Consider the following 115343-nt stretch of genomic DNA (forward strand, 5'->3'; position numbering starts at 1 on the left):
GAGCTCCCGGGCGACGACGCGGGCGGTGGTCTCCGCCGAGTCGACCAGGGTCAGACGCGGGCCGACGGCGGCGGAGATCGCCGCCCGCAGCACGGGGAAGTGGGTGCAGCCGAGGACCAGGCAATCTGCGTCGGGGTGCTCGCGCAGGACCCCGTCGAGGTAGCGGTGGGCGATCGCCTCGACGATCGGCCCGCTCACCCAGCCCTCCTCGGCCAGGGCCACGAACAAGGGGCAGGCCGTCTGGACCACGCGGGCGTCGCCGCGGCGGGCCCGGATGGCCCGCTCGTAGGCGCCGCCGCGGACGGTGCCCTCGGTCGCCAGGACGACGATCTCCCCCGAGCGCGACGCGAGGCAGGCGGCCTCGGCACCTGGCTCGACCACGCCGATCACGGGTAGGGGGTGAAACACCTCGCTCAGGTGCTCGAGCGCGACGGCCGAGGCGGTGTTGCAGGCGATCACCAGCAGCTTGACGCCGCGGTCCACCAGGACCCGCGCGGCCTGCTCGGCGTAGCGGACCACGGTGCCGGCGCTCTTGCTGCCGTAGGGCAGACGGGCGGTGTCGCCGAGGTAGAGCAGCGGCTCGTCGGGCAGCCGCTCCCGCAGGGCCCGCAACACGGTCAGGCCGCCGACGCCGGAGTCGAACACGCCGATCGGGGCCGCAGCGCCCACCGCGGGCCGGGCCGCGTGCGGGGCCGCATGGGAGGAGCTCGCCGCCATCAGCCGCGCAGGAGGATGTTCTTGGCGATCACCATGCGCTGGATCTGCGAGGTGCCCTCGTAGATCTGCATGAGCTTGGCGTCGCGGTAGATCTTCTCGACCGGGTACTCGCGGGTGTAGCCGTAGCCGCCGAAGACCTGCACGGCGTCGGTGGCGCTGCGCACGGCCAGGTCGGCGCCGCTGCACTTGGCGACCGCGCTGGTGATCGTGCGCTTGATGCCGCGGTCGACCTCCCACGCGGCCTTGCTGTAGAGCAGTCGGGTGCTCTCGTAGGCCATCGCCATGTCGGCGATCATGAACTGGATCGCCTGGTGCTCGGCGATCGGCTTGCCGAAGGTCTTGCGCTCCTTGGCGTAGCGCGAGGACTCGTCCATGCAGCGGCGGATCATACCGGCGCACTGGGCCGCGATCATCGGCCGCGACTTGTCGAAGGTCTCCATGGCGATATAGAAGCCCTTGCCCGGCTCGCCGAGCAGGTCGGCGTCGGTCAGCTTCACGTCCTCGAAGATCACGTCGCAGGTCTCCGAGGCGCGCTGGCCGAGCTTCTTCTCCTTCTTGCCGATGCTGATGCCGGCCCGCTCGCGCTCGACGACGAAGCCGGTGATGCCCTTGTGCCCGAGCTTGGGGTCGAGGGTGGCGAAGCCGGTGAAGAAGGCGGCGTGGCCGGCGTTGGTGATCCAGCGCTTCTGACCGCTGAGGCGCCAGCCGTCGCCGTCGCGGTGCAGGCGGGTCTTCATGGCCGCGACGTCGCTGCCGGCCTCGGGCTCGCTGCAGGCGTAGCTGGCGAAGATCGGCTCGTTGGTCAGCCAATTGAGGTAGCGCTGCTTCTGCGCCTCGCTGCCGGCGATCATCAGCGGCAGCGCGCCGAGGTGGTTGCACATGATGCTGGTCGCGATCGCGGCGCAGCCGTAGGCGAGCTCCTCGGCCATCAGGCAGCCGTCGAGGGTGCCGAGGCCGAGGCCGCCGTAGGCCTCGGGCAGCTCGACGTTCATCAGGCCCAGATCGAAGGCGGCCTTGAAGATCTCGAGCGGGAACTGCTCGCTCTCGTCGAACTCGTGGGCCCGCGGGATGATGACCTCGCGGGTGAACTTCCGCGTGGTGTCGATGAGGGCCTGTTGCTCTTCGCTGTAGCTCGGGTCGAACACGTCCCGCGGGATATCACGGGGCTGGCGGCTTGTCAGCGGGGTCCCCCGCGGTTGGGGCGGCAGCGCCGGCGCCCTCGGCCTCGCGGGCCCCGCGACGGGCGGCACGGCGGCGGGCGTCGGCCTCGCGATCGGCGCTGGCGACCTCCGCCGCGCGACCTCCGAGGATGTAGCCGATCAGCAGGCCGAGGCAGAGGACGCCCGGGATGTAGAGGAAGTGGCCGAGGGTCACGGGGCTGCCTGTCGGGGACCCTCAGCGGGCGCGCTGGTCGAGGCGGCGCTGGAGGTCGTTCATGTCGGCGCGGAGCCGCGCGGAGCGGCGCCACAGGAAGATGCCATAGCCGGCGAACAGGGCCCACAGCACGCCGTAGGCGAGGACGATGTGCTGGTAGTCGCGGGCCGTCTTGTCGGCGGCGACGCCCTCGAGCTCGCGCAGCTTCTCCTTGTCGGCGAGGCTGCGCCCGACGGCGGGGCCATACGCTGGATCTGGCGGCGGGGTCGCGGTGGATGCTGGGGGGGTGACTTCGTCCATGGCTTCCTTGTCGAGCTCTGGGGTCCTAAAGGTTGTCGTCGAGGCGGACCCAGGCGGCGTCGAGCTCATCGGCGAGGACCAGCTGGCGGGTGCGCAAGCCGAACAGGGCGAGGGTGCAGAGCGCCAGGGCGATCAGGCCGGGCCAGAAGGTGGCCCACATCTCGGGCGGCAGCGAGGCGACCACGCCGGTGCTCGGGTGCATGGTCTTCCACAGCTTCACCGCGTAGTAAATGATCGGCACGTTGACGGCGCCGAAGATCGCCAGGGCCGCGGCCAGGCGATCGGAGCTGCGCGGGCCGTAGTGGCGCAGCAGCAGGTAGGCGGCGATCACCAGCCACAGCAGCGCGGTGGTCACCTGGCGGGCGTCGCCGGTCCAGGGGGTGCCCCAGGTGGCGCTGCCCCAGATCGGCCCGGTGAGCAGCACGCCCAGGCCGGTGACGAAGCCGAGCTCGGCCGCGGCGAGGGCGACCGCGCCGGCGACCGCCGAGCGGCGACGCAGCTGCACCCCGGCCGCGACGCCGCAGATCACGGCCATGAGCATGCACAGCCAGCCCATCGGCACGTGGAAGAAGAAGATCTTGAAGGCGGTGCCCATCTGCCGCTCGATCGGGGTCTCGAGGAACACGCGATGCACGCTGTAGACCAGCAGCGGCATGGCGGCGAGGAGGCACAGGTCGGGCAAGATCTTGCGCATGGCGGGCGTCTCAGGGAGCTGGCTTTCGGGACAGGTTGCGATCACGGGGCCGATCACGGGGCCGATGGGCCACGCCGGCGCCGACCAGCACGGTCTCGAACAGGAGGGCGGCGAGGGCGAAGAGGATGAGGTCGAGGGCGGCCATCTGCCCGAGGAAGCCGGGCAGGTCGGGGTGGCGGTCGAGCAGCGCGCGGGTGGTGGCCAGCGCGTAGAGCAGGATCGGGGTGGTCAGCGGGTAGAGGATGATGAACAGCAGGGTGTTCTTGCCGCCGCCGGTGGCCAGGCCCGCGGCGAACAGGGTGCCGACCGCGACGTAGCCGCCGCAGCCGAGCAGGACCAGCAGCGCGGTCTGACCGGGCTGCTCGGCGAACGCGGCCCCGCCGGGGAACATCAGCCACAGGCCGGGCACCAGCACCAGGCAGCAGAGCATGAGCACTAGCAGGCACAGCGCCGCCTTGGCGAGATAGATCGCCAGGCGCTCGACCGGCGCGGCGAGCAGAGCCCGCAGGGTGTCGGCCTCGCGCTCGCGGTCGAAGGCGCGGGTCAGGGTGAGCACGCCGACGAAGGCGATCGTGAGCCACAGCATCGCCGGCACCGCGGGCAGGCTGTGCTTGACCGGAAGCGAGGCGAAGGACAGGTAGAACATCGCCAGCAGCACGAGCGTGAAGAAGCCGGCGCTGAGCAGCAGCTCGAAGTCGCGGAGCTCCTGACGCAGCTCGCTGCGCAGCAGGAGGACGGCCTGACGGACGACGCGCATGCGGGTGGCCTGGTTTAGCAAAGGTCGGGCGCGGGCGACACCGGGTCGTCCGGGCCCGCCTGCCAGATCGCGGCGGCGCTGCGACGGAACTCCGCGCGGTCACCCTCATGGGCAGCGCTGCGGACCAGGGCACCGCGCTCGAGCAGGACCACGCGGTCGCAGATCGCCAGCAGAGTGTCGAAGTCGTGCGAGCTCAGCAAGATCGCGGCGCCGCGGGCCCGCTCGGCCAGCAACACCTGCGCCAGCTGCTCGCGGCCGCGGGCGTCGAGCGCCGTGAACGGCTCGTCGAGCAGCAGGAGCTCGGGCCGGCCGGCCAGGGCCCGGGCCAGCGCGACCCGCTGGGCCATGCCGCGTGAGTGGGTCGCGAGCGGACGGTCGAGGACGGCGAGCGGCAGACCCAGCGCGAGCAGCACCTCGTCGGCGGGGCGCGTCGTCAGGCCGCAGGCGCGGCGCAGGTCGGCGAACAGGGCCAGGTTCTCGCGCGCGCTGAGGCCGGCGTACAGCTGCGGTGCGTGGGCCACGTAGGCGAGGCGGGCCCGGGCGGCGGCGTCGACCTCGTCGGCGGGGCTGCCGAACAGGTGGCGCTCGCCGGCGTCGGGCTGCAGCAGGCCGGCGAGGATCGAGAAGAGGGTCGTCTTGCCGGCCCCGTTGGCGCCGACCAGGCCGACGATCGTGCCGGCGGGGAGCTCGAGGTCGACGCTGCGCAGCACGACCTGACGGCCGAAGCGCTGGGCCACGCCCGTCAGCGCTGCGACCGGCGCGGGCTGCTCTGCGTCGGGCCGCAGGGCCGCGGCGCTCATGGCTTGCGATCCCAGGCGGCGCCGACGTCGACGTGGGCCTTGCCGGTCGGCGCGGGTGCCAATGCGTCGAGCTGGCGAAACACCTGGTCGAGCGCCGCGATCACGCGCTCGCGATCGCGGTCTGACCTGTCACTGGCTGCGCTGGCCGACTCGAGGCGGTCGAGCTGACGCAGCAGCGCGTCGCGACGGCTACGCAGCCGCTGCAGCAGGCTGGCGCGCGGGCTCATCACCGCGGCGAGGACGGTGCCGAGGGCGATCAGCAGGCCGAGCGCGAGGCCGAGGTGACGGAAGGTCCGCGGGGTGGTGACGAGGCCGTCGATCTCGAGGTCGTAGCGGGCGCCGGCCGCCAGCGGGCCGAGCTCGTAGAGGTCGAACTCCATCGGCGCCTGGCCCTCCTGATGCGGCGGGCGCACCGGGCCGCTCTGCGCCCCCTTCCTCACCTTGAGCTCCGGCGTGACCACGACGCGGCCGCTGGCGATCGGGAAGGGCGAGCTCCAGCGCAGGGCCAGCGCGCCGTGGTGCGGCATGAGGTAGGCGATCGAGAGGTCGACCACCTCACCGGGCGGGAGCGGCTCGCCGAGGGTCGCGAAGGGCGCCCCTTCCTTGTGCTCGAGCTCGACGGTGGCGCGGTCGAGCACGACCATGCCGGTGGCCTCGGCCGGAGCGCTGATGCGAAGCGGCCCCGCGGAGGCGGCGGGCCAGAAGGCCTTGTCGCCCTCGACCATCGCCTGGTGGAGCTGGACCACGCGGGCCTCGTCGTTCTCCAGCGCCTCGACGCCGAACTGCACGGCGCTGCGGACCTTGCTGACGTCGCTGGTGGTCGGGAACACCCGCAGCTCGAGCGTCACGCCCATGCGATCGTTCATCTGGAACAGGCGCGAGCGGAACGGGGCGCCGCTGTAGGGCACCTCGACCTGGTAGAGGCTGTCGTCGACGACGGCGATGTCGTCGACGCGGGCGACCCCATCGGGACCCGAAGTCCCGGCGAAGCGCTGACGCGTGCCAGTGACGTCGAGGCGGACCACCACGACCTCGGCGTCGGCGATCGGGCGATCGTCGGGTCCGAAGATCGTCGCGCGCACCGTGCCGGGGGCGATGGTCGGCACCGCGCGCGGGGTCTGGAGCGGACGCCGCTCGGCCTCGACGGGGCCAGATGCTGCTCCGGCGCCGATCACCGCCAGCACCACCGCGAGGCCGTGCGTCTGGCCCTCGAGGCTGAAAGGCTCGGAGCGCTTCTTCTCACCGGCGAGCGTGGCCTCGGCGATGAGCTTGGTGCCGGGCGGGAGATCGCCGAGGTCGGCGAAGCGGGCCGCGCCGCGGGCGTCGCTCTCGGCCGTGCGCCGCTCGAGCGGCGCGTCTGGGCCACCAGCGACGGGACCCGGCTTGGCCAGCTCGAGCGTGACCTCGACGCCGACGAAGGGCCGACCACCCGCGAGATCGAGGGTGCCGACCACCACCGAGCCCGGCGCCTGGCCCGGGTTGGGGAAGGCGGTGCCCGGCATCGGCACGTCCGCGGGCGCTGGCGCCGGCTCGCTCGTCGGCCCCACGCCAGCTGGCGGTGCAGATGCCGATGATGAAGCGGCGCCCTGGACCAGCAACATGCGCACGCCGACGTTGGGGTCGAGCTTGACGGCCTGCGAGCGGACAACCTCGCCGCCGAAGTCGACGCTGGCCACCGCAGTGCCGCCGGCGTAGGCCTCGAGCTCGGCGAAGCTCGCCCGCCCCTGCTCGACGCTGACCGCCGTGCGCTTCTCCAGCTTGCCGCCGTCCAGGCTGCGCAGGTCGAGGGTGACGGTGAGGCCGACGCCCGGGTCGGCGAAGCCGCCGCGCAGCACCCGAACGACGATCGTGCCGGGCTCCGTCTGCGGGTCGACGCGCGGGATGCCGGACATCGCCCGCGGGTCCATCGCCGGCTGGCCCAAGCCCTGCGCCGCGCCCAAGCCCTGCGCCGCGCCCGGCCCCTGCGCCGCGCCCGGAGTGGCGAGCAGCAGGGCCGTCACCACGCCAGTGAGCGCCGCGACGCCACGACCTGACCTTTGAGACAGCATCAAGAGTCACCGCCGATCTCACCCGAACGCGCCGCCTGGGCCGGTCGCGCCGCCACCTGATCCTTGGCCATCGACGCGCCGCAGTGCTTGCAGAAGCGGGCGTCGAGATCGTTGGTGCGGCCGCAGACGCCGCAGATCCGGGTCGTCTCATCGAGCGGGCCGAGCACCACCGGCGCGAGCGTCGGGCCCTCCACGACGGGCTCCGGCGACGCGGGCCCGACGCTCGCGCCGGCGGTGCTCGCCTTGCGGCGCTCGATCAGCAGCTTGGCCAGGTCGGGGTGCAAGCTGGCCCCGCCCTCGAGCGCGCGCATCACCTCGATGGCGCGCAGGCGGTAGGTCGCGATCACGGTCTCGAAGTCGCCGGAGGACAGCTTGCCCATCCCATGATCAAACTCGAGCTCCTTGATCGCCCGCAGCAGGCGGCGCTTCTCGTCGCGCAGCTCGGCCTGGGTGAAGCTGCCCGGCGCCTGACCGACTTGGGCCATCCGCTCCGGCCGCGACAGCGCCCACACCATCGTATAGAGCTGGCCGAGCGCGTAGACCAGCGTGGCCGCCGCGACCGCGAGGGCGATCGTCGGCGCGTCGAGGCGGGCGCCGAACCCGAACACCAGCAGCCCGAGCACCAGCGCCGCCGTGACCAGCGTGCCGCCGGCCAGGACGATCACGCGTCGCCGCGGATCATGCATCATCGCCGGCCTCCGACTTGCGCGTGCCCACGCAGACCATCGCGCCTGCCAGCATCACGCCCATGCCGATCCAGATCCAGTTGACCAGCGGGTTGATAAACAGGCTGAGCTGCGTCCAGCCGCTCGTCATGTCGACCTCCTGCATCGACACGTACACGTCCTCGCCCGGGGTCATGTAGCGCGACACCTCGGTCGTCGGCTGATCCGGCAGCTGGTAGTACCACCAGCGCGCCGGCTGCAGCACGTCCTTCACCTCACCGCCCCGCAGCACCGCGAGGTCGGCCGTGATCATCTCCTTCTGCCAGTCTTCCGTGGCGCGCAGGCCGTCGTGGCGGATGGTGTACGCGCCGAGCGTGTACTCCTCGCCGGGCCGCAGCTGGACCTTCTTCTCCAGCTTGTAGGCGTTGCCGGCCCAGCCGAGGAACATCAGCACCACGCCGAGGTGGACGATGTAGCCGCCGTAGCGCCGACGCGCGCGGAGCACCAGCGAGATGAGCGCCTCGAGCACGCCCTGCGGCCGCTGCTTCCGGCGCAGCGCGACGCCGCGGTAGAACTCCTGCACGATCGTCCAGCAGGTGAAGCCGCACAGGCCGAAGCAGGCCAGGCCCCACGGCGAGTCGATGCCGAGCTGCCACGGCACGATCGTGGCGAGCAGCCCGGCCACCAGCGGCGCGCCGAACTGCCGCGCCAGGCTCGCGGTCGAGGTCTTGCGCCACGCCAGCAGCGGGCCGATGCCGGTCAGCAGCAGCAGCGAGAGCCCGAGCGGCCGCATGTACTGGTTGAAGAAGGGCGGGCCGATGACGACGCGCTCACCCGGGTCCTGCCAGCCCAGGGCCCACGGGAAGCGCTCGGCGAGGATCATCCGCCACTCGGTGAAGGTCGGCCACATGGTCGCCGCCAGCACGAAGATCGCGCACAGCAGGAACAGCCAGTTGTTGATCAGGAACGCGAACTCGCGGCTCATCACGCTCTCGAGCTCGCCGCGCGAGCGCAGCAGCGGCAGGCGCCACAGCAGCAGCCCGAAGCTGACCACGACGATCACCAGCATGAAGCCGCCGAAGGTCCAGGCCAGCACCGGGTCCGAGCCGAAGGCGTGCACGCTCTGGACCACGCCGCTGCGGGTCATGAAGGTGCCGACGATCGTCAGCAGGAAGCTGACGATGATCAGGATGAGGTTCCACGCCTTCATCATGCCCCGGCGCTCCTGGATCATCACCGAGTGCAGGAACGCCGTGGCCGTGAACCAGGGCAGCAGGCCCGCGTTCTCGACCGGGTCCCAGGCCCAGTAACCGCCCCAGCCGAGCTCCTCGTAGGCCCAGAGCCCGCCGAGGATGAGCCCGAAGGTCAGGAACATCCACGAGAACAACACCCAGCGCCGCACGCTGCGCTGCCAGGCCGCGTCGACCTGACCGGTGAACAGCGCCGCCATGCCGAAGGCGTACGGCACCGCGAGCGAGACGTAGCCGAGGTAGAGGCTCGGCGGGTGGATGATCATGTACGCGTTCTGCAGCAGCGGGTTCAGGCCGCGCCCCTGCGAGGGCACGTCGAGCAAGAACTGCGAGAACGGGTCCTTGATGAACAGCAGCAGGCCGACGAAGAAGCAGGTGATCGTGGCGAGCACGGCGACCACGTGCGGGATCAGCTCGCGGTGACGCATGCGATTGGCCCGCACCGCGAGCGAGCCGAACAGCGTGTGCAGCAGCACCCAGAACAGCAGGCTGCCGTCGAGCCCGCCCCAGAACGCGGTGATCTTGTAGAACAGCGGCATGGCCGCGTCGCTGGTGTGCTGGACGTACTGGATCGAGTAGTCGCCGGCCAGGAAGGCGTAGATGATCAGCGACGAGGCGAAGGCCGCGAGCCCGAAGCTCGCGTAGGTCGCCTGCACCGCGCCCTCGATCAACCGCTCCGAACGGCGCAGCGCGCCGAGCACGGCCAGGCCGACGGTGCCGAGGCTGACGATGAAGAGCAGGAGGATCGTGCCGGTGCCGAGCGTGGCGATCGACAGCCCGACGCCCGCAGACGGCTCCGCCAGCGGGGCCAGCAGCGCACTTAGATTCAGCGACAGCGCGAGTGACATCCGCTCCTCCGATCGAGATTAACGCTTGCCCGGCGGCTTGCTCGGGTCGGCCGAGGCCTGCTCCTCGTACTTGGAGGGGCACTTCGCGGCCATCTCCTCCGACTCGAACACACCCGCCTTGAGCTCGCCCGTCAGCACCACCTCGCCGCCCTCGGCGAAGGTGTCGGGCACCATGTTGGTGAAGTGCACCGGCAGGCGCCGGCCCTCCTTCTCGACCTCAAAGGTGTAGTCGCCCGCGGCGCCGATGCGCTGCTTCACGGTGCCCGGCACGACCACGCCGTGGACCTTGACGACCCGCCCGCCGTAGCTGGCCTGGTTGTCGACGAATTTGTCGACGTACACGTACTCGAGTACGCCCTCGCTACCGCCGGCGCTGATCATGTAGAGCGCCGCCCCCGCGATAGCGAGGCCGAGGACCACCTGGGTTGTCACGGGGAGCGCCATCTTCATCCTCCGATGCTGATCATCGCCTTGTTGGGGCCACCGCGGCCGTCGCGGTGGAACTCGTGGCCGGCCTGCTTATGCCCGAGCACCGCCCGCACGCGCGCGGCGAGGAGGCCGGGGTCGTGAGGCCGCAGCGCGGAGCGTAGATCGCCCGTGTCGTCGCGCGCGAGACAATTGTGGAGCTGACCGGTCGCCGAGACGCGCAGGCGATTGCAGCTGGCGCAGAAATTCTCGGTCATCGCGGCGATGACGCCCACCAGGCGCCCGGCGTGCGGCCCGGCAGACACCCGCCAGTAGCTCGCAGGTCCGAGGCCCCGCACCCCCTCGCCAGCGTCGGCCAGCAGCGGCGCACCCGCGGCCTCGGCGACGCGAGCACGGATCTCCGACGCCGGCAGCAGCTCGCCCGGCACGAACAATCGCCCGCCCGACATCGGCATGACCTCGATGAAGCGCGGCACGTGACCCCGCTCCCACGCCCACAGCGCCAGCGCGCCGAGCTCGTCGTCGTTGAAGCCGCGGACCGCGACCGTGTTGATCTTCACGCCGACGAAGCCTGCGACCGCGGCCGCGTCGAGGCCCGCGAGCACCTCGGAGAGCTCGCCGCGGCGGGTGATCGCGGCGAAGCGATCGGCGCGCAGGCTGTCGATGCTGACCGTCAGGCCCGCCAACCCCGCCGCGCGCAGCGGCCCCGCGAGCTCACGCAGGCGCGAACCGTTGGTCGTCATCACCACCCGCAGCCGACCGCGCGCGCCGCGGATGTCCGAAAGGTCTGCCACCAGATCGACGAGCCCCTGACGCATGGTCGGCTCGCCGCCGGTCAGGCGCACCCGCTCCACGCCCCACGCCGCGAAGGCGCGGACCAGCAGGCCGAGCTCCTCGAGCGTCAGCAGCTCGGCGCGCGGCCGGTGCTCCACGCCCGCCTCCGGCATGCAGTAGGTGCAGCGATAGTTGCAACGGTCGGTCAGCGACAGCCGGAGGTACTGGACCCGGCGCGCCTGCGGGTCGACCAGCTCGCCCGCCGCCGCGACATGTACGGCCCCGGACCCGGCCGCGACCGGCCGCGTGCGACTGAGCTGAACGAGGGTCATGGCGGCGAAAACGGCTCCGGGAGCGCGAAGGTTACCAAAGGTCAGCTTTGCTGTCGCGGGCGCAGGCTCTCTAGCACAGGGTGCGCCCGCCCCGGTGCGGCAAAACACCACGTCGTGTTCCAACACGGCGCGACCGTGCCGCATGACAACCCGGGGACAAAAGCGTGGAATGATCCTTGCGATGGAGGCCTCGTGACCGACCTGTCCACCATGCGTCCGCTGCTCGCCGGCGTGCTGCTCCTGCACGCCTGCGCCGGCGACCCCGCGAGCGCGACCGCCGACGCCGCGACCAGCGTGAGCACCGCGAGCAGCGGCGAACCCGGCAACAGCGAGGCGACTCCGACCACGGGCGACGAGCCCGAGCCCGAACCCGAGCTGTTGCCGCCGCGCGCCCGCCTGCTGCGGATCTCGATGGCGCTGCGCGGCGTGCGACCGTCGGAGGCCGAGCTGGCGGCGGTGGCCAAGGACCCGGACGCGCTGCCTGGCATCGTCGACGACTACCTCGGCACGCCGGAGTTCGGCGCGACCGTCCGCGACCTGCACAACGACGCGCTGCTGGTGCTCGCCGACTTCGGCGTGCCGCCGGCCGGCTTCCTGGCCAAGGACACGCTCGCCGGCATGGACCCCTACGCCGCCAACCGCTCGATCATGGAGGCGCCGCTGCGGCTCATCGAGCACGTCGTCACCAGCGATCGGCCCTACGGCGAGATCGTCACGGCCGACTACACCCTCGCCGACGAGGCCGTCGCCGGCGCCTGGGGCCTCACCCACGCGGGCGAGGGCTGGCAGGTCGTCGACCCGCCCCCCGACATCGCCGCGGCCGGCATCCTCGCCGATTCGTGGCTGTTCAGCCGCCACGGCTCGACCATCAGCAACGCCGGCCGCGGCCGCGCCAACGCCATCTCACGCGCCCTGCTCTGCTTCGACTTCGCTAGCCGCGACATCGAGATCGACGCCAGCGTCAACCTCGCGGACCCCAACGAGGTCGCCGAGGCCGTGCTGAAGTCAACCCGACCTGCGTCGCCTGCCATCAACAGCTCGACCCGCTCGCCAGCTTCTTCGCCGGCTACAAACTCGACTTCGCGCCGCTGCTCGTCAGCTACCCGCACGACCACTACACCCAGGGCTTCTTCCCGGACTTCCTGAAGGTCGACATGCGCGAGCCGCATTACTTCGGCTCACCCGGCCAGAGCCTCGCCGACCTCGGCGACATGATCTCCCGCGACCCCCGCTTCTCCCGCTGCGCCGCCCAGCGAGCCCACGCCTACTTCCATCAGCAGGACCTCGCCGAGGTCCCCTTCACCGCCGCGGCCCAGCTGCAAGCCGAGCTGCTCGCGGCCAAGATGGACTACAAGGCGATGATCAAGGCACTGGTCCTGGGCCCCGGCTTCGCCCTCGCCACCGGCCCGGAGGGCCGCCGCCGGGCCCGGCCGGGCCAGCTCGCCAGCCTGGTCGCCGACCTCACCGGCTTCCGCTGGCGCAGCGACCTCAGCAGCTTCAAGGTCGGCAAGATCGACCTCATGGACGACAGTATGATCGGCTACCACGTGCTCGCCGGGGGCGTCGACGCGATCTTCGTGCAAAAGCCCTCGTATACCTACAACGCGACCACCAGCCTGACCCTGCGCGCGTTGGCCCGCCAGGCCGCCAGCGCCGTCGTCGAGGCCGACTTCGCGATCGCCGACAAGACCAAGCGCCGCCTCTTCACCCTCGTGTCGGCCGCCGACAGCGGCAGCGCCAAGCTGCGCCCGCAGCTGGTCCGGCTCCACCGCCGCTTCTTCGCCGACGAGCTCGCCGACGACAGCCCCGAGATCGACGAGAGCCTCGCGCTGTTCCTCGCCGCCCTCAAGGCCAAGCCCGGCGACATCAAGCGCGCCTGGAAGACCACCCTCACCGCGCTCCTGCAGGACGTGCGCATCGCCTTCTACTAACCGAGGACACGGAGGACCACGAACATGCCACGCCTCACCCGCCGCTCCTGGCTGCGCAGCAGCTTCCTCGCCCTCGGCGCCGCCGGCCTGCTCACCACCCAAGGCCGCCTGCGCGCCGCCCCCAAGACCCCGCCCCGCCGGCTCGTGCTGGTGTTCAACAGCGGCGGCTGGGACTGCAGCTACGCGCTCGACCCCAAGCCCGGGGTCGCCGGCGTCGACGCGCCCGCCGGCAAGGTCGCCACGATCGGCGGCCTCGACGTGCTCACCGACCCGTCGCGCCCGGCGATCGCCGAGTTCTTCAACATGTCCGCCGGGACATGTTCGATCGTGCGTGGCCTGCAGGTCAGCTCGGTCGCCCACCCCGACGCCTCGCGCCGGATCCTCACCGGTGTGGCCAGCGACAGCGCGCCGGACGTCGCCGCGATCGCCTCGGCGGTGCACGGCGCCGACCTGGCCGCGCCCTACCTGATCCTCGGCCGCACCGCCTATTCGGGCCCCTACGGCTCGCTCGGCGCCCGCACCGGCTCGGTCAACCAGATCGTCACCCTCCTGAACCCGAGCCTCAGCCTGCCGCCGATCGGCGGGCCGCTGCTGCCGCACGTCCCCACCGACGTCGAGGAGGCGCTGATCCGCGAGCACGTGCTCGCCCGCGCCGAGCGTGAGCTGACCGCGTCCGGCGGCAACCATCGCGTCGACGACTTCATCAGCTCGCTCCACCGCGGCGACCTCCTGCGTGAGATCGGCGTGGTCGGCGAGATCGAGCTGGCCCGCTCCTTCTCGGCCCAGATCGACCTCGCCGTCGAGGCCCTCGCCCGCGGCCTGTGCCACTCGGTCCAGATCGAGACCGGCGAGTGGGACACGCACACCGACAACGCCAGGCAGGGCCCGCTCCACGACGACTTCTTCGCCGGCCTCACGCAATTGGTCACGGCCCTCGCCGCGCGCCCTGGCAGCGCCCAGGGCTCCAAGCTACTCGACGAGACCACCATCGTGGTCGTCTCCGAGCTCGGCCGCACGCCGCGCTTCAACGGCGACAAGGGCAAGGACCACTGGCCCGTCACCAGCGCCCTGCTGATCGGCAGCGGCGTCGCCGGCGGGCGGGTCGTCGGCGCCACCACCGACGCGCTGGCTGGCGTCGACATCGACTTCAACACCGGCGCGCCCGACCCCAAGGGCAAGCCCCTGCTCTACTCGAGCTTCGCCGCCGGCGTGCTCGCGCTCGTCGGCGTCGAGCCTGGCGACCACATCACCGACGCGGAGCCCCTGCATGCGATCTCGGCCTGAGCTGGTGCTCGCCCTGCTGCTCGCCTGCAGCCCGCAGGACGGGGACGAGGGCGCCGCCAGCAGCACCGGCGCCTCGACCGGCAGCAGCGGCGCCGCCAGCGAGGCCGCGGCGACCACCGGTGACGCGAGCTGGGCCAGCCTCGACGATCGGCCGTGCCCCGAGGACAACCTGCTCACCACCGAGAACTTCGGCGGCCCCTTCATCCTCACCTACTGCACCGGCTGCCACCACTCGAGCCTCGACGTGGGCGAGCGGGCCGGGGCCCCGCCCGACATGAACTTCGACACGCTGGGTGACGTGCGTGCGCACGCCCCTCGCATCTGGGCCCGCGCCGCCGACGACAACGCCAGCATGCCGCCGATCGGCGCACCCGCGGCGGACGAGCGCACCCGCCTCGGCGAGTGGCTGGCCTGCGGCGCACCCTCGGCCAGCGGGCTGTGATCGCGTCCGTACGGGACCTGTCCCATCGGACATGTCCCGCCACGCCGCACCTCAAGATCGATAACCTCGGCCACGAACCAACGCAGAGAGCGACCCCGGAGCCCTCAGAGGCTCGGTCGGTCGCTCTCGTCGTCGCGCGTCGCGCTCAGTGCTTGGCCGGAACGTGGTCGGCCGCGGCCTTGTGGTCGCCGCCGTGCTCACCGCCGCCGTGCTCGGGACCCCCGTGAGCCTCGACCTCTTTGCGGATCTTGTCGGCGCGCTCGGGGACGTTGTCGACGCCGACCTTGAGCGGGTTCCCGGTGGCCTCGAGGTCACGCACCCGGAGGAAGGTCTCCTGCTCGTCGTTGAGCCGGTCGCGCGCCTTCATGTCGTACAGCGTGAAGCCGAAGAAGATGCCGACGAAGATGATCGTGCCGGCGAACACGAACAGGTGATAGCGGTCGTCATACTTCAGGTGCATGAAGTAGGCGACGACCAGGGCCGCCTTCACGAAGGCGACGAACATCGCCACCATGAGGCTGGCCGAGCCGAGGTCCATGAAGGACACCGCGTAGGTCAGCCCGGTCAGCACGAACAAGACGGCGATGATCTTGTTGTAGAGGCTGACCGGCGAGAGGTGCTCGTGAACCTCGTGGGGGTGGGCGACAACTTGGCCGTTGAGATAGACTTTGCTCATGGCATCACCTCCAAAAGCTCACTTCACGAGGTAGAGCAGCGGGAACAGGAAGATCCAGACCAGGTCGACGAGGTGCCAGTAGAGGCCCGTGTTCTCGACGGCCGCGTAGTTGCTGGCGCTGAAGTCCCCGCGGTTGGCGCGAATGTAGATCCAGGTCATGACGGCGAGACCGATGAGCACGTGGAAGCCGTGCAGGCCGGTCATCATGAAGTACACACCGAAGAAGATGTGCGGCAGGCCATCGATCTCGTACCCGTGGAGGTGCGCCGAGTAGTACTTGCCCGGCAGCATGCCGTGCTCGAACTTGGCGCTGTACTCGAGGTACTTGACGAACATGAAGATGCCGCCGCAACCCATGGTCAGCAGCAGCCAGCGCTTGATGCCGGCGGTGTTGCTGGTCTGAGCCGAGCGCACGCACATCGCCATCGTGTACGAGGAGGTCAGGAGCACGATGGTGTTGACGCCGCCGTGGATCTTGCTCAGGTGCTCGTGGGCCTCGAGCACCATCTCCGGATAGAACATCCGGGTGATGAAGTAGGCGAGGAAGAGACCGCTGAACATCAGGATCTCGGTGGCGAGGAACAGCCACATCCCCAGCTTGGCCGCGCCCGCTTGCTGACCCATCGTATCGAAGTGATGGGCGAGGAACGGGTTGTGGTCGTCATCCCCGTGCGCGTGATCGTGTGCTTGACTCATGATTGGCTACCCGGATTCTGGTGGGTGAGGTCGTGGGACGGACCTACGGGTCAGTGCGGGGCATGGAAGCCGGCCGACTTGTCGATCTCCGGGAAGTCGTACGGGCTGCCGTGCACGTGCGGCGTCTCGTGGAAGTTGTGCTCGATCGGCGGGCTCTGGGTGTGCCACTCGAGCGAGACGCCGCCCCACGGGTTGGCCGGCGCGCGGCTCTTGTTGAACAGCGAGGCGATCAGATAGATCATGATCCAGAACAGGCCGGCGGCGAGGATCCACGAGCCGACCGTCGAGACCTGATGCATCGTCTGGTACTCGGGGAGATAGGCGTAGTAGCGGCGGGGCATGCCCTGGTGGCCCAGGAAGAACTGGGTCATGAAGGTCACGTTGAAGCCGATGAACACCAGCAGGCAGCCGATCTTGCCGGCGGTCTCGTTGAACATCTTGCCGGTGATCTTCCCCCACCAGTGGTGGATGCCGCCGATGAAGGCGACCACGGTGCCGCCGACCATGACGTAGTGGAAGTGCGCCACCACGAAGTAGGTGTCGTGGAGGTGGACGTCGATGGCGAGGGTGGACAGCGGGAGGCCGGTGAGGCCGCCGACGGAGAAGGTCCACAGGAACGCCATCGCGTACCACATGGACGTGTTGTAGACGATGCTGCCGCGGTACAGCGTGGCGATCCACGAGAACACCTTGATGGCCGTGGGCACGCCGACCGCGAAGGTCAGAAAGCTGAAAAGGATGCCCACCAACTCGGACTGACCCGAGACAAACAGGTGGTGGCCCCAGACCAGGAACGAGATGACCGCGATCGCGACCGAGGACAGGGCGATGGCCTTGTAGCCGAAGATGTGCTTGCGCGAGTGGACCGTGATGAGCTCGGAGATGATGCCGAAGCCCGGCAAGATCATGATGTAGACGGCCGGGTGGCTGTAGAACCAGAAGAAGTGCTGGAACAGCACCGGGTCGCCGCCCATCGCCGGATCGAAGATACCGATGCCGAGCACCCGCTCGATGATGATGAGCAGCAGGGTGATGGCGAGCACCGGGGTGGCGAGCACCTGGATGACGGCGGTCGCGTAGATGGCCCACACGAACAGCGGCATGCGGTTCCAGGTCATGCCCGGCGCGCGCATCTTGTGCACGGTGACGATGAAGTTGAGGCCCGTGAGGATCGACGAGAAGCCGGCGATGAAGGCGCCCGCCGTCGCGGTGACGACGGCCGTGCCGCTCTGGGTCGAGTACGGGGTGTAGAAGGTCCAGCCGGTGTCGAGGCCGCCGTTGAGCAGGGCAGCGATGAAGAACACCGAGGCGACGGAGTAGATATAGAAGCTGAGCAGGTTCAGCCGTGGGAACGCCACGTCCTTGGCCCCGAGCATCAGCGGCAGCAGGAAGTTCCCCATCGCCGCCGGGACCGACGGGATGATGAAGAGGAACACCATGATCGCGCCGTGCAGCGTGAAGACCTGGTTGTAGGTCTGCGCGCTCATGAAGTCCTGGTCGGGCGTGAACAGCTCGGTGCGCAGGAGAATGGCGAGGAGGCCGGCGATCAAAAAGAAGAACAGGACCGCGAGCCCGTACATCACGCCGAGCCGCTTGTGGTCGACGGTGACGAGCCAGGACATCAGGCCCTTTTTGGCCCGGAGGTAATCCGTCTCGCGATTCTCGTCGAACGGATTGATGGAGGTGCTAGCAGGCTGCGTGGACATGGGAGGCTCCGGGTGCCTACTTCTGGGCCTTGATGAACTCGATGAGGGCGGTGATCTGCTTGTCGTCCAGCTGGCCGGCGAAGCTCGGCATCTGCGGGCTGAAGCCCTGGACGACCTTCGCGTTCGGCTCGAGGACGGACTCGCGGATGTAGTTGTCCTCGACGGTGATCGTGCTGCCGCCGATGATGGACTCGGTCTTGCCGTACACGCCCTTGAAGGACGGGCCGGTCTTGGCGCTGCCGTCGAGGCTGTGGCAGGTGGCGCAGCCGCGGGCGTCGTAGACGCGCTTGCCGAAGTCGGCCATGGTCTTGTCGCCCTTGGCCGGGTCGAACTCGAGGCGGGCGGCCTCCTTGAGGATCTCGAGGTACTTGTCGGCGCTGACGACCAGGACCTTGCCGATCATGCCGGAGTGCTGGTCACCGCAGTACTCGGTGCAGAACAGCGGGTACTCGCCCTCCTTGATCGCCTCGAACCACATGACCGTGTAGCGGCCGGGCACCACGTCCTTCTTGAGCCGGAACACCGGGATGAAGAAGGAGTGGATGACGTCCGTGGAGGTCATCGTAAGGCGCATCGGCCGACCGACGGGGACGATCAGCTGGTTGTTGAGCTGGGCGCCTGGCACGTCGGGGTACTCGGCGGTCCAGAACCACTTCTGGCCGGTGATGCGCACGTCGATCGCGTCGGCGGGCGGGGTCACCTGCTTCATGTAGTCGATCTCGCCCCAGGCGAAGAGGATCACGAAGCCGACCGTGGGGATGGCGCTCCACCAGAACTCGAGCTTGCCGCTGTGCGTGAGCGGTGAGGTCTTGTTGTGCCCGTGCGCCGGCTTCTTGTACTTCAGCATGAAGTAGATCTGGGCGCCGATGGCGGCGACCAGGCCGACCGCGATGAGTGACCAGCAGAAGATGTACAGGTTGTCCAACGATTGCGCGTTGGCCGACGCCGCGGGGAGGAGGCTCCACGGGCTGTCCGACATCGGGGGCGTGCCAGGGTTGCTTTCAGGAAGGAAGATCACGTGCTTACCTCCGCGGGGACGTGCTTGGGTCGCTCTCGACGTCTGAGCACGAGCAAGGCGGTTCCGATCAATAACACAGTGAACGCGCCTGCGACGCGCATGAGACCGAACGCAAACGGGCCGTAGCGACCGAGGGTCGCGTCGTAGTGAAAACAGCTGAGGATGATGCGATCGAGGGTACTACCGACGCGGCCCTCGCTCGCCTCGATGAGGCCGAACTTGAGGTCGTTCTGGTGGTAGCTGAGGCCGTAGACGTAGCGCACGATCTTCGCCTCGGGCGAGGCGAAGACGACCACCGCCGGGTGGGCGTACTGGTCCTGCTCCGGGTCGTAGGCGTATTGAATGCCGAGCTGCGCTGCCAGCAGGCGGATGCTGAGCGCGTCGCCGGTGAGGAAGGCCCAGTCGACGTCGTCGCCGCGGCCGAGCGCCTCGAGGTGGCCGCGCCGCTTGCTGCCGGCCAGCACCGGCTGCTCGCGCGGGTCGATGCTGACGGTGACGATGCGGAAGTGCTCGTCGCCGGGGGTCCAATCGAAGGTTCGCAGCGCCTCGGTGAGCTCGTTGAGCTGCACGTTGCAGAGCACCGGGCAGCGAAAGTAGTTCATCGTCAGCAGCACCGGGCGCTCGCCGTCGAAGTAGTCGGCGAGCTTGACGGCCTTGCCGGTGTGGTCCGTGAAGGCGAGGCTGGTGTCGATGATGTTGCCGAGGTGCTCGTCGACGTCGATGCTGTGCATCGCCGGGGCGAGCGGCTGGCTGATGGCGGACCGGGCCGGGAGGGCCACGTCGACATCGTCGGCGCGCGCGAGCCCGACTGTCCCGAAGGCCAGGAGGCTGAGGGCGACGCCCGCGAGGATGTGACAAGGACGGGGCACGAAACGGCGTTTCTCAGTGAGAAGGAGCGGGGGCCGGAGAAGGAGCGGGGGCCGGAGCCGGAGCCGGGGCCGGAGCGGCAGCCGACTTTCCTGGATCTGCGGCGGGCTGACCAGGGGCTGGCGCAAGGGGTGTCGCAGGCGCTGGCGCCGGGGGCGCTGGTGCTGGCGCGATGCCCGGTGGTGTGCCAGCAGGCGCGGCACCCGTCGCCGTGCCGTCGGGGCCCGGGGCGATGTCGGTCGGCGCGGGGACCACGGGGGCCGGCGCTGCAGGTGCGGGCATTGCGGGCGCCGCGCCAGCCTGGCCGCCTGCGGCGATGTCGTCGGGGTGCATCCAGCCAGCGGGCGGCGGACCAGCGAGCAGGCGCTCGGGCTTCGACAGCACCAGCTCACGGGCGACTGCCAGCGGGACGTAGCGCTGCTTGACCTCGGCGCCGGTGGAGTCCTTGAAGCTGACCTCACCGGCGCTGCGCGTGACGGCATCCATCCCCTGGCGGTACTGCGCCAGCACGGCAGCGGCCTCTTTGCCGCGCTCGTGCACGATGTCCCGCTGCTGGTTGTTGAACAGCTGCACGCAGGTGGCGAGCGAGAGCAGGGTCAGGGCGCCGAGGCCCCAGATGATGTTGAAGAGCTCCTTGGTCGGCGGGACGTCCATCTCATGGCCGGCCCCGCGGGCGCCGCCGTCAGGGTCGTGACCGTGACCGTGACCGGAGCCATGACCGGACCCATGACCGGAGTGGTTGTGATCGCTCATGACGTCGTCCTCCTCAGAAGTTCTCGAACTTGATGGACTCGGCGATGCGCGGGTCCTTGACGGGGATGAGGGCCTTGCGACCGAGGGCCCAGCCGAACGCGGCCAGGAACACGCCGAGCACGCCGACCAGGGTCAGGGCGTCGAGCGGTCCGAGGTGCATCGTCATGTGGTGGTCGCCGGACGCCATCGCGTGGTGGTGGGCGAGCACCGGCTGGATGACCCAGTACATGTCGACGAACTCCATGAACAGGATCCAGCTGGCGATGATGCCGAGGGTCCAGGCGTTGCGCTTGACCGCCCGGGGCAGCATGAAGAAGAACGGGATCGGGAAGCGGCCGAGGCAGAGCAGGTAGGTCAGCGGCAGGAAGTCGTCGGCGATGCGGTAGCCGAACCAGATGGTCTCTTCCGGGATGTTGGCGTACCAGATCAGGAAGTACTGGCTGAAGGCGATGTAGCTGTAGAAGACCGTGAACCCGAACATGTACTTGCCGAGGTCGTGGTAGTGCTCGTCGGTGACGACGCCCTTCAGGTAGCCTGACTTGCGCAGGAAGATCGAGACCAGCGTCAGGAACGCGTGGATCGACAGGCAGCAGCCGGCGAAGTAGTAGACGCCGAACATGGTCGAGAACCAGTGCGGGTCGAGCGACATCAGGAAGTCGAAGGCCGCGAAGGTCAGCGACAGGGCGAACAGGAACAGGGCCGGCGCCGCGAAGCCGCGGGCGGTGTCGGCGTTGCGCGCGGCTCGCTCGGCGTCGTCGTCGCCGGTGGTCGACCAGCGGTAGAACAGCAGCGAGAGCAGCGACCAGATGACGAAGTAAACGCCGACGCGGATCTGGAAGAAGCCCTCGTTGAGGTAGCCCTTCTTGTTCGACAGCATGAAGTCGGCGTCGACCGCCGCGGTGTCGGTCCAGTGGTAGAGGTCGTGCATGCCGAACAGCACGACCGGGAGGCCGACGAGGCACAGCACCGGGAGGGTGATGGCGACGTTCTCGGCCAGGCGGCGCACGGCGATCGACCAGCCGGCGCGCACGAGGTGCTGGATGATGACGAAGAAAAGGCCGCCGAGGCCGATGGCGAGGAAGGTGTACCAGGCGACGAGGTAGGCGAACCAGAACTCGTGGTGGTGCTCGCCGCGGAGGGCGAAGGCGCCGCCCAAGCCGGCGGCCGCGAGCACCACGCCGAGGATCGGGAGGAGGCGCCAGACCGAGCCCTTGGCCAGATGCACGGCCTCGGGGGCGATCGTCACGGTGTCGTTGTGGGAGCTCATGGCTACTTGCCCTCCGAGGGGGTGCGGGCGGCCTGCAGGGTGCGCACCCACGCGGCGATCGCCCAGCGGTCCTTGACCGGGATCTGGGCGGCGTAGGAGAGCATGGTGCCCTTGCCGTTCACGATCACGTCGTAGAAGTAGGCCAGCGGCATGGCCCGCAGGCGCGGATCTTGGAGGTTGGCGGGCTGGACCTTGAAGCCGCCGCCGCGCAGGGTGGCGATGCCCTTGCCGCCGCCGCTCTCGTCGTGACAGGGCTGGCAGTAGATGTTGTAGCGCTGCTGGCCGCGGTCGAGCAGCGCCGGGGTCAGCGGGATGCTGCTCGGCAGGCGGTCGAACAGGCGGCCGTCGGCGCCGCGGCCGCGGTGGAGCTCGTCGTCGTCCTTGAGGAAGCCGACGGCGACGGTGCCCGGCACCGGGGCCCGGGCCGCGCGGCCCTTGCAATCGTGGTTGAGGGCGTTGGCGCAGTCGACGGGCTGGAAGAAGGGGTTCTCCTCCTGGGCGTCGTAGCGGCTCTGGAAGTCCATGTTCTGGATGAGGTGGACCGGCGGCTCCTCGGAGCGGTTGCCCTGACAGCCGGCCACGCCAGCGACACAGCCAGCGAGCGAGAGGACGAGGAAGGTGGTTGCGGTGGAGCGCGACATCTTAGTCCTCGACCTCCTCGACGTGAGCGGCGCCCGAGGCCTCGAGCAGCTTGCGGGTGCGCTCGGGGTCGTACTTGGGGTCGCGGGCCTCGATGGCGATGAAGAACTTGTCATCGCTGAAGCGGTGGAAGCGTTCGGAGTTGAACAGCGAGTGGTACCACATGGGCAGGCGGTTCAGCCCCAGCATGCCGAACACGGCGCCGAAGGCCGAGAGCAGCACGCCGAGCTCGAAGGTGACGGGCACGAAGGCCTGCCAGCTGAAGTAGGGCTTACCGGCGATGATGATCGGGTAGTCGACCGCCGAGGTCCACCACTGCAGCGTGATGGCGGAGATGGCCCCGGTCATGCCCATGGCGAACACGATCCAGGGGAGGACCGAGGGCTTGAGGCCCATCGCCTTGTCGAGGTTGTGGACCGCGAAGGGGGTGTGCGAGTCCCAGGCGGAGTACCCGGCGTCGCGCACCTGCTCGCAGGCGTGGAAGACCCCCGCGGCCGAGTCGTACTCGGCGAGCAGGCCGTAGACCTTCTTCTTGGACGGCTTACTCATGGCTTAGTGGTGCTCCTTCCCGGAGGTGGGGGCGTGATGGGGGGCGTGGTAGTGCGGGTCGGCCTGCGGCAGGACGCTCTTGACCTCGGCGATGGCGAGCATCGGGAGGAAGCGGACGAAGATGCAGAACAGGGTGAAGAACAGGCCGAAGCTGCCGAGCAGGGTCGCCACGTCCCACACCGTCGGGGAGTAGTAGTCCCAGCTCGAGGGCAGGAAGTCGTGGTGGAGCGAGGTCACCGTGATGACGAAGCGCTCGAACCACATGCCGATGTTGACGAAGATGGAGAGGACGAACAGGGCGAGGGGGCTGCGGCGGATGGCCTTGAACCAGATGAACTGCGGGGTGATGACGTTGCAGCTGACCATGGTCCAGTAGGCCCACCAGTAGTCGCCGAAGAGGCGGTTGGTGAAGGCGTAGCTCTCGTAGGGGTTGCCCGAGTACCAGGCGATGAAGAACTCCATCGCGTAGGCGTAGCCGACCATCGTGCCGGTCAGCAGGATGATCTTCGCCATGTTCTCGAGGTGCTTGATGGTGATCAGGTGCCCGAGCTTGAACCAGGCCCGCAGCGGCACCAGCAGGGTGAGCACCATGGCGAAGCCGGAGAAGATGGCGCCGGCGACGAAGTAGGGCGGGAAGATGGTGGTGTGCCAGCCGGGCAGCTGCGACACGGCGAAGTCGAAGGACACGACCGTGTGCACGGAGAGCACCAGCGGCGTCGCCAGGCCCGCGAAGATCAGGTAGGCCTTCTCGTAGTGCAGCCAGTGGCGGGTCGAGCCGCGCCAGCCGAGGGCGAACAGGCCGTAGGCGAAGCGGCGCATCGGGGTCTTGGCCCGGTCGCGCATGGTCGCCAGGTCGGGGATGAGGCCGACGTACCAGAACAGCAGCGAGACCGTGAAGTAGGTCGAGACCGCGAACACGTCCCACAGCAGCGGGCTGCGGAAGTTCGGCCACATGCTCATCTGGTTGGGCAGCGGCAGCGACCAGTAGAGGACCCAGGGGCGGCCGGCGTGGACCGTCGGGAACAGGAGGGCGCAGATGACCGCGAAGATGGTCATCGCCTCCGAGGCGCGGTTGATCGAGGTGCGCCACTTCTGGCGGAACAGGAACAAGACGGCGGAGATCAGGGTTCCGGCGTGGCCGATGCCGACCCAGAACACGAAGTTGACGATCGCCCAGCCCCACGCGATGGGGTTGTTGAGGCCCCAGATGCCGGTGCCCATCCAGAACAGGTAGCCGAGCGCGATGCCCAGCACGCCGAGCATGGACAGCGAGATCAGGAAGGCGATCCACCAGCGGCTGTTCGGCACCTCGATGGGCGTGGCGACGGCCTCGGTGATGTCGTGGTAGCTGACGCCGCCCTCGACCAGGTTCTTGCGGCCGAGGAGGGGGTCGAGCTCGTCGTGATACGCGGTAGCCATGGCGGTTTACACGAGCTCCGGATTGGGGTTGCGGACGCGCGCGAGGTAGGTGGTGCGCGGCCGGGTGTTGAGGTCGGTGAGGACGCCGTAGTTGCGCTTGCTGAGGCGGGCCTTCGCGACCTTGGAGTTCGGGTCGGCGATGTCGCCGAAGGCGATGGCGCCGGACGGACAGACTTGCTGGCAAGCGACGACGATGGCGCCCTCCTTGACCAGCTCCTCGCCGGCGCTGTGGGCCTGGATCTTGGCCTCCTGGATGCGCTGCACGCAGTACGAGCACTTCTCGATGACGCCGCGGAAGCGGACCGTCACATCGGGATTCTTCTGCATGCGGACCAGCTCGTGGTCGTTGACGGCGTCCTTGTTGTAATTGAAGAAGTTGAAGCGCCGGACCTTGTACGGGCAGTTGTTCGCGCAGTAGCGGGTGCCGATGCAGCGGTTGTAGGTCATGTCGTTGAGGCCCTCGGGGCTGTGCGAGGTGGCCTGGACGGGGCACACGTTCTCGCAGGGGGCCGTCTCACAGTGCTGGCACAGCATCGGCTGGACCACGGCGGCGGGGTCCTCCTTGGCGCCGCTGTAGTAGCGGTCGAGGCGGATCCAGTGCAGCTCGCGGCCGTTCCCGACCTCCTTGCGGCCGACCACCGGGATGTTGTTCTCGGCCTGGCAGGCGACCGTGCAGGCGGTGCAGCCGGTGCAGGAGTTGAGGTCGATGACCATGCCCCACTGCTGCGCGCCGGTCAGCTTGGGGGCGCCGAGGTCGGGGTGGACGTTGTGGTCCCACAGCGAGCGGAGGTTCTCCTTGGCGATGAGGTCGCCCTTCTGGGAGAAGTCGGGGTCCTTCTTGAAGCCCTCGACGGTGGTCTCGCGGACGATCGGGCGCGACGGATAGCCGCGGCCGGGGTTGATGCCGACGGCGTCGTCCTTGGGCGAGGAGGGGTCGACGGCGGGGTCGAGCGAGCCGTGGTCCTGCGTCGAGTAGATCAGGCGGCGGCCGCCGAACTTGACGACATCGGCGCCGCTGACAAACCAGGGGTTGCTGGCGGCCTGCAGGCTGTAGGCGTCGACGCCCGCGCCGTTGGCGACGGCGCCGAGGTTGCGGCGGCCGTAGCCGAGGGTGAGCGAGACGGTGTCGTCGGCCTGGCCGGGGGCGATCCACACCGGGGCGACCAGGTTGCGGCCGCCGACGGTGATGCTGAGCAGGTCGCAGTTCTCGACGCCGAGCTTGCGGGCGGTGGCGATGCTGATGTAGGCGGCGTTGTCCCACGTCAGCTTGGTCATCGGGTGCGGGGCCTCCTGCAGCCAGCCGTTGTTGGCGTAGCGGCCGTCGGCCAGCTTGGGGTCGAGGTGGAAGTTGACCTCGAACTTGCCGGCGTCGGCCTCGACCTTGGCGAGGGCGCTGATGAGGCTGGTGACGTCGCGGGGGCTCGGGGTGATGCCGGCCCGCGGGATGCCCTGGACCACGCCGTCGTGCAGCCAGCGGCGCCACACGCGGTCGGAGTACATCGGCCCGAGGACGGTGCGCCAGTAGCCCTGGACCAGGCTGTAGCCGTCGATCTGGGCGTCGCTGGCGATCCAGGCCAGGAGCTCGAGCGCCGACTTGCTGTTGTGCAGCGGGGCGATGAGCGGCTGGACGATCGAGACGGTGGAGTCGGCGGCCTCGAGGTCGCCCCAGGACTCGAGGTAGTGCGAGCCGGGCAGGCACCACTGGGCGAGCTGGCCGGTCTCGTCGACGTGGGTACCGAGGTGGACCAGGACCTTGCCCTTGAGCGCCTCGGCGAGGCCGAGCTCGCCGGGGGCGTCGTAGGCGGGGTTCGAGTCGAGGCAGATGACCTGCTTGATCGAGCCGTCGCCGAGGCCGGCGGCCAGGGCGGTGAGCGGCTCGCCGGCGATCGCGGAGTCGTCGTTGCGCAGGCGGACGGTGTTGCCGCCGTTGCCGAGCGCGTAGTTGATGAGCACGCCGAGGGCGTGGGCCCACGCGGGCTGGCGCTCACCGACGAGGATGGCGCTCGGGCGGCGGGCCGCCTTGGCGGCGTTCAGGTCCTTGGCCAGAGCGACGATGAACTTGTCTTGCTCGGGGCTGAGCTCGGGCTTTGGCAGGGCGGCGGTGAGGCCCTCGCCGCCGGGCGGGAGGCGCAGGCCGAGCTTGCCGAACAGCTCGTTGCTGAGGGCGGCGAGCAGGCCGCTGACCTGGCTGCCGCGGACCCGCAGGCGGTGGTCCGCCTGCGCGCCGGTGATGGTGAAGTGCGGCTCGACGCTGTAGAGGCGGCTCATGTCGCCGGCGTCCTCGGGGCCCGAGACCTTGCGGCCGTCGGCGTACTCGCCGGCGAGGCGGACGTGGTCGAGTTCGGTGCCGAGGAAGTCGGCGTCGAAGGCGGCGATCAGCTTGGCGCTGCCGAGGTGGTAGGTCGCGCGCGAGCCGGGGCCGGCGAGCAGCTCGGCGCCGGCGACGGCGTTGCTGGCGGCGGCGGCGTCATCGGTGAAGATGCGGGCCTTGGCGAGCTTCTCTTTGAAGGTCTTGAGGGTGTCGCGGTAGCTCGGTGAGACGATGGTGGGGAGCACCAGGGCGAGGCCCTCGCCCTGACTCTGGCGGAGCTCCTTGAGGGTCGCGCCGAGTTCCTCGGTGACGGTGTCCCAGTCGCTGGCGCTGTGCTTGCCGTCGGCGCCGAGCTTGTGCGGGACGCGGCAGCGGTCGGGGTCGTAGAGGGAGAGCACCGAGCCCTGGGCCCACAGGTCGCCGCGGCCGTTCGAGCTGGAGTGGCGCGGGTTGCCCTCGATCTTGGTGGGGCGGCCGTCCTGCGACTCGACGAGCAGGCCGAGGACGCTGTGGCCGACCTGGATCGCGGTCGCGTAGTAGATCGCCTGGCCGGGGATCATGTCCTCGGGGCGCTTGGCGAGCGGGAGGATGTGCTCGACCGGCTTGCGCAGGCAGCCGGTGGTGGTGAGCCCCGCGAGCGCCGTCGAGGCGCCGAGCAGGCCGGTGAACTTGCGCCTGGCGAGCTTGGCGGCCGGGAGCAATGACTCGGTGGTCGCTGTGGTCGCGGCAGTCTCGGCGCCAGGGAACTCGTCGGCCGGCGCGGCGTGGGTGCCGTCGTGGTCGCCGAGGCTGCGCCAGTAGTTCTTCAGGGATTCGGTGGGCTTGGTCATGCTGAAAAACCCTGCGGGCTAGCGGTGGCACCCCGAGCAGTGCTCCGGCGGGTTGACCTGGCGCGTGCGAGACGGATCCTTCGCGGCGTCGTAGTTCTTGCCGTCGACCGCCGGGTCCCAGAGCATGTTGGTGATCTGGTCGCGCGGACGCAGGCTCGGCTCCGGGTCGCGGTGACAGTCGAGGCACCAGCCCATCGACAGCGGCTGGTCCATCTCGACGATGGTCATCTGGTCGATACGGCCGTGACAGCTCGAGCAGCCGACGCCGGCGGCGAGGTGCGGCCGGTGGTCGAAGAAGGCGTAGTCCGGGAGCTGGTGGACGCGGACCCAGGGGATCGGCTCATCGGTGGTGTAGCTGTCGCGCACCAGCTTGAGCTTCGGGCTCTCGGTCTTGACCAGCGAGTGACAGTTCATGCAGGTCTGCGCCGGCGGGATCGCGGCGTGGGCGGCTCGCTCCACCGTGTTGTGGCAGTAGCGACAGTCCATGCCCATGTCGCCGGCGTGCAGCTTGTGGCTGAACGGCACCGGCTGACGCGGGCGGTAGCCTGCGTCGGTAAACTTCGGCGAGAAGTAGTACCAGATACCGCCCACAGCTCCGGCGAGGGCCAGAGGCGCGAGCACGCCGATGGCGAGCGGAATCTTGTTGGTCCAGCGGGGAAAAATGGCCGGCACTTGAAGTTCACCCTCTTTTTAAAAGGCCCACCGGGGACTCGCTGACCCCCCGCACATGGCGTTTCTCGTTGGCTTTGAGCAAAGCGGCGAAATACGTCCAGGACCCTTGTTTCGGCGCGCACCCTAACAGCACTGTGGCCAGGTACGCAACACTGGCGAGCAGCGGTGGGCGAGGCGTGAGCCGGCAAAGTCGGCGCCCTGAGCCGCAGATGACCGGACGTTTGGGACCGGCTGGCCGGCATCCGGGGCACAGGTGGTCTCGGTCGGTGTCGGCGGGCCGTGCTGCGGGGTTTCGCTGGACGTGCGCGCAGGCATGGTCGAGGGATCTCTTGCGAGGCGCCGTGGGGTCCCGCGGGACGCCTGTCCGCATGAACAGGTGTGTCAGCGGTCAGGGCTCGGCGGCGGGTCGAGCTGCCAGCGCGGGGAGAAGGTCTTGATGTAACTCACCAGAGCGTCGAGGTCGGCGTCCTGCATGCCCTTCCAGGCCGGCATGCCGCGGCTGACCACGCCGTTGCGGATGGTTCCCTTGAGGTCGGCGTCGGACGGGAGGGTGCCGTCCCCGGTCGCGAGATATAGGAAGGGTGCGGCCCGGAAGTCGCGCGGGCGGGGGTCGAGCTTGCGGGCGGCTGGGCCATCGCCGCCGCCCTCATAGCCGTGGCAGGAGGCGCAGTAGCGATTGAAGAGCTTCTGGCCGTGGTTGAGCTGGTCGGCGGGGGCCTCGATCGGGGCCTCGCCGGCGCGTCGCAGCGTGCGCGGGCCCGTGAAGGGCGGCGGTCCAGATTCGCAGGCTGTCCCGAGAGACAGGGCGAGCGAGCCCAGTCCGAGACCCCTTGCGAGCGTTCTGAGGATGACGTTCATCGCGGCCGAGTGGCAGAATTTGCGGGCAGTATTTGCGGGAGATCCGTGGTCGCGGTGCTCGAACATCGGGTCAGCGATTGCAGCCACTATGGCGGGTGTGCAGGTCGCGGAGGACGTGGGTCGAGCGGTGGTAGAGCTCGTCCTGGGACAGCACGTCGAGACCGAGGGCGATGGCCTCGGGGCTGGCGTAGACGCCCATGGGCAGCGGCTCGTCGGGGGCGCCCTTCGGCTTGCGCACGGCGTAGAGGCCACGGACCCCGCCGGTGTCGTCGACCAGGACCAGCTTCTCGGCGTGCGCGATGTCGTACATGTCGATCGTGGTGCCGCCGCCGAGCGGTTTGCGGTCGATGGAGGTCTTGAAGCCGCCGACGATGAGGGCCTCCATCGCGGTCCGGTCGCCGGTGACGAAGTGCCAGCGCGAGAGGTCGGCGCCGAGGTTCTCGGCGTAGCGGCGCAGCACCTCGGGGGTGTCGTTCTCGGGGTCGACGGAGAAGCTGACGAGCTCAATCTCGTCGCCGTTGCGAGCGTAGCGCTGCTGCAGCTCGAGCATCGCCCGCGAGATCTTGGGGCACACGCTCGGGCAAGTGGTGAAGATGAAGCCGGCGACCCAGACCTTGCCGCGCATGCTGGCGAGGGTGAAGGGCTGGCCGTCCTGGTCGACGAGGGCGAAGTCGGGGAGCTGCAGCAGCACCTCCGGGGCCTCGGGGATGTGGCGCGTGAAGGGCCGGCTGGCGGTGATGAGGATGAGCAGGAACAGCGCCGAGATGTGCCAGGGGCGGCGCACGAAGGCGCGGCGGAACCAGCCGCCGCGCTCCTCGGGCGGCTCGGGGATGAGGCTGTCCGGGCGCATCAGGGCACCAGCACGTCGACGACCAGCGCGGCGATCAGGGCCGGCAGGTAGAGGAGCGAGGCGAAGAAGAAGCGGCGGGCCCAGCGGATGCTCGCGGTGGCAGACGAGAAGCCGCGCAGGCCGGTGCACGCACACGCGAAGAACGCCAGGCTGAGCGCGAGGGCGAGGCTGGCGTACAGCCAACCGGTGAGGCCGATCACTGTGGGCAGCAGGGAGATCGGCACCAGCAGGGCCGACCACAGGACCGCCTGAACGCAGGTGATGAACTCGCCGCGCACGACCGGCACGCACTGGATCCCGGCGCGGGCGAAGTCTGCCTGGCGAAACAGGGTGATCGCGAGGAAGTGCGGCATCTGCCACACGAACAGGATCGCGAACAAGGCCAGGCCGCCGGGGTCGATGTCGCCGGTGACCGCCGTCCAGCCGAGCAGCGGCGGGGCGGCCCCGGGCACGGCGCCGATGACCAGGGCCAGCGGGGTGCGGTACTTGAGCGGGGTGTAGACCAGCGCGTAGCCGACGATCGCCCAGGCGGCGAGGATCGCCGTGAGCGGGTTGGTGTAGTGCCACAGGACCGCGAGGGAGAGCAGGCACAGGCCGACGGCGAAGCCGAGAGCTGTCCCCGAGGACAGGCGGCGCGAGGCCTCCGGGAGCGCCAGCGGGCGGGCCCGGGTGCGGGCCATCAGCGGGTCCTTGGCCCGCTCGAGCCACATGTTGAGCGCGCTGGCGCCGGCGACGGCCAGGCTGGCCCCGATCACGCCGGCGAAGGCGACGGCGAAGCCGGGCGAGCACCAGCCGTCGGCGGGGGTCTCGGGTGAGAAGGGGCTGTCGGCGCTGCGCAGGGCCATCCAGGCGGCGCCCGCGGCCGTCAGGGCGCACATGCGGGTGACGCTGGGCTTGGTCAGGGTCAGGAGATCGCGGAGGAGGCGGCCGGGCGTGGTCATGCGCTCACCTCGTTCACAGCTGCACGGCCTGTTGATCGGTGCGACAGAAGCTGTCGAGGGCGCGGTAGGCGTCGGCGCAGGGGCACTGCTTGCGCAGGCGACAGGCGGTGCCGCGCTCCTTGCAGACGCCGAACACCCACTGGCCCTTGGACACGACGTCGGGCTTCAGCTTGCCGCAGTCGACGCTGCGGTCGCTGGCCTCGAGGCAGTGATACATGGCGATCTTCACGGCGTCGTTGCACATCGAGTTGAGCGCCTCGCAGCGCTTGTGCCAGTCGAGGACGAGGTCGACGCAGCCCTCGCTGTCGAGCCCGCCGCCGCGCTGCTCGAGCTCGGCCATGCCAGCCATGATCGCCTTCTCGGAGGTGACGTAGCGGTAGTAGGCGAACACGCCCATGAACACGGCGACGGCGCTGAGGCTCACCAGGACGGTGCGCAGGCTCGGGCCCTCCCAATCCTTGCTCGGCTTGTTCGCCACGGGCCGCGAAGCTAGCCCGCGGCCTCGAAGGGGTCAATGCCGCGGCGACCGGGGGTCGCAGCGAGGCGTGGGAGCGCGAGACCCGTGTGGAAGCTCGCATGTCGACGGCACGGCGTGCTATGTCGCCTCGCGTGACGCTCTCCGGGCACCTGTGGACCCTCGGACCGAACCTGCGACACCGGGCCAGGCCCCTGGCGCCGCCGCCGGGCGAGCCGTGGTCGACGACGCTGCAGGACCCGCGGCTGGGCGCGCTGCGTTTGCGCGGGGTCCTGCACCGATCGGCCACGCCGAGCCGGGCGCTGTGCGTGCTGGTCCACGGGCTCGGGGGGGCGATCGACAGCCACTACGTCGTGCGCGCGGCGCAGGCGGCGGTCGACTCGGGGCTCGACTGCCTGCGCCTGGCCTTGCGCGGCGCCGATCGCGAGGGCGACGACTTCTATCACGCGGCCCTCACCGCGGACCTCGAGGCGGCGCTGGCCTCCCCTGCCCTCGCGGCGTACGAGCACCTGTACGTGCTCGGCTTCTCGCTCGGCGGCCACGTGACGCTGTGTCACGCGCTGCGGCCGAGCGACCACCGGCTGCGGGCGGTGGCCAGCGTGTGCGCGCCGCTCGACCTCGCGGCCAGCTGCGCGGCGATCGACCACCCGCGGGCGGCCTTCTACTGCCGCCACGTGCTGGACGGGCTCAAGGAGATCTACGCCGAGGTCGCGCGCCGACGCCCGGTGCCGACGCCGATGGCCAGCATCCGCCGGCTGACGACGATCCGCGGCTGGGACCGCCTGGCCGTGGTCCCGCGCTTCGGCTTCGTCAGCGTCGGCGACTATCACAGCTCGTGCAGCGTCGGGCCGCGGCTCGCACAGGTCCAGGTGCCGGCGCTGATCGTGTCTGCCACGGCTGACCCGATGATCCCGGCGGCCACCATCGCGCCGCACGTGGCTGGCCTGCCGCCGATCGTCACCCACTGCTGGATCGATCGCGGGGGCCACGTCGGCTTCCCCGGGTCGCTGCGCCTGGGCCTCGCCGGGCCCGAGGCCCCGCCCGGGCTGGCGCCTCAGGTGCTCGCGTGGTTGCGTCGGCACGCATGAGTGCTTCTGGTTTACCCTGACCGCGTGAGCGCCCCGGCGAGCCCCAGCAGCGCGGAGTCGGCGGCGCTCTCGGCCCAGTGCCCGGCGTGCAGCCTGCACGCGCTGGTGCCGGTGCACCTGCGATCGGACCGGCCGCATCACTGGCGGCAGACGCCGCAGCCGGTGGCCGGCGGGATGACGCTCGACACCTGCCCGGTGTGCTTCGGGGTGTGGCTCGACGCCGGTGAGATCGACGCGCTCGGCGACGCGGAGATCGACCCGGCCTTCCTCAAGACGCTGGTCGGACAGTCGGCGAATCGCATGTGCCCGCGCGGGCACGGCTTCATGATGGAGCACCTGCTGCCGGGGCTGCTGCGCACGCCGATCGACCGCTGCCCGCGCTGCAAGGGGCTGTGGCTCGACGGCTACGAGCGCCACGCGCTGGCCCGCTCGAGCACCCGCGAGGGCCAGGAGGACCAGGCGGTGCAGCTGGCGCGGCGCGGCCTGATCTGGGCGGCGCAGCTGCTGACACACCTGCCGATCGAGGTCGAGAACCCGGCGCGCGGGACCCCGTGGGCGGTGTACGGCCTGTGCGCGCTGCTCGTCGGCATGTACATCCTCTCGGTCGAGGGCGTGCTGTTCGCCCGCGAGTGGGCGATGGTCGCCGGCCAGGTCGTACGCGAGCCGATCCACGCGTACACGCTGTTCACCCACGCGTTCTTCCACGCCGACTGGTTCCACCTGCTCGGCAACCTCTACTTCCTCTACGTGTTCGGCGACAACGTCGAGCACCTGTTCGGGCGGCGCCGCTTCCTGCTGCTGTTCGTCGGCGGGGCGCTGGTCGGCGGGGTGCTGCAGCTGCTGCTCTCGCGGGCCACCGCGGCGCCGGTGATCGGGGCCTCGGGTGCGATCGCCGGGGTGACCGCGGCGTACCTGTGGATCTTCCCGCGGGCCCGGCTGCTGCAGACGATCCCGTTCATCTACATTCAGGTGAAGATCCCAGCGTGGGTCTACCTCGGGGTGTGGATCGGCTTCCAGGCCGTGATGGCCTTCTTCTCGGACGCGATCCAGTTCGCGTGGTTCTCGCACCTCGGCGGCTTCCTCCACGGGCTCGTGCTCACGCCCTGGGTGCTCCGCTGGCGCCGCAAGCAGGTCGCGGCGCAGGTCCGCTTCAAGTCGGCGGCGGCGATCTTCGGCCGGCTGCCAAAGCCGCGTCCGCGGCCCGCCGCGCCCCATTGAGCCGGCCCGCCGCGGACGCGTATACTGCCGCCGACCCGTGACCTCCGCGCCCACCACCCCGGAAGGGAACAGCCCGCCGTGGATCGGCCAGGTGCTCGACGGCCGCTACCAGATCCGCGAGCTGCTCGGCGAGGGCGGGATGGGTGCGGTGTACATCGCCGAGCACCTGAGCCTGCGCAAGCAGGTCGCGCTCAAGGTGATCCGGGCCGAGTTCGCGGGCAACGAGGAGATCGCGGCCCGCTTCACGCGCGAGGCGATGGCGACCGCGCAGCTCGACCACCCGAACGTCGCCAGCGCCCTCGACTACGGCACCCTGCCCGACGGCGGGGCCTACCTGGTGACCCAGCTGGTCCGCGGCCGCAGCCTCGAGAGCCACCGCAGCGCGGGCGTCATGGCGTGGCGGCAGGCCTGCGAGGTCGGGGCCCAGATCGCCGACGCGCTGGCGGCCGCGCACGCGATCGGCATCGTGCACCGCGACCTGAAGCCCGACAACATCCTGCTCGAGCCGCGCGACGACGGCAGCTTCCTCGCCAAGGTCCTCGACTTCGGCATCGCCCGGGTCACCCAGACCACGGGCCTGCCGACCACCGACCTCACGCGCATGGGCGCGGTGATCGGCACGCCGGGCTACATGGCGCCGGAGCAGGCGATGGGCGAGAAGGTCGACTTCAGCGTCGACATCTACGCGCTCGGCGTGATCCTGTGGGAGTGCATGGCCGGGCGGGTGCTGTGGGACGGGCCGACGGTGTCGGACCTGTTCACCGCGCAGCTGGCCGGGCCGGCGCCGCCGCTGGCCAGCGTGGTCGCCAACCTGCCGCCGGAGCTCAGCGCGCTGGTCGACCTGATGCTCGACCGCAACCCGAAGCGGCGGCCCGAATCGGCGCGGCAGGTCCGCGACGCGCTGCGCCGCATGTCGCACGGCACGCTGATCCAGCAGCCCTCCGCGAGGCCACCGGCGATCCCGGCGAAGGCCCAGCAACGGGCGCCGCTGTACCTCGCCGGCGGGCTGTTCGCGGCCTTGCTGGTGGTGACGTTGATCGTCGCCGCGCGCAGCGAGCCCTTCACGGAGCCGGACGCGAAGTCGGCGGTGCCGGGCGTCACCGCGGACGGCGGGGCTCCGCCTGTCCCGAAGGACATGGCCGATCCGACAGGTCCCGTGAGACAGCCCGGTGAGGCGATCCCGGAGGCGATCGCGGTCCAGGTCCAGACCCTGCTGACGAGCGACGACCGGCGCGTGCGCAAGGCCGCGGCCGACGCGGTGCTGGCCCACGCGCCGCAGGACGCGGTGCCGCTGTTCGCCCGCAACCTGGCGTGGCTGGACAAGACCAGCAGCTGCGAGGGCAAGCGGACGGTGATCAAGAAGATGGCCGAGGCCGGCGACCCGCGGGCGCTGGCGGGCCTGCGGGCGCTGAGCAAGACGCCGCGCAAGGGCTGCGGCATCTTCAACAGCGAGGACTGCAACGAGTGCCTGCGCGAGGCGCTGGGCAAGACGATCGGCGAGCTCGAGGCCAAGCCGGCGCCATGAGCCCGGCGATGCGACGGCTCAGCGGGCGAGCATCGACTCGACGCACTGGTAGGCCGCGGGGCGGCCCCAGTCGCGCACGTTGATGAAGGCGTGGACGATCTGGCCGGCGCGGTCGATGAAGTAGGTGTCAGGCAGCTTCTCGGTGCCAAACTGCTTCTGCACCGCCTGCTGTGGGTCCCACAGGACGCGGACGCGGGTGTCGGCCAGGCTCATGCGCTGCAGGAAGGGGGCGATGAGCGCGGGGTCGCTGTCCATGCTGATCGCCAGGATCACGACCTCGTCGCGGCCGGCGAAGCGCTCGGCGAGGCGGTCGAGCTGCGGCCACTCGCGGATGCAGGGCTCGCACCAGGTGGCCCAGAAGTTGACGATCACGAACTTGCCGGCGAAGTCGGCGAGCGCCACCGGCTGACCGGCGAGGTCCTGCACGCTGAAGGCCGGCGCCGCGACGGCGCGCGGTTCGGGCTCGAGCGAGCGGCACGGGGCCTCGCCCTGCGCGCGCAGGGCGGGCAGCAGCGAGGCCGCGAACACGAAGACGAGCAGGCTGCCGACCGCGATAAAGCCGAGGTGGGCGACGATGCCGAGGCCAGTTACTGAGCCCGGGCCAACGCTGGGGCCGTCGGCGTCGTCGGGGATGTCGGCGGGGTCTGGCATGTCAGGCGCCGGGCTTCTCCTCGGCGTCCGCCATGATCTTGTCGTAGACCTGCCCGCGCGGGGTGCCCGCGTCGACCAGCTTCTGCGCCTTGGCCTTCTCCTCGTCGATGAGGGCGGCGAAGGACTCGAAGGGCTGGGCGCCGGAGAGGAAGCGGCCGTTGACGAAGAAGGCCGGGGTGCCGCGGGCGCCGAGCTTGTTGGCGACGGCCTCGTCGTCCTTGATCATCTGCGCGTGCTCGGCGGACTCGAGGTCGAGCTCGAACATCGCGGTGTCGAGGCCGAGCTCCGTCGCGTAGGCGACGAAGGTGGGCCTCGTCATGTCGCTGGGGTTGGCGAACAGCTTGTCGTGGAACTCGAAGAACTTGCCCTGGCGGTGGGCGGCGAGGGCCGCCATGGCGCCGTCACGGGCGGCCGGGTGCATCGGCAGCGGGCGCTGGCGAAACACCAGGCGGAGGTCGCCGGCGTAGGTCTTCTTGACCTGCTCGAGCGCCGGGTTGACCTTGCTGCAGAACGGGCACTGGAAGTCGGAGAACTCGACGATGGTGACGAGGGCGTCGTCGGGGCCGTGCTGCGGGCGGGCGTCGAGCGGGACCTTGTAGGTCTTGGCCGGGTCGGGCTCGCCGGGGCGGCGCTTGGCCGGGCCCTGGGCCCCGCCACCGCCGCCGCGGGTCGCCTTGGCGTCCTTCATGAGCTCGGCGTAGATCTGGTCGCGGGCGATGCCCTTGTCCTGCAGCGCCTTCACGGCCTTGAGCTCGTAGTCGATGATCTGCCGCCACTGCTTGGCCGGGAGCGCGCCGTTGTAGTTGTGGCCGTTGACGAGGAAGTAGGGCGTGCCGCTGAGGCCGGCCTTGCTGCCGGACTTGTGATCCGAGTCGACGGCGGTGTTGGCCTCGCTGCTGGCGCGGTCCTTGTCGAAGCGGGCGACGTCGAGGCCGAGCTGCTCGGCGTACTTGCTGAAGTCGGCGTCCAGCAGGGCGCGCTGGTTGGCGAACATCAGGTCGTGCATCTCCCAGAACTTGCCCTGCTGATGCGCGGCCCAGCCGGCGCGCGCGGCCGGGGAGGCCTGCGCGTGCCCGGCGAGCGGGAAGTGCTTGAAGATGACGCGCACGTCGCCGGGGTAGTCGGCGATCGCCTCCTTGAGCGGGGCCGAGACCCGGGCGCAGTACGGGCACTGAAAGTCCGACCACTCGACGATCGTCACCAGCGCGTCGTTCGGGCCGATCTGGGGCTCGTCGCCGCGGAGATCGGCACGGAAGCGGACGCCCTCCTCGAGATCGGCGGCCGGGACGAACCAGGTCTCCTTGATCCACTGGCCCGCGTAGAAGCCGACGCCGAGAGTGGCCGCGAAGCCGAGCACCGCGATTGCGATGGAGGCCGCCGAGCGCCTGGAGTTCGAGGTTTCGGGTTTTGCGTCGCTCATCGGGGTGCCCCTGGGTACCTGGGAAATTGTCGCAGCACAAGCGGAGCGCCCGGGGCGCTCCAGAGATGTCGCGCCGCCGGCCCGGGCTGCGAGCGGGCCGGACGGCGCGTGGGTGGACTAGCGCCTCACTTCGCGCCGGCGGGGAGCGGGACGTTGGCGCCCGGGGCCTGCTTGCCGGCCGCGCCTGCGGGCGGAGCAGCGGCTCCTGCAGGCTTGGCGCCGGCCTTGGCGGCGGCCTTCTGGGTCGCCTCGAAGCCGCCCGCGAGCTCCTCCTCGAACACGCCCTTGAAGCGCTCGAAGGGCTGGGCGCCGCTCATGAGGCGGCCGTTGATGAGGAAGCCGGGGGCGCCGCGGACCTCCATCTTGGTGCACTCGGCCATGTCGTCCTGGACGCGCTTGGCAGTGCCGGCGTCGGCGTAGTCGCGCTCGAACTTCACCATGTCGAGGCCGAGCTGCTTGGCGTAGCCCTTGAAGTCGTCGTCGGAGCGCTTGGCCTTGTCGGCGAACAGCAGGTCATGCATCTCCCAGAACTTGTTCTGGTTCTGGGCCGCGATCGCGGCGCGGTGGGCCGGCTCGGCCATCTTGTGCATCGGCAGCGGGTAGTTGCGGAAGTAGACCGCGACCTTGTCGCCGTACTCCTTGACGATCTGGGCCACGGTGTCGGCGCCGCGCTTGCAGAACGGGCAGTCGAAGTCCGAGCACTCGACGATCGTGATCTTCGGGTTCTTGAGGTTGCCCTTGCCGGCGAGGCCCTTGGTGATGACGTCGCGGCGCTTGAAGTCGGCGGGCGGCGGCGGCGGCGGGACCTTGAGCTCGGTCTCGAAGCCCTTGATCATCTCCTCGTAGAGCTTGTCCTTGGCCGGCTTCTTCTCGGCGAGGAACTTCTCGGCCTTGACCTTCTCCTCCTTGATCAGGGCGTCGAACTCCTCGAAGGGCTGGGCGCCCGAGAGGAAGCGGCCGTTGACGAAGAAGGCCGGGGTGCCGTTGGCGCCGAACTTGGCGGCGATGGTCTCGTCCTCCTTGATCATGACGTCGAGCTTGGGGTCGGCGAGGTCCTTCTTCCACTGATCGATGTTGATGCCGGCGATCTGCGAGGCGTAGGTCTCGAGCGACTTGTCGTCGAGCGCCTTCTGGTTGGCGAAGAGGGCGTCGTGCATCTCCCAGAACTTGCCCTGCTGCGCGGCGGCCAGCGCGGCCTTGGCGGCCGGCTTGGCGCGGTCGTGGAAGCCGAGCGGGAGCTGACGGAAGACGATGCGCACGTCCTTCGGGTAGGTCTCCTTGATCTGCTTCATCGTCGGGCCGACGCGGCTGCAGAACGGGCACTGGAAGTCCGAGTACTCGATGATCGTGACCAGCGCGTCGGCCGGGCCGAACGCCGGGCGACCGTCGGCCGGGACCGCGTAGTTGACGGCGGCGTCGGGCTGGCCGGGGCGCGGCTTGTTCTCCTGCGGCGGCTCGACCCGCTTGTCCTTGGCGGCCTTCATGATGCGCGCGTACACCTCCTCGCGCTTGCTGCCGTCCTTGATCAGCTGCTCGGCGGCGGCCTTCTCCTCGTCGATGAGCTTCTTCAGGCCCTCGATCGCCCGCGGCGCGCCGCGCTGCCACTTGCCGTTGATGAAGAAGCTCGGGGTGCCGCGCACGCCGAACTGCTTGCCCATGTCGAGGTCGGCGGTGACCTTGCCGGCGAAGGTCTTCTTGTCCAGGGCGTCCTTGAACTTCGCCATGTCGAGCTTGAGCTCCTCGGCGTACTTCTCGACGTCAGCGCGGGTCATCGCCTTCTGGTTCTTGAAGAGGATGTCATGCATCTCCCAGAACTTGCCCTGCTCGCCGGCGGCCAGCGAGGCCTCGGAGCCCATCTGGGCGTCCTTGTGCATCGGCAGCGGGAACTGCTTGAAGACGATGCGCACGTCCTTGGCGTAGGCGGGGTCCTTGACGACCTCGTGCAGCATGTCGGTGAACTTCGAGCAGAACGGGCACTGGTAGTCCGAGAACTCGACGATGGTGACGAGGGGATCCTCGGCGCCGGTGTAGGCGTCCTTGTCGCCGTAGGTGACGCGGAAGCGTTCGCCCTGGACCTTGGCGGTCAGCGAGTCATCGACCTCTTCCATGGTGATGAGCTTGCCGGTGGCGCCCGGGGCCGCGGCCTCGGCGGTCTCTTCGGCCTTCTTGCCGCCGCGGTTGCCGGTGCACCCGGTCAGGGAGGAGGTGGTCAGGGCCAGGGCGGTGACCAGGAATACGGGGAGGCTGATGCTTTTCATGCTTGGTGTTCTCTTCAGTTCGAGGCTTCAGGGTTCGGCAGCGGGCTACCTTCGCGAGCCAGCAGCGTGGTGATGAGCTCGGCTCGGGGGATGCCCTCGGCCTGCAGTTTCTTGGTGATGGAGAGCTCGACGTCGATGTCGGCCGCGAGGGCGTCGATGTCGCGGTAGCCGCTGATGTAGCGGCCGTTGAGGAAGAACGCGGGCGTGCTGTCGAGGCCGAGCCGGCGTGCGTGCAACATGTCCTCGCGGACGCGGGCGGCGGCGCCCGGGCCGTCGAGGTCGGCGAGGAAGCGGGCCTCATCGAGGCCCAGGTCGCGGGCGATCGCGAGGAAGGTGTCGCGGCCGAGGCTCGGCCGCTCCAGGGTGAGGAGGCGCTGGCAGAACGGCCAGAACTGGCCCTGGGCCTCGGCTGCGATCGCCGCGCGGGCGGCCCCCTCGGCGCTGCGGTGCGCCGGCAAGGGGAGGTGGCGGAACACGACCCGCAGGTCGTTCGGGTAGCGCGCGGGGAGGAGGCGGAGGGCCTCGGCCGCGCGGCGGCAGTGGGGACAGGCGAAGTCGACGAAGACGACGAGCGTGACGGGGGCGTCGGCGGGGCCGATGCTGGGGGCGCCGAGGAGGTCGACGGGGTAGCGGCGACCGGCCTCGGCGCGGACGAAGTCGGCGGGCAATTCGTTGATGTCGACCGGGAAGCGTTCGGCCAGCTGGCGGCGCATCTCGGCCTGCTCGTCGTCGAGGTCGATCGGGCCGGTGCCGGCGTCGGCCTGAAAGGTCGCGTAGAGGTCGGCGCGGGGCGTGCCCGCCTGCATGCGGGTGCGCGCGGCGAGGATCTCCTCGTCGAGCAGCTCGTGCCAGGCGGCCTCGTCGCGGTAGCCGATCACCGGGCGACCGTTCACCAGCGCGACCGGACCGAAGTAGATCCCGAGGCTGATCGCCTGCCGCCGGTGCTGCGCCCGCAGGGCGCTAAAGGCCCCGAGCTCGAGGTCGTCGAGGAAGCGCGGCACGTCGAGGCCGAGCGCCTCGGCGTGGGCCTTGAGGGTGACCCGGTCGAAGCGCGGCTCGCTGAAGAGGCGGCGGTGCATGGCCCAGAACTGGCCCTGCGCGCCAGCGGCGAGGGCGGCCTCCGCGGCCCGCTCGCCGTCGGCGAAGCCCGGGACGGTGAGGCTGCGGAAGACGACCCGGAGATCGTCGCCGTAGTCCTCGAGCAGGTGCTCCAGCACCTTCGAGGTGCGGGCGCAGGGCGGGCAGGCGTAGTCGGAGTAGACGACGACCGTCACCAGCGGCAGGGCGCCGCCCTGGGGGTGGTCGTCGGGGCCGAGCGGGACCTTGTGGCGCCGCTCGGAGACGGGCGGGGCCGTCGGGGTCTGGGGGTCGCCGTGGGCGTCCGCGTGGGGTTCGCTGGGGGTCGCCGCGCAGCCTGTCAGGGTGAGCCCGAACAGGGAGGAGGCCAAAATTGTAGAGCGCATGTCGGACCGTCTCGAACAGGGATCCGGTGGGACCGGACGTACAGGCGGAAGTCGCCTGCGCCTCTCCGGGGCGGTGGTCGCGGTCGCGAAGGCGCGACCCGGACCTGCGTCCCGGAGCCGTTACGCGAGGACGGCGCGGGGGGGCGGCGGGATCGGCTGGCTGTGGTGGGAACGCGGCGCAGGGCCGTCGCGCGGGCGTACGACCCGGACCGCGGTCGCGAGCGAAACGAGGGCAGCGTTGCGCTGCGCCGCGAGGCCGCCGGCGGCGGAGATCAGCAGTTCGGGCCCGATCGGCGGAGGTGGCACACCGTGGTGCATCTGTCCGCAGTCTTCCCGGTGCGGGTCGCAGACCTGGCGGTTGTAGAGCTGCTCGAGCAGGCGCGAACAGGTGCCCCGCGACATCAACAGCAACGCGGGATCGCTGACGAGGTCGGCGAGCAGGTCGCCGCCGCAGAGGATGTTGTCCTCGTCGCTCTCGTCGTCGCCGCAGATCCCGACGCCGAGGAGGTCGAGCAGGCGGTTGTGCAAGTCGGTCTGACGGGCCGATGCGCCGCCGCGTCCGCCGTCGTGCCCGCCCTGAACCGACGCCGGCGCGGCTGGCACGGACGCGGCACCGCTGACGCCGATCCACAGGAACAGCGCGAACAAGCAGCGGATGAGGGTGCGCAGGGCGGCCACGGAAGATCCCGAGCGTGGAGGCTAGGCGGTTTGCAGAAACTGCGCAAGCGGCAAGCTATTCCAAACAGGCGCATGGGGCCCCTCTCGCGGCCTTGTGCTGGGTCACATACTGCGGTGCCATCGCAGGAGCCAGCAGCGGTGGAGGCGCCACAAATGCTGAAGGCCCGGACTCTCGGGTGAGAGGCTGGGCCTTCAGACTTGTGAGCGGGAGACGAGACTCGAACTCGCGACATCAACCTTGGCAAGGTTGCGCTCTACCAACTGAGCTACTCCCGCGCTTCGGGGGAGGCGGAAAGTAAGTCAGGTGCCAGGCAGGAGTCAAGAGCGTTCTTCGACCCTCCGAGAATTTTCCGCCGAGCCTTGCGCCGGGGATTTCGGCTTGACGCTGGGTGTGGCTTTCGATAAACAGCTGCGCCCCTGGTCCGCGAGGTCCTGGGGAGATCATTCCGACTTAGCTCAGTTGGTAGAGCAACGGACTGTTAATCCGTGGGTCGCTGGTTCGAGCCCAGCAGTCGGAGCCACCCACTCAGGGCCGCGAGATCGCGGCCCTGAGCGTTTCGGGCCTGGTAGGCTGCGGCCGGATGGACACCGCGACGACTGTGATCGCCGAGCTCGCGGCGCTGGTGAACGCGCGCATGGCGGCGTGGACGGGCGGATCGTTGGCGACGCTGGCGGGACGCAAGGGCCTGCGCGACGACCCGGGTGAGGCCCTGACCGGGCACCTCGAGCGCCATCGCGAGGTGATCTCGGCCTGGCTCAAGGACAGCGGCGAGCCGCACCTGCTGCGCTGGCTGCGACGCCGCAACCAATTCGTGCAGCTCGACGCGGCCGCGATCGCCGAGCTCGACGCGCTGGCCCGGCAGGCGCGCGAGGGTGCTCTGGCGGCGCTGGGCGAGGGCGTCGGACTGCGTGCCGCGATCGCCGAGGTGGCGGCGACGCTGCGCGCCGGGCTGGCGGCGTTTGTCCGCACGCAGCTCGGGCCCGAGCCGCGCGAGGTGCGGTGCAGCGAGTACACGCCGGGCCTGCAGCTCGAGGTGCTGGGGCTGGGCGTCGCCGAGCTGACGGCGCCGGTCCTCGATGTCGGCTGCGGCCCGGCGGCGGCGCTGGTCCAGTGGTTGCGGAGCGCGGGGCTGACGGCGGAGGGCATCGACCGCGAGGCGCCCGCGAGCGCGACCCTGGCCGACTGGCTGCAGTTCGACTACGGGGTCGAGCGCTGGGGCGCCGTGCTCTCGCACCTCGGCTTCTCGCTGCACCTGCTGCACCACCACCTCGCCGGCCGCGCTGCGGCCTTCGTGCACGCGGAGGTGTACATGCAGATCCTGCGATCGCTGCGCGTCGGCGGGGTCTTCGCGTACGCGCCGGGGCTGCCCTTCCTCGAGCGCATGCTGCCGCGCTCCCACTACGCGTGCACCCGCGTCGAGCTGGCGCACCCGGCCCTGCGCGCGGCCCAGAGCGACACCGGTCTGTCGCTCGGGCACGCCACGCAGGTGCGACGCCTCGCCTGACGCCTAACGCCTCGCCTAACGCCTCGCCTAACGCCTCGCCTAACGCCTCGCCCAACGCCTCGCCTAACGCCTCGCCTAACGCCTCGCCTAACGGAGGATAGCGAAGGTCTGCTGGTTGAGCGCGACCGGTCGATCGCCGTGCCAGAGCTCGCGGAACTCGACGCAGAAGCCCTCGTGCAGGCCAGCGACGCGACCGGTGTAGAGCAGCGGGACAGCGGGGTCGAGCTCCGCGGGCGCGACCAGGATCTCGGCGGTGAAGCTGACGGTGGCCATCGGCCGCGGGCGCCCGTCGAAGATCGCGGGCCACCAGGCATCGAGCAAGGCGATCAGCGCCGGCGCGTCGAGTCGGGGCGGCGGACGCCGCAGCCGCAGCCACCCGAGCGGACCGCCGGGTCCGGGATCGAAGGGCGCCGGACCGGCCGAACGGTACTCGAAGTGTGGCGTGAACACGGGCGCGTCGGGCGGGCCGAGCGAGAGCTCGGGGAGCGAGTCGAACGGCGGGGCCGCGGGCGGGCGCAGCGGCGCAAGCACGTGCGCGTCGGCCTTGGCCGCGCTGAGCACCGCGCTGGCCCGCGCCTGGACCTCGCCGCCCTGGAGCAGCCGGGCGTCGAGGTTGCTGAGGTTGTTGCCGCGGCGCAGCACTTCGACCACCAGCTCGGCGGGGCCTGGTTGCACCGGACCGCACAGGTCGCCGGTCAGCGAGCGGGTGACGCGGGACCGATCGGGCTCCGTCGCCTCCATCGCGCGCAGCAGGGCGGCGAGCACGAGGCCACCGTAGGCCCCCCTGCCCTGCTGCCAGCCGTCCGGGACCTGCCAGAGGAAGCGGCCCGGTGACAGCGTGTCGATGCGACTGACCTGGGAAAAGTCCACGTCAACGACCCTCGCCGATCGCCGCGCCCGCGACAAGCGGCAGGGCGCCGAGGCCCAACGCTCGCTGCGCCGCCTCGTGCTGCAGCAACCATCGCTTGCGCGGCAGGCCGCCGCCGAAGCCGACCAGACGTCCATCGGCGCCGACCACCCGGTGACAGGGCACGACGATCGCTATCGGGTTGCGGTTGTTGGCCATGCCGACCGCACGCGCCGCCTGCGGCTGACCGACGCGGCGCGCCAGCTCGCCGTAGCTGATCGTCTCGCCGTGGGGGATCTGCGTCAGCGCCTGCCACACGCGCCGCTGGAACTCCGTGCCCGCGGGCGCGAGCGCCAGATCGAAGCTGCGCCGCTGACCGGCGAAATACGCCCGCAGCTGCGCGCACGCGGGCGCCAGCGCCTCATCGTCGCGGTGCCATGCGGCCGGCGCGGCGGTCTCGTCGGCGAACTCGAGGCGGACCAGCGCCCCGTCGCACAGCGCCAGGCGCAAGCGACCGACCGGGCTCGCCAGCTCGCTGAACCGGACGCTCACCGCTTCGCCTGTACGAAGGCCCAGCTGCGCCCATGGCCCTCACGCAGCGCGAGGTGGATCCACAGCACCGCGAGGTTCTCGAGCACGGCGGCGTTGCGCAGCGGCCCGCTGTCGATCGGGGCGAAGCCAGCGGCCGTGGCGACGGCTGCGACGGCGCGCTTGGCCTGAGGTCGTCGCCGGCGAGGAACACGTTGGCTGGCGTCCCGGCGAGCGACGGGTCGAGGTGGATCTCGGCGCCGAAGGTGTTGAAGCCCTTGACCACGCGGGCGCCGGGGACGGCGGCGGCGATCGCCGCCGCCACCGATCCCTCGGCTGGCGGCGCCCACACGGGGCCGTCCTTCCAGGCGACGGGGTTGGTGCAGTCGACCACGATCTTGCCGACGAGGCCGGCGTCCTTTGCGACCTGCACGGCCGCGGACGTGGGCGTGGCGATGAACACGATGTCGGCCGCGGCCGCCGCGTCGCGCGGTGTGAGCAGCTCGGCGTTGGCGCCCGCGCGGGCGAGCAGGTCCTTGGTGTCGCTACCGGGGCGGACGCCGAATTTGACGGTGAAGCCGGAGGCGGCGAGGCGGACACCGAGGTTACCGCCGACGTTGCCCGCGCCGAGGATCGCAATGGTCGTGGAGCTGGTCATCTTGGACCTGTCTATCACAACGCACGACCAGGCTGACCCGCACTAAGATGGGGCCTCGAGACCGCGACCCACGCCTGCAACGATGTGTTGCGCAGCGCGTGGGCACCGGGCGGGCGCGATGCAGTATCGTGGGCCCCGCATGACCAACATCGCGATCATCTACTATTCATCCACGGGGACCAACCACGCGACGGCGCATGCCGTCCGCGAGGGAGCCAGCGGCGCGGGGGCGGAGGTCCGGGTGCGGCTCGTCGCCGAGACCGCGCCCGAGGCCGCCGTCGCTGGCAACCCGGCCTGGTCCGCGTTCGTCAAGCGCAGCGCCGACGAGCCGCGGGCCACGCTGGCGGACCTCGAGTGGGCGGACGGGATCGTGTTCGGCACGCCGACTCGCTTCGGCAACGTCAGCGCGCAGCTCAAGAGCTTCCTCGACGGCGCCGGCGGCCTGTGGTTCCAGGGCAAGCTGGCGAACAAGGTCTACGCCGGCTTCACCTCGGCGCAGAACCCTCACGGCGGCCAGGAGTCGACCCTCCTCGCGCTCTACAACTCGATCTACCACTTCGGCGGCTACCTCGTCACGCCGGGCTACACCGACCCGTCCGTGTTCGCGTCCGGCGGCAACCCCTACGGCGTCTCCGTCACCGCTGGTGGCGCCGGCCCGACCGAGGCCGACCTCGCCCACGCCCGCTACCTCGGGAAGCGGGTGGCCGAGGTGGCGCAGAAGCTCGCGCGCTAGCACGGCGTACAGCGAGGCACGGCGGCTCGGCGCCCCCTGCCCCGCTCCCTCGTCGCTCTCCCTGCGCTTGCGCGGCATGACGCCTCCCAATTGCTGGCTGCTTCCGAAAGGGAAGCAAGCGATGAATAAGAAGTACTGTGGTCCGGGACGCCGCAGCTTGTCAAGCAGCTTCCCTTTGGGAAGCGCCGACGTATAATGCCGGGCATGCGGCGCGTCTGCGAGCACATCTGCCCCCGCTTCCAGCTGGCGATGGACATCATCGCCAGGCCGTGGAACGGGCTCATCATGGCCTCGCTCGAGGAGGGCCCGCTGCGCTTCGGCGAGCTGCAGGCCCGGATCCAGCACGTCGGCGACCGCATGCTCTCGGCGCGCCTGAAGGACCTGCAGCTCCGCGGCCTGGTCGAGCGGCGCGTGATCCCTGGGCCGCCGGTCGGCGTCGAGTACGAGCTCACCGCCGCGGGCCGCGGGTTTCGGGCCGTCTTCGAGGCGGTCGCTCGCTGGGGTCAGAGTTTGAGCGGCGCGCCGGCGCGGGCGGGCGAACGAAGGCCCGAACGAAGGCCAGCACGAAGGCCAGCACGAAGACCCGCGCGAAGCCTGGCCCGCGGACCCGTTGAGGCCTCAGCTGCGCAGCCAGCCGCGGAACACCCTCGTCAGCAGCGGCATGTGCACCCACGTCATCAGCGGAACGATCAGGCCGGTCATGAGCAAGGTCTGCAGCGCGACCGGCAGGCCCTCGATCTGCGGGCGTACGAGCAGCATCATCGCCGTGACCGTGGGCCACAGCCCCAGCCAGCTGAGCAGAGCCAGCTTCCACACATCCGTACGCTGCTGCATCGCCTCGTTCAACACGATATCGGGGGGCGCCTCGCAGCACCACTGCGGCGCTCGCAGACCTGCGCGGTCAGCTGTCTGGTGGTCGGGCCGCGACCGGACAGCTGTCGCGCCGAGACGGCCCGTCCCGGCACGTCCATGCATCTCGACGCACGCCGACCGACCCGTACCGGACAGCTGCTCGCGGGACGCGGCACGAGTCGCTCGGGGCGCAAAGATCCTCGCGGGCAGATCGTCTCAGCGGCGCTGTCGCAGCTGCCACACGAGCAGCACGGCCAGACCCGCGCAGCCGGCCCAGGCGAACGCAGTGTCGACACCGGACGCTTGCCCGAGCCCGCCGTGGCGCAGCGCCTGGATGAGCAGCGCCGGCGCCAGAGCCAGGCCCGCCGTGAGCGCGGCCAGCGGCCAGAAGGGCCGCCGCTCCGAGCCCGCCAGCGTCGTGGGCTGCGGCACCTGCCCGTTGCGACTGCTGCCGGTCGGGTCGTCGAGCGCCTCACGAAAGCCCCGCAGCGGCTGCGAATCCGGCCGCGCCGTGGGCAGCGCCTGCAGCGGACCGGTGTCGCCTGCGGCCATGTGTAGCGCCGTGTTGCGGTTCTTGCCCGCGAGCTTGCGCGACAGGCCGCGCATCGCCTGGCGCATCTCCTCGGCGGTCTGGAAGCGGGCGCCGGGGTCGCGAGACAGCGCGCGGACGAAGAACTCGCGGAAGGGCCGGGGCAAGTTGGGCGCGTGGGTGGCGATCGGCGTCGGCTCCTCGGTGGCGATCGAGTAGACCAGCGAGTGCACGTCCTCGGCGGTGTGCGGCAGCTTGCCGCTGATCGACTCGTAGAGCACGACCGCGGTCGAGTACAGGTCGCTGCGCTGGTCGAGCGACGCGCCGGAGGCCTGCTCCGGCGACATGTAATAGGGCGTGCCCATCAGGCCCTCGGCGTTGTTGATGTCGCTGCTGTCGTCGAGCAGCAGCGACGCGCCAAAGTCGAGGATCTTGAGCTGGTCCTCGTTCATGTCGGTCTCGAAGCTGCGCACCGTCGCCAGCATCAGGTTGTCGGGCTTGATGTCGCGGTGCACGATGCCCCGCTTGTGCGCGGCGATCAGCGCCGAGAGCACGCCGTCCATCAACTCGCAGGCCTCGTCGGGCGGCAGATGCCCGCCGCTGCGCTTGAGGTACTCGCGCAGGCTGCCCTGATCGAGCAGCTCCATCGTGATGTACGGCATGTCCGCCGACGCCGGCGAGATGTCGTAGACCCGGACGATGTTGGGGTGGCCGAGCTCCCCCATCAACATGGCCTCCTGGCGGAAGCGCTCGATGACCTGCACCTTGGCCCGGAAGCGGTCGAGCAGGAACTTGATCGCCACGCTGCCGTGCAGGTGGGCGTGCTCGGCTCGCCAGACGATGCCCATGCCGCCCTTGCCGAGCAGCTTCTCGAGGCGGTACTTGCCGTCGATGATCGTGCCCGGCGTCAGCGTGCTGGCGCGCGAGCCCTTGCCCACGCCGTCGTGCAGGGTGCCGAGCGCCGTCGTCATCATGCCGGGGCGCATCGTCGTGACCATCCCCGGCGGGTGCAACGTCGGCGAGACCTCGCCCGCGGCCGGCAAGCTGTCGATGTTGGTGATCGCCATCGGCCCGGGCGCGGTGGTGCCGGCGTCGACCTGTCCTTCGGGCAAGGTGGCACGCCAGCCGCCCTCGACCGTCGCCGACAGCTCCGGATCGGGGCCAGACGGCTCCTGGGCCACGAGCGGGGTGGCGAGCTCACGCGGGCTGTCAGAGGCGAGGTTCATGCCAACAAACTGAAGCGCCGCGATTGTATCCCGATCTCGGCGGCGGGCGCCCGCGGGGTGAAGCCCGCGAGCCCCGCTGGCCCGCGCGTTTCAGGGCGCCCGCACGTCTACGGCTGGGGGCGGACGATGACTGCAAACGCGAGGTTAGAATCGTCGCCGTTCGCCAGGATCGCGTCCTTTCCGGTGCAGTCGCCGTTCACGCTGCTCACGCAGTAGTCGATCGCCCACTGCAGGATGAAGGGCCGGGTCTTGAACTCGTCGGGCGGGACATCGCCCTTGGCCCACATCTCGTGCGCGAAACCGGTCTTGAGGCCCATCTTGGGGAACAGGGAGCAGCCGATCTGCTTGTCCCCGTCGGGCTCGTTGGCGTCGGCGACCAGGGGACACAGGCCGAAGCACTTGTCCTTGTCGGTCGTACACGGGCCGGTGCCGAAGGGCGAGGGCGAGACGGTGTACGCGAAGCCGAAGAAGCACGACCCGCCACACGCGCCCTTGTCGATCACGAAGCTGGGGTCGGCGTCGCCATCCAGCAGCAGCGGCGCGTCGGCCTTGGCACTGAGCACCAGCGGCTCGAGCTCGTTGTCCAGCTTGCCGCTGTGATTTCCGATGATCTCGTAGGCCTTCGGCGCCTGCGTGCCCTGGGTGGCACAGAACGGCGCGTACACGTCGACGCCCGACTGTCGCGCGCGAACGATCCACGCGTAGGTGCCGTAGCGCGTCTCGGTGATCGACCCGGCGATCGAGCACTTCGCCTTGTCGATCGTGATACCAGCCGGCAGGGTGCCGTCGCCGATGCCCTTGGGCGCCGCGCAGTCGATCGGCGAGCCGTCGCCGCCGCTGATGTAGTCGAGCAGGGAGTCGCCATCGACGAGACAAGGGCCATCGATCGCGTCGAGGTCGACGCCGAGCTGGTCGTTGAAATTGACGCTCGGACAGTCGGTCATCGCCGACATGCCGCCGCTGTCCATCACTGTCAGCGCGAACACAAAATCCCCGACGTCCTGCGAGGCGCCGCTGATCGCACCCGTCCCGGCGTCGATGCTGAGGCCGTTCGGCAGCCCCGTCGCGCTCCACGTGTAAGCCGGGCTGCCGCCCGCAGCGCTCGGCTGATGGCTGTACTTCGCCGCCTTGGCCCCGGCAGGCGGGCTCCCACAGTCGACCGTAAGCGGGTCCGGCGGCGGGCCGGTGGTCGTGTCCGTCACGCCGCTCGTGCTCTGCGCATCGGTGGTGCCAGTCGGCACGTTGGTGTCGCTCTCGGTGCCCCCCGTCGTCGGCGTGTCCGTCGTCGATGTGCTGTCGCCAGTCGGCTGCTTGGTCGTCTGCGAGTCGCCGCTGCCGCCGACATCCTCGTCGTTCCCGCACGCGGACAACGTCAGCAGGCCGACGGCGCAGACCAGTGTTCCATGTACACGCATATGCAAGTCTCCTTCGCCTAAAAACAGGGTCGCAGCGCGCATCGACGCGCGCGGCGAGAGGATAGCACCCACGCCCGACCCCGCAGTGCACAAAACAGCGAGCGCGTATGGCGTCCGCGGCCCCGTCCGCTCGCTGCGCAGCCGAGCTCACGCCTCGCGAGCGATGAGCCGGCGCTGCACCGGCGCCCGGGCCCATCGCCAGGGCCCCGGAGCTCGCAGCTCGCGCTTGCTCGGGCGACCCAACCGCGGTCGCGAACTAGTACCCGCGGACGCGCCGGATGTCCCGCAGCTCGCGCTTGCTCGGGCGACCCAAACCGCGGTCGCGAACGATCATCCCCGGCACCTCGACCGGCGGCGGCTTGGCCGGCGTCCTGTCGACATACAGCGTGCTGGCCAGCCCCGCCGGGCCGCGGCGATCGCTGAGCCCCGCGACGGCGAGGATCCGCAGATCCTCGCCCGTACGCACCGTGATCTCGTCGCCACGCTTGAGCAGCTTGGCCGACTTCACCGAGCTCCCGTTCACCTTCACGTGCCCTCCGGCGCACGCCTCACTGGCCAGACCCCGCGTCTTGAAGCAGCGCGCGGCCCACAGCCACTTGTCGACGCGGACCGACTCGAGACTCGCCATGTCACCCGTGACCGCCGACGCGGCCGGCCGCTCCTCGCCCGGTTCCGTCATGTCGGCCCAGGATGCCCCTGCCGCCGCAGCTTTTCCAGGGCCCGCAACAACAGCCCGCGCCGGCGCTCCTGCCCCGCGCGGCGCAGGGGATCGACGGCCCCGATCGCACGCGCCAGCCCGGCTGCCTCACGCTCGCAGCGGCGTAGCTCCTGCTCGAGCTGCTGCTGCAGCGTGGCTCCGCCGCGGCGCAGCAGGTGCGGTCCGACCAGGCACTGCAGATCATCGAGCTGCACCCCGGCGCCGCCGGGCTCGGCGACGAGGATCACATGGAAGCGCCCGCGCTCGACCACCAAACACTCCTCGACCAGCCCCAGACCCACGTCGCTGAGGCCGCGGCGCAGCTGCTCGTGGCCGAAGTTCGGCTGCAAGATCAGGCGGGCCAGGCTGCGCGTGCGCTCGCGGTCCGCCGCGAGGATCGCCAGCATGGTCGGCGCGCCCATCCCGGCGATCACCGCGGTCGCCACCTCGCCAGGCATCAGCGGGGCCAGCCCCTCGCCGAGCCGCAGCTGCACCCGATCCGCCGCGCCCGCGCGCTGGACCGTCACGCGCGCGCGAGCCAGCGGCGCCGGCGAGCGATCGCAGGCGACAGCCCACGGCACCCGCCCCGCGAGCACCAGCGCCGTCGGCAGCCGCCCGTGGTCCGTGCCGATGTCAGCGAGCGGCCGCCACGGCAACACCAGCTCGGCGATCGCCGCCAGGCGCGGACCCAGCGGCATGCCCGGCGTCATCGTCATCATCCCAGGCGGCAGCACGCGCGATCCGTAGCACGGGCGGCGCCTTGACAAGCGCGGACGATGCGACGACGCTCGGGCGACATGACGGAGAGGGATCCCGCAGCCGCCTCCCGCATCCGCGAGGCCACGGCTGCGGACCAGATGGCCGCCGCCGCCCGCGGCGACGTCGACGCCTTTATCCTGCTCTGCCAGGCCTACACGCCGCTGCTCATGGGCGTGGCCCTGCGCATGGTGGGCGACCGCAACGAGGCCGAGAAGGCCGTGCACGAGGTGTTAGTCGAGTCGTGGCGCAGCTGTCGCGTGTTCGACCCGGCCCGGTTCAGCGTCCGCGTGTGGTGGACGATCGGCGTGCGCACCATGGCCCTCCGGCGCAGCAAGGGCCGCCGCGTCAAGCGGATGGCCTCGACCCACGACACGATGATCGCCCAGCTCGGCCCCGCGGTCGAGGCGGCCGACCTCGCCGAGCAGCGCGCGAAGGTCCGTCGCGTCCTCGACGCCCTCACCGCGGAGCAGCGCAGCCTCCTCCAGCTCGCCTACTTCGACGGCCTCTCGGCCACCGAGGTCGGCGACCGCTCCACCATGAACGCCGGCCAGGTGCGCTCGCACCTCGCCGAGGCCCTGCGCGGCCTGCGGACCGGCCTGTTCTGGGCCGACGCCCCCCAGGTCGGCCCGGCCGACGACCTCGCCGCCGCCTACCTGCTCGCCGAGCTCAGCCCCGAGCAGCGCGCCGCCTGCGACCTCGGCGACCCCATCCAGCACCAGCACCACAGCCTCGACGCCGCGACTTCGGCCGCGGTCCGCGACACCGTCCACGCGCTCGCGCTCTACACGATGCCCGGCCCCGCCCCACCGCGGATCAAGACCCGCGTCGAGGCGGCCATCACCGGCCCCGACCGCATGCAGCCGTTCGCGGCCGACCTCGCCCGCTTCTTCGCCATCGACCTCGCCACCGCGCGCGAACACATCGCCGCCGTCGACCACCCCAAGGGCTGGCTCGAGGACAGCCCCGGGGTCCGCATGCTGGCCCTGCTCCGCGACGCAGCTGTCCCTTCGGACAGGTCCAATCGCGACGACGCCCTCGAGGCGACCATGGTCCAGGCGCCCGCCTGGCCGAACACCTGCCTCATCCGGATCGCCCCCGGCCACAGCCTCGGCCCCCGCTACCCCGGCAGCCCCGCCACCGCGCTGGTGCTGCAAGGCAGGCTGCTCGGCGACGACGGCCGCAGCGCCCAGGTCGGCGAGACCTGGGCCTGGCCGGCCAGCGCCGCGCTCGGCACCGCCAGCCCCGGCGAGGTCGAGCTCATCTGCGCCGTCCGTGCCGGCTCCACACAGGCGTGATAGGACTGCCCGCATGTCCACCGACATGCCCAAGGGATCTGGCCGGAATGCCCCCTCACGGGAGGCCATGTTGGCCGTGCACCAGTTCCCCGGCGAATACGTGATCAAGGCCTTCGGCCCCGGTCACTCCGACTTCCACACCGCCGTGCTCGCGGCGGCACACGCCGAGCTGCGCCCTGAACAGGTGCAGACCCAGGCCCGCAGCACCACCACTGGCGCCCGCCAGTGCGTCACCCTCACGCTCCAGGCTGAGCGCGTCGAGCAAGTCGAGGCGGTCTACGAGCGCCTCTATCTCCTGGAGTCCCTCTTCCTGATCCTGTGAGCGCCATCACTGCGGTGATCCATCTCTGCGATCGTCGTCACCAACATTCGCCCCCTCGCCCTCGTCGGAGCTGCCCTCATGACCCGTCCCCTCGCCGCCCTCGCCCTCGTCCTCGCCCTCGCCCCCGCCGCGCTCGCCTCCTCGGGCTGTAAGCCAAAGGCCGTCCGCGGCGGCCCCGGCACCGAGAACCCCAACCTCGACCAGGGCGCCATGAGCACCACCCTCGACCGCCGCGACCTGCAAGAGCTCATGCGCATGAACATGGACAAGCTCATGGCCTCGCCGTGGTGGGCCCAGATGACCCAGACCCCCGGCCAGGTCGTCGCCATCTGGCCCTTCAAGAACGAGACCTCCGAGCACATCGACGACCAGCTCAACACGCTCCTCGCGGACATGGAGACCGAGCTGGTCAACGGCGGCACGGTGGCCGTCGTCAGCCGCGAGCGCCAGGCCGAGATGGCCAACGAGGTCGCGGTCCAGCAGAACCGCAACATCTACGACCCCAGCTTCGCCAACCAGATCTCGCGCCAGCTCGGCGCCAAGTACTACATCACCGGCAAGGTCGGCTCGGTCGACGAGTTCTTCAACAACGAGCGCCGCGTCCAGTACACCCTGTTCATCCAGGTGATCGAGGTCGAGACCAGCCTGGTCCGCTTCCAGAACAAGGCCGAGCGCAGCAAGGCGATCGTCCGCTAGTCCCCCGCTCGTCTGTCCTTTGGAGCAGATGACCACCGTGACGCCACAGCGACGACCGAGCCACGCCCGCATCGTGCTGGCCGCGACCCTCGGCCTGTTCGCCTGCGCGACCTACTCGGAGAAGACCCAGCTCGCCCGCGACGCCGCCCAGGCCGGCGACCTCGCCGGCAGCGAGAAGGTCCTCAACAAGTTCCTGAAGGTCCGCCGCAGCAGCGAGCTCCCGAGCGAATGGAAGAAGGAGACGGTCGTCGCCCTGCTCGAGCGCGCCATGGTCCTGCGCGGCAAGGGCGAGTGGAAGCAGAGCGCACGCGACCTCGGTGTCGCCGACAAACAACTCGTCCTCCTCGACATCGCCCGCGACGCCGGCCAGGTCGGCAAGTGGATCTTCAGCGACTCGGCCGGCAAGTACCACGCCCCGCCCTCCGAGAAGCTCGCGCTCAACGCCTTCAACATGCTCAACTACCTCCTGGCGGATGACCTCTCCGGCGCCCGCGTCGAGGCCAAGCGCTTCACCATCACCCGCGAGTACCTCGGCCAACAGGACCAGAACCCCCACGGCGCCTTCGGCTCCTACATCGCCGGCTTCGTGTACGAGCGCCTCGGCGAGCCCGACACGGCCCTGCGCTACTACGACGAGGCGCTGCAGGAGCAGGCCTTCCCCAGCCTGCGCGCCCCGGTCGCCCGCCTCGCCGCCCGCAGCAGCTACCGCAGCCCGCGGATCCGCGCCCTGCTCGGCGAGGCCGAACCACCCGCAACCGCCACCCGCAACACCACCACCCTCCTCGCCCAGACCCCGCCCGCCACAACCACGCCGCCCGAACCAACCCCCGCCAGGGGCGCCGAGCCAGGCGAACTGCTGGTCGTGATGAACGTCGGCCGCGTCCCCTACAAGGTCCCGGAGCGCATGCCGATCGGCCTCGCCATCGGCCTCGGCGCCACCTGGATCACCGGCAACACCGCGATCCTCGAGCGCTCGGCCCTCAAGTTCGTCATCTACCCGGAGCTCGTCCCCTCGCGCGCCCTCTTCAACACCGGCAACCTCAGCATCGACGGCCACGAGCACCCGTTCGAGCTGGCCACCAACCTCGACGCCGAGATCGTCCGCGAGTACGAGGCCCTCAAGCCCAAGATCATCGGCGCCGCGATCACCCGCCTCATCGTCCGCGCCGCCGTCGCCGAGGGGGCCCGCGCCGCCGGCAACCAGGCCAAGGACGGCGCCGGCGCGATCGTCGGCCTGCTCGCGGCGCTCGCCGCCGAGGGGGCCATGGTCGCCGCCGACAAGCCCGACACCCGCAGCTGGACCCTGCTCCCCGCCTTCGTGTTCGTCGCCCGCGTCCCGATCGCACCAGGCCCGCACCAGGTCCGCGTCACCGCGACCGGCTCCGGCGCGCGCGAGACCCACGACTTCTCCGTCGACGTGAAACCCGGCGGCTTCGCCGTCGTCGACGTGACCACCCTGCGTTGAGAAAGGCACCCATGTCCATGTCCCTCGCCCGATGCATGCCCCGCGCCGCGATGTTGCGTCCGCTCTCCCTGATCGCCGGCCTCTACGTCGGAGCCACCGCGATCCCGGGCCGCGCCGAGGCCAGCGTGGTCGGCCGCAACGGCATCGAGATCGAGGGCCCCCAGGACCGCCGCGGCTTCTTCATCGGCGCCGGTATCGGCTTCGGCGCCGTGTTCTTCAACAGCCCGGTCCTCAAGGACACCTACAAGGACACCAGCAACGTCATCCCCGCCGGTCGCCTCGAGCTCTCCCTCGGCGGCGGCGTCAACAAGCGCGTCACCCTCGGCGCCAACCTCTACCTCGGCATGTACACCGGCAAGAACCTCGGCACCAAGCCGCTCATGGGCGGCGACGTCGAGGGCTACTTCTTCGTCGTCAAGGGCCTGTTCATCCGCACCGGCCTCGGCGCCGCGGGCGTCCCCGGCGGCGACGGCAAGATCAAGTTCGGTGTCGGCGGCCTGCTCGGCCTCGGCTACGAGTTCTGGCTCAACCAGAGCGCCGCGCTCGCGGTCAACGTCAACTACGACCTGCGCGCCGTGCCCGGCGACGGCATGCGCCACACGCCCTACCTCGGCCTGCGCTTTGCCTGGTACTGACGAGTCAGGCCGTGCCTGGCCGTGCCTCGTGTCGCGCTGCCTGGCCGTGCCTACCCGTGGTAGCCGGTCCCGTCCCAGCGATGGGCCGGGTCGGGATAGAAGAACGAGCCACCGCAGTCGCGGTACTCCTGCACCAGCATGATCAGCCAACCTCCGGGCACGCGCGTGCGGTAGACCTCGATGTTGTTGCTGCTGCTTAGCCGCTCCCACACGATCTGCGGCCGCTTCATGCCGCGCTCGGCCCAGTAGGCCTCGTTGTTGGGGTCGGTCTGGGGATCGATCTCCGCGACGTCGTCATCCCGCATCATATTGCTGATGGCCATGGCCGCGGCATCGTGGCACAGCTGCCCCACCCCAGCAAGAAGCCGGCGATCCGCCCCCGACCAGCGCCTGGGCTCCCCAGGAGGGAAGCTCCCGTGCTCACCGCTTCGGCAGCGCCGCGCCGACCTGCGCCTGCTCCCTGAAGAAGGCCGCCGCCGAGGCGTTGTTCGGGTTTATCTCGAGCAAGCGACGGTAGTACTCGCCGGCCTTGTCGCGGCGGTTGAGCCCCTCGTTGGCCTGGGCCGCCCCGAGCAGGCCCTTGACGTGCCGCGGCCAGCGGTCCAGCAGACGGTCATAGAAGATCGCCGCGCTGTCGTAGCGCCCGAGCTTCCCGTAGCCATCGCCGAGGCACAGCAGCAGGCGCATGTCCCCGGGGATGCGGTCGTGCGCCTTGAGCAGCTCCGCCACCCCCTTCTCCGCGTCGCCGCCCGAGACCTGCTTGCAGCCCTCGTCGACCTGATCCGCGGCGCTCACCCGCGGCGTCGGCGGGCGATCGCCCGGATCGCTGGTCTTGCCGCCCGTGTCGTTGTTCACCGGCTTGATGCCCACCTCGCCGACGCTGGTCGGCGGCGCGAGGGTCGTCGGCGCGAGCTCCATACCCGTGGTCGTGTCCGTCAACGGCACCCCCGCGCTGGCATCGACCGGCCCCACGTCCCCATCTTCCAGCGCATCGCTCGCGGCCCGCGTCGGCTCGGGCACCGGCGGCGTCGGCGTGTCCTTCTTCTCCGGCGCCGTCGGCGACGGCACCACCGCGCTGCTGCCCTCGCGCCCGCCCTCCATCGTCAGCAAGGGTCCGGCGTCGGGTCCAAACAGCCCCGGGATCATGAACAGCAGCAGCACCGCCGCGACGGCCAGCAGCGCCACGGGCACGCGCCAATTCCCCGATCGCTCCGTCGCCAGCGGCAGCGCCGATACCGTCGGCTCGCCCCGACGCGGCCCGCTGCTGGTCTCGTGCCGCCTGTCCGCAGGGACACCCGCGAACGACCGCACCAGCACCGGTCCCGCGATCGGCTGGGCCGCCTCGGCCTGCGCCAGCGCCTCCCGCATCATCCGCGTCTCGGTCCGCTCCGCCGCGATCGTCCGACCCGGCACCGGGGCCTCCGCGCCATCATCCGCCGCGAACTCATCATCGACGTCAACGACCTCCTCACCCACCAGAGCGCCGTAGGCCGCCGTCGCCCGCGACGACCCCACGTCCTGCGCCCCGCGCATCGGCCCCGCCACGCTCACCGCCGGCGCCGCGACCGGGACGCCCCCAGCCGCCGCCACCACCGGTCCCGCCACGCTCGCGCCCGTCAGCGCCGCGACCGGCCTCGCCACGTTCGCAGCCGCGGCTGGCCTCGCCGCACTCGCAGCCGCCAGCGTCGCACCTGGCGCGGGCGCAGCCAGCCCCCGCGACGCGCTCGCAGCCGCCGCGCCCCCAGCGGCCGCCACCACCCCACGCGACGCGCTCACCGCCATCGCCTTGGCACCGCTCGGCACCTGCACGCGCGCCCGCACCGGCCCCGCCCCTTCCTCGCTGGCCAGCTCGAGCGCCACCACGAACTCGGCCGCCGACGCGAACCGGTCGTTGCGGTCCCACGCCACCGCCTTCTTGAGCACGTCCTGGATCACCGGGTTGCACGGCAGCCGGTCGATGAAGCGGTCCGCGTCGCGGATCACGTCCATCGCCAGGTCGCCGCCGAACAACGCGAACACCGCCGTCATCCCCAATCCATACACGTCGGCCCGCACGTCCGCGTCCTGCGGCCGCGACATCACCTCCGGCGCCGCGTACAAGAAGGTCCCCATCGCCCCCGTGCGCGTGCCCCCCGTAATATCCGTCTCGCGCACCAGGTCGAAGTCCGTCAGCTTCCCCTGGTCCCCGTCGACCATCACATTGCTCGGCTTCACGTCGCGGTGCACGAGCCCCCGCTCGTGGGCAAATTGCAGCGCCCGCCCGACCTGCACGATCATCTTCAGCGCCTGCGCCGGCGCCACTTGCATCTCCTGCACCGCCGCGTGCAGCGTGCCCCCCGGCAGGTACTCCATCACAAAGTAGAACTGCCCGTTCTCGTCGCCGTAGGGCTCGATCACCCGCACGATCGCCGGGTGCTGCAATTCCGACATCTTCCACGCCCCGCGGAAGAAGCGCTCGCGCCGCGACTTGTCCTCCGCGAATTGTCCGTGCAGCACCTTGATCGCCACCGGGCTCGGGTCATTCGGATCTCGCAGGTCGATCGCCCGCCACACCGCCGCGAAGCCACCCTGGCCGATCCGCTCCTCGAGCCGGTAGCGCCCGCGCCCGAGCACGTCGCCCGCCTGCAGCTGCGTGCCCTCGCGGAACTCCTTGCGCAATCGCCGGATCTCCGCCTCCGCCGCCGCCAGCGCCCGCGGGTCGGCCTGCGGGTCATTCTGCAGGCGATCGCGGCGCCCGAGCACCCCGTCGAGCGCCCGCGTCAGCTGCAATTGTTTATCACCGACCTTCAGATCAAGCGGCCCGCCCGGCCCGAACACCCGCGCATAGATCTCGTTGCGAAACGGGTTCGCCCCGCGACAGATGCCCGTCAGGCGCAGCTCCTTGGCCTCCTCGAGCCCGAGCTCCTGGCCCTCCGTCAGCCGGCGAAACAGCATCGTCAGCCGCGCGTCCGCCGTGACCAGACGGAAGATATTGTAGAAGTGGATATTGCGCGGACTCTCGGCGACGATCGTCTGCACCACCGCGTCGACGTCCGCCGCCCCGAGCTTGCCCTTCGTGCGCGCCGCGACGTTCCACAGCTGCTCGAAGATCAGCTGGCACAGGAACACCGAGCCGCCGCTCAGGTCGTACACCCGCGCCGTCAGGTCCGGCCCCGCGAAGGCCCCCGCCGTGCCGAGATACGCCGCCAGCTGGCTGACCTGCGCCGCGCTCAGGTCCTCCAATTCGATCTCGATCGCCACGTTGAACGGCGACCAGCGCGGGTCCTTGATGAACCGCGACGAGTGGGCCGCCCCCGCCAGCACGAACTGCAACCGCTGCAACTCCGCCGTATCAAGGCGGGCCCGCAGATTAAAGAAGGTGCGAAACTTGCTGAAGATCTGCTCGCGAAAGTCGACATTGAGCAGCACGTCGATCTCGTCCATGAAGACGATCAGCCGCTGCTTGCAGCCGTGCAACCACAGCAGCAGCACGTCGCGCGGGTCCTCCTGGCCGATCGGCGTCGGGTCGAAGTTGGCGCTGCGCGCCACCTCGTGCAGGAACTGGCGCCAGAAATCGTCGTACGAGGCCACCACGAAGGGCGACAGGTCGACCAGCGCGCAGCGGTACTTCTTCGGGTCCAGCGCCGCCATCGTGCGCAGCAGCAGGCTCGACTTCCCGCTCTGCCGCGGCGCCGCGAAGTACGGGTAATACTGATTGTCCTCGATCTGCTCGATCAGCTGCGCGTCGGCCTCGCGGCGAATGTACGCCTTGCCCGAGAAGGCCCCCGCCGCCCGGTACGGGTTCTCGAGCGTCATCGATAGCTGTCCTTGCGGCCGCAGCGGGCCGCCAGCTCCGCGTCGCTGCGCCCGGACAGTTCATCCTTGAACAGGTTGAAGCACAGGCACTGCGCCGGCTTCGGGCCCATCCCCGACAGCCTCCGCACCGCCTCGATCTGCCCCATCGCCGCCGCCCGCGAGCGCGGCGGCAGCAGCCCCAGCAGCGTCGCCAGCTCCGCGTCGCGAAACGGCGCGATCTCGACGGTATGCCACTCGCCGAGGTTCGGGTTGTTGAGTTGAAAGCTCGCCAGCACCGCCTCGAAGGCGTCGCGCGCCGTCACCACCACCCGCAGCTGATCGCCGTGCCGGGTCCCGAGCCGATGCAACGCCGGCACGAAGCGCTGGGCCACCTCGGGCGTCAGCCCGCTGAATTCGTCGAGCGTCAGCAGCAGCGGCCGCCGCTCGATCGCCGTCGAGATCTCGCGCCAGCCCTGGAAGGTCTCGCCATAACAATCGCCGATCGCCGCGAAGAACTCGTCATAAAACAAGTTCACGTCGTCGATGCGCATGTCCATCAGATCGAGCCGGCAGTGCGCCGCCTCCGACCCCCGCGTCCAGTAGCGATCGCTGCGCAGCAGCAGGCTCGACTTCCCGATCGAGAACTCCCCGCGCAGCACGATCAGCGGACTCTCCGCGAGCGCGGCCGCCAGCGCCCCGTCGGCGGCCCGCAGCACGTACGTCGGCGATCCCGGCGGCAGCGCCCCCGCCTTCTGAAACGGATTCTTCGGCCCGCCCGACTGCGTGCTGTCCAAAAGGCCAGGTGCCAGCGGCCGCGCCCCGCTGTCCCCCGCCACCACCCCGAGGATGCTGTCCCCCGCCGCCCCGAGCTCCTGCGTCGCCACGGCCGGCGCCGCCGTATGACTGTCCCCCGCGACCGGCGTCGCTACAGGCACCACCACGGGCACCACCGGCACCACCGGCACCACCGGCAGAGGCGCAAGCACCGTCGACCCGATCGCATCTGCCAGCCGCGGCAGGAACGCGTGCGCGTCGATCCCCTTGTAGAGCATCACCCGCGCGCGATCGATGCCCGGCGCCAGGTTGGCCAGCAAGCCCGCGTTGTCGCGCTGCAGCGCCGCCTCGTCGGCCCCATAAAACGCCCACAGCACGTCGATCGCCGCCAGCTCGCCGCGGATCACCTGGATCAGGCTGCGCGTAAAAATATCATCCCACCCGCCGTAGCCCAGCACCACCAGCGTGCGCGCCCCGAGCAGCTGCGCCAGCGAGGCCGCCAGCCGCGGCCGGTCCTGCCCGAGCTGCGCCGGCGTGTGCAGCGTGTCGCTGCGAAACCAGTCGCCGTGGAAGTGGACCACCAGCGTGCCCTGCCCGTCGATCGCCGCGAAGCCGCCGTCGCTGTGCAGCGCCGTCGTGAACGCCCGACCGCCCGCACGGTGCACGCTCACCGTCACCAGCGGGTCGAAGTTCGAGGTCAGCACGATCGGCCGCGCCGCCGCCGGCGTGCCCGCCAGCAGCCGCCCCAGCGCCTTCACGGCCGGCGGCAGGTGCCAGCCCTCGACGTCGTGCTCGAGCCCGCGACACAGATCCGCCGCGCCCTCGGCGATGTCACTGTGCACCTGCGGGAACTGCCGCGACGGCACCCGCGCCTGCAGCACGCAGCGACGAATGATCGCGTTCGCCAGGTCCTGCCCGCGGGTCCGCTGCAGGTGGCGAAACGCCGCCTGATAGCGCTGCTGCGGCTCCGCAGCAAGCGCCTTCTCGAAGCGCTCGAGCGCGTCCGGCCGCGTGTACACCCGTCGGATCTGGTCGATGACGCCGTCGACCCGCGGCACCCCCGGCTCGCCCGAGCGCCCCGGCGCCGTCACGGCCGAGCCCACCAGGAACACCAGATCGTGCGGCTGCGCCGTCAGCCGATCGAGCAGGTCCTCCTCGCTGGCGAAGTCATGGGCCATGGTCGCGTGCCAGGATACCCCAAGCCCGCGAGATCCCGAAAAGCCCACAGAAGCCCGTCCACGGGCCAGCACGGCCGACGTTCGATCTCGCCCATGACCCTCAGGTCGCCGTCGCAAGGTGCGTCGCCAGCAGGCTCACCGCCGTCTGGTGCCCGCCGCGGCGCGCCTCCTCGATCGCCGTGCTGCCGAAGCGGTCGACACGACGCGGGTCCGCCCCGCACACCAGCAGCAGCTGCAGCGCGTCGTCTCGCCCCTCCGCGGCCGCGAGGTGCAGCGGCGTGCGCCCGTCGTAGTCGGCGCTGTTCGGATCGGCCCCCGCCTCGATCCACAACCCGAGCCCCTCGATGTCCCCGACCGCCGCCAGCGCGCACAGCTGGGCCGCGAGATTGCCTGGCACCCGCGCCCCGTGGCGCCGCAACAGCGCGACCATCGGCCGCTGCCGGTGCCGCACCGCGTCGACGATCGGCGTCCCACCCCAGCGGTCGACCACCCCCACGCGCGCCCCCTTGCCGAGCAGCAGCCCCGCCGCCGCCAGCTGCCCCTCCGCCGCCGCCAGGTGCAGCGCCGTGCGCCCGTCATAGTCCGCCGCGTCGACCTCGGCCCCGCTGGCGATCAATCGCTCGAGCGCCGCGTGATCGCCGAGCCCCGCCGCCGAGCACATCAGCACCGGCAGCAGCGCCCGCTCGACGTCGACCCGCGTCACGCTCTCCCCCGCCTCGGCCAGCGCCCGCGCCACCGACGCGATGAACACCCGCTCACGGAAGCTAAACCGGTTCTGCTGCGCCCCCGCCGTCAGCTCGCCGCGCAGGTTGATCGCCATCAGTCGCCCGACCTCGCCGCGGTCGCGGTAGCGGCCGAGCAAGTGCCCCAGCTTGGTGAGCGCCGCCTCCGGCGTCATGTCGGCCCCGGCGATCACCCCGACCTCCGCCAGCGCCTCGGCCTCGCCCGCCGCGACCCGCCGCTCCTGCGTCACGTTCACGATCACGAGCCCCCGCGCGCTCGCGGCCCGCAGCACCGCCAGCAGCTCCGCCCGGCCCGCCAGCGCCCCCGCGTCGAAGCTCTCCAGCACCGCCCCCGCCAGCGGCGGCTGCAACATCCGCGTCAGCAGCTCCGGCGACAGCCCCGGGAACACCCGGATCGCCGCGACCTCGGGACCCGCCCCCGTGAGCACGCGAAACGGCCGGCTCGGCGGCGCCACGATCCGCTCCCACTCGACCCGGATCTCCGCGCCCACCTGCACGAGCGGGGGAAAGCTCCCCGATTGAAACAGCTCCGCCCCGGCCCCCTCCGCCCGCCGCGTCCGGTTGCCCCGCAGCAGCCGGTCGTTCCAGTACACGCACACCTCCGGGATCGCGTAGTGCCCCGCGATCGTCAGCGCCCCGAGCAGGTTGCCCTGCGCGTCGCCCCGGGCCTCCGCCAGCGGCACCTGCGAGCCCGTCACGATCACCGTCTTGCCGAGATTCTCGAGCATGAACGACAGCGCCGACGCCGTGTACGCCAGCGTGTCCGTCGCGTGCAGCACCACAAACGCGTCGTGCGTCGCGTAGCCCGCCTCGATGCTGCGCGCGATCCTCGTCCACACCGCCGCGTCGCTGCCCCCCGCGATCAGCGGCTCGTACTCGACGACGCTGTAATGGATCCTCCGCCCGTAACGCGACAGCGGGGTCGTCAACGCCGGCATCGTCCGGTCGTGAAATTGCGGCATCGTCGCCAGCAGCTCCGCCAGCAGCCCCGGCGCCGCCACCGGCCCCGCCGGGCTGTCCTGCATCCCGAGATTCCCGCCCGTGTAGAGGATGAGGACGCGGTTGGTGTGCTCCATGGCGGGAGTCCACCATAGCGGCGCCGACGCGCCGCGGTCAACCGCAACGGGTGCAGAAGCGATGCGCCGCTCCGAGCGCGCCCGCGGCCAGCCGGCGAATCGCAAACACCGTCGATTCGTGGCACATCGGCCGGGATGCATGCGACATTCATCGCATCTCTGCATTGGGCCCTACATCAGCCATACAAACCCGACTCAGGCCATGCAGGGCCCGGCTTGACGCGGCGCAAGTCGCCGCGATAGCTTCGGGCGACAATGCGAACCCTCGCTCGCCTGCCCGCCGCGCTGCTCCTCATATCCGCATGCGGCGGCGGTGAGGACGACGACACCGGCGCCGCAACCACCGCCAGCGCCTCGCAGGGCAGCATCTCGCTCTCGGGCCCCACCGCACCCGGCACGACCACCACCGCCGCCGACACCACCGCGACGGGCGAGCTGGTGACCACGGGAGGCCCAACCACCAGCGAGACGAACGGCCCGAAGTTCGACCTCGGCGACGCCACCGGCGGTCCGGACACCGGCGCCCAGGAGATGTGCCCGTGCGCCCCCAAGCTCGACCTGATCTACCTGCTCTCGGACGACCGCGAGCTGTGGACCTACGCCCCGCTCAGCGACAGCTTCACGATGATCGGCCCGCTCGGCTGCCCGACCACCGACGGCACCTTCTCGATGGGCGTCGGCCGCGACGGCAAGGCGTGGATCCAGACCACATACCTCGAAGACCAGATCAACCAAACCTACATCGGCGACCTCTTCATCCTCGACGTCAACGACCCGGCCAATTGCACCGACCCCGGGTACACGCCGGGCGCCGGCGGCTGGCAGCACTTCGGCATGGGCTTCGTATCGAACAGCGCGTCGGACCCCTGCGACAAGCTCTACGCCCAGCACTGGAACGGCATCGCTGGCGGCTTCACCGAGGGCCCCAATGATGGATTACTCGGTGTGTTCGACCCGGTCGCCCTCCAGGTCAAGACCATCGGCCCGACCGACTACAACGGCGCCGAGCTGACCGGCACCGGCGACGGCCGCCTGTTCGCGTTCGCCGGGGCGCCGAGCTCCAAGCTGATCGAGTTCGACAAGGCCACCGCGCAGGTGCTGGCGACCACCCCCTTCAATAACTTCCCCCTGACCAGCGCCTTCGCGTTCGCGTTCTGGGGCGGTGACTTCTACTTCTTCACCGAGGGCAACCTGCCGTACAGCAAGGTCACCAAGCTCGACTATGACAACAGCGACGGCGGCGGCAATGCGCTGACGACCGTCAACGCGATGGCGCCGATCCGCATCGTCGGCGCCGGGGTATCGACCTGCGCGCCGGTCCTCCCGCCGGGCTGACCTCGATCCGTCGCCACGCCGGGGCCGCAGCCCGAGGCCGCCGGGTGTCCCGCGCATGCCCGGCGCCCCTGGACCCCGCTCCCGCAAGGCGTCATGGTGCGACCAACTCGGCGGCAGCGACGTGCTCCGCGGTGTGTTCGGCCCCCTCGTAGAGCGCCTCGAAGGCGCGCACCTCCGGGGTCTCGACGGCGAACAGCTCGGCGGCGAAGCGAGGGGCGAGCGGCTGGTACAGCAGTTCGACGGAGATCGTGTAGGGACCGCCCACGACGGGCGCCGCAACGATGTACCGGGTGGTGTCCGCCGCGGCCACGAAATCCGCGTCCGCGCCCACGCCGACCGGGCTCGTGCGCGCGGCGTCCGGATGGTCGATGTCCCATCCGGCCGGCAGCAGCCGGTTGTCCTTCACGAAGCTACGCGCACGCAGCAGGCGAAACGCCGGCAGCCCGCCCTTGTCGGCCATGACCGACTCGTACACCTGTGCGACATCCTCGCTGGCGATCTGCGGATGGTGCGGCTGGACAGGGCCTCCGACCAGCTCGCTGGCGAGCGGCTGACCCGCGCCGTCGAGCAGTCGTCCCTCGCCGTCGACCTCCCCCGAACGGAAGCGCAACGCGTCGCTGCCGTCGCTGACGCGGATGCGCAGCCAGGCGCGCCGGCTCGGGTACCCGCTCGGAAACTTGTGACCCGCGAGGTTATGCACCGACACGTCGATGTGCAGCGAATCGCCGCTGCGCTTGGCGGTGAGCCCCACGGTCGCGGTGCGCTCGGCCAGCTGCGCGCGCACGCTGGCGATCACGGCGTCAAAGGCCGCGGCGTCCGCGTTGGGTCGCAGCGCGTCGCTGTGGTCGCGCAGCAGCGCGGGGAGGAGGGTGTTGCCGCCGACGAAGATGTGCCGGCCGTAGGGGTCACGCGGGGCGATCGGCGGGAAATCAGCGCCGCGTGGGTTGCGGGCGATACGGGTGGAGATCGGTGCACCGTCAGCATCGCTGGTCGGCATGTGGCAGGCGCCGCAGGCCGCGGCCTGCGACCCCGGCGTGCCCTCGTCACGGAAATCGGAGTTGCGCCACTCGAGATACGTCGCCTGCTCCGGGAACAGACCGGGCAGCTTGGTACCATCAGGGTCGAGGGTCTCGGTCTGCAGGGTGTGGCAGCTGCCGCACAGGCCCGCCGAGGTCGTATGCTCGGCCTTCGTCGGCGTGAAGCCGGTGCGATGCTGCATCGGCATGGTGAACGGGCTCGCGTGCGGCCCGTAGATCTGCCGCAGCGGCTTGACGAGGAAGCCGCCCGTGTAGCTCGCGTCGGTGCCGAGGCCGTCGGGCTGGATCTGATGGCAGAGCGCGCAGGCGACCCCGTCGATGCCCAGCTTGCCGGCCTTGCTGTCGCCGAGCAGGTCGGCGCGGGTCGGCGCCGGGAGGCCGGTGAACTCGTTGTGAACCCTGGCCATCGGCGCGTGACAGCCGAGGCAGGTGGCCTCGATCTCGGCCTGCGCGACCGGGGTCGCGGCGACCTCGGCCGACATCATCGCCCACCAGAAGGGATCGCGGGCCGAGTTGGCCATCGCGGTGGCCCGCCAGAGATCGAAGGGAGCGATCGGGCGGCTCTTGGCGTCGCGCATGGCCGTCGCGCCTTCGGCGTTGGCATGACATTCGGCGCAGATCGGGGAGGTCGCCAGCTCGTCGGTGTTGAGCTCGTCCAGGGCGGGCAGGTCGAAGCCGGGAGCCGGTCCATCGCCGCTGCTCCCGCTGTCACCGGTGCCGCTGCCTCCGTCGGTCGGGGTCGAGGGATCGACGCCGCTGCTCGGGTCGCCCTGGCTGCCCTGGCTCGCTGTCGTGGTGGTGGCAACGGTGCCAGCAGTGGAGGTCGTTGCGCCGTCCGACGTCGAGTCGCCGCAGGCCATGGCCAGGAGGAGCCCAGCGGAGATCTTGGATCGCCACAGATACACGCGTCACACCATGGGGCCCCGCGCAGGGGCCTCGAAGCGAAGCTTTTGCGACGTCGTGCACCGCGTCGATCTGTCGCGCACGCCAATCCGGGTCGACCTGCGCCGCTGTCTCGCGTGTCGCACGATGTCGCGACACGCGAAACAGCGGCGCCACTCGCTGCGAGGGTTCGCGGCTGCCGGTGGAGCCCTGAGGAGGCGCTCGTCCGACAGTGCGGCGGCCTCCATTGCGCCACGCTCGACGTCCGTCGCCGCGGCACGCTCGAGTCCCAGGCATGACGCGTCGGCGGGCGCTGCTTTCGCAGCCCCTGTCCTGACGTCCCCACGGACCGCCCTCACCCCCGCCGCTTGCCGAAGCGCCGCTCGAAGTACCCGATCACATTAAAAATCAACGAGTGCTGCCCATGCGCCAGCCCCGTCGAGGTGTCGCTGGTCGCGGCCCCGCGGTAGAAGAAGCCGCTCTGCGAGAACGAATGGTCGTAGCGATATTCGGCCCGCAGCAGCACCGCGTCCCACAGGCGGATATCATTGGTATAGGTCCCCGCGACCAGCCAGTCGTCGCGGTCGGACTCGTTGAAGATGCGGCCGCCGCGGTCCCAGAAGAACTCCGGGCGGGCCGCCATCCCCCAGCGGTGCTTCTTCCCGAGCACGTGCCAGCGCACCGACACCATCCCGTTGGCCCACTGCGTCAGCGGCTGGCCGTCCTTGCGGGTCAGGCGCTCGCGCCCGTAGTCGCCGACGAACGCCATGCCCCAGCGATCGCTGTTGTAGACCACCTGGGTGTCCGAGAGCAGCCGCCACGCCGCCGGCTGCAGGTCGGCCTCCTCCGGGCCGGCGTACACGTTCTGCACCACCGCCCAGCTCGCGTTCGGCGTGATCACCAGGTTGATGAGCCCGCTCGGCGCCTTGTTGCCGTCGCCCATCGTCCCGTAGCCATTCACGATCCACAGCCCGAGCCCGACCTTCTTCCCGATCGGCTGGTACACCCGCGCCCCCGTCAAATAGAAGGGCACCGACGAATAGCCCCAGGTGATCGACGAGTGCCAGTTATCCTTGGTCCAGAAGCTGCCAAAGTGCGTCGGCGCCAGCATCAGCCCGGCCGCGATCTCGGTCCCCCCGCGCAGCTTCACCCCCGTCCACGCGCGCCCGATGTGCTTCCAGGTCTCGACCCCCGCGTAGCGCCCGTCCTTCCCGCCCGCCACCGGCTCCGTGTAATACAGGGCGTCCGCCGCGGCCCCGGCCTGCAGCGCCAGCTCGAACATCCACGGCGACTTGATCGGGTCGCGGCGGATATATGCCACCAGCAGATTCGGGCTAAACTCCCCGGTCCGCGACGACACCTGGGTCCCGCGAAAGATGTGATTGTCGGGGCTGTTGCTGTTGACGACATATTGCGTGTCGACAAAGCCCCCGACGGCCCACGGCGCCTCCGGATCCTCCCCCTCCTCCAGGGCCCCGGGCGCGTCCTCCGGCGCCACCAGGTTGCCGCCCACCTCGGTGACCCCCGCCTGCGGCGCCGGCACGGCGCTCGGCCCCTCCGCCTCCCGCGTCGCGGGCGACACAGGGGACTGCACGAGCAACACAACGAGCGGATGAATCGCGAGCATCAGGGTCCGGGCGAACGCCAGACATGCTTGTCGCCACCCCACCCGCCCTGTCCATTTGTCCGCCAAAATCGCTAAGCGAATTACTTATTTCCCGCCCCGGGCCCTCATGGTATGCACCAGTGCGATCGGTCCGAAGCGCGATGCGTCTCGACCCCCAGCTGGCGGAGGCCCTGCTCGCCGCCCTCCCCGAGCCCGTCGTCCTGCTCGGCCGCGACGGCCAGCTCCGCGACGCCGTGGTCCCGCCCGCCGCGCACCCCGGCGCCCTCGCGCACCTCGAGCGCTTCCTCGCCGGCCCGCACGCGCCCGCTGCCCTCCGCCTCCTGCGCGAGCTCGGCGACGACGACCGCGTCCACACCCTCGACCTCGGCCCCGGCCCCGAGGACCGCCGCTTCGAGCTGCGCATGTCGCGAAGCCACGGCGACACCGTGCTCGCGCTCATGCACGACGTCACCGAGCAGCGCCTGCTCGAGCGCCGCATGCTCGACGAGGTCGCCCGCGCCCAGCAACAGATGGGCAGCGACCTCCACGACGGCGTGTGCCAGCAGCTCACCGGCCTGCTGCTGCTGGCCCAGGCGCTCGAGGGCGCCGCCAAGCGCGGTGAGCCGATCGCCCTCGCCGACCTCAGCCAATTGCGCGAGCACCTGGCCGCCGGCGCCGTCGAGGTCCGCCAGGTCTCGCAATCTCTGTACCCCGTGGTGCTCAGCCAGCACGGCCTGGTCGACGCCCTGCGCCAGCTCTGCGACTCGGTCAGCGCGCTGCACCGACTCCGTTGCAGCTGCATCACCAGCCTCACCCACCTCTCGCTCGCCGGCGCCGCGATCCAGCTCTATCGCATCGCCCAGGAGGCCGTCGCCAACGCCGTCCGCCACGCCCGCTGCACCACGATCACCGTCGAGTTCGCCCGCGACGGCGGCGAGCTGGTGCTCAGCATCAGCGACGACGGCACCGGTCTGCCCGCCTCACCCGCGACCCGCCCGCCCGGCATGGGCCTGCACTCGATGAGCCACCGCGCCGAGGCGATCGGCGCCTTCCTCAGCATCACCCCGCGCGAGGGCGGCGGCACCGTGGTCCGCTGCGCCCTCCCCGAAGTCCAAAGCGCCGAGAGCGAACCCGCATGAAGTCCCAGATCTTCGTCATCGACGACCACGCCCTGGTCCGCCTCGGCATGCGCCAGCTGCTCAACGGCGAGCCCGACCTCAACGTCTGCGGCGAGGCCGAGGACCTCCGCGGCGCGCTCGACAAGCTCGAGCACACGCCCACCGACCTGGTCCTCCTCGACCTCTCCCTGCGCAGCGGCGACGGCCTCGACGCCCTCAAACAGCTCCGCACCCAGCGCCCCGAACAGCGGATCTTGGTCCTCACCACCCACGACGAGAAGGTCTACGGCGAGCGCGTCATCCGGGCCGGCGCCGCCGGCTACGTGATGAAGGCCACCCCCGCCGAGGAGGTCCTGAACGCGATCCGCACCGCGCTGCGCGGCGAGCTCGCCGTCAGCCCCGCGCTCGCGGCCGCGCTCCTCAACACCGTCCTCGGCCAGCGCCCCGGCACCCGCGCCCCCCTCGACACCCTCAGCGACCGCGAGCTCGAGATCTTCAAGCTCATCGGCCAGGGCCAGAACACCCGCGACATCGCCACCTCCCTCGGCATCAGCGCCAAGACCGTCGAGACCCACCAGTTCAACCTCCGCACCAAGCTCGGCATCGCCTCCACCCACCAGCTCCGCCACCTCGCCTTCACGTGGCGCGACAACGACGGCAAACCCAGCCCCTGACCGGGCACCTGTCCGGCTGAGAATAAACCTCAGCGATACTAAGAGAATCGCTTGCCATCCTCCCCGACCTGGCTAAGACTTTCCCTCAGCCGCGACCCGGGCCCATTCCGGCGCTCCCGCGCGGCCCGGGGGATGCCATGCGAACCAAGCTGCTGCTCTCGACCCTGCTCTGCGCCTGCCTCACCGCCTGTGCCAGCGCCCCGGCTCCCGTCTCGCGGCCCGCCGCCGCCGAGCTCGCCTGCACCGGGGGCCCCGTCCTGCGCCCCGGCGACGTCGCCGCGGTCGAGCCGCTGTGGGCCGCGAACAAGCTGGTCAAGTCGCCGAGCTACCAGCTCGCTGGCGTCATCGTCGAGCTCCACCCCGGCGTCAGCCGCACCCGCGACGACCTCCAGACCGCGATCAACTGCCGTAGCGCCTGCGCCCTCGCCGGCCAGCCCGACCTGCTCGCCCTCCCTGGCCTGCACGCCAGCCTGCACCCGAGCTCCGACCACCTCACGATGATCCTCCGCAGCGACGACCCGGCCACCGCCCGCGAGGCGATGCTCCGCGCCGAGACCCTGCTGGCCAGGCGCTAAAGCCTCAGGGCGCGACGATCCGCCCCGGCGCACCGTTGGCGCCGTCCTCGGTGTGACAGTCGTTGCAATTGCCGTCCATCTGCGGCGACAGCATCACCCGCTCCTGATCGCCGCGCACGACGCGGGCGGTGATCGGGAAGGCGACCGTCCCGTACTGGACCTTGTCCCACAGGAAGTTGCCACCCTGGTTGACCTCGAGCTGGGTGACCATCTTGTTCGCATCGGTGATCTCGACGATCGTCGGCTCCTTGATGCCGTCGATGCCAAAGCACAGATCAGGCTCGTGCCCGGTCTCGTAGACCGTGCCACCGATCAAGATCCGCCCATTCACGAACGGCGCCAATTGCGTGTGGCAGGTCTTGCAGGCCATGCCCGGGTTCATGAACGGCGACTCCTGATTGCCCATGTCCCACTTGAGCCCGCGGCTGCACACGCTGTCGCCGCCGAAGGGATCGCCGGTGGTCGAGGCACCGCCGGTGCCGGTGCCCGTGCCCGTGTCGCCCTCGCCCGTCGTGGTCGGCGTCGCCGTCGTGGTCGCGGTCGTCGAGCCCTCGCCGGAGCTGGCGACGCTCGTGCTCGATCCATCCGACACCCCTGTACCGGCGTCACCACACGCGGCCACGAGCATCGAGCACAGCGAAATGGTCAAGCGCAGCTTCATGGCGCGGATAATCGCTGTTCTGGCCGCGGCGCGTGTGTGCGCGAAAACACGATCTGCGCAAGCGGACGGGCGGCTCACGGCCACTTCACGGTTTGCCGAACCACGGCCGCCGCCCCGCCGACAGACGATCGAGCAGCGCCTGCATCGCGCCCACGACCTCGGCGTAACAGCGGGTCAGCACCGCTGGATCGTCGGCGTCCGCCGGCCGCAGTCCAGGCCAGCGGATCGGCGCCCCGTAGGCGATCGTCGTCTGCGCCGGCAACGGCACATACGGCAGCAGCCCGATCGTCAGCCCCCACGGCACGCAGACGACGATCGGCACAACCCGCGTCCGCAGCCACTTCTCCGTCCGCAGCAACTTCGCCAAACCGTCACCCCGCGCCAGCACGATCAGCTGCTCGTGGGTGCCCACGCTGACCACCGGCACGACCGGCGCGCCCTCGCGGATCGCCAGCTTCACGAAGCCCTGCCGACCCGCCAGCTCGACGCGGTGACGCTGCCAGAACGGTCGGTAGGTCTCAAGGTCCGCGCCGGGGTAGACCAGCGCCAGGTGCCCGGCCCGCAGCGCCTTCTCGCCGCCGCCCTGCGACGCCCGCAAGGCGCCGCCCCGGACGGCGAGGCGGTGCGCCAGCGGATCGTGGGCGATGAGGTCGTGGACCAGCGGATGCACCACACGGCCCGGCCCGAAGCGGTCCCACACCCCGAGGACCGTGAAGAACGCGTCCATCGGCATGATGCCACCATTGTGGTTGCCGACCATCAGCGCCGGACCGTCGCCAGGGATGTGCTCCAACCCCTCGAAGCGCAGGCGAAAGTAGTGCTCTCCGAGCCACCGCGACATGTCCATCACCCAGCGGATAAACTCCGGGTCCCGCCGCTCCAGATCGTCCGGCACGAAGCCCGCCTCGCTGGTCCTGCTGACATAAGCCAGCACGGAGCTGAGGGCCTTCACCGGCGAGACCAAACGCAGCACCTCGGCGGGCGAGATGAACCCCCCCGCGCGCCTCGCTATGTCCCGCCAAAATCCGGTAATGGACAGCATGCGGCCCTCCTGCCCGCGCAAACTCGCCCACCTTAGAAGCGCCCCGCAGGCGCGTCAACGTGGCATCTCCCGCAGTATTTTCGCCGACGCTCAGGGCGGCTCAGGCCCCTATCAGGCCAGGTCGACGTCGATCTTGAGGAAGGTCTTGGCCAGCGAGCGCAGCGCGCTCTCTCGCTCGGTGGCGACCCGCAGGCGCTCGCTCAGCACCTCGATCACCGCGAGGCCGATATCACCGTTCTCGCGGACGATGCGACGAAAGTGGTCCGCCTCCAACAGCAACGTGCGCAGCGAACCAACCGCGACGACGCCGGCCGTGCGCGGCGCCCGGCCGAGCACCGCGACCTCACCGCACACCTCACCGGCGCCGAGGCGATTGATCACCGCCCCGTCGCGCACGACCTCGACGCTGCCCGCGAGCAAGATGCACAGCGACTCGCCGGCCTCCCCCTGGCGAAACACCGCCTGGCCGTCGACGTAGTGGACCTCGCGGCAAGCCTCGGCGATCGGCAGCAGATGCCACACCGGCACCGCCGCGAACAGGCTGATCTTCTGCAGGAAGGTCATGCGGTCGATCAGCGTGCGCAGGGCCGAGGGCGCCGCGCTGGCGTCGAGCTCCTGGCCCTCGTCGCCGCACAGCGTCGACACCACGCTCAGCCACGGGTCCGCGATCGCCGTCCCCGGCTGGGCGACGTCGAGGGTGGACAGCGCCGCGAACTCGCGCGAGCGCGCCAGGTTGCGGCCGGCTCGCACGACCGCCGAGAAGGCCCGCTCGCTCAGCTTCATCAGCAGCTCGCTGGCCAGCTCGCGCCCCGACGCGAGGACCGGCGCGCGCGACGGGTAGATCCGCAGGAAGATCCGCCAGTACAGATCGCCGGCGGCCTCGGCCAGCTGCTGCGCCTGCCCGTCCTGCTCGATGCCGCGGACGACCTGCAGCGTGATGTCGTGGTAGCCGGTGAGCAGCGCCCGCCGCAGGTCGGCCAGCCGCGAATCGTCGCCCGGCCGCGGCTCCCCGGACTCCTCGCCGCCCGGCTGCCGCGCCAGCAGCTCGTCGACCGCCCGCTCGCTGGGCGCCAGCCGCTCGAGCATCGCCTGCACCGCCGTGAGCGCCCGGCGAGCCTGCTCGGCCCGGTGCAGCCGCTCGCGCGTGCCCTCGAGCTCGGCCTCGAGATCGGCCAGCAGCTCGACCACGGACCCGTAACGAAACTCGCGGTTCTTGCTCAGCGCCCGGCGACAGATGTCCTCGACGCCCGCGGGGATCGGCCGACCCGGGGCCCGCTCCGTCGGCGGCTCGACCTGCTCGACCATCACCCGCATCAGCACCTCACGCGGGTTCGCCCCCTGAAACGGCAAGGTCAACGTCAGCAGCTCGTAGAGGATCACCCCGAGCGACCAGATGTCGCTGCGCACGTCGAGATCCTGCCCGCTGCGCGTGATCTGCTCCGGCGCCATGTACTCCGGCGTCCCCGCCTTCATCAGCGCCCGCGCCTGTCGCCGACCCTCCGGCCCGAGCACCTGCGCCAGCCCCCAGTCGACCAGCACGACCTCACCATACTCGCCGATGAACACGTTCTCCGGCTTGAGGTCGCAGTGCAACACGCCCCGCGCGTGCGCGTAGGCGACGGCGCGGCACAGCTCGATGAAGCAGCCGAGCAGGCGGTAGAGCCCGAAGCTCTGCGAGGTCGCCGGATCGCCGCGGCGCAGCGCGGTCAGCACGTCCGCCAGCGGCCGCCCAGTCAGCCGCTTCATCGTGTAGTAGATGCCGAGCGCGCTGCTGCAGCCGAGGTCGTACGCCGGCACGATGTTCGGGTGCTCGAGCCCGCCGGTGATGATCGCCTCCTCGACGAAGGCCTGGACCCGCATCGGGTCGGTCACCAGCTCCGGCGCGAGCACCTTCAACGCCAGCGTGCGCCGCAGGCTGCGGTCGGTCCCGAGGTACACCACCCCGCCGCCGCCGCGCCCCAGCTCCTCGCCCACCGCGTAGCGACCGTCGCCCTCGCCGTCGATCGTCGGCCCCACCGGATCGAGCCCCGGGCTCACCATCGGCGAGACCCCGAGGTCGCGGCAGTACTTGAAGATCTGCGGCTCCGCCAGCGTGTTCGAGCCAGCCGCGGCGATCGGCCCGCTGTCGCTCGCCCGCTTGTCCCACGGCCACTTCTTCGTCTCGGGCATCGGCGACGCGCCGCCCCGTTCAGGCGGCGACGGATGATAACAAGGCCCCGCACACGCGGATAGGGCTCGGCGCCCGAGCCACCCAAGCCCGTCAGCTTCACCCGCCGTGACTGCGACCCCGAGACCGGGCCCGGCGAGCCGCCGCCCGCGTGGCCGCTCGGCGAGCCTCGCTGCCGCGCCGCCGGCAAGCTGTGGGCCCTCGCCGACAGCCCCGACGAGCCCGGCGACGACGAGGGCCCGCCACCACCGCCGAGCGCCGCCCCGAGTGCGACGAGTGCAAGGACTCCCGCACGGACCTGTCCTTCGGGACATCCTCACATCGCGCCCGGTCCGCCGCGCGCACGCGCGGCCACGCGCGGCGAACAACTTGCCGTCGCGCTCGCCTCCCGGCGGGAGGAACATCCTGCGCATGAACGAAGCCTCGCACCGTCCCCCGCCCCCGCGTCCCCGCCGCCTCAGCGACGCCGAGCTCAAGGAGGTCGCCGGCATCGGCGGCGTCGGCCTCACCGGCTACGGCATCCTCGCGGGCGAGCTGGTCGCCGACCCCGGGGCCAAGATCCGCCTGATCACCTCCGGCAAGGGCACGCGCAGCGAGGTCAGCTTCACCATCGACGCCCCCGTGACCCGCCTCGACCTGCTGCCGGGCCACCTCCTGCGGGTGTTCGGGCTGATCCACAAGACGACCCAGTGGGTCGGCACGATCCGCCGCGCCCAGGTCCTCCACGACCACCTCGATCCCGCGCTGCTCCCCGGCATGCACGTCGAGCTCGCCGGCGTGGTCGACAACCGCGAGCCCGTCGCCATCGGCGGCGAGGCCATGCCCTCCGGCAGCTACCTCCGCCTGGAGCGCCCGATCCACCTCTCGGGCGCGGTCTTCGAGGAGCTGTTCCTCGAGCACAGCCCCTTCCCGCAGGACCACGCGCTCAAGGCCTACGGCCGGCTCGAGCTGCGCAGCGTCGGCGGCGTCGAGACCCCCCTGCGCCACTTCGCCGCCCTCAGCGGCGTGTCCGACGTCGGCGCCGGCGAGCCGCGCTTCGACGGCGTCCAGTTCCACTCGGCGATCAACGGCGCCCACCTGCGCGTGCTGACGATCCGGCGTCAGGACCTGTTCGACGCGCCCAACGCGATCGTCGTCCTCGACGGGCCGGCGGCGCGGGCCTTCCTCGGCAGCATGGGCGGCCTGATGATGCCGGGCCGCAACCCCTTCCACGGCTTCGGCGCCAGCGCCGAGATCAGCGCCCCCAGCGACGCCGAGCGCGCGAGCGTCCGCTTCGACGAGGCCGGCAACGCCACCGACGCCGCCACCGGTCAGCCGCTGCTGCTGCTGGACCGCGAGCAACCCCCGCCCAACGTCGTCGACGGCCTCACGACCACCTGGTACTTCGACCCCGCGCAGGAGATCGTCTACGCGTTCATCAGCGGCGGCATCGCGGGCTTCAACAACCGCATGAGCGCCGTGATGCGCTTCCCCCACGACGACCCCGGCGAGTGACACAGCGAGCGGGCATCAGAACGCGTGCTCGCTCTGCAGATAGAGCGCCCCGCCCTCGCGACTGAAGCCCGCCTCCACCCGGAACACCACGAAGCGGTTCCAGATCAAGAGCAGGCCTGGCCCGCCGGACGGGTACCAGGCCTTGAACAGGTCGGCGATCTTCATCGACACCAGGCCCAGCTCGACGAAGCCCTCGAAGCCGAGCCCGAGCTTGTTGCGCCCGAGGCGAAACTCGAGCGGCGTGAAGCGGATCTCCGCCGAGGCGGTCGCCTTGATGTTGCCGATGAAGCGGCGCCGGGCGAAGCCGCGGCCGACGAAGGCCCCGCCGTACGCGTCCATCGGGAACAGCCCGCCGAACTCGCCGAGCGCCATCAACGGCGCCACACCCCACAGCGCGTCGAAGCTGACGCGATGCGCGAACACGAAGCCGCTGCGCCCCAGCGGCCAGTAGTTGCGCGCCGTCGCGTGCACCCGCCCGAAGCCCGAGGTCGAGCCAGTGTAGGCGCCCGCGGTGTCGAGCGTGAGGTCGATGAGGCTGCCCTCGCGCGGGCTCCAGTCGTTATCGCGACTGTCCCAGGTCAGCCCGGCGCGCACGATGCCCCGGCGATAGGTGCCGACCAGGTTCGGGTCGTGCTCGACGAGGCGACTGTGGGCATACCCCTGGACGACGTCGACATAATAGAACAGCCCGGTGTATTGCCGCAGGGTGCCCACCGGGCGATCGGGGCGGTGCAGCTGCCACAGCGGGTGCTCGTAGGTCAACCACCCGCCGTAATTGTCCATGCGCATGCGATTGTACGGACCGGTCAGGTCGGTGCCCGCGAGGTTCTGATGGTTGTTGATCCCGAAGTATGGATAGACCGGGTCGAGCGAGATCCACACCCCGAACTGGATCACCTCGTTGCGCCCCAGCATGTCGCGCAGGCGGCCGCTCACGATGTGGTCCTGCACCCCGCGCGTCGACACCCGCGACCACGCCAACAGATACGCCCGGTTGAACTCCTCCCCCGGCCGCCGGTACGAGTAGTTGAGCGAACCACCGAGCGTGAGCCCCGTCGACGGCTGCGAGCTCAGGTGCGGCAGCGGCAAGAATCGGTGATTGCTGTCCCGCTTGCGCCGCGGCTTCACACGCCCCCGCGCGCCGCTCGGCGTCCGCGGCATCCGAGACTCCGAGAACACCGACATCGGGTTCATGCCGGTCGTCGGCACCGGCGCGTAGCGGTCGACCACGTCGCCCCGATCGCGGGCGACCGGGTCGTGCTGCAGCGGCAGCGGGGCCCCCGAGGCCGGCGCGGCCGCCCGCGGCACGCCCCGCCGCGGCGGCTGTGGCAGCGGCGACGGAGCGCCCGTCAGCGGTCGTGCGCTCGCCGGGACCCGGCGCGGCCCACCGGGGTCGGGCTCGGCGGCGACGAGAGCGAGGGCGAGGGGCAGGGGCAACACGTCGGTGGCCGATGCTGCGTCGACCCGCGACGGCCCGCAAGCGCGCCGTTCGCGGCCGGCGACTAGAACGCGTGCTCGCTCTGCAGATACACCGCCCCGCCCTCGCGACTGAAGCCCGCCTCGACGCGAAACACGATAAATCGATCCCATATCAGCAGCACGCCCGGGCCGCCCGACGGATAGGCGTACTTGAACAGATCGGCGATCTTGCGCGACACCATGCCGATCTCGAGAAAGCCGTCGAAGCCGAGCCCGAGCTTGTGCCGCCCGACCTTGAGCTCGACCGGCCGAAACCGCAGCTCGGCCCCCGCGGTCGCCTTGATCTCGCCGATGAAGCGGCGCCGGGCGAAGCCGCGGCCGACGAAGGCCCCGCCGTAGGCGTCGATCGGGAACAGCCCGCCGAACTCGCCGAGCGCCATCAAGGGCGGCGCGCCCCACAGCGCGTCGAAGGTGACCCGGTGCGCCAGCAGCAGCTTGCTGGTGCCGAGCGGCCAGTAGTGGCGCGCGCTCGCGTGGACCCGGCCCCAGCTGGTGCTCGACGCGGTGTAGGGCCCCGCCGCGTCGACCATGAGGTCGATCAGGCTGCCCTCGTGCGGGCTCCAGTCGTTGTCGCGGGTGTCCCAGCTGAGGCCCCCGCGCAAGATCCCGCGCCGCGCGTCACCGGCGAGCTGCGGGTCGCTCACCGCCATGCGACTGCCCTCATAGGCCTTCACGCGGTCGTAGAAGAACACCACCCCCGAGTAGTGCCGCAGCGTGCCCACGGCCTTGCCCGGGCGGTGCAGCTGCCACAGCGGGTGCTCGAAGCTAAACCACCCGCCGTAGTTCTCCATCCGGGCCCAGTTGTACGACCCGGTGATATCGGTGCCGGCGATGTTCTCGTGGTTGTTGACGCCGTAATACGCGAACACCGGGTCGACGATCACCATCAGGCCGAAGTTGAAGATCTCGCGGCGGCCCAGCATGTCGCGAACGCGGCCGCTGAGGATGTGGTCCTGCACCCCGCGCGTCGACACCCGCGACCACGCGCTCAGGTAGCCGCGGTTGAACTCCTCGCCGGGCCGGCGGTACGAGTAGTTGAGCGAGCCGCCGAGCATCAGCCCGACCGCCGGCTGCTCGCTGAGGTGCGGCAGCGGCAGGAAGCGGTGGTTGCGATCGCGGGTCCGACGCGGCCGCTTCGCCCGGCTCGGCTCGGGCGTGATCGGCTCCTGCGACTCCGGCGCGCCGAGCAGCGGGTCCGGGGGCTCCGCCGGGGCGAGCAGCGCGAGGGCGATGAGGACCGGCGACGACAAACGGGCGCCCGATCTTGTGCCGGGCGCCCGCGTGACACAAGGCCGTCCTGGCCCCGACGTGACCCGGGACCGGCGGCCGCGCGCCGATCAGTTGGGCTGCACGCCGGGCTGCGAGGCCTGCACCGACCACACCCAGTCGTCGAGCAGCACCAGCGAGTCGTAGATCCCGTCCGAGGTGTCCCAGATGACGAAGCGGATCTCCATCGTCTCGCCGCCCGTGACATTGCCCGCCATCTTGAGCCAGTTCGTGCCGCCGCCGGTCGTGTTGTTCGCCCCGCAGCCGCCCTCGAGGATGTCCATGCCGGTGCCCGTGAGCTGGCCGGTGCCGAGGCAGCCGTTGTAGTTGCCGCCGTTCACGCCGGCGCAGCCGTAGGTGCCGTTCTTGCACTGCGTGAACAGGCCCGGCGCCGCCTTCACCAGGTTCACGCCGACCGGGTAGATCTGGTTGTTGAGCGTGTAGACGGCGATGTTCTTGTCGAGGATCTTGGGGTTCACGCCCGTGGAGTCGAGCAGCGTCACGAACATGTCGTTATACGGGGTGCAGGTCCACTCCGGCCACTCCGATGACATGAAGTACATCTGCACGTTGAACGACTTGGCGTTGGTCGGCACGCGCACGCGGATCTTCAGCATCACGCTGTTGTAGGCCTGGTTGCTGCCCGCCGCGGGGCAGCCCGGCGCGTTCGGGAACACGTTGCCATTGAGCCCCAGCCAGTCCGCCGGGGCCGCGCTGTTGGCCGCGTTGTCCTTGCCGGTCTGGAAGTCGGCGTAGGCCGGATTCACGTCGCCGAAGGCGGCCGCGTTGCCGGTCGAGAACACCGCGAGGCTGTTGTTCTGCTGCGGCACGATGCCGCCGGTGCCGAACTTCGGGCGGATCGACTTGGCCGCCGCGTCGGGGTTGCCGGCCCCGTTGCCGCGGAACAACCCCGCCGAGATCACGCCCCACTTCTTGGTCGGCAGCGGCGGGTTCTCGACCGTGAACTGACACAGGTCGATCGCCTTGGCGTAGTCGGTCGGCGTGTTCGAGTTGCTGGCCAGACCCTGATCGCAGGCCGGCACCGGGTTGTCCTTGATGCCGTCGCAGTCGTCGTCGACCATGTTGCCGGGGAACTCGAAGGCGCCCGGGTTGACCAGAAGCGGGTTTTGGCACGCGGGCCCGACCGCGTCGCAACAGTCGCCCTTGCACACCGTCCAGCCGTCGCCGTCCTCGTCCGGGTCCTCGTCCGTCACCCCATCGCAGTCGTCGTCGAGGTTGTTCGTGCAAATGTCGGTCTGCTTCGGCAGCACCTCGCCCTGGCACGGCCCGAAGGCGGTCCCCTGCGGGTTGCAGGTCTGCAGGCCGCCCTTGCAGATGCCCTTGTTCTGGGTGCCGTCCGGACCCGTGTAGCACCCGACCTGCTCGCCCGGGTTGCACTCGCAGCTGCCGTCCACCTCGCAGCCGTTGCCCGGGTCCTTGTCGCAGTTGCTGAAGTCGCCGACGCAGGCCCCGAGCCCGCACACACCCATCGTGCACGCCGCCGCCGCGTTGTCCGGCACCGGGCATGGGTCGCAGCTGCCGCAGTGCAGGACGTCATTCAGCAGGTCGAAGCACTGGTCGCCGCAGCAGGCCAGCCCGTCCTGACACGGCTGCATCATGTTGCAGCCCGGCACGCAGGCCTTCGTACCCTTGTCGCACACCGTGCCGAGCCCGCAGTTGGCGTCGACCAGGCAGCCGATGCACTGATTGGCGTCGACATCGCAGACCGTGCCGCCCATGCAGTCGAGGTCCTCGTTGCAGCCCGGCTCGCACAGGCCGCTGCCGCCGTTGCAAAACTGGCCCATCGGACAGTCGGCCTCCATGCACATCGGCGGCGGCTCGCCCGTGCTGCCCGTGTCGGCGCCGGTGCCGGTCGCGGTCACGTCGCCCGTGGTCGTGTCCGCGGCGGTCGCCGACGGATCCGACGGGCCGCCGCTGGTGCTCGGGCTGCTGTTCGCGGTCGTGGCCGCCGAGTCCGTGCCCTGCGAGTCACTGCCGCCGTTGCTCGTGGTCGGCGCGCTGTCGCTGGTCGGCTGCCCGCTGGTCGTCTGCCCCCCCGTCATCGTGGCGACCGTCGGGTTGGTCGCCGTGGGGTTCACCGTGTCGCCGCTCGCCACTCCGCCGTCGTCACTACAGCCGAGGAGAAGCGGCGCTACCAGGCACGCCGCGACAAGACCAGACTTCTGATACCGCATCTCGCCATCGTAGCCCGAGCCCGCGACCCGCCACAAGTTCCCGCGCAACGCCGCTTTTGCCGATATGCGCGAAGGTACGCATCCACGACTTGCCCCTTCCACAAGCGCGGAGCCGGGGACGCGACGACCACCCCTCATGGTCGACGACCCCGGCTCCCACGCGATGTCCTCATCGGACCCGCGAGCCACTCACTAGTTCGGCACGCAGAAGAAATTCACGTCGGCCTTGCCGCTGGTCTTCAGGTTCATGCAGGCCGTGCCGCACAGCTCAATCGCGTCGTACGGGCCGTTCGGGTTGGTGTAGACCCAGCCGTTCTCGTTGCCGCAGTTCATCACGTGCGGCACCTTCACGCCGTCGATCTTGACGATCGTGAACTCCGGCTTGGCCGGCTCGACATCGAGCTTGATGATGCAGCTGAGCGCGTCGGCGATGACCGCGTCGAGCGCCGCCGACAGTTCGATCTGGTTGTCGGCGTTGTAGAACTTCTCGTTGGGGTCGTTCTTCGGGTTGCCGCCCAGCACCGCCAGCTCGTTGAGCTTGGTGAACGGGTTGATCATGTCGGGACTGCCGTCCTGCTTGCCATCGCTGAGCATGTTGATCGTGTTGATGCCGATGACGTAGGTCGGAATCTTGTCCTTCGTGAAGGCGTCGCCGACGATCGTGTGCAGCGTCTGGTCGTACATCTCGAACAATGGCGGCGGCGCCAGGCCCATGCCGCAGTTCGCCGCGCCGTCCGTGATCAACAGCAGGGCCTTCGGCACGTCGGCCGGCAGGGTCTTCAGGTGATTGAGCGCCGAGGTGACGCCCGCGGCCGCCGGCGTCCCGCCGTAGATCGCCATCGTGTTGGCCGCCGGGATGCCGGCGAGGATCGCCGCCTGGTTCTTCGCCTTCACCTTGATCTCGACGTTGGCGTTCACCAGGCAGGCGTTGGCGTTGTAGACCTGCTGCGCCGACTTGTTGGGGAACAGGTTGGCGCCGAAGTTCACCTTGTCGTTGAACTTGCCGGTCACCGTGTCCACCACCTGATAGAGGCTGTTCCAGCGGGTGATGGTGGGCGTGTTCGGGTTGGCGTCGTGGTCCCACAGCGTCAGCATCGAGCCCGACTTGTCGAGCGCCAGCATCATGTTGGGGATGACCGGCTTCAGGGTCGCCATCTGCACCTGGCAGGGGGTCTCCTCGGTGGTGCCGCCGATGCCGGTGCTCATGTCGGCGACCGTCGTGTCACCGCCACCGGTGGTGGTGGTGCCGCCCGGGTCGGTGGTGGTCGTATCGGGGAGGGTGGTGGCCGAGTCGCTCACGCTCACCGCCCCCGTCGACGCGGCGCTGGTCGCCGAGTCGGTCCCTGCGGTGGGATCACTGGTCCCGCTGGTCGCCGCGGTATCGGTGCCGCTGATCGACCCGCCCGTCGACGACTGCGAGCTCATCCCGCCGGTGACACCGTCGGTCGCGCTCGCGGAGCCCTCGGTCGGCACGCCCGAGCCCGACGTCGACACGCCCGTCGTCGGGTTCGTCCCCGGCGTCGTCATCGCGTCGGAGGCGGAGCCCTCGCCGTTGTCACCGCAACCGAACTGCACGAGCAGAGAGGAGAGAACCAAGGAGCCAGCCAATCTACGCATCACCGTCACCCCCAACATGAACGCAGCCTATCAGGAATTCACCGCCCCGCCCCACACGGCGACGCGGGCGATCTTGCGCCGCCGACCACCACGGAGCCGCGCACCGCGGCCCACTCCAGCCCACCCAACGCGACCGCCAACCGCGACCGCGACCACTGCGAACGAACCCCTCAAACGAAGGGAGTCAACGCGCGCACGAGACCTGGCACCGCCGCCTGCACGTGCTCCTCGGCGGTGTCACGCAGGCGGGCGTAGGTCTTCTTCAGCGCCCCGCTGGCCTTCTCGGCGCGGCGGTCGGTGACCGTGAGCAAGGCCGCCGCGACCCGCCTCGGATCGGCCTGCATGTGCGCGCTGAACAGCTCCGACCGCGCTTGCCCCTTCGCCGCGACCTGCTGCTCCACCTCGTCGAACATCGGCTGCATCGCCTCCGCGAACTCCGGCAGCAGCCGGTCGACCACCTCCGACACCATCGTCGGCTTGATCGTCTTCACCAGCTTGTAGCCCGCCTTCACCGCGAGCCCAGAGAACCCCGACTTGCTCGCAACCTCGCTGTCAATGAGAACAGCGCAGGCACGCACGACCTGCGGACGGAGCTCGGGCTGGGTGAGGATCTCGGCGAGATTGGCCATGGGGGCGCCCTGTATGGCCGAATTCCCGCGACGAATCAAGCGCCGTCGCCGCTGGCAGATCGCCGCCCGGGACTGGCACAAACGTCGGACAGATCTGGCCGCCCGTGGACAGCCGCCGCGAACGTTGAGATCCTGCGCCCGCGATGCATGCCGCACAATCCGTCCCAGGCATCCCGGGTCTCGTCCCGCTCCTGTGCGCCGCGCTCGCAGCATGCTCGCCGCGCGCGTCCACCCCCGACGAGCACGGCCCACCCGCTCCCGCACCCATGCAGCCCACTCCTCCGCCGCCCGCCGCATCGTCGCCACCCCTGGCCCTCGAAGACGCCGCCGCCTACCCGCTGCCCGGCCTCCTCCACCCACAGAGCATCAGCTTCACCCCCGACGACCGCGCCCTCAGCTACCTCCGCAGCCCCGAACGCAACCTCACCCGCCAGCTCTACCGCCTCGACCTCGAGTCGGGCGACGAGACCCTGCTGGTCGCCCCGCCCGGCGGCGGCGCCACCGAGGAGAACCTGTCGCTCACGGAGAAGCTCCGCCGCGAACGTCAGCGCGTCCGCGAGCTCGGCGTCACCAGCTACGCCTGGGCCACCCAGGGCACGCGCCTGCTGGTCCCGCTCACCGGCGACATCTACGTGCAGGACGGCGAACGCGGCCCGCCACGCCACATCGTCGACACCGACGACAAGCCCGCCATCGACCCCCAGCTCTCGCGCGACGGCATGCAGGTCGCCTACGTGCAAGACGACGAGCTCTACGTCGTCAGCGCCCAGGGCGGCGCGCCGAGTCAGCGCACGAAGGGCGCCCGCGGCACCGGCAAGACCCACGGCCTCGCCGAGTACATCGCCCAGGAAGAGATGAACCGCAGCCACGGCTTCTGGTGGTCGTGGGACGGCGAACAGCTCGCGTTCACCGAAGTCGACGAGACCCACATCCCGAAGTACCGCATCGTCCACCAGGGCAAGGATCGCACCGGCGAGGGCGCCCAGGAGGATCACGCCTACCCCTTCGCCGGGGCCGCCAACGCCAAGGTGCGCCTCGGCGTGGTCGCGGCCAGCGGCAGCGACAAGGTCACGTGGATGGACCTCGGCGACGACCCCGACCCCTACCTCGCGCGCGTGCAGTGGCTGCCCGACGGCAGCCTCAGCGCCCAGATCGAGAACCGGGCCCAGACCCACCTCACCCTCCTGCGCCTCGACCCGAAGACCGGCCGCAGCACGCCCCTGCTGACCGAGTCGAGCGACCTGTGGATCAACCTCCACGACATGCTGCGCCCGATCGCCGAGGGCCCCTTCGCCGGCCACTTCGTGTGGGCCAGCGAGCGCAGCGGCTACCGCCACCTCTACCTGTACGACGGGACAGGCCAGCTGGTCCGCGCGCTCACCAGCGGTGGTGGCGAGGCCCAGGTCGACGCCATCGTCGAGATCGACGAGCCCCGCGGCCTGCTCTACTACCTCGGCAACACCCTTGGGGAGGGCGGCGACCCGACCGGCCAGCGCCTCTACGTCGTCCCCCTCGCCGGCGGCGAACCGCGCTGCCTCACCCCCGAGCCCGGCAGCCACGGCGTCGTCATCGACCACGCCCTGCGCCGCTTCGTCGACGTCCACAGCAGCATCGCGATCCCGCCGCGCCTGCGCCTGCGCGACCTGAACACCGGAGCTGTCCTGAAGGACATCCCCACGCCGGAGGACCCCCGCGTCGCCGAACTGAAGCTGCCGCCGCCCGAGCTCGCCACCTTCAAGAACCGCCACGGCGACACCCTCCACGCCGCGATCTACCGCCCAGAGGGCGAGGGACCCTTCCCCACCATGGTCTCGGTGTACGGCGGACCGCACGCGCAGCGGGTCGTCGACGCCTGGGGCACCACCGTCGACATGCGCGCCCAGGCCCTGCGCAGCCGCGGCTACCTCGTCGTCAAGATCGACAACCGCGGCAGCGCCCGCCGCGGCCTCGCCTTCGAGGCCGCGATCCGCCACGACCTCGGCCACCTCGAGCTCGAGGACCAGCAGGACGGCGTCGACTGGCTGGTCAAGCGCGGCCTCACAGACCGCCAGCGCGTCGGCATCTACGGCTGGTCCTACGGCGGCTACCTCGCGGCGATGGCCCTGGTCCGCGCCCCCGAGACCTTCAAGCTGGCGATCGCCGGCGCCCCCGTCACCCACTGGGACGGCTACGACACCCACTACACCGAGCGCTACATGGGCACCCCCGCCGAGAACCAGGGCGGCTACACCGTCAGCTCGGTGATGCATCACGTCGACAACCTGCGCGGCAAGCTGCTGCTCGTCCACGGCATGATCGACGAGAACGTCCACTTTCGCCACACCGCCCGCCTCATCAACGCCCTGATCACGGCGCGCAAGCCCTACGACCTGCTGCTCTTCCCCGACGAGCGCCACATGCCGCGCCGCCTCGAGGACCGCGTCCACATGGAGCAGCAGATCCTCGACTACATCGGCAAGCACCTGTAGCCCCTTGAAGTACGTCCTCAAGACGAGCGCCCCCCAGCGCCACAGCTTCGACCTCACCCGCGAGCTGAACCCGCAGCAGATCGCCGTCGTCGAGGCCCCGCCGCGCGAGCTGCTCGTGCTCGCCGGCGCCGGCACCGGCAAGACCCGCACGCTCACCTACCGCGTCGCCCGCCTCGTCGCCGCCGGCTGCAACCCCGAGCGCATCCTCCTGTGCACCTTCACCAACCGCGCCGCCCGCGAGATGGTCGCCCGCGTCGAGGCCCTGCTCGGCATCGACATGCGCCGCTGCTCCGCCGGCACCTTCCATCACATCGGCAACCGCGTGCTCCGCCGCCACGGCCAGGCCATCGGCCTGTCCCCCGACTTCGGCATTCTCGACCCCGAGGACGCGCGCACCCTGCTCGGCTCCGTCATCGCCGAGCTCGGCATCGAGGCCCTCAGCGCCCGCCGCTTCCCCACCCCCAAGGTGCTCGCCAACCTCATCAGCCTGGCCACCGGCACCCGCCAACCGCTCGAGAAGGTGGTCGAGCAGCACAACCTCAAGCTGCTCGACCAGGCCGGCATGATGGCCCAGGTCGCCCGCCGCTTCGCCGAGCGCAAGCGCCAGATGAACGTCTGCGACTTCGACGACCTCCTGTCGGAGTGGCTGCGCCTGCTCGAGGATCCCACGCTCCGCCATGTCGGCGACGAGCTGCGCGCCGCCTACGATCACGTGCTGGTCGACGAGTACCAGGACATCAACGCCGCCCAGGGCGCCCTGTGCGACGCCATGGCCGTCGGCCACCAGAGCCTCACCTGCGTCGGCGACGACGCCCAGTCGATCTACAGCTTCCGCGGCGCCGACTTCACCCAGATCGCCGCGTTCCGGGCCCGCCACCCGCAGGCCGATCTCTACAAGCTCACGATCAACTACCGCAGCAGCCCGCAGATCCTCGCGCTCGCCAACCGCAGCATCGCCCACAACCGCAGCCAGTACCCCAAGGAGCTGCAGGCGGTGAAGCCCGCCGGCGCCGTCCCGGCCGTGATCCCGCTGCGCGACGTGTTCCAGCAGGCCGAGTTCATCGCCCAGCGCGTGCTCGAGCTGCACCACGAGTACGACACCCCGCTCGCCCGCATGGCCGTGCTCTACCGCAACCACAGCCACAGCCTCGAGCTGCAGGTCGAGCTCACCCGGCGCCAGATCCCCTTCAGCGTCCGCTCCGGCCTCCGCTTCTTCGAGCAGGCGCACATCAAGGACGTCTGCGCCTACCTGCGCGCGCGCCAGAACCCGCAAGACGCCCTCAGCTGGGTCCGCCTGCTGCGCCTGTGGCCCGGCATCGGCGCCCAGACGGCCGAGCAGCTCGCAACCTTGCTGGCCGCGCCCCTGTCCCAAAGTACAGGTGGCAGCAGCGCCCAGCGCCTCGCCGAGCAGGCCGCGCGGGCCCGCGGCCGTGCCCGCGACGCGCTCACCCGCCTCGCCGAGCTGTGGGCGATCCTCGAGGACCCGGCCCTGCAGAGCCCCGGCGACATGATCCGCCGCGTCGTCGAGCGCCACTACGGCGAGTACGCCGACCGCAACTTCCCCAACGCCGCGGCCCGCAAGGACGACCTCGAGCAGCTCGCCGGCTACGCCGCCCGCTACCCAGCCGCCAGCGAATTCCTCGGCGAGCTCGCGCTCGTCCAGGGCATCAGCGCCGAGAACGTGCTCGGCGCCGAGGAGCCCGACGACAAGCTCGTGCTGTCCACGATCCACCAGGCCAAGGGCCTCGAGTGGCCGATCTGCTTCGTCCTGTGGCTCGCCGAGGGCCGCTTCCCGATGGCCACCGCCATGCGTCAGCCGGCCGACATCGAGGAGGAGCGCCGCCTCTTCTACGTCGCGGTCACCCGCGCCGGCGACGAGCTCTACCTCAGCTATCCCGTGATCGAGGAGACCCGCGACGGCCCCTCGCACATGCTGCGCCCCAGCAAGTTCCTGCTCGAGCTCGACACCCTGCCCGCCGTGTTCGACCGCTGGCAGATCGAGGAGGCCCCGGCCGACCCGGCGCCGGTCGGCTGACCCCTCACTCCCACTCGAGCAGGCTCAGCGAGGCCGCCACCAGCTGGCCCATCGTCTCGCAGCCGCGGAACCTGGCGTCGCGGTGGTGGTGCGCCAGCTCCTGACCGAGGCGGCGCACGTTCTCCGGCGGCGCCAGCTCGTCGTCGGCCATCACCGCCAGCAGCTCGCCGAGCGCCTCGTGCTCCGCGCGGGCGCGGTGGCGCAGCAGCGTGTGCTCCTCCTCCTGGTACTGGCGCACCGACTCCGGCGTCATGCAGCGGCTCGCCAGGAAGATGATCGCGTTGTTCTGCGGGTAGTACTTCGGCATGTACACGTTGCAGCGGCCCTCGTGGCTCTGCTGGTCGAAGTCGATCGCGCGGATGCGGTACATCGTCTCGTCGAAGTCCGGGATCACGTGGACCACGAAGTTGCTCGAGTGCATGTCGCCGAGCAGGCGCAGGAAGCAGCGCTCGTTGAACTTGACGAACTCCTTGCCGAGCCGCACCTCGTCGATCCGCGTGTCCTTCAGGTGATCGCGGATGAACTGGTCGCCCGGGATCCCCGAGATGTGCTCCTCGATCAGGGTGTTCCCGTCGCACAAGAAGTCGACGCGGTTGGGCGACAGCAGGTCCTCGAGCTCGAGCCCGTAGATCCGCGAGGCGTCGGCCTGCTTGACGTAGAAGTAGTCGAAGTTCTCGTTCAGCGTGTTCAAGATCCGCACGCGAAACGGCTGGGTGTTGCCGTAGGTGCACACGTCCACGCGATCGGTCACCAGGTGCTTCATCAGCGAGGTGTTGCCCATCACCCGCAGGCTCGCGTAGGTGCGGACCAGGTCGCGATCGATCTCCTTGCGCAGCGACGACGGGTAGAGCACCGATCGCCACAGCGTGTCCCGCCCGCGCTTGTCGTAGACCGGCGTCGTGTCGTCGTAGCGCGTGAGGTCGGCGTAGCTCACAGGCAGGCCACCCGCCCAGCCACCCGCCACGTCCACCGCCCGGCCGTGCCGGCGCAGATAGCTGAACAGCCCCTCCGACACGCGGAAGCTCCGCTTCTTGCGTGAGATCATCGCCATGCGGGCCGGAGGATCGCAGCCGCCTGGCCCCGCGAGCAAGCATTCCGGCCGCCGGCGTGTGCGCCCAGTCATGAGCCAGGCAGCGGCCAAGATCAGGCGGACGCCGTTGCAGGGTCTGGCGCGCCGTCGCCGGTCTCTGCCAAGATGCCCGCTTGCCCATGACCTACCGCCCGCTCTGTCTCTGCCTCACCGCCCTCTCTCTCTCGGCCGCCTGCGGCGACGACGGCGGTGGTGACACCGCCGACGCCAGCACCGGCGACACCGCGGCCGCGACCGACACCGCCACGCCGACCACCACCGACGGGGCCGACTCGAGCGGCGGCGAGGAGGGCTCGAGCGGCGGCAGCACCGGTGACACCGGCGAGAACGCCTTCCCGGCCGGCGGCTGCGGCCTGCCCGACTACGCCCTGCTCCCACCGACCGACATGGGCGAGGTGCTCGACTCCGGCTTCGTCATCCACTTCGACGCGGCCACGATCGACGGCCTGCTCAACGCCCAGGGCTTCGGCGCGCTGGCCCCCGTGGCCTACGGCGCCGACGTGTACAAGATCCGCTACCGCACCCAGGATCGCGGCGAGGCCGTCGAGGCCACCGGCTTCATCAGCTACCCCACCGGCGACGCCGTCGGCGAGCGCCCGGTCGTCGTGTGGGCCCACGGCACCACCGGCTTCACCGACAAGTGCGGGCCCACGGCCGCCCCCGACGGCTACATCGTGCCGGCCCTGCTCGCCGCGCTGGGCTTCGTCACCGTCGCCCCCGACTACCTCGGCCTCAACGGCTGGGGCGCGCCCGCCGGGTTCCTCCATCCCTACGTCGTCCCCGAGCCGACCGCGATCGCCACCCTCGACTCGCTGCGCGCGCTGGTCCGCTTCACCAGCGACACCGGCGAGTCGGTCCCCGCCACGCCCGGCAAGGACATCATCCTGTTCGGCGCCTCCGAGGGCGGCTTCGCCACCCTGTGGGCCGACCGCTACGCCCCGTACTACGCCCCCGAATTCAAGATCCTGGCGAACGTCGCCTCGGTCCCGCCGACCGACTCCTTCGGGCTCACCAAGCACGGCGCCACCGTGTTCGGCCCGACCACCGGCGTGCTCGCGGCCGCGGTCGTCGGCGGCCACGACTGGTACCGCGTGCCCAACCCGCTGAACGAGGTGCTCAGCGACAACGTGGCTGCGGCGCTGCCCAAGCTGATGACCGAGGACTGCGGCGCCGACGTCCCCCCGGACATCACGATGACCAACCAGGTCTACCAGCAGAGCTTCATCGACGCGATCGTCGCCGACGACATCGACGCGCTCGGCCCGGTCGGCTGCATCCTCCAGCGCGCCTCGCTCGGCACCAGCGACCTGCCGCTCATGGTCAAGACCCCGACGCTCGTGGTCCTCGGCGAGGCCGACGACCTCGTCTACGCGCCCGTGGTCCGCGAAGACCTGCCCCGGCTATGCGACCAGGGCTACGTCATCGAGCACCACGAGTGCGCCGGCGCCGGCCACGTCGACGCCGCGACCAGCTCGATCCCCTTCGTCATCGCCTGGGCCAACGACCGCCTCGCCGGCAAGCCGCTCGTCGAGCCCTGCGAGATCCACGCCCCCGTCGACTGCGGGCCGGCGCCCATGCCCTGACCCGCCATCACAGGCCCGCGCCATCGCAGGCATCACGGGTCCGGCCCATCACGGGTCCGGCCCATCACGGGTCCGGCCCATCACAGGCCCGCGATCCCCGGGTGAGGCACAGCCTCAGTCATTCGGCCACGGCTCCGGCAGCGGGACCTGGCCGGGCTGGGTCGGCGGCGGCTCGGTCGCCCCGGCCGCGATGAGATTGGCCTTGAACAGGCGGATGTACTTCAGGTCGTCCTCGATGTCGAAGTCGGGGTTGCTCACCAGCCACGCGTCGACGTTGAGGTCGAGGCTGTCGAGCACCTTGTAAGCGCCGATCAGGTCGCCCTGGCTCGCGCGCGTGGCCGCCATCTGGAAGCCGACGAAGATGTTGAGCATCACGAAGCTCTTCTCGACGCTGAGGTCGTCGAAGGTGCCCTTCTCGAGGTCGACCTGATCCGGCGCCACGGGGATCTGGATCGCCACCTTCTCGTCGACGTAGCTGTCGGTGTGCGGCACGCGGTAGCGCAGCATCAGGTCGCCCACGGCCTTGGTCGCCGGCGCGTTCTGCTTGCGCAGCAGCTCGAGCAAGATCGCCCCGCCGCCGCCCCGCCGGCCGCCGTTGTCGTGATCGTCGACCGCGGTGCGGTGGGCCAGCTGCAGGTTCGGGATCTCGATGCTCCCCGCGCCGTGGGTGAAGTCGTAGAGCTTGGTGCCATAGATACCGCGCAGCACGTAGGCGTCGCCGATGTCGACGTCCAGCGAGACATCCTCCGCCAGCGGCACCAGGAAGGACGTGACCTCCTCGTGAAAGACCTCCTTCACCGCGGCCGGGTCCTCGAGGAAGTAGAAGCTGCCGCTGGCCTGCTCCGACAGCGAGCGCATCAGGTCGACGTCGAACTCGGTGCCGACCCCGATCGTCGTCAGACCGTAGCCCTGCGCCGCGTAGCCGGCCGCCATGCTGATGATCTTGGCGTCGTTCGTGATGCCCTCGGTCGCGTTGCCGTCGGACAGGAAGATCACCCGGTTCTGCGCGTAGTCCTCGGCGTGCTCCGCGACCAGCTCGAAGCCGGTGCGCAGGCCGTCGTAGATGTTGGTACCGCCGCTCGCAGCGATCGCGTCGATCGCGTTGATGAGCTCCGGCGCGTCGCCCGTGACCGCCTCGACCTGCACCCGCGCGCTGGTCGAGAAGGTGATGAGAGAGATGTGGTCGCCCGACTCGAGGCCGTCGAGCATGCGCATCAGGCCGTCGCGCACGTAGGCGATCGGCTCGCCCTCCATCGAGCCGCTGGTGTCGATGACCAGGCTCAGGTTGAGCGGCGGCCGCTCGAGCTTGTCGACGTCGATCGCGGTGTTCATGCCGACCAGCACGGTGATGCAGTCCGAGCCGGTGATCATATTCCCCATCTGCCCGAACAGGCCGTGCAGGCACACGTCGTTGGGACAGCCGGGCTTGGGCAGCTCGACCTTGTGCTCGTTGAAGAAGCCGACGTCGTCGATCGTGTTCGGGCCGGGGATCTCGCCCATCTCGAGGATCTGCTTGAACTGACCGAAGTCCTGCGAGCCGCCCTGACCGACCCCGAGGCCGCCCTCGTCGCCGCCGTCGCTGCCACCTTCGTCGCCGCTGGCGCTGGCGGCGGTGCCCTGGCCCGCCGTGTCCTCCTTGGCGTCCCCGCCGAGGCCCGAGTCACCGCAGGCGGGCAAGAGCGAGAGCGGGGCGCACAGCGCAGCGAGGCCGAGCAGCGGACGCATGGATGTGATTCGAGACTTCATGGCGGACTCCTGGGGAACAGTCGAAGGGGATCTCAGGGCTGGCTGGGGCTGCGGACGGCGACGACCTCGAAGTCGAGGCCGAGCTCATCAGGGCCCTCGGCGCACACGGGGTTCAGGATGACGCGCTCCTCGGCGTGGGCGAACCACAGCGCGAGGCTGGTGCTCGCGCCCTGCAAGGTGATCTGGCCGCCGGGCTTGGCGACCTGCACCTCGCCGTCCTCGTAGCGCACGCTCACCTCGGTCGGCCGCGCGACGGTGCCGCAGTCCGGGTCCGGCGCGATGGCGGCGTCGAACACGACCTTGCTGGCCATCACGGTGTCGGCGAACTTCGGCACCTCACGGCCGCGCGAGACGACCATGGCCACCTTGGGCGGCGGGTCCACGTCCTCGGGACCCTGGACGCGGGTCAGCTCGAGCACGTCGCCGCTGGCGAAGCTCTCGACCGTGATCCACTGGTCCTGCACGAACGGGAAGCTGTCCGCCGGCAAGCACAGGTACCAGCGCGGGATGTCGATGCCGGCGTCGAACTCGAGGCCGATGCAACCATCGGGTCCGAGATCGAGGTTGGTGATCTGCATGGCCCCGCCAGCCAGCGGCGGGTCGCTCCACGCGAGGCGCTCGACGTCCGGGCCGGGGTAGTAGGCGTCAGCCGGCGGGAAGGGGTCGACCTCGTACACGATCTCGCGCTGCGACGAAGCGACCGAGACCTGCCCGTCCGCGTCGGCCCCGAGCAGCACGCCGCCTGGGCGGTGCTGGCTGGCGTCCTCGATCGATCCAGGGATCAGCTCGACCGCGATCTCGCTGGCGTGCCAGAACAGGATGAAGGGCTCGACCAGGCTGTCGCCCTCGACGCGCACCGCATAGCACTGGCGCGACGCGAGCGAGAGGTCGCGCGCGGCCGCGTTGGTGTTCGGCGGCATCGACCAGGTGCGCCCGGCCCCAAACAGCGACTCCGAGAGCAACAGGCCCGGATCCTCCTCGGCGGCGATACAGTCGATCTGAACCTCCGGCAGCAGATCACGGGTGCGGACGATGAGGTCGGCGCTGCTCCCGTTGTGCAGGTACGCGTCGGCGTCGATGTCCTCGTACACGATGCCGCTGTCCACACCGGTGTCCCACTCGCCCACGTCCCCGACGTCGCCCACGTCGCCCTCCTCGCCCGGCGGCGGGTTCGGTGAGCTGGTGGCGATCGACAGCGAGGTGCCAGCACAGACCGCCGCCAGCTGGGCCAAGCGCGGGGCCATACGCGATGTGAGCTGGAGCCGTGGCGCGGGCCGACGCATCGCCGGCAGCAGCGCGCGCCAGCCGAGCGCCAGCACCGGCAGGGCGATCAGATCGGTCGGGTCGACGGTGATGCTCCACGCGTTGCCGACCAGCCCCATCAACCACGACCACGCGTCGGCGGCCGCCGACGAGACCTTGATCGCCGCGAACACGGCCCCGACCGCGACATGGCAGAAGAGCAGCCCCCGCCGCGTGCGCAGCCCCAGCAGCGCGGCCAGCAGCGCCGGCGCGACGACCATGCCGGCGAGGTCGCTCAGCTTGCCCGTGAGCCCGCCCGGCAGCAGCCCGGAGCCCTTGAGCAGATGGTCATTCACGCCGAGCAGGGCCAGCGCAGCCAGCCAGGTCGGCGTCAACAGAGCCCGCCCCGGGCGCAGCTCGGGACGGGTAGAGAACGGAGTGGTCAGCCAGCGCGGGAGGGTCATGGGAGGCTCGCAGCGGTCGCCTTGCAAGTCATCGGCCAGCGAACTACGGCCGGGCTTACACGCGTGTCACTGTCGATCGTCGCTGATCGTGACAGCCGCCACAAGCGCTTTCCCTGCGTGGCAGCCCGCCGCACCTTCGGCCCGTGTCGCGCGCTCACCCGACCGCGGCAGCCGCGGCAGACATGCCGGACCACGACATTGCGATCAGGGCCACTCGCCCTCGGCTCGCCCTCGGCTCGCCCTGTCCTCGCCCTGTCCTCGGCCCTCGGCTCGCCCACCACTCGGCTCGCCCACCACTCGGCCCACTCGGCCCTCGGCTCGCCCTCACGGAGTCAGCCGCTCGCCCTCACGCGCGCACGCGATCGCCAGCCCCACGGGGTCGAGCTGATCGGGGTAATGGATGAGGCGCATGTGCCGACGCTGAGCCTCCGGCAACGCCAGCAGCGAGGCGAGCGGCGTGTGCACGCCGAAGTTGGTCTCGTGGAAGAAGAGGTCGCTGGCCGCCAACCACGCGATGAGCCCCGCGTCGAAGGCCGTGTCCGCGCTGTAGCCGATCACCCGCTCGCCGACCCGCACGCGCAGCGCCGAGGTCGGGATGTGATGGATCGTCCGCCGCCACTCGAGCTCGAGCGGCCCGAGTCGCGTCACGCCCGGCGCGAGCACCTGCACCTCGGCGTAGTCCGCGAGGGTCAAGCTGGTGTGCGAGCCATCGGGGTGCATCAACGTGTCCATGCCGCCGCGCAGCCGCGCGTCCCATAGCCCGGCGAGCACCTCGGGGATCGCGTGGATCGTGGTCTTGCGCCCGGTCACGAAGCGGCGCCAGAACAACAATTGCTCGAGGCCCCCGCAGTGGTCGCCGTGCAGGTGGGTGATGAGCACGTGATCGATGTCGTCGAGCCCCACCGTGTCGCGGCTCGCCAGCGAGTGGTCGCGCAGCGCCCGGGCCAGCGCCGGCGGAGCATCGACAAGCAAGCGCTGGTCACCCGCCTCGAACAACAGACACGCGTTGTAGTAGCGGGCGGTGAAGGCGTCCCCGACGCCGACGACGCGGACCGAGAGCTCGGACATGCCGCAGGATACCCGAGCGCCGAGGAACGCCACGTGGCAGGACGCCACACCACACCCCTGGGCGTCCCCGCTCAGCATCCCAGACCTTCGATTTCACTAACAAAATTATCGCCACCAGCCCGGCCCACGACGCGCAATGATGGCCGGCATGACGACCCTGACCCGCTCCACCCTGGCCGCCTCGATCGCCCTCTCGCTGCTGTCCGGCGGATGCTTCCTGCTCGGCGAAGGCGGGGCCAAGTTCATCGAGGCCGACGACGTCCGCCTTGACCTCCCGGGGGCGGTGAGCAACCGCGACGTCGACCCCTCGATGATCCACGGCGACCTCCACGACGCGGCCATCCGCGTCACCGAGGACGTGAACACCTGGGTCACCTCGATGGTCGAGACCTCGGCCCGCGTCGTCGAGTACCTCGACCGCGTCCCCGAGACCAGCCGCGACGGCAACACCCGCGTCTACGGCCCCTACGCCGACCGCGACGGCCGCGACCTCGGCTGGCTGGTGCGCATCGACGAGAGCGCCGACACCACCAACTTCGAGCTCCACGTCGGCCCGCGTACGGCCGCCTCGCAGGCCGACATGAACAAGCTGATGAGCGGCTCGCTCGTCGCCACCGAGGAGGACCGCAGCGGCGGCTTCACCCTCGACTTCGACGTCGTCGAGAAGTACCCCGACATCAAGGGCGACGCCGCCAAGCTCTACACCTACGCCGGGGCCGTCAGCGTCACATTCGAGCGCCAGCTCGGCAGCGACTTCAAGCACATCGACATGGACTTCCAGGACCTGTCGGTGCTCTACGAGGGCTTCCTCGACGACGATGCCTTCTTCAGCGACGACACGTACACCTACCACCGCGCCGCCGACGGCTCGGGCAGCTTCCGCCTGGCCCTGCTCGGCGAGTGGGACGACTTCGGCTGGAGCGGCCCGGCGCAGGAGAACATGACCCTCGAGTGGGCCTGGACCCCGACGGGCGAGGGCCGCACGCGCGGCAGCATCGTCGAGGTCGACGGCGTCGGCGACATGAAGCATGGCGACCTCGCGCTCGAGGAGTGCTTCGGCGCCGATGGCTACCTCACCTGGCGCCAGATCAACGACGCCTACCTGGTCGAGGCGCCCGAGTACAACCTCGGCGACCCCAAGAGCTGTGCGCTCGGCGTCGACGCCTTCGACAAGTAGACGGAGTGCCATGCGCACTCCGGCGAGCGCGAGGCGCCGCAACGCGCCGACCCGCTCCACCGCCAAGAATCTGGGAATCTCGCCGGCCGGTCTGGTGTTTCGAGCCGGGGCAGTATACTGCCCCGCACCCCATGGCCTCCTCGCGAATCAAGAGCCTGACCAAGCTGGCGCTGCTGCTCGGCGCCCCGATGGCGCTGCTGCTCGCGCTGTTCGGCAGCGGCGTCCACTGCGGCCACGCCAACCGGGCCGCGATCCTCGGCTTCGAGCGCGACTGGCTCGGCATGGACGTCGTCGTGCCCGAGCCGCCCGCGCCCGCGCCAGTCACCACGCCAGTCACCACGCCCACGCCCGTCACGCCCGCGCCCACGCCGACACCCGTCGTCACCACACCAGTCACCACGCCAGTCGTCACGCCCACGCCCACGCCCGTCGTCGTCACGCCCACGACGCCCCCCCCGGTCGTTGACCCCGCGCCGGTGGCCCTCGGCATCGTCCGCGATCCGATCCCGCTGACGATCACCCCCCCTGCGCCGCTGCCCGCGGACCTGCAGGCCCGCCTCGCCGAGCCGGTCCGTGTCCGCGTCACGATGCTCGTCGATCCCGAGCTCGTCGACCGCCGCCCGGACTGGATCGCCTACACGCAGCGGCACGTCGCCTGGGCCTCCCAGGTGCTCGAGGCCCAGATCGGTGTGCACCTCGAGCTGCGCGGCGTGCTCGTGTGGCCCGACGCGCAGGACACCAACCTCATCGCCCTCGTCGCCGACCTCCAGCAGCGCCCGCGCGACGGCGCCGACCTCGTCCTCGGTCTGAGTCACCGCAGCTTCGCCGGCGCGCCCGTCCTCAGCGCCGAGCTCCCCGCCGACCACAACCTCGGCCACGCGCTCGTGCAAGCCAGCCCCGGCTCACGCGCGCCGCACCTGCGCGGCATGCTCCACGCCGTCGGTCAGGCGCTCGGCGCCTTCGCCATCCGCGACCCCGCCAGCGAACCCTGGCGCGCCGGCTCCTTCATGGCCGACGTGCTCGCGCCCGACACCCTGGCGATCACCCTCGACGACGACAGCCGCAGGCGCCTGCTCGAGCGCAAGTCGTTGCCCTTCGCCGCCGCCCCGCAAGACCTCGAGCCGCAGGAGCACTGACCATGGCCCAGCCCGCGCGACCCGTCCCGCAGAAGCAACCGCCGCCCGAGGTGGCCGAGGCCCCGACCACCCGGCTGGCCTGGATCCTCGGCTGGGTCGTCAGCCCGCTCCTGTTCTTCGGCGGGATCTTCCTCGGCGGCGTCTATGTCGGCGCCAACCACCCCGAGGGATGGATCGCCAGCGTCGTGCTGTGGTTCACCGGCCTGTTCGGCTGACCTGTTCGCTCGGGCACCTCAGCAGCGCCCGAGGCTGCGTCCGGTCTCGCGGTGCATGAGCTCGCGGTAGCGTTCGATCTCCTCGTCCACTGCGCTCGCCGGCCGACCCCACGCCGCCACCAGGCGCTCGGCGATCGGCCGCGCCACGTGGATCCCCAGCTCCCCGTCCGTCAGCGCCAGCGGCAGGCGGCGCCGCAGGATGTCCTCGATGTGTACGCAGCCCTCGGCCGCGATCGCATGATCGACCTCGGCCCAGAGATACGGGAGATCGGCGATGAGGCGCTCGCCAAGAGCGGGTTCGCGCGTGATGCGGGCCGCCAGCTCGCGGGCGAAGGGTCCATGCCGTCCCGCGAGCTCCGCCATGTGCGGCATGCCGAGTTCGGCCGGCGTCAACGGCCGACCCGGCACCAGCGGCAGGCGGTGCGTGCTGCAGCGCGGCAAGTGGAGGCCGAGCGCGGCCTCCACCTTGTCGACCGCCTCCTCGGCCATGGCCCGGTAGGTCGTCAGCTTGCCGCCGACCAGCGCGAACACCCCCGTCTCGGTCTCGACGATGCGGTGGCTGCGAGACAGCTCGACCGTCGAGTCGCCGCCCGCGGCCGAGGCGGCGCGCACCAGCGGCCGAACCCCGGACCAGGCGCTGACAATGCGGTCATGCCGGAGCCCTGACTCGGCAGGATGCGGCCGATCATGCGAAACAGCTCGTCGGCGTCGGCCGTGGTCACCCCCGAGGCCCCCGGGTCGCCCTCGTACGCGGTGTCGGTGGTGCCGAGGTACGTCCGCGCACCCCACGGCACCACGAACAAGATCCGCCGCTCCTTCGCCGCCTGCACCACCACCGGCTGACGCAGCGGCAGATCGGCGGCCTTCAGGACGATGTGGATCCCGCGTGAGAGGCTCAGCAATTGCCGCCCTGATGCCCCGAGGAGCTTCTCCGAGGTCCACGGCCCCGCCGCCACGAACACCGCGCGCGCCTGCACCCGCACCCCATCGGCGAGCTCGGCCACGTGCAGCGGCCCCTCCCGCCGCAGCGCCACCACCGGGCTGTACGTCAGCACCTCCGCTCCGTGCCGCCGCGCGCTCTGCAAGGTCGTGAGCGTCAGCCGAGCGTCGTCGGTAACAGCGTCCTCGTAGCTCACCGCCCCGCGCAGCCCCTCGGCGACCAGCAGCGGCTCGAGCCGACGCGTCGCCGCCGGTCCGAGCGTCCGATGGCCACGGCTGCGGTACAGGCTGAGGGCGTCGTAGAGCGTGAGCCCGACCCGCAGCTTCCACAGGGGCAGGCGGTCGCCGCGGTAGGCCGGGAACAGGAACTGGACCGGCGCGACCAGGTGCCCCGCGATCTTGTACAGGCGACGACGCTCCCGCAGCGCCTCGTACACCAGGCCGATCTCGCCTTGCTCGAGATAGCGGACGCCGCCGTGGATCAGCCGGCTCGAGCGCGACGAGGTCCCGAAGGCGAGGTCGCGGCCATCCACGACCAGCACTCGCAGGCCGCGCATGGCCGCGTCCCGAGCGATGCCGGCGCCGGTGATGCCGGCGCCCACGACGAGCAGGTCCCACGGAGCAGGGTCCGCGCCGGTCCGGATCCGGTCCGCGAGGGCGCGGATCTCCGCCGGCCCCCAGGCGGGCGGGGCCACTTGTTCGGCGAGGGCGTCGGCGCGATTGTTGCGCCTAGTGGCGGGCATTTGTGACACTGTGCTCAGCCTACTGCGAACTGGAGACCTCGATGGCCTCGTACACGCTCCACATCCAATACGTCGACCGCCCCGCAGAGACACGCACCTTCACCCAAGCCAAGGTCACCTTCGGTCGCGACGCCGGCGACGTGGTCTTGCATGACACGCAGGTCTCCGGCAGGCACGGCGAGATCAGCTTCGACGGCAACACCCTGCGCTACACCGATGTGGGCTCGACCAACGGCAGCTTCCTGCTGCAAGGCCAGCGCGTCGCCAACATCGAACTCACGCCGGGCATCGCCCTCCGCCTCGGCAACTCGTTGATCACGGTGCAGGTCATCGATGTGCCCAATGTAGCCGGAAAGGGTCGCACTGTGATCGCCGGTCCAGGCATGGCCCCCGGCTTCCCGGCGCCGATGCGTGCGCCCGGTGGTCCGCCCGGACCCGGCTCCTCGGGCGCCGCCATCCCGCGCCCCGGCATGCCCGCCCCGCCCGCGCCTCCGCCCGGCGGCTTCGCCTTCGCCCCGACCGCCCAGATGCAGAGCCCGATGATGCCGCCAGGCATGCCCGCGGGTCCGCAGGCCGGCGCCTTCGTGCCGCAGCCGCCCGCGCCGATGGCCCCGCCGATGGCCCCACCACAGCCCGCCGCAGCGCCGATCGCCGCCCCGCCGCAGCCCGCCTACGCACCACCGCCGGGACCGCCACCTGGACCGCCACCCGGACCGCCACCTGGCACCTTCCCGGGCACCTCGCAGGCCCCGCTCACCGCACCCGCCCCGGTCACCACGCCGGCCGCCCAGCCCCCGACCAACGCGGTCGCCATGCAGGCCCCGCCCGCCGACGGCGCCAAGCCAGACCTCGTCAACGACGTGAAGACCGCGCTCGCCGGCGGTTGGTCCGTGCTCGCGCCGACCGCCGTGCTGACCGTCGGGATGTTCGCCGCCGTGATGGTGCCGGTCTCCGTGCTCGCCTGGCTGTTCGTGCTGATCCTCCCGCTCAGCATCGCCGGCATCCTCGCCTCGCTGCTCGCGCTCGTGCAGGCGCTGGCGATGCTGATCCTCGTCCCGAGCGCGTACCGCTACGTGCTCGCCGCCCACCTCGGCATCCCGATCACCCCCAAGGCCGCCGTCGAGGAGGTGCGCGCCAAGATCGGCGACGTGTTCGTCAACATGCTGATCCCCGGCATCGTGCTCGGCGTGTTCGCCGGCCCGATCTACTGGATCGAGGGCAAGAAGCTCGGCGAGGTCATCTCGCGCAACTTCAACCTGCTCGGCCGCGACATCGTCACCATCATCGTCAGCTGGCTCGCCCTGATCGTCCCGCTCGCGATCACGGTCGGCATCGTCAACTGGCTGCTGGTCAAGCTCCTCGGCGTCGTCGGCCTGCTGCTCGCCAGCATCGTCAGCAACACCCTCAGCGCCGTGATGATCGCCTACGGCATCGGCCTCGGCACCTGGTTCTACTTCAACATCCGCCGCCGCTTCGAGGGCGGCGACCCCGAGGGCGACGCCCGCGTGCGCCTCGGCGCCTCGCTGCCGCCAGCCTAGTGGCCCAAGGGCGGCCTGATCGCCGCCGATCGCCGCCTGATCGTTTTCGGCGAACGAAGGGACATGTCCTTTGGGACATGTCCCTTCCGCGCGCGTGCGGACCGACGGCATGTGCCAGGTCACGAGTCAACGCACGCTCCCAGCCCCGCGCCGAGCAGGTGAGAAGTTCCGCACGACTCGCGCCCCGCGTGCCGCGAGCGCCGGGTTTACCCCTGCGAGCGTCTCGCTTAGGCTTCTCGCCGCTGCCATGGACACCCCGACGCCGCCCTCCGCCCCCCGCTTCGATCTCAGCGCGCTCGACCTGTACCCGCAGCTGACGCCGGAACTGCTGCGCCTGGCCTACACGGAGATGCTGCTGGCCCGCTGCCACGTCGAGCGCGTGGTCCAGGAGTGCGCCAAGGGCACGATCAAGTTCGCTATCTGGGGCTCGGGCGAGGAGCTGCACGGCGCCGCCGAGGCGCTCGCCCTGCACGAGCTCGTCAACCCCGAGGCCTTCGGCATCATCGGCCACTACCGTTCCGCCGGCCTGCTGTCGATGTGGGCCCGCCTGCGCGGCTACCACGACTTCCACCTCGACCACATGCGCCAGCAGCTGTGCCGCACCACCGACCCGTGGACCGGCGGCCGCCTGATGACCGCCCACTTCAACGACATGCGCTACAACATGCTGCCCGTGCAGAGCGCGCTCGGCATGCAGCTCGGCAAGGCGGTCGGCTACGCCTTCGGCATGCGCCGCAAGGGCCACCAGGACGGCCTCGTCGTCGCCGTCATCGGCGACGGCACCTGCGCCGAGAGCGACCTCCACGAGGGCATGACCGGCGCCTCGATCCTCGAGCTGCCGGTGCTCATCTACGTCACCGACAACAACATCGCCATCAGCGTCACCCCCGAGGACGGCCGCGGCATCAAGGACTTCGAGGCCTACGCCCGCGCCTTCGGCTTCGCCTTCTTCGAGTGCGACGGCAACGACTTCCTGCAGTGCTACGACACCACCCGCAAGGCCGCCGGCTACTGCATCGGCCAGCAGAAGCCCGCGCTCGTGTGGGTCCGCAACCTGTCGCGCCTCAACAACCACTCGTCGGCCGCCGACTTCACCTTCGACTTCGACAGCTACGACCCGCTCATCGACTTCGGCCAGGCCCTGGTCGACCGCGGCGTCGCCAGCCCCGACGAGGTCCTGCGCCGCAACGCCGTGGTCGACGGCAAGGACTACTTCCGCCGCCACGACTTCGGCACCCTCGCCAGGGCCGCCGACGATCACATCGTCGGCACGATGAAGCAGTGCGAGACCGAACCGGAGCCGACCTACGCCTCGATCTTCGAGCACATCCGGGCCCCCTACCCCGCCGTCGCCGAACCGCCCGCAGAGGGCCGCCCGACCGCGATCTCGCTCAACGGGGCGATCCGCGCCGGCATGCAGGCGATCCTCCGCGACAACCCGATGACCTGGCTCTACGGCCAGGACGTCGCCAAGAAGGGCGGCGTCATGGTCGCCACCAAGGGCCTCTACGAGCGCTTCCCGGAGCAGGTCCGCGACGCGCCGATCAACGAGCCCCTCATCATCGGCTCCGCCTTCGGCTTCGCCCTCCACCCCGGCGCCACCGCGATCCCCGAGATCCAGTTCTCCGACTACAGCCTCAACTGCCTGCACTGGCTGGTGCTGCTCGGCAACCAGCTGTGGCAGTCGGCCGGCCACGTCAACGTCAACGTCATCCTCCGCCTCCCGGTCGAGCCCCTGCACGGCGGCTCGGTCTACCACTCGATGTGCATGGAGGGCTTCTACGGCGCCATCCCTGGCCTCACGATCATCGCCCCCACCACCTCGCGCGACGTCTACGGCATGCTCCGCTCCGCCGCCGACTACTCCGGCCCGGTCGTGATCTTCGAGTCGAAGGGCCTCTACCGCATGACCTTAGGCGACGCCTTCCCCGGCGAGCCCAGCGACCCCAAGGAGATCGCCGCCCTCAAGCGCGCGATCGGCTTCGGCGGCCACATCCCCGACCTCCCCGACGACTTCCGCATCCCGCTCGGCAAGGCCGCCCTGCGCCGCAGCGGCAAGGACCTCTCGATCATCACCTGGGGCCGCTGCACCCTGTTCTGCCAGGAGGCGATCGTGAAGCTCACCCAGGAGGGCGTCGACTGCGAGCTCATCGACCTGCGCACCATCGTCCCGCCCGACCTCGACGCCGTGCTCACCAGCGTGCGCAAGACCGGCCGCCTCCTGGTCGTCCACGAGGACCGCGTGTTCTCGTCGCTCGGCCGCGAGCTGCAGGGCGCCGTGCACGAGGCGATGCAGGGCGAGCACGTCGTCTCCCGCGTGCTCGGCCAGGACGCAGTGCCCGGCATCCCCTCGCCGGTCCAGGTCGAGGAGCAGATCGTCGTCAGCCCGGAGAAGGTCCACCGCGCCGCCCACGAGCTCATGGCCCAGCGCCGACCCAGCGAACAAGTCGCCCCCACCAGAGCTTCGGGCGGCGTCTACACCCGGCCGCAGATCCTCTGGACCCCGAGCCGCAACTTCGTCACCTGATGTCCGAAGTCGCCGCCCTCGACGAGCTCCGCGTCGGCGGTCTCACCCTCGCCGGCATCACCCGCGGCGGCGTCGAGACCTGCGTGATGGTCAAGGAGCTCGGGCTCATGTTCGACGTCGGCATGTGCCCGCCCGGCGCCCTCAAGTACCCCACGATCCTCGTCTCGCACGGCCACGCCGACCACCTCGGCGGCCTGCCCTACCTGGTCTCCCAGCACGGCCTCCTGAGCTCGCCGCCGCCGATCGTTCACATGCCGATCGAGGTGCTGGCGCCGATGCAGCAGATCCTCGCGTTATGGTCGCAGATCGAGGACTTTCCGCTGCGCGCCGAGCTCCACGGCCACGCCCCCGGCGCCTGCGTCCCGATCTCTCGCTCCCTGAACGCGCTGGCCCTGCGCACCAGCCACCGCGTGCCCTCGCTGGCCTGGGTGATCGAGCGCGAGAGCCAGCGACTGCGCCCCGAATTCGTCGGCCGTGACCCGCGCGAGCTCGCGAACCTGCGCGCCGCCGGCGAGGTCATCACCGACGCCCACAGCGAGCCGCTGCTGTGCGTCACCGGCGACACCCGCATCGAGTTCTTCGACCAGCACGAGCTGGCCCGCCGCTGCCGCGTGCTCGTCCACGAGGTCACCAGCTGGGACGATCGCCGCGACGTCGAGGTCACCCGCCGCTGGGGTCACACGCACCTCGACGAGGTCGTCGCGCGCGCCGAACAGTTCACCGGCGAGGCGCTCGTGCTAGTCCACCGCAGCATGCGACACTCCCGCGCCGACGTGGAGGCGCTGGTCCAGCGCCGCTTCCCCGCCGCCCTCCGCGACCGCATCCACGTGTTCGGCCGATGACCAGCGACCACTCCGACGTGCTGATCCTCGGGGCGAGCTTCGCCGGCATCGAGCTGTACCACCAGCTGCGCCGCAGCGCGGCCGGCCGCAAGCTCTCGATCACGATCGTCGATCGCCAGCCCGCGCACGGCTACATCCCGCTGTGCCAGGAGCGGCTGGTCCTGCGCCTGCCGCCCGCGCAGAGCCTGCTGCCGACCCAGCGCTGCGTGACCGCGCCAGGCACCCGCTACCTCGTCGACGAGGTCACCGGCCTCGACGCCGACCACCAGGTCCGCCTCGCCTCGGGCGCCCGCCTGTCCAGCCGCTTCCTCGTCATCGCCCTCGGCTCGGCCCTGGCACCCCCGCCGCAGCTCCCGGGCCACGAACACCTGCTCGGCTACAAGCTGGCCGACGAGTTCGCGGCGAGCCAGCCGCGCCTGCTCGCCGCGCTCGCACAACCAGCCCAGCTCGTCGTGATCGGCGGCGGCATCAGCGGGGTCGAGCTGGCCGGCGAGCTCGCCGGCCTCGCCCGCGTGCGCCCGCCCGGCACCCACGCGCCGGGCGTCACCCTCGTCGACGCCGGCGAGCGCCTGCTCGGCAACCTGACCGAAAGGGCAGGCCGTATGGCCGCCCGCCAGCTCGCCGCGCAAGGCGTCGCGCTGCGCCTGCAGACCCGCGTCCTCGCGGTCCATGAGCGCGGCCTCGAGCTGCAGACCCGCGGCGGCGCGCCCGAGACCCTCGCCCACGACCTGGCCTTTTGGGCAGGTGGCGTGCGCCCGGCGCCCGTGCTGGCCGAGCTCGGCCTGCCGCGCACCGCCAGCGGCTTCCTCGCAGTCGGCCCGACCCTGCAGTGCCACCCGGAGCGCGTCGACTCGCCGGTCTTCGCCTGCGGCGACGCGGTGCGGGTCATCGGCGGCGCCGGCGAGTGGCCGACGATGCAGCGCGCGATCGAGTGCCTGTGGCAGGCCAAGGTCGTCGCCCACAACCTCGTCGCCCTCGCCACCGCCCCGGCGAACCGCCGCCCCGCCCTGCGCCCGCACAGCCTCACCGCGGACTTCCCCCACGGCGTCAGCATCGGCGCCGCGTCGATGATCGTGTACGGGCGCCTCGCCGTCGAGCTCGGCCCGCTCGGCGTGTGGTTCCGCCGCTTCCTCATGCGCCAGTACTTCCGCCGCTACGGCGCGAGCATCTCACCGACGCAGTGATCCATCGGACCCTGCCGCGACGCTCACCCCCGCGACGCCACCGGACCCGCTGCTGCGAACGGTCCAACCCAAACCCCGCGCCTCGCTTCACACCGCGTCGCCGCAGGGGCCCGGTCTGCGTCGCTGACCTTCGCTACCCCGTGACAAATCGCGCGCGGCGCTGCGGATCGTCCGGACCAGAGTTTGGGCATGCTCGCGGCCCATGAAGCTCCGTACCCCGCTGTCCCTGCTGCTGCTGCTGTCCGCCTGCGGTGATTCCGGCGACCTGAGCACCTCCGGTGCCTCCTCGACCGGCAGCACCGCCAGCACCGCCGACGCGAGCACCAACCCGGGCGACACCAGCGCGACCAGCGACACGCCGACCACCGCCGCCCCGAGCACGAGCAACACCAGCGGCTCGGCCAGCGCCAGCGCCAGCGAGGCCAGCACCGGCGAGCTCCCGGGCACCAGCACCGGCGAGCTCCCAGGCACCAGCACCGGCGCCATCGACGAGACCACCGGCGGCGGCGACACCACCACCGGAGGCCCCGACGAGCTCTACGACCCCAACCTCGACGGCCCCTGGCAGATCAAGAACCTCAAGGGCAAGTACATGGTCGACGGCGTCAGCGTCGCTACCGACGCCTACTACCCGAGCGGCGGCCCCGAGCCCGGCCCCTACCCGGTCGTGCTGATCGCCCACGGCTTCCAGCTGCCGCCGACGCAGTACAGCAAGTACGCCCAGCGCCTCGCCACCCACGGCTACGTCGCGCTCACCGTCGACTTCCAGGCCGGCCTGTTCAACCCCAACCACGTCGCCTACGCCAAGCAGGTGGTCGGCGGCATCGACCACGTCACCGGCGACCCGACCCTCGGGCCGATCGCCGACACCAACAACGTCGGCCTCAGCGGCCACTCGCTCGGCGGCAAGCTCTCGATCTTCGGCGCCGTGATGGACAACCGCGTGCGCGCCAGCATCACCCTCGACCCGGTCGACAGCGCGACGATGTGCAACCCGCAGAACTGCCCCGACGTCAGCGACATGCTGCCGATCGACATCCCGCTCGGCTTCGTCGGCGAGACCCTCGACGGCGACGGCGGCTTCATGCCCTGCGCCCCCGCGGCCGACAACTTCCTCACCTACTACAAGAACGCCAGCAGCCCCGCCCTCGCGGTCACCGTGCTCGGCGCCAACCACATGAGCTTCGTCGACGACGTCGCCGGCTGCGGTGTCATCTGCGGCTTCTGCAAGATGCCGACGCTCACCAACAAGGTCGTCAACGACCTCGCGCGCGCCTACGTCGTCGCCTTCTACAGCCGCTGGCTCAAGGACATCCCCGGCTACGACACCTACCTCACCGGCGACGAGGCGAAGGTCCGCTACGTCGACACCAAGCTGGTCACGATCGCCAGCAAGTGAGGCCCGGCAGCGGTCGACCCGGCGCGGCCGCTCGCGCCGACGGCAGGCTGGTCACCCGTGAGGCTCACCCGAGCTTGCCGGGCCGCAGGCCGTTGTAGGCCTCGTGGGTCATGCACGCCAGCGGCCGCAGCCGGCCGCCCTCGTCGCGCAGGACCAGCCGGTGCCCGCGACCGACCGGCACGCTGATGATGTTGCGGTCGCTCTCCCAGCGCTTGCCCCCGAGGCTGGTGTACGGCTCGCCGTCGGCGAGGCGACGCAGCAGCTCGCGCGCCTTCTGCACGCGCTCGCGCGTCTGCAGGTCGCGCAGGTCGATCGGGTCGGCGGCGAAGCTGGCCTCCCAGGCCTGCCGCTCCCGCTGCCGCTGCGCCGCCTCGGCCTCGGCGCTGGCCTGCCGCGCCGCCGCGCCCGCCTGCCGCGCCGCCGCCTCCGCCGCCTCCTGGGCGCAGCGATGACAGTACTGGCCCTTCCCGCTGTGTCCGCACGAAAAGCTTCGCCTCGCCATCCCATCCCCCTTCCCCTTCTCCTCGTATCACCGCCCCGAGCGCCCGTCGCCAGCGTCGATCTCCGACCCCAGCAAACCCCCGAGCAGCGCGCCCCAGGGCCCGAGCACGAAGGCGCCGAGCAGCCCGCCGAGCAGCGTGTGGCGCAGGCCGCCGGTCCGCGCGGCAGGCGCGACAGCCACCGCGAGCGGCCGCGCCGCGAGCTGCAGACTGGCCTTTCGGACAGGTCCCATGAGACAGGCGCTGCACGCCGGCCGCATGGCGCTCGCGTCGATGTCCCAGGCGCCCCGCACGGCCGCCCGCGCGTAGCCGCCGAACGCCAGCTTGCGCCGACAGCCGTGGCAGTAGCCGCGGGTCGTGCCATAGATCTGCCGCAACACATCGAGCTCGCAGGTCGTCGACGGATCCTTCATACACGCGGGCGTAGCACGGCCGACGCGGCCCGCCTGATCTGCGCCAGACCACGCCGAAGATCCCGCGCTGTGGCCCCCAGGACCGCGAATTCCGGCGATCTGAAGCGCGCACCCCCGCGCCGTTCGCAGGTGGCCTTCGGGACAGGTCCGCGGCCAATTTCGTGGCCAATTTCGTGGCCAATTTCGCGGCCAATATCGCGGCCAAATTCGCCGCCCCTGAGGACGCCCGCGCGGCGACAATTGGCGAGCCCCCGCGGACCGTTGTTCTGACCCCTCGCTCGCGCGGACGCAGCGCGGTAGCTTCGTCGACGATGGACCTGCGTGAGCGAGCTGCGAGGATCGTGACGATCGTCCGGGGCGAGGGCCGCACCCGCGAGGCCGCGACCCAGGCGGTGCTCGTCGAGCTCGAGGCCGCCGAGCCACGCGAGGCCGAGCTCAGCTGGAAGCGCCAGCTCGGCGCCCTGCTCGAGCTGACCCGCGGCCAGGGCCTCGAGCAATGGAGCCTCGAGCAGACCCTGCGTCGCGTCACCGAGCTCGCGGTCGACACCCTCGGCGTCGCGCGCATGAGCGCGTGGTTCTTCAACGCCGACCAGTCGGTGCTCGCCGCCGCCGACGTGTTCGAGGCGGCCACCCGCCTGCACAGCGCCGGCGCCCGCCTCGACCGCAACGACTTCCCCCGCTACTTCGCCCTGCTCTCCGACGCCCGGGTGCTCGCGGTGCGCGACGCCTCCCACGACCCCCGCTCGGCCGAGTTCGCCGCGATCTACTTCGCCCAGGCCGGCGTCAGCTCGACCCTCGACGCGCCGGTGCGCTGGCAGGGCGTTCCCACCGGCGTGCTGTGCTGCGAACACTCCGGCCCGCTGCGGAGCTGGCGCGACGACGAGATCAGCTTCATCGCCTCGCTCGCCGACGCCGTCAGCCTCGCGCTCGAGGCCGACCACCGCCGCCGCACCGAGCAAGCCCTGGCCGAGAAGCTCGCCCTCATCGAGGCCCAGCAGGCGGCCCTGCACGGCCTGCGCTCGCCCGTGCTCGAGCTGTGGGACGGCGTGCTCGCGCTTCCGCTCGGCGGACCCCTCGACGCCAGCCGCGGCGCCGCGCTGCTCGCGTCGCTGACCGCCGCGCTCGCCGATCGCCGCCCGGCCTTCGTCCTGCTCGACCTCAGCGAGCTCGAGCGCATCGACGCCGACACCAGCGCGGCGCTGGCCGCGATGGTCCGCGCCGCCGCCGAGCACCACGCCCAGTGCGTCCTCGCCGGGGTCCACGGCGAGCTCGTGCCCGCCGAGCTGCGCGGCCTGGTGACCACGAGCAGCCTCAAGACCGGCCTGCAGCACTGCATCAAGCGCCCGCGCTGAGCTGCCCCGAGAGACATGTCGATAACATGTCCCTCGGGACATACTCGCACCCGCGAACAACCTGCCCCTCGGGGCAGGTACACGCTACGGCAAGTGTTCGGTCGCCGGCGCATCGGACGAGGCCGGCGCGTCCCCGACGAGCGCCGCCCGCACCCACGCCGCCAGCTCGAGCGGCCCCGCCGGCGGCAGCCCCCGCCGCAGCTCGGCCAGCCCGCGCGCCACCGCGGCGAGGTCCGGATGGCGGTCCTCGGGGCGCCGCGCCAGGCAGCGCCGCAGCAGCGCCGCCAGCTCGGGCGGCAGACCGACGAGATAACCCGCGGGCAGCTCGGCCCTGCGGATGTTGTCGAGGGTCGGCAGCGGCCCCTCGGCGGCCGCGTCGAAGGGCCGCGTCCCGACCAGCAGCTCGGCGAGCGTGACCCCGAGGCTGAATTGATCGCTGCGCGCGTCGACCGTGGCCCCGCTGGCCTGCTCCGGCGAGAGGTACGCGAAGGTGCCCTTGACCAGGCGGCCCCAGGTCACGTCGCCGAGCGCGGTCGCCTTGGCGATGCCGAAGTCGGCGAGCTTCACCTCGCCGGCGCGCGAGAGCAGGATGTTGCGCGGCCCGAGGTCGCGGTGGACCAGGCCCAGCGGGCCGCGCTCGTCGCCCAGCGTGTGCACGTGCGCCAGGGTCAGCGCGACCTGCTCGCCGATGTGCAGCGCGAGCACCCGCGGCAGCGGCCGCGCCCGCGTGAGGGCGGCGAGGTCGGCCCCGTCGACGTGATCCATGCACAGGAAGTAGATCCCGCCCTCGAGCCCGAGCTCGTGCACCTGCACGAGCCCCGCGTGGGCGAAGCGAGCCCCGAGCCGCGCCTCCGCGATCAGCAGGCGCTCGAGGTCGGCGCGGCCGCGGTGCTCGCGACGCAGCAGCTTGATCGCCACGATCTTCTCGAAACCACTGGCCCCGTAGCGGACCGCGAGGTGCACCTCGGCCATCCCGCCCTGGCCGATCCGCCGCAACAATCGGTACGGCCCGAGCGTCGCCGGCAGGTCCCCCTCGCGCATCAGTTGATATGCTACGCGCATTCACCCCGCGAGCTCCAGCGTGGCGACCATCGCCCTCGAGCACCCCGACCACCCGGGCCACCGCGGACGCGTCCGCTGCCAGCTCATCGTCGTCGACGGCCCCGACATGGGTCGCGCCGTCCCCCTCGGCCCCACTGCGGTCACCGTCGGCAGCGACCGCGCCTGCACCCTCCCGCTCGGCGACACCGGCGTCTCGCGCCAGCACCTGCGCGTGCGCGCCGAGCCCGACGGCCAGTTCCTCGTCGAGGACCTCGGCAGCACCAACGGCACGCTCTACGAGGGGGCGAAGCTGAGCGCGCTGCAGGTGCCCGCCGGGGCGACGCTGCGGATCGGTCGCAGCACCCTGCGGATCCAGCCCGAGCCGCACGAGCTGCAGATCGAGCCCAGTCGATCGCAGCGCTTCGGCGAGCTGTTCGGCGCCAGCCTGGTCATGCGCGAGGTCTTCGCCGTGCTCGAGCTGGCCGCCGCCTCCGAGGTCACCGTGCTGCTCGAGGGCGAGACCGGCACCGGCAAGGAGCTCGCCGCCCGGGCGATCCACGAGGCCAGCGCGAGGCGTCGCGGGCCCTTCGTCGCGGTCGACTGCGGCGCCCTCCCGGCCAACCTCGTGGAGAGCGAGCTGCTCGGCCACGTGCGCGGCGCCTTCACCGGCGCCCTCCAGGCCCGCCGCGGCGCCTTCGCCCGCGCCGACGGCGGCACCCTCTTCCTCGACGAGCTCGACGCCCTCCCGCTCGACCTCCAGCCCCGCCTCCTGCGCGCGCTCGAGATGCGGACGGTCAGGCCGGTCGGCGGCGACGCGGAGCAGCCGGTCGACGTGCGCGTGGTGGCGGCGGCCCAGCGCGACCTGGCCGCCGCGGTCGCCGGCGGGGCCCTGCGCCCCGACCTGTACTACCGCCTCAGCGTCGTCCGCGTCAGCCTGCCGCCGCTGCGAGCCCGCCGCGAGGACATCGCCCCGATCGTCCGCGCTCTGCTGCAGCTGCGCGGGCTCTCGCCGGAGCACATCGAGGGCCCGGCCCTGGCCCGCCTCGCCGCGCAGGCCTGGCCCGGCAACGTCCGCGAGCTGCGCAACGCGGTCGACCGCGCGATCGCCCTGTCCCCCGGCGCCCGCAGCTTCGCCGAGCTGCGCTGGCACATGCCTGTCCCCGGGGACAGATCCGAAACCAGCGAGCCGGAGCTCGCGCTCGATCAACCCTACGCCGCCGCCAAGCAGGCGCTGCTCCACAGCTTCGAGCGCCGCTACCTCCGGGCCCTGATGGACCGCGTCGACGGCAACATCTCCGCCGCCTCGCGTGCAGCCGAGCTCGACCGCAAGCACCTGCGCACCCTGCTGCGCAAGCACGGGCTCGTGCCTGGCGATGAAGACGACGGCTCCGCATAGCTATCTGGCGGGAGCGAAGAATCCGGGGCTCGGATATCTGAAATCCCCAACATATCGACATATCGACATATCGACATATCGACATATCGCGCATCGAGTCTCCACGTGATCTCTCGACCTCGCCACACCCACGTTCAGCCGGGCGACGTCACCCGAGCACCGACAAGCGGGGCACCGACGCTGTCCGCCCGGGGAGCAAGGGGCCGATGGCGAGGGCGCAGCGGGAGGACCCGGGGCTCGCGCGCAGACGCCCCTCGGCCCTCCACCGTCGATAACAAAGGGTCGGTGAAAGCACCCGAGAGATCACGACAGATGGGCGGCGAGCACGTGCCCCGGGAGGACCCGCGTCGCAGGGCCCCACAGCCGTCGGCCCCCGCTCCCCGGCCCAGATATCCAAGCCCCGCGCACCCAGGTATCCGGGTCCCGCGCCCTCCAATCACGAGAAAGCCAGAGCTACACCCGCTCGAACACCAGCGCCGACCCCATCCCGCCCGCCGCGCAGGCCGAGATGAGCCCGAACTGCGCCCCCTTGCGCGCCAGCTGATCGAGCAGCTGCAGCACGAGGCGCCCGCCCGTGGCCCCGAAGGGGTGGCCGAGGCTGATGCTGCCGCCCCACTGGTTGACGAACTCCGGGTCGACCTCGCCGACCGCGGAGCTGCGGCCGAGCTTGTCCTGGCAGTACTTCGCCGACGCGAGCCCGTGCAGGTTGCTGAGCACCTGGGCGGCGAAGGCCTCGTGCATCTCGATCACGCCCATGTCGCGCAGCCCGAGGCCAGTCTGGTCGAGCACCCCGGCGACCGCGCTGACCGGGCCCATGAGCAAGTGCTCGAAGGGGTCGATCGCGGTGTAGTGGTAGCCGCGCAGGACCCCGAGGATCGGCCAGCCCTCCGCGCGCGCGACCTCCTCGGCCGCCAGCAGCACCGCCGAGGCGCCGTCCGTCAGCGGCGAGGCGTTGCCCGCCGTCACCGTGCCGAAGTCGCGGTCGAACACCGGCTTCAACTTCGCCAGCTTCTCCTCCGTCGTGTCATCGCGCGGGTGGTCGTCCCGCTCGACCATCGCCAGCTCCCTGCCCTTCGGGACAGGTACCGGCACGACGCGCGCGGCGAACTCACCCGCCTGCCAGGCCGCGACGGCGCGGGCGTGGCTGTTGGCGGCGAAGCGGTCCTGGGCGTCGCGGCGGATGCCGAAGTCCTTGGCCATCTTCTCGGCGGACTGGCCCATCGTCTGTCCGGTCGAGGGCTCGGCGATCGCCGGGGCGACCGGCGCGAGGTCCTGCAGGCGCACGCTGCGGAACGCCCGCAGGCGGTCGCCGACGCTGCGCGCCTTGCTGGCGGTGAACAGCGCGTCGCGGAACTTGCGTCCGTAGAGGATCGGGACATCGCTGAGGGTCTCGGCCCCGCCAGCGAGGATCACGTCGGCCTTGCCGAGCGCGATCTGATCGGCCGCCGAGGTGATCGAGTGGTTCGAGGAGATGCAGGCCTGGCTCACCGTGTAGGCCGGCACGCCCATCGGGAAGGCCGCCTCAAGGCCGATCTCGCGGGCGATGTTCGGCGCGCCGACCGGGGCCGAGACGATGCCGAAGATGATCTGGTCGACGCGCTCCGGGCGGATACCGGCGCGCAGCATGGTCTCCCGCGCCGCGACGGCCCCGAGCTGGACCGCGGACCGGCGGATGAAGGCGCCGCCGGCCTTGCAGAAGGGCGTGCGGGCGCCGGCGATGACGGCGACATTGCGGATCGTTCGGGCGTTCATGCGTGGTCTCCCTGGCCGATATCGAAACTGGTGAAGTTCTTGCCCTCGCGGGCGAGGCGGACGAGCAGCTCCGGGGCGTTGTAGGTCGCGCCGTGCCGCTCGCGCAGGACGGCGAGGCGGGTCAGCACGGCGCCGGGGCCCATCGCGTCGAGGTGGCGGAAGGGACCGCCGCGCATCGGCGGGTAGCCGAAGCCGAACACCGCGCCGATGTCCCCGTCGCGCGAACTCTGCACGATGCCGGCCTCGAGGCAGCGCACCGCCTCGAGCGCGGCGATCAGGGTCAGCCGCTCGCCGAGCTCCTCCGGGTGGCTCTCCTCCGCGATCGCCTGGCGCCCGGCGAAGTAGCCGTAGACCGCAGGGTCGATGTGCTTGCGCTCGCGGCGGGCCAGCAGACCGCGCTGCTCGGGCGGATAGACGTAGAAGCCGCGGCCCGTCTTGCGACCGAAGCGCTTCTCGGCGAGGAACTGGTCGACGGTGTCGGGCACGTGGATGCGCTCCGGGAACGCGGCCGCGAGGGTCTTGCTGACCTTGGCGCCGACGTCGATGCCGACCTCGTCGAGCAGGGTGATCGGACCCACCGGCCAGCCGACCATGCGGGCGCCGCGGTCGACCGCCTCGATGCTGTGCCCGGCCTGGACCATCTCCAGCGCGGCCATGAGATAGAAGCCGAGCACGCGGGTGGTGTAGAAGCCCGGGCCGTCGTTGACGACGATCGGGGTCTTGCCGATCTGGGCCGCGTAGCGCAGGCAGGTGGCCAGCGTCTGCGGCGAGGTGTGCGGGGTCTTGACGATCTCCAGCAGCGGCATCTTGGACACCGGCGAGAAGAAGTGCAGGCCGATCACGCGGTCCTTGTGGACCAGGCGCTCGGCGATGGCGCCGATCGGCAGGGCCGAGGTGTTGCTGGCGAGGATCGTGGTCCGCGGGACCATCGCCTCGAGCTGGGCGAACACGTCCTGCTTGAGGCCCAGCGCCTCGGGCACCGCCTCGATGATGAGGTCCATCGTGTTGAAACCCGTGAGGTCGAGGCCGCCGCTGACCCGGCTGCGCGCCTTGAACACGTGGCGCTCACCGACGCTGCGGGCCCGGCGGTCGAAGTGGGCCTTGCAGTGCGCCAGCGCCTTCGCCAGCGGGTCGGCCGCGATGTCGCGGATGCGCGTCTCGATGCCCTTCTCGGCCGAGACCACCGCGATGTCGGCGCCCATGAAGCCGCCACCGACCATGCCGAGACGACGGACCTCGGCGCCCTCAACCCGGGCCCCCGCGGCGTCCAGCACCGGCTGCTTCTTGAGCGCGTTGCTGCGGCGAAACAGCGACACCAGCGAGCGCGAGGTGTCACCGACCGCGAGCTCGGCGAAGGCCGGCGGCTCGAGCTTGAGCGCCTCCTCGAGCGGCAGGCCGAGGCCCTTCTCGATGATGTCGAGGGCGACCAGCGGCGCGGGGTAGAGGCCGAAGGTCTTGCGCTCGACCGTCTTGCGGGCCTGACGAAACACCAGCGAGCGACCGAGCGGGTTCTTCTCCAGCAAGGTGCGGACGACGTCGCCGCGCGGCTGCAGGTGCGGCTGCAGCTTGCCCGCCGCGAGCTTGCCCGCCGCGGCGCGGGCCGCCGGCAGCAGGGCCTCCTCGGCGACGACCTGATCGACCAGACCCATGCGCCTGGCGGCGCGAGGGCGGATGTTGCGACCGGTGAGGATCATGTCCAGGGCCTCGCGCAGGCCGACCAGGCGCGGCAGCCGAGTCACACCACCGCCGCCCGGGAACAGGCCGAGCATCACCTCGGGCAGGGCGAGCACGGTCTTCGGCGAGTCGCTGCACACGCGATACGTGCACGCGAGGGCGAGCTCGAGTCCGGCGCCGAGGCAAGCGCCGTGGATCGCCGCGACGATCGGCACGCGCGCGCCGGCGATGCGCGCGAGGACCTCGTGACCGCGGCGCCCGAAGCCCTCGATCTCGCGGCGATCCTTCGCGTGCGCGAAGACCTCGACATCGGCACCAGCGATGAAGTTGTCACGCTTGCCCGAGATCAGGATGATGCCGGCCAGCCCCGGCGTGGCCTCGATGCTGGCGAACTGCTGCTCGACCTCGGCGAGCGCCTCGGGGGTGATGGTGTTGACCTTCTCACCGGCGCGGTCGATCGTGATGACCGCCAGACGCGGCGAGACCTCCGGCGGGTCGAGCGTGAGCGTGAACATGGCGCCGCGGACATTGGCGCGAGCGTACCGCCCGCGCAAGCGGAAAGTGACGGGAGCACCCCACACACGACGGCGAGCTCGACGAGCTGCGAGTGCACGCGGAGCGTGACAGGAGCAGCCGAGCTCGACGGCTTGCGAGACCCTGCCGCGCCCTCCGCTCACAGGCTCAGCGTGAACAGGTAGCTCGCCTCACGCGCGCGCAGACCGTCGAAGGCGAACGCCTTGCTGGCCCGCGCCTCGACGCACTGCCGCAGCTTGGCGTCGACGCCGACGCCGCGCAGCTCGACGCCGGTGACCTTGCCGCTCGCGGCGTCGAGGCGCACGAGCAGCGCGTAGCTGCGCCGCGGCGC

At 70.8% G+C, this 115343-nt stretch carries 98 protein-coding genes, 2 tRNA genes and 2 pseudogenes (1 of these 102 running past the window's edge); 34 read left to right on the plus strand and 68 right to left on the minus strand.

Annotated features, from left to right (window positions below):
- From murI to moaA, 12 genes are all read right to left on the minus strand, one after another.
- The coding region (gene murI / locus IPJ59_RS32200; protein ID WP_293275034.1) for a glutamate racemase at positions 1-669 on the minus strand (669 nt) is incomplete at its 3' end.
- Between the two features lie 47 nt (positions 670-716).
- Positions 717-1862 carry an acyl-CoA dehydrogenase family protein gene (locus IPJ59_RS32205; protein ID WP_293275036.1) on the minus strand — a complete coding sequence of 382 codons (1146 nt, stop codon included), beginning with the start codon at positions 1860-1862 and terminating at the stop codon, positions 717-719.
- A gap of 13 nt (positions 1863-1875) precedes the next feature.
- On the minus strand, positions 1876-2091 hold the full coding sequence (locus IPJ59_RS32210; protein ID WP_293261758.1) for a hypothetical protein: 216 nt from the start codon (positions 2089-2091) through the stop codon (positions 1876-1878).
- 21 nt (positions 2092-2112) lie between these two features.
- On the minus strand, positions 2113-2391 hold the full coding sequence (locus IPJ59_RS32215; RefSeq protein WP_293261761.1) for a hypothetical protein: 279 nt from the start codon (positions 2389-2391) through the stop codon (positions 2113-2115).
- A gap of 25 nt (positions 2392-2416) precedes the next feature.
- Entirely contained in the window at positions 2417-3085 is a 669-nt protein-coding gene (ccsA, locus tag IPJ59_RS32220; RefSeq protein WP_293261764.1) for a cytochrome c biogenesis protein, read from the minus strand.
- A gap of 10 nt (positions 3086-3095) precedes the next feature.
- Entirely contained in the window at positions 3096-3842 is a 747-nt protein-coding gene (locus IPJ59_RS32225; protein ID WP_293261767.1) for a heme exporter protein CcmB, read from the minus strand.
- Between the two features lie 14 nt (positions 3843-3856).
- A complete protein-coding gene (locus IPJ59_RS32230) occupies positions 3857-4642 on the minus strand; it encodes an ABC transporter ATP-binding protein (protein WP_293275038.1) in 786 nt (261 codons plus the stop codon).
- On the minus strand, positions 4639-6693 hold the full coding sequence (locus tag IPJ59_RS32235) for a hypothetical protein (RefSeq protein WP_293275039.1): 2055 nt from the start codon (positions 6691-6693) through the stop codon (positions 4639-4641). The genes IPJ59_RS32230 and IPJ59_RS32235 overlap by 4 nt, the downstream gene beginning before the upstream one ends.
- The gene (locus IPJ59_RS32240; protein WP_293275041.1) at positions 6690-7379 is read right to left on the minus strand and encodes a zinc ribbon domain-containing protein; all 690 of its coding nucleotides are present in this window, start codon (positions 7377-7379) and stop codon (positions 6690-6692) included. The genes IPJ59_RS32235 and IPJ59_RS32240 overlap by 4 nt, the downstream gene beginning before the upstream one ends.
- Positions 7369-9453: a heme lyase CcmF/NrfE family subunit gene (locus IPJ59_RS32245; RefSeq protein ID WP_293275043.1), complete on the minus strand. Its 2085-nt coding sequence runs from the start codon at positions 9451-9453 to the stop codon at positions 7369-7371. Before IPJ59_RS32245 ends, IPJ59_RS32240 begins: the two co-directional genes overlap by 11 nt.
- Before the next feature lie 18 nt (positions 9454-9471).
- Positions 9472-9903 (minus strand): cytochrome c maturation protein CcmE domain-containing protein, encoded by a 432-nt coding sequence (locus IPJ59_RS32250; RefSeq protein ID WP_293261781.1) that lies wholly within the window; start codon positions 9901-9903, stop codon positions 9472-9474.
- Entirely contained in the window at positions 9900-10985 is a 1086-nt protein-coding gene (gene moaA / locus IPJ59_RS32255; protein WP_293261784.1) for a GTP 3',8-cyclase MoaA, read from the minus strand. Before moaA ends, IPJ59_RS32250 begins: the two co-directional genes overlap by 4 nt.
- A 192-nt stretch (positions 10986-11177) precedes the next feature.
- Here moaA and IPJ59_RS32260 point away from each other — a divergent pair, with 192 nt between their 5' ends.
- The 4 genes from IPJ59_RS32260 to IPJ59_RS32275 are packed head-to-tail and all read left to right on the plus strand — an operon-like array spanning position 11178 to position 14642.
- Positions 11178-12131 (plus strand): hypothetical protein, encoded by a 954-nt coding sequence (locus IPJ59_RS32260; RefSeq protein ID WP_293275045.1) that lies wholly within the window; start codon positions 11178-11180, stop codon positions 12129-12131.
- Positions 12132-12139: 8 nt separating this feature from the next.
- Positions 12140-12916, plus strand: coding sequence for a hypothetical protein (locus IPJ59_RS32265; RefSeq protein WP_293275047.1), 777 nt, complete (start codon positions 12140-12142; stop codon positions 12914-12916).
- Positions 12917-12940: 24 nt separating this feature from the next.
- Positions 12941-14200: a DUF1501 domain-containing protein gene (locus tag IPJ59_RS32270; protein WP_293261790.1), complete on the plus strand. Its 1260-nt coding sequence runs from the start codon at positions 12941-12943 to the stop codon at positions 14198-14200.
- The gene (locus IPJ59_RS32275; protein ID WP_293275049.1) at positions 14184-14642 is read left to right on the plus strand and encodes a hypothetical protein; all 459 of its coding nucleotides are present in this window, start codon (positions 14184-14186) and stop codon (positions 14640-14642) included. The genes IPJ59_RS32270 and IPJ59_RS32275 overlap by 17 nt, the downstream gene beginning before the upstream one ends.
- 145 nt (positions 14643-14787) lie before the next feature.
- On the opposite strand, the gene IPJ59_RS32280 is transcribed toward IPJ59_RS32275, so the two are convergent.
- The 16 genes from IPJ59_RS32280 to IPJ59_RS32355 all read right to left on the minus strand — a co-directional run bounded on the left by IPJ59_RS32280 (position 14788) and on the right by IPJ59_RS32355 (position 31172).
- Positions 14788-15318, minus strand: a complete 531-nt coding sequence (locus tag IPJ59_RS32280; protein ID WP_293275051.1) for a cytochrome C oxidase subunit IV family protein — start codon at positions 15316-15318, stop codon at positions 14788-14790.
- Positions 15319-15336: 18 nt separating this feature from the next.
- The gene (locus IPJ59_RS32285) at positions 15337-16014 is read right to left on the minus strand and encodes a cytochrome c oxidase subunit 3 family protein (RefSeq protein WP_293261800.1); all 678 of its coding nucleotides are present in this window, start codon (positions 16012-16014) and stop codon (positions 15337-15339) included.
- Positions 16015-16064: 50 nt separating this feature from the next.
- Positions 16065-17720: a cytochrome c oxidase subunit I gene (ctaD, locus tag IPJ59_RS32290; RefSeq protein WP_293275053.1), complete on the minus strand. Its 1656-nt coding sequence runs from the start codon at positions 17718-17720 to the stop codon at positions 16065-16067.
- A 16-nt stretch (positions 17721-17736) separates the two neighbouring features.
- On the minus strand, positions 17737-18699 hold the full coding sequence (coxB, locus tag IPJ59_RS32295) for a cytochrome c oxidase subunit II (protein ID WP_293275054.1): 963 nt from the start codon (positions 18697-18699) through the stop codon (positions 17737-17739).
- A 35-nt stretch (positions 18700-18734) separates the two neighbouring features.
- Positions 18735-19607 carry an SCO family protein gene (locus IPJ59_RS32300; RefSeq protein WP_293261809.1) on the minus strand — a complete coding sequence of 291 codons (873 nt, stop codon included), beginning with the start codon at positions 19605-19607 and terminating at the stop codon, positions 18735-18737.
- A gap of 13 nt (positions 19608-19620) precedes the next feature.
- Entirely contained in the window at positions 19621-20358 is a 738-nt protein-coding gene (locus IPJ59_RS32305; protein ID WP_293261812.1) for a hypothetical protein, read from the minus strand.
- A 13-nt stretch (positions 20359-20371) separates the two neighbouring features.
- Entirely contained in the window at positions 20372-21625 is a 1254-nt protein-coding gene (locus IPJ59_RS32310; protein WP_293275056.1) for a hypothetical protein, read from the minus strand.
- Positions 21626-21627: 2 nt separating this feature from the next.
- A complete protein-coding gene (locus tag IPJ59_RS32315) occupies positions 21628-22266 on the minus strand; it encodes a c-type cytochrome (protein WP_293275058.1) in 639 nt (212 codons plus the stop codon).
- 1 nt (position 22267) lies between these two features.
- Positions 22268-22813 (minus strand): DUF3341 domain-containing protein, encoded by a 546-nt coding sequence (locus IPJ59_RS32320; RefSeq protein ID WP_293261824.1) that lies wholly within the window; start codon positions 22811-22813, stop codon positions 22268-22270.
- A 3-nt stretch (positions 22814-22816) separates the two neighbouring features.
- Positions 22817-24232 (minus strand): NrfD/PsrC family molybdoenzyme membrane anchor subunit, encoded by a 1416-nt coding sequence (gene nrfD, locus IPJ59_RS32325; protein WP_293275060.1) that lies wholly within the window; start codon positions 24230-24232, stop codon positions 22817-22819.
- A 6-nt stretch (positions 24233-24238) separates the two neighbouring features.
- Positions 24239-27373 (minus strand): 4Fe-4S dicluster domain-containing protein, encoded by a 3135-nt coding sequence (locus IPJ59_RS32330; RefSeq protein WP_293275062.1) that lies wholly within the window; start codon positions 27371-27373, stop codon positions 24239-24241.
- A gap of 18 nt (positions 27374-27391) precedes the next feature.
- Positions 27392-28045: a cytochrome c3 family protein gene (locus IPJ59_RS32335; RefSeq protein ID WP_293275063.1), complete on the minus strand. Its 654-nt coding sequence runs from the start codon at positions 28043-28045 to the stop codon at positions 27392-27394.
- 381 nt (positions 28046-28426) lie between these two features.
- Entirely contained in the window at positions 28427-28903 is a 477-nt protein-coding gene (locus IPJ59_RS32340) for a c-type cytochrome (protein ID WP_293275065.1), read from the minus strand.
- Positions 28904-28973: 70 nt separating this feature from the next.
- The gene (locus IPJ59_RS32345; RefSeq protein ID WP_293275067.1) at positions 28974-29753 is read right to left on the minus strand and encodes an SCO family protein; all 780 of its coding nucleotides are present in this window, start codon (positions 29751-29753) and stop codon (positions 28974-28976) included.
- On the minus strand, positions 29753-30694 hold the full coding sequence (gene cyoE / locus IPJ59_RS32350) for a heme o synthase (RefSeq protein ID WP_293275069.1): 942 nt from the start codon (positions 30692-30694) through the stop codon (positions 29753-29755). Before cyoE ends, IPJ59_RS32345 begins: the two co-directional genes overlap by 1 nt.
- Before the next feature lie 13 nt (positions 30695-30707).
- Entirely contained in the window at positions 30708-31172 is a 465-nt protein-coding gene (locus IPJ59_RS32355; RefSeq protein WP_293261849.1) for a hypothetical protein, read from the minus strand.
- A gap of 131 nt (positions 31173-31303) precedes the next feature.
- On the opposite strand from IPJ59_RS32355, the gene IPJ59_RS32360 reads away from it, so the two are divergent.
- From IPJ59_RS32360 to IPJ59_RS32370, 3 genes are read left to right on the plus strand one after another with little or no spacing between them, the layout of a single operon-like run.
- Positions 31304-32257, plus strand: coding sequence for an alpha/beta fold hydrolase (locus IPJ59_RS32360; RefSeq protein ID WP_293275071.1), 954 nt, complete (start codon positions 31304-31306; stop codon positions 32255-32257).
- 24 nt (positions 32258-32281) lie between these two features.
- The gene (locus IPJ59_RS32365; RefSeq protein WP_293261855.1) at positions 32282-33475 is read left to right on the plus strand and encodes a rhomboid family intramembrane serine protease; all 1194 of its coding nucleotides are present in this window, start codon (positions 32282-32284) and stop codon (positions 33473-33475) included.
- 37 nt (positions 33476-33512) lie between these two features.
- The gene (locus IPJ59_RS32370) at positions 33513-35000 is read left to right on the plus strand and encodes a serine/threonine protein kinase (RefSeq protein ID WP_293275072.1); all 1488 of its coding nucleotides are present in this window, start codon (positions 33513-33515) and stop codon (positions 34998-35000) included.
- Positions 35001-35018: 18 nt separating this feature from the next.
- Here IPJ59_RS32370 and IPJ59_RS32375 read toward each other — a convergent pair whose 3' ends face one another.
- The 6 genes from IPJ59_RS32375 to IPJ59_RS32400 all read right to left on the minus strand — a co-directional run bounded on the left by IPJ59_RS32375 (position 35019) and on the right by IPJ59_RS32400 (position 41746).
- Complete coding sequence (locus IPJ59_RS32375; RefSeq protein ID WP_293261861.1) at positions 35019-35651, minus strand: peroxiredoxin family protein; 633 nt, start codon at positions 35649-35651, stop codon at positions 35019-35021.
- Between the two features lies 1 nt (position 35652).
- On the minus strand, positions 35653-37071 hold the full coding sequence (locus IPJ59_RS32380; protein WP_293275074.1) for a DsbA family protein: 1419 nt from the start codon (positions 37069-37071) through the stop codon (positions 35653-35655).
- 125 nt (positions 37072-37196) lie between these two features.
- On the minus strand, positions 37197-39329 hold the full coding sequence (locus IPJ59_RS32385; RefSeq protein WP_293275076.1) for a DsbA family protein: 2133 nt from the start codon (positions 39327-39329) through the stop codon (positions 37197-37199).
- A 14-nt stretch (positions 39330-39343) separates the two neighbouring features.
- Positions 39344-40792: a DsbA family protein gene (locus IPJ59_RS32390; RefSeq protein ID WP_293275078.1), complete on the minus strand. Its 1449-nt coding sequence runs from the start codon at positions 40790-40792 to the stop codon at positions 39344-39346.
- A gap of 120 nt (positions 40793-40912) precedes the next feature.
- Positions 40913-41470, minus strand: a complete 558-nt coding sequence (locus IPJ59_RS32395; RefSeq protein ID WP_293261872.1) for a hypothetical protein — start codon at positions 41468-41470, stop codon at positions 40913-40915.
- Between the two features lie 203 nt (positions 41471-41673).
- Positions 41674-41746, minus strand: a tRNA-Gly gene (locus IPJ59_RS32400).
- A gap of 169 nt (positions 41747-41915) precedes the next feature.
- Here IPJ59_RS32400 and IPJ59_RS32405 point away from each other — a divergent pair.
- Together IPJ59_RS32405 and IPJ59_RS32410 are read left to right on the plus strand one after the other, a co-directional pair.
- Positions 41916-41991 (plus strand) — tRNA-Asn (locus IPJ59_RS32405).
- A gap of 60 nt (positions 41992-42051) precedes the next feature.
- The gene (locus IPJ59_RS32410; RefSeq protein ID WP_293275080.1) at positions 42052-42975 is read left to right on the plus strand and encodes a hypothetical protein; all 924 of its coding nucleotides are present in this window, start codon (positions 42052-42054) and stop codon (positions 42973-42975) included.
- A gap of 87 nt (positions 42976-43062) precedes the next feature.
- Here the strand turns inward: IPJ59_RS32410 and IPJ59_RS32415 are convergent, their stop codons facing one another.
- From IPJ59_RS32415 to IPJ59_RS38380, 3 genes and pseudogenes are all read right to left on the minus strand, one after another.
- Complete coding sequence (locus IPJ59_RS32415; protein WP_293261878.1) at positions 43063-43845, minus strand: thioesterase family protein; 783 nt, start codon at positions 43843-43845, stop codon at positions 43063-43065.
- 1 nt (position 43846) lies between these two features.
- Complete coding sequence (locus tag IPJ59_RS32420; protein ID WP_293261881.1) at positions 43847-44374, minus strand: methylated-DNA--[protein]-cysteine S-methyltransferase; 528 nt, start codon at positions 44372-44374, stop codon at positions 43847-43849.
- A gap of 361 nt (positions 44375-44735) precedes the next feature.
- Positions 44736-45008 (minus strand): annotated as a pseudogene (locus tag IPJ59_RS38380) (NAD(P)-binding domain-containing protein); the annotation flags it as partial.
- Positions 45009-45147: 139 nt separating this feature from the next.
- Between IPJ59_RS38380 and wrbA the strand changes: the two are divergent.
- Positions 45148-45741 carry an NAD(P)H:quinone oxidoreductase gene (wrbA, locus tag IPJ59_RS32425; protein ID WP_293275082.1) on the plus strand — a complete coding sequence of 198 codons (594 nt, stop codon included), beginning with the start codon at positions 45148-45150 and terminating at the stop codon, positions 45739-45741.
- A 249-nt stretch (positions 45742-45990) separates the two neighbouring features.
- Positions 45991-46239, plus strand: a pseudogene (locus tag IPJ59_RS38385) (winged helix-turn-helix transcriptional regulator); the annotation flags it as partial.
- A gap of 120 nt (positions 46240-46359) precedes the next feature.
- On the opposite strand, the gene IPJ59_RS32430 reads toward IPJ59_RS38385, so the two are convergent.
- The 5 genes from IPJ59_RS32430 to IPJ59_RS32450 form a co-directional block, all read right to left on the minus strand.
- Positions 46360-46575, minus strand: coding sequence for a putative antibiotic biosynthesis monooxygenase (locus IPJ59_RS32430; RefSeq protein WP_293261893.1), 216 nt, complete (start codon positions 46573-46575; stop codon positions 46360-46362).
- Positions 46576-46809: 234 nt separating this feature from the next.
- Positions 46810-48348 carry a serine/threonine-protein kinase gene (locus IPJ59_RS32435; protein ID WP_293261896.1) on the minus strand — a complete coding sequence of 513 codons (1539 nt, stop codon included), beginning with the start codon at positions 48346-48348 and terminating at the stop codon, positions 46810-46812.
- A 107-nt stretch (positions 48349-48455) separates the two neighbouring features.
- Positions 48456-49763 carry an Ig domain-containing protein gene (locus tag IPJ59_RS32440; protein WP_293261899.1) on the minus strand — a complete coding sequence of 436 codons (1308 nt, stop codon included), beginning with the start codon at positions 49761-49763 and terminating at the stop codon, positions 48456-48458.
- Between the two features lie 256 nt (positions 49764-50019).
- Entirely contained in the window at positions 50020-50442 is a 423-nt protein-coding gene (locus IPJ59_RS32445) for an RNA-binding S4 domain-containing protein (protein ID WP_293261902.1), read from the minus strand.
- Positions 50439-51194 carry a tRNA (adenine(22)-N(1))-methyltransferase gene (locus IPJ59_RS32450; protein WP_293261905.1) on the minus strand — a complete coding sequence of 252 codons (756 nt, stop codon included), beginning with the start codon at positions 51192-51194 and terminating at the stop codon, positions 50439-50441. The genes IPJ59_RS32445 and IPJ59_RS32450 overlap by 4 nt, the downstream gene beginning before the upstream one ends.
- 63 nt (positions 51195-51257) lie before the next feature.
- Here IPJ59_RS32450 and IPJ59_RS32455 point away from each other — a divergent pair, with 63 nt between their 5' ends.
- The 5 genes from IPJ59_RS32455 to IPJ59_RS32475 all read left to right on the plus strand — a co-directional run bounded on the left by IPJ59_RS32455 (position 51258) and on the right by IPJ59_RS32475 (position 55632).
- The gene (locus tag IPJ59_RS32455) at positions 51258-52514 is read left to right on the plus strand and encodes an RNA polymerase sigma factor (RefSeq protein WP_293261908.1); all 1257 of its coding nucleotides are present in this window, start codon (positions 51258-51260) and stop codon (positions 52512-52514) included.
- Between the two features lie 13 nt (positions 52515-52527).
- On the plus strand, positions 52528-52836 hold the full coding sequence (locus tag IPJ59_RS32460) for a DUF493 family protein (protein ID WP_293261910.1): 309 nt from the start codon (positions 52528-52530) through the stop codon (positions 52834-52836).
- 78 nt (positions 52837-52914) lie between these two features.
- Positions 52915-53532 (plus strand): hypothetical protein, encoded by a 618-nt coding sequence (locus tag IPJ59_RS32465; RefSeq protein ID WP_293275084.1) that lies wholly within the window; start codon positions 52915-52917, stop codon positions 53530-53532.
- Positions 53533-53560: 28 nt separating this feature from the next.
- Entirely contained in the window at positions 53561-54997 is a 1437-nt protein-coding gene (locus tag IPJ59_RS32470) for a COG3014 family protein (RefSeq protein ID WP_293275085.1), read from the plus strand.
- 17 nt (positions 54998-55014) lie between these two features.
- Positions 55015-55632 (plus strand): hypothetical protein, encoded by a 618-nt coding sequence (locus IPJ59_RS32475; RefSeq protein WP_293275087.1) that lies wholly within the window; start codon positions 55015-55017, stop codon positions 55630-55632.
- A 50-nt stretch (positions 55633-55682) separates the two neighbouring features.
- Here IPJ59_RS32475 and IPJ59_RS32480 read toward each other — a convergent pair whose 3' ends face one another.
- The 4 genes from IPJ59_RS32480 to IPJ59_RS32495 form a co-directional block, all read right to left on the minus strand.
- Positions 55683-55955: a hypothetical protein gene (locus IPJ59_RS32480; RefSeq protein WP_293261922.1), complete on the minus strand. Its 273-nt coding sequence runs from the start codon at positions 55953-55955 to the stop codon at positions 55683-55685.
- A gap of 97 nt (positions 55956-56052) precedes the next feature.
- A complete protein-coding gene (locus IPJ59_RS32485; RefSeq protein WP_293275088.1) occupies positions 56053-59427 on the minus strand; it encodes a protein kinase domain-containing protein in 3375 nt (1124 codons plus the stop codon).
- Positions 59424-61358, minus strand: a complete 1935-nt coding sequence (locus IPJ59_RS32490; protein ID WP_293275090.1) for an SIR2 family protein — start codon at positions 61356-61358, stop codon at positions 59424-59426. Before IPJ59_RS32490 ends, IPJ59_RS32485 begins: the two co-directional genes overlap by 4 nt.
- A gap of 100 nt (positions 61359-61458) precedes the next feature.
- Complete coding sequence (locus tag IPJ59_RS32495; protein WP_293261934.1) at positions 61459-63177, minus strand: L-asparaginase family protein; 1719 nt, start codon at positions 63175-63177, stop codon at positions 61459-61461.
- A gap of 255 nt (positions 63178-63432) precedes the next feature.
- Between IPJ59_RS32495 and IPJ59_RS32500 the strand changes: the two genes are divergently transcribed.
- Positions 63433-64512, plus strand: coding sequence for a hypothetical protein (locus IPJ59_RS32500; RefSeq protein ID WP_293275091.1), 1080 nt, complete (start codon positions 63433-63435; stop codon positions 64510-64512).
- A 91-nt stretch (positions 64513-64603) separates the two neighbouring features.
- Here the strand turns inward: IPJ59_RS32500 and IPJ59_RS32505 are convergent, their stop codons facing one another.
- Together IPJ59_RS32505 and IPJ59_RS32510 are read right to left on the minus strand one after the other, a co-directional pair.
- Positions 64604-66454 carry a multiheme c-type cytochrome gene (locus IPJ59_RS32505; RefSeq protein WP_293275093.1) on the minus strand — a complete coding sequence of 617 codons (1851 nt, stop codon included), beginning with the start codon at positions 66452-66454 and terminating at the stop codon, positions 64604-64606.
- A gap of 332 nt (positions 66455-66786) precedes the next feature.
- Positions 66787-68025 (minus strand): outer membrane beta-barrel protein, encoded by a 1239-nt coding sequence (locus IPJ59_RS32510; protein WP_293275095.1) that lies wholly within the window; start codon positions 68023-68025, stop codon positions 66787-66789.
- Positions 68026-68198: 173 nt separating this feature from the next.
- Between IPJ59_RS32510 and IPJ59_RS32515 the strand changes: the two genes are divergently transcribed.
- The 3 genes from IPJ59_RS32515 to IPJ59_RS32525 all read left to right on the plus strand — a co-directional run bounded on the left by IPJ59_RS32515 (position 68199) and on the right by IPJ59_RS32525 (position 70404).
- Positions 68199-69176 carry a sensor histidine kinase gene (locus IPJ59_RS32515; protein WP_293275097.1) on the plus strand — a complete coding sequence of 326 codons (978 nt, stop codon included), beginning with the start codon at positions 68199-68201 and terminating at the stop codon, positions 69174-69176.
- The gene (locus IPJ59_RS32520) at positions 69173-69829 is read left to right on the plus strand and encodes a response regulator (protein WP_293261947.1); all 657 of its coding nucleotides are present in this window, start codon (positions 69173-69175) and stop codon (positions 69827-69829) included. Before IPJ59_RS32515 ends, IPJ59_RS32520 begins: the two co-directional genes overlap by 4 nt.
- 137 nt (positions 69830-69966) lie before the next feature.
- Positions 69967-70404 (plus strand): hypothetical protein, encoded by a 438-nt coding sequence (locus IPJ59_RS32525; protein ID WP_293275099.1) that lies wholly within the window; start codon positions 69967-69969, stop codon positions 70402-70404.
- Positions 70405-70408: 4 nt separating this feature from the next.
- On the opposite strand, the gene IPJ59_RS32530 is transcribed toward IPJ59_RS32525, so the two are convergent.
- From IPJ59_RS32530 to IPJ59_RS32540, 3 genes are all read right to left on the minus strand, one after another.
- Entirely contained in the window at positions 70409-71065 is a 657-nt protein-coding gene (locus tag IPJ59_RS32530; protein ID WP_293275102.1) for a hypothetical protein, read from the minus strand.
- Positions 71066-71150: 85 nt separating this feature from the next.
- Entirely contained in the window at positions 71151-72107 is a 957-nt protein-coding gene (locus IPJ59_RS32535; protein WP_293275103.1) for a lysophospholipid acyltransferase family protein, read from the minus strand.
- Positions 72108-72218: 111 nt separating this feature from the next.
- On the minus strand, positions 72219-74276 hold the full coding sequence (locus tag IPJ59_RS32540) for a serine/threonine-protein kinase (protein WP_293261959.1): 2058 nt from the start codon (positions 74274-74276) through the stop codon (positions 72219-72221).
- Positions 74277-74685: 409 nt separating this feature from the next.
- Between IPJ59_RS32540 and IPJ59_RS32545 the strand changes: the two genes are divergently transcribed.
- Complete coding sequence (locus tag IPJ59_RS32545; protein WP_293275105.1) at positions 74686-75768, plus strand: hypothetical protein; 1083 nt, start codon at positions 74686-74688, stop codon at positions 75766-75768.
- 15 nt (positions 75769-75783) lie between these two features.
- Here IPJ59_RS32545 and IPJ59_RS32550 read toward each other — a convergent pair whose 3' ends face one another.
- The 5 genes from IPJ59_RS32550 to IPJ59_RS32570 all read right to left on the minus strand — a co-directional run bounded on the left by IPJ59_RS32550 (position 75784) and on the right by IPJ59_RS32570 (position 82954).
- Positions 75784-77208 carry a BamA/TamA family outer membrane protein gene (locus IPJ59_RS32550; protein WP_293261965.1) on the minus strand — a complete coding sequence of 475 codons (1425 nt, stop codon included), beginning with the start codon at positions 77206-77208 and terminating at the stop codon, positions 75784-75786.
- A gap of 62 nt (positions 77209-77270) precedes the next feature.
- A complete protein-coding gene (locus IPJ59_RS32555) occupies positions 77271-78497 on the minus strand; it encodes a BamA/TamA family outer membrane protein (RefSeq protein ID WP_293275107.1) in 1227 nt (408 codons plus the stop codon).
- Positions 78498-78584: 87 nt separating this feature from the next.
- On the minus strand, positions 78585-80612 hold the full coding sequence (locus IPJ59_RS32560) for a choice-of-anchor L domain-containing protein (RefSeq protein ID WP_293275108.1): 2028 nt from the start codon (positions 80610-80612) through the stop codon (positions 78585-78587).
- A gap of 288 nt (positions 80613-80900) precedes the next feature.
- Complete coding sequence (locus IPJ59_RS32565; RefSeq protein ID WP_293261974.1) at positions 80901-82304, minus strand: vWA domain-containing protein; 1404 nt, start codon at positions 82302-82304, stop codon at positions 80901-80903.
- 191 nt (positions 82305-82495) lie between these two features.
- A complete protein-coding gene (locus IPJ59_RS32570; RefSeq protein WP_293261977.1) occupies positions 82496-82954 on the minus strand; it encodes a DUF6918 family protein in 459 nt (152 codons plus the stop codon).
- Between the two features lie 266 nt (positions 82955-83220).
- On the opposite strand from IPJ59_RS32570, the gene IPJ59_RS32575 reads away from it, so the two are divergent.
- On the plus strand, positions 83221-85422 hold the full coding sequence (locus tag IPJ59_RS32575; RefSeq protein ID WP_293275110.1) for a S9 family peptidase: 2202 nt from the start codon (positions 83221-83223) through the stop codon (positions 85420-85422).
- A gap of 4 nt (positions 85423-85426) precedes the next feature.
- Positions 85427-87457 (plus strand): ATP-dependent helicase, encoded by a 2031-nt coding sequence (locus IPJ59_RS32580; RefSeq protein WP_293275112.1) that lies wholly within the window; start codon positions 85427-85429, stop codon positions 87455-87457.
- Positions 87458-87461: 4 nt separating this feature from the next.
- Here IPJ59_RS32580 and IPJ59_RS32585 read toward each other — a convergent pair whose 3' ends face one another.
- Positions 87462-88508: a hypothetical protein gene (locus IPJ59_RS32585; protein ID WP_293275113.1), complete on the minus strand. Its 1047-nt coding sequence runs from the start codon at positions 88506-88508 to the stop codon at positions 87462-87464.
- Positions 88509-88666: 158 nt separating this feature from the next.
- On the opposite strand from IPJ59_RS32585, the gene IPJ59_RS32590 reads away from it, so the two are divergent.
- Positions 88667-90130 (plus strand): lipase family protein, encoded by a 1464-nt coding sequence (locus IPJ59_RS32590; protein WP_293261989.1) that lies wholly within the window; start codon positions 88667-88669, stop codon positions 90128-90130.
- A 114-nt stretch (positions 90131-90244) separates the two neighbouring features.
- On the opposite strand, the gene IPJ59_RS32595 is transcribed toward IPJ59_RS32590, so the two are convergent.
- The 3 genes from IPJ59_RS32595 to IPJ59_RS32605 all read right to left on the minus strand — a co-directional run bounded on the left by IPJ59_RS32595 (position 90245) and on the right by IPJ59_RS32605 (position 94650).
- Positions 90245-91876: a vWA domain-containing protein gene (locus IPJ59_RS32595; RefSeq protein ID WP_293275115.1), complete on the minus strand. Its 1632-nt coding sequence runs from the start codon at positions 91874-91876 to the stop codon at positions 90245-90247.
- 32 nt (positions 91877-91908) lie between these two features.
- Complete coding sequence (locus IPJ59_RS32600) at positions 91909-93582, minus strand: hypothetical protein (RefSeq protein ID WP_293275117.1); 1674 nt, start codon at positions 93580-93582, stop codon at positions 91909-91911.
- Positions 93583-93906: 324 nt separating this feature from the next.
- On the minus strand, positions 93907-94650 hold the full coding sequence (locus tag IPJ59_RS32605) for an MBL fold metallo-hydrolase (RefSeq protein ID WP_293261996.1): 744 nt from the start codon (positions 94648-94650) through the stop codon (positions 93907-93909).
- A 148-nt stretch (positions 94651-94798) separates the two neighbouring features.
- Between IPJ59_RS32605 and IPJ59_RS32610 the strand changes: the two genes are divergently transcribed.
- The 3 genes from IPJ59_RS32610 to IPJ59_RS32620 all read left to right on the plus strand — a co-directional run bounded on the left by IPJ59_RS32610 (position 94799) and on the right by IPJ59_RS32620 (position 97178).
- Entirely contained in the window at positions 94799-95827 is a 1029-nt protein-coding gene (locus IPJ59_RS32610; RefSeq protein ID WP_293261997.1) for a hypothetical protein, read from the plus strand.
- Between the two features lie 131 nt (positions 95828-95958).
- Positions 95959-96963: a hypothetical protein gene (locus IPJ59_RS32615; protein WP_293261998.1), complete on the plus strand. Its 1005-nt coding sequence runs from the start codon at positions 95959-95961 to the stop codon at positions 96961-96963.
- Positions 96964-96965: 2 nt separating this feature from the next.
- Complete coding sequence (locus tag IPJ59_RS32620; RefSeq protein WP_293275119.1) at positions 96966-97178, plus strand: hypothetical protein; 213 nt, start codon at positions 96966-96968, stop codon at positions 97176-97178.
- Positions 97179-97196: 18 nt separating this feature from the next.
- On the opposite strand, the gene IPJ59_RS32625 is transcribed toward IPJ59_RS32620, so the two are convergent.
- A complete protein-coding gene (locus IPJ59_RS32625) occupies positions 97197-97709 on the minus strand; it encodes a glycerol-3-phosphate dehydrogenase C-terminal domain-containing protein (protein WP_293275121.1) in 513 nt (170 codons plus the stop codon).
- A complete protein-coding gene (locus tag IPJ59_RS32630) occupies positions 97682-98860 on the minus strand; it encodes a glycerol-3-phosphate dehydrogenase/oxidase (protein ID WP_293275123.1) in 1179 nt (392 codons plus the stop codon). The genes IPJ59_RS32625 and IPJ59_RS32630 overlap by 28 nt, the downstream gene beginning before the upstream one ends.
- A gap of 41 nt (positions 98861-98901) precedes the next feature.
- Between IPJ59_RS32630 and IPJ59_RS32635 the strand changes: the two genes are divergently transcribed.
- The 5 genes from IPJ59_RS32635 (at position 98902) to IPJ59_RS32655 (ending at position 106350) form a co-directional block, all read left to right on the plus strand.
- Complete coding sequence (locus IPJ59_RS32635; RefSeq protein WP_293275124.1) at positions 98902-100398, plus strand: FHA domain-containing protein; 1497 nt, start codon at positions 98902-98904, stop codon at positions 100396-100398.
- 247 nt (positions 100399-100645) lie between these two features.
- Positions 100646-102925 carry a thiamine pyrophosphate-dependent enzyme gene (locus tag IPJ59_RS32640; protein ID WP_293262002.1) on the plus strand — a complete coding sequence of 760 codons (2280 nt, stop codon included), beginning with the start codon at positions 100646-100648 and terminating at the stop codon, positions 102923-102925.
- On the plus strand, positions 102925-103767 hold the full coding sequence (locus IPJ59_RS32645) for an MBL fold metallo-hydrolase (RefSeq protein WP_293275125.1): 843 nt from the start codon (positions 102925-102927) through the stop codon (positions 103765-103767). Before IPJ59_RS32640 ends, IPJ59_RS32645 begins: the two co-directional genes overlap by 1 nt.
- Entirely contained in the window at positions 103764-104951 is a 1188-nt protein-coding gene (locus IPJ59_RS32650) for an NAD(P)/FAD-dependent oxidoreductase (protein WP_293275127.1), read from the plus strand. The genes IPJ59_RS32645 and IPJ59_RS32650 overlap by 4 nt, the downstream gene beginning before the upstream one ends.
- Positions 104952-105153: 202 nt before the next feature.
- Positions 105154-106350: a poly(ethylene terephthalate) hydrolase family protein gene (locus tag IPJ59_RS32655; protein ID WP_293275129.1), complete on the plus strand. Its 1197-nt coding sequence runs from the start codon at positions 105154-105156 to the stop codon at positions 106348-106350.
- A gap of 64 nt (positions 106351-106414) precedes the next feature.
- On the opposite strand, the gene IPJ59_RS32660 is transcribed toward IPJ59_RS32655, so the two are convergent.
- Both IPJ59_RS32660 and IPJ59_RS32665 read right to left on the minus strand, forming a co-directional pair.
- Positions 106415-106852 (minus strand): DUF7682 family zinc-binding protein, encoded by a 438-nt coding sequence (locus tag IPJ59_RS32660; RefSeq protein ID WP_293275131.1) that lies wholly within the window; start codon positions 106850-106852, stop codon positions 106415-106417.
- Between the two features lie 27 nt (positions 106853-106879).
- Complete coding sequence (locus tag IPJ59_RS32665) at positions 106880-107263, minus strand: hypothetical protein (protein ID WP_293262007.1); 384 nt, start codon at positions 107261-107263, stop codon at positions 106880-106882.
- 311 nt (positions 107264-107574) lie between these two features.
- Between IPJ59_RS32665 and IPJ59_RS32670 the strand changes: the two genes are divergently transcribed.
- On the plus strand, positions 107575-108615 hold the full coding sequence (locus IPJ59_RS32670) for a GAF domain-containing protein (protein ID WP_293275133.1): 1041 nt from the start codon (positions 107575-107577) through the stop codon (positions 108613-108615).
- Between the two features lie 84 nt (positions 108616-108699).
- Here IPJ59_RS32670 and IPJ59_RS32675 read toward each other — a convergent pair whose 3' ends face one another.
- Entirely contained in the window at positions 108700-109656 is a 957-nt protein-coding gene (locus tag IPJ59_RS32675; protein WP_293262009.1) for a serine/threonine-protein kinase, read from the minus strand.
- 40 nt (positions 109657-109696) lie between these two features.
- On the opposite strand from IPJ59_RS32675, the gene IPJ59_RS32680 reads away from it, so the two are divergent.
- Complete coding sequence (locus tag IPJ59_RS32680) at positions 109697-111052, plus strand: sigma 54-interacting transcriptional regulator (protein ID WP_293275135.1); 1356 nt, start codon at positions 109697-109699, stop codon at positions 111050-111052.
- Between the two features lie 453 nt (positions 111053-111505).
- Here the strand turns inward: IPJ59_RS32680 and IPJ59_RS32685 are convergent, their stop codons facing one another.
- From IPJ59_RS32685 to IPJ59_RS32695, 3 genes are all read right to left on the minus strand, one after another.
- Positions 111506-112804, minus strand: coding sequence for an acetyl-CoA C-acyltransferase (locus tag IPJ59_RS32685; RefSeq protein WP_293262013.1), 1299 nt, complete (start codon positions 112802-112804; stop codon positions 111506-111508).
- A complete protein-coding gene (locus tag IPJ59_RS32690) occupies positions 112801-114993 on the minus strand; it encodes a 3-hydroxyacyl-CoA dehydrogenase NAD-binding domain-containing protein (protein WP_293275136.1) in 2193 nt (730 codons plus the stop codon). The genes IPJ59_RS32685 and IPJ59_RS32690 overlap by 4 nt, the downstream gene beginning before the upstream one ends.
- A gap of 158 nt (positions 114994-115151) precedes the next feature.
- Positions 115152-115343, minus strand: the 3' portion of a protein-coding gene (locus IPJ59_RS32695) for a serine/threonine-protein kinase (protein WP_293275138.1). Its footprint extends 1518 nt past the window's final position; 192 of the gene's 1710 nt are visible here — the last part of the coding sequence; its start codon lies off the right edge, out of view; the stop codon is at positions 115152-115154.

The sequence above is a fragment of the Nannocystis sp. genome (assembly GCF_016714285.1).
GTDB lineage: Bacteria > Myxococcota_A > Polyangia > Nannocystales > Nannocystaceae > Nannocystis.

Coding starts and splice junctions, on each gene's coding strand:
- IPJ59_RS32215 (WP_293261761.1), bottom strand. CDS start 2,391: ATGGACGAAGTCACCCCCCCAGCATCCACCGCGACCCCGCCGCCAGAT.
- ccsA (WP_293261764.1), bottom strand. CDS start 3,085: ATGCGCAAGATCTTGCCCGACCTGTGCCTCCTCGCCGCCATGCCGCTG.
- IPJ59_RS32225 (WP_293261767.1), bottom strand. CDS start 3,842: ATGCGCGTCGTCCGTCAGGCCGTCCTCCTGCTGCGCAGCGAGCTGCGT.
- IPJ59_RS32230 (WP_293275038.1), bottom strand. CDS start 4,642: ATGAGCGCCGCGGCCCTGCGGCCCGACGCAGAGCAGCCCGCGCCGGTC.
- IPJ59_RS32240 (WP_293275041.1), bottom strand. CDS start 7,379: ATGATGCATGATCCGCGGCGACGCGTGATCGTCCTGGCCGGCGGCACG.
- IPJ59_RS32245 (WP_293275043.1), bottom strand. CDS start 9,453: ATGTCACTCGCGCTGTCGCTGAATCTAAGTGCGCTGCTGGCCCCGCTG.
- IPJ59_RS32250 (WP_293261781.1), bottom strand. CDS start 9,903: ATGAAGATGGCGCTCCCCGTGACAACCCAGGTGGTCCTCGGCCTCGCT.
- moaA (WP_293261784.1), bottom strand. CDS start 10,985: ATGACCCTCGTTCAGCTCAGTCGCACGCGGCCGGTCGCGGCCGGGTCC.
- IPJ59_RS32265 (WP_293275047.1), top strand. CDS start 12,140: ATGCGCGAGCCGCATTACTTCGGCTCACCCGGCCAGAGCCTCGCCGAC.
- IPJ59_RS32270 (WP_293261790.1), top strand. CDS start 12,941: ATGCCACGCCTCACCCGCCGCTCCTGGCTGCGCAGCAGCTTCCTCGCC.
- IPJ59_RS32275 (WP_293275049.1), top strand. CDS start 14,184: ATGCGATCTCGGCCTGAGCTGGTGCTCGCCCTGCTGCTCGCCTGCAGC.
- IPJ59_RS32280 (WP_293275051.1), bottom strand. CDS start 15,318: ATGAGCAAAGTCTATCTCAACGGCCAAGTTGTCGCCCACCCCCACGAG.
- IPJ59_RS32285 (WP_293261800.1), bottom strand. CDS start 16,014: ATGAGTCAAGCACACGATCACGCGCACGGGGATGACGACCACAACCCG.
- ctaD (WP_293275053.1), bottom strand. CDS start 17,720: ATGTCCACGCAGCCTGCTAGCACCTCCATCAATCCGTTCGACGAGAAT.
- coxB (WP_293275054.1), bottom strand. CDS start 18,699: ATGTCGGACAGCCCGTGGAGCCTCCTCCCCGCGGCGTCGGCCAACGCG.
- IPJ59_RS32305 (WP_293261812.1), bottom strand. CDS start 20,358: ATGAGCGATCACAACCACTCCGGTCATGGGTCCGGTCATGGCTCCGGT.
- IPJ59_RS32310 (WP_293275056.1), bottom strand. CDS start 21,625: ATGAGCTCCCACAACGACACCGTGACGATCGCCCCCGAGGCCGTGCAT.
- IPJ59_RS32315 (WP_293275058.1), bottom strand. CDS start 22,266: ATGTCGCGCTCCACCGCAACCACCTTCCTCGTCCTCTCGCTCGCTGGC.
- IPJ59_RS32320 (WP_293261824.1), bottom strand. CDS start 22,813: ATGAGTAAGCCGTCCAAGAAGAAGGTCTACGGCCTGCTCGCCGAGTAC.
- nrfD (WP_293275060.1), bottom strand. CDS start 24,232: ATGGCTACCGCGTATCACGACGAGCTCGACCCCCTCCTCGGCCGCAAG.
- IPJ59_RS32330 (WP_293275062.1), bottom strand. CDS start 27,373: ATGACCAAGCCCACCGAATCCCTGAAGAACTACTGGCGCAGCCTCGGC.
- IPJ59_RS32340 (WP_293275065.1), bottom strand. CDS start 28,903: ATGAACGTCATCCTCAGAACGCTCGCAAGGGGTCTCGGACTGGGCTCG.
- IPJ59_RS32345 (WP_293275067.1), bottom strand. CDS start 29,753: ATGCGCCCGGACAGCCTCATCCCCGAGCCGCCCGAGGAGCGCGGCGGC.
- cyoE (WP_293275069.1), bottom strand. CDS start 30,694: ATGACCACGCCCGGCCGCCTCCTCCGCGATCTCCTGACCCTGACCAAG.
- IPJ59_RS32375 (WP_293261861.1), bottom strand. CDS start 35,651: ATGCCAGACCCCGCCGACATCCCCGACGACGCCGACGGCCCCAGCGTT.
- IPJ59_RS32380 (WP_293275074.1), bottom strand. CDS start 37,071: ATGAGCGACGCAAAACCCGAAACCTCGAACTCCAGGCGCTCGGCGGCC.
- IPJ59_RS32385 (WP_293275076.1), bottom strand. CDS start 39,329: ATGAAAAGCATCAGCCTCCCCGTATTCCTGGTCACCGCCCTGGCCCTG.
- IPJ59_RS32390 (WP_293275078.1), bottom strand. CDS start 40,792: ATGCGCTCTACAATTTTGGCCTCCTCCCTGTTCGGGCTCACCCTGACA.
- IPJ59_RS32410 (WP_293275080.1), top strand. CDS start 42,052: ATGGACACCGCGACGACTGTGATCGCCGAGCTCGCGGCGCTGGTGAAC.
- wrbA (WP_293275082.1), top strand. CDS start 45,148: ATGACCAACATCGCGATCATCTACTATTCATCCACGGGGACCAACCAC.
- IPJ59_RS32430 (WP_293261893.1), bottom strand. CDS start 46,575: ATGCAGCAGCGTACGGATGTGTGGAAGCTGGCTCTGCTCAGCTGGCTG.
- IPJ59_RS32435 (WP_293261896.1), bottom strand. CDS start 48,348: ATGAACCTCGCCTCTGACAGCCCGCGTGAGCTCGCCACCCCGCTCGTG.
- IPJ59_RS32440 (WP_293261899.1), bottom strand. CDS start 49,763: ATGCGTGTACATGGAACACTGGTCTGCGCCGTCGGCCTGCTGACGTTG.
- IPJ59_RS32445 (WP_293261902.1), bottom strand. CDS start 50,442: ATGACGGAACCGGGCGAGGAGCGGCCGGCCGCGTCGGCGGTCACGGGT.
- IPJ59_RS32455 (WP_293261908.1), top strand. CDS start 51,258: ATGACGGAGAGGGATCCCGCAGCCGCCTCCCGCATCCGCGAGGCCACG.
- IPJ59_RS32460 (WP_293261910.1), top strand. CDS start 52,528: ATGTCCACCGACATGCCCAAGGGATCTGGCCGGAATGCCCCCTCACGG.
- IPJ59_RS32465 (WP_293275084.1), top strand. CDS start 52,915: ATGACCCGTCCCCTCGCCGCCCTCGCCCTCGTCCTCGCCCTCGCCCCC.
- IPJ59_RS32470 (WP_293275085.1), top strand. CDS start 53,561: ATGACCACCGTGACGCCACAGCGACGACCGAGCCACGCCCGCATCGTG.
- IPJ59_RS32475 (WP_293275087.1), top strand. CDS start 55,015: ATGTCCCTCGCCCGATGCATGCCCCGCGCCGCGATGTTGCGTCCGCTC.
- IPJ59_RS32480 (WP_293261922.1), bottom strand. CDS start 55,955: ATGGCCATCAGCAATATGATGCGGGATGACGACGTCGCGGAGATCGAT.
- IPJ59_RS32485 (WP_293275088.1), bottom strand. CDS start 59,427: ATGACGCTCGAGAACCCGTACCGGGCGGCGGGGGCCTTCTCGGGCAAG.
- IPJ59_RS32490 (WP_293275090.1), bottom strand. CDS start 61,358: ATGGCCCATGACTTCGCCAGCGAGGAGGACCTGCTCGATCGGCTGACG.
- IPJ59_RS32495 (WP_293261934.1), bottom strand. CDS start 63,177: ATGGAGCACACCAACCGCGTCCTCATCCTCTACACGGGCGGGAATCTC.
- IPJ59_RS32500 (WP_293275091.1), top strand. CDS start 63,433: ATGCGAACCCTCGCTCGCCTGCCCGCCGCGCTGCTCCTCATATCCGCA.
- IPJ59_RS32515 (WP_293275097.1), top strand. CDS start 68,199: ATGCGTCTCGACCCCCAGCTGGCGGAGGCCCTGCTCGCCGCCCTCCCC.
- IPJ59_RS32520 (WP_293261947.1), top strand. CDS start 69,173: ATGAAGTCCCAGATCTTCGTCATCGACGACCACGCCCTGGTCCGCCTC.
- IPJ59_RS32525 (WP_293275099.1), top strand. CDS start 69,967: ATGCGAACCAAGCTGCTGCTCTCGACCCTGCTCTGCGCCTGCCTCACC.
- IPJ59_RS32530 (WP_293275102.1), bottom strand. CDS start 71,065: ATGAAGCTGCGCTTGACCATTTCGCTGTGCTCGATGCTCGTGGCCGCG.
- IPJ59_RS32535 (WP_293275103.1), bottom strand. CDS start 72,107: ATGCTGTCCATTACCGGATTTTGGCGGGACATAGCGAGGCGCGCGGGG.
- IPJ59_RS32540 (WP_293261959.1), bottom strand. CDS start 74,276: ATGCCCGAGACGAAGAAGTGGCCGTGGGACAAGCGGGCGAGCGACAGC.
- IPJ59_RS32545 (WP_293275105.1), top strand. CDS start 74,686: ATGAACGAAGCCTCGCACCGTCCCCCGCCCCCGCGTCCCCGCCGCCTC.
- IPJ59_RS32570 (WP_293261977.1), bottom strand. CDS start 82,954: ATGGCCAATCTCGCCGAGATCCTCACCCAGCCCGAGCTCCGTCCGCAG.
- IPJ59_RS32575 (WP_293275110.1), top strand. CDS start 83,221: ATGCAGCCCACTCCTCCGCCGCCCGCCGCATCGTCGCCACCCCTGGCC.
- IPJ59_RS32585 (WP_293275113.1), bottom strand. CDS start 88,508: ATGGCGATGATCTCACGCAAGAAGCGGAGCTTCCGCGTGTCGGAGGGG.
- IPJ59_RS32590 (WP_293261989.1), top strand. CDS start 88,667: ATGACCTACCGCCCGCTCTGTCTCTGCCTCACCGCCCTCTCTCTCTCG.
- IPJ59_RS32595 (WP_293275115.1), bottom strand. CDS start 91,876: ATGAAGTCTCGAATCACATCCATGCGTCCGCTGCTCGGCCTCGCTGCG.
- IPJ59_RS32600 (WP_293275117.1), bottom strand. CDS start 93,582: ATGACCCTCCCGCGCTGGCTGACCACTCCGTTCTCTACCCGTCCCGAG.
- IPJ59_RS32605 (WP_293261996.1), bottom strand. CDS start 94,650: ATGTCCGAGCTCTCGGTCCGCGTCGTCGGCGTCGGGGACGCCTTCACC.
- IPJ59_RS32610 (WP_293261997.1), top strand. CDS start 94,799: ATGACGACCCTGACCCGCTCCACCCTGGCCGCCTCGATCGCCCTCTCG.
- IPJ59_RS32615 (WP_293261998.1), top strand. CDS start 95,959: ATGGCCTCCTCGCGAATCAAGAGCCTGACCAAGCTGGCGCTGCTGCTC.
- IPJ59_RS32620 (WP_293275119.1), top strand. CDS start 96,966: ATGGCCCAGCCCGCGCGACCCGTCCCGCAGAAGCAACCGCCGCCCGAG.
- IPJ59_RS32630 (WP_293275123.1), bottom strand. CDS start 98,860: ATGCCCGCCACTAGGCGCAACAATCGCGCCGACGCCCTCGCCGAACAA.
- IPJ59_RS32635 (WP_293275124.1), top strand. CDS start 98,902: ATGGCCTCGTACACGCTCCACATCCAATACGTCGACCGCCCCGCAGAG.
- IPJ59_RS32640 (WP_293262002.1), top strand. CDS start 100,646: ATGGACACCCCGACGCCGCCCTCCGCCCCCCGCTTCGATCTCAGCGCG.
- IPJ59_RS32645 (WP_293275125.1), top strand. CDS start 102,925: ATGTCCGAAGTCGCCGCCCTCGACGAGCTCCGCGTCGGCGGTCTCACC.
- IPJ59_RS32650 (WP_293275127.1), top strand. CDS start 103,764: ATGACCAGCGACCACTCCGACGTGCTGATCCTCGGGGCGAGCTTCGCC.
- IPJ59_RS32655 (WP_293275129.1), top strand. CDS start 105,154: ATGAAGCTCCGTACCCCGCTGTCCCTGCTGCTGCTGCTGTCCGCCTGC.
- IPJ59_RS32660 (WP_293275131.1), bottom strand. CDS start 106,852: ATGGCGAGGCGAAGCTTTTCGTGCGGACACAGCGGGAAGGGCCAGTAC.
- IPJ59_RS32665 (WP_293262007.1), bottom strand. CDS start 107,263: ATGAAGGATCCGTCGACGACCTGCGAGCTCGATGTGTTGCGGCAGATC.
- IPJ59_RS32670 (WP_293275133.1), top strand. CDS start 107,575: ATGGACCTGCGTGAGCGAGCTGCGAGGATCGTGACGATCGTCCGGGGC.
- IPJ59_RS32675 (WP_293262009.1), bottom strand. CDS start 109,656: ATGCGCGAGGGGGACCTGCCGGCGACGCTCGGGCCGTACCGATTGTTG.
- IPJ59_RS32685 (WP_293262013.1), bottom strand. CDS start 112,804: ATGAACGCCCGAACGATCCGCAATGTCGCCGTCATCGCCGGCGCCCGC.
- IPJ59_RS32690 (WP_293275136.1), bottom strand. CDS start 114,993: ATGTTCACGCTCACGCTCGACCCGCCGGAGGTCTCGCCGCGTCTGGCG.